Source organism: Spirochaetota bacterium, from assembly GCA_017999915.1.
Taxonomy (GTDB): Bacteria; Spirochaetota; UBA4802; order UBA4802; family UBA5550; genus RBG-16-49-21.
On the sequence record JAGNKX010000012.1, the window covers coordinates 57,388 to 172,730 of the forward strand.

Below are 115,343 nucleotides of genomic sequence, written 5' to 3' on the forward strand. Positions count from 1 at the left end.
CATCGGCCCGGGCCCCTGGGCGGTCCGCTCCTCCGCGTCCGACGAGGACGGGGAGGGGGCGTCCTTCGCCGGGCAGTTCAGCACCTATCTTAACATCGATACAACTGGTGGCCTCGATGAGGCGGTCCGCTCCTGCGTGATGTCCGCCGCGTCGGACCGCGTCAATTCCTACCGCGGAGCCGTCGCCGAGGGCCCGGCCGCGCCCATGGCTGTGGTGGTCCAGCGCATGGTGACTCCTCGCTATGCCGGCGTCGTCTTTACGGCCGATCCCATTACCGGCGACGACGGCTATGCCGTCATCGAGGCGGTTCACGGCCTTGGCGAGGCCCTGGTGAGCGGCGAAAGCCTCGCCAGCCGCTACCGCGTCGACGGCGGGGGCGCCATCATAGAGGAGGCCCCGGCTCCGAATGGGCCGGTCATCGACGCCGATCTCGTCCGGGAGCTGGCGCGCCAGGCGCGCATGGCGGCCGGGCGCATGGGGCGGCACCTGGACCTCGAGTGGGCCGTGGACGAAGCCGGGCATTTGTACTGGCTCCAGGCGCGGCCCATAACGACCCTGGAGGATCCCTCGGAGGGCGAGTTCGATTATCCGGCGCCGGCGGACCGGTTCTTCACCCGCGCCAACATCGGCGAGATGATGCCCGGCGCGGTGACGCCCCTGACCATGAACGTCTTCGGCGACGCCATCGATTTCTGCATCCGCCATTTTTACAGCTTCACGGGGACCCTGACGCGGGCCACGCGGAAGGAGAGGTTCGTCGTTTCCTTCGGCGGCCATCTCTTCCTCAACCTGACCCAGATGTTCCTCATGGCGGACCGGGTCCTCGGCTCCTCGCGTAAAAGATTTGAGCAGAATCTCCTGGGCCATACACTGGACGAGGAGCCGCCGTTTTCACCGGTCCCCTTCGCGGTGAGGCTCATCAACGGCATCCGCATGGGATGGTACGTCATGATGAAGGGACCGTACCTCCGCCGCCTGGAAAGGACGGCGGCGTCCTTCACGATCGACCTGTCGGAAAGCGATCCCCTGCGGCTCTACGAGGCGATCGAGAGCCGCATCATGATCCTGAACCTGGCCTATGCCTGGCATCTCTGCGTGAGCACCCATTCGGGGGTCATGAACGGGATCTTGCAGGAAATTCTGAAAAAGGGCGGCATCCCGGAGGAAGAGCTCGATCCGGCGCTGACCTCGCTCCTGGCGGATATAGACGGGATCGAGAGCGCGGCGGTAGTGAAGACCCTGGAGGATATCGCGGCCGCACTGGCCGGAGACGCCGCCGTCCGCGATGATTTTACCGCAATGGCCGCGGAGGATGCGGCCCGGTGGCTCCGGGGTCCGTCAAGCGGCGTCCATGGGAAGGCCTTCGGCGCCCTCCTGGAGCGTCACGGCCACCGGTGCATCCGCGAGGCCGAGCTCAGGGAAAAGGACTGGGGCGAGGACCCGTCGCAGCTGGCGGCCATGGCGCAGCGCATGGCCGCCGCCGGCGTTTCTCCTAGGCCGAGGCATGAGGACCCGGTGCGGGCCTTCCTCGGAGCAAACCCGGCCGTATCGGGGCGCGCCTTCAACTGGGCGGTGAAGCAGGCCCGTGCCGGCGTCTTCGGCCGCGAGCACTGCAAGTCCCTGGTGATACGGATCCAGAGCAGGTTCAAGCACGCCTACCGGCGCCTGGCCGAGATCCTGTGCGAGCGGGGCGTGCTGCTCGACGGGGACCTAGTCTTCTTCTTTACACGCCGCGAGCTCGGCGAGATCGTGCGCGCCGGGGACCGTTCCCTGGTGCGGAGGGCCCTGAAGCGGCGGCGGCTTCTCCCGGAGCAGATGTCACGGCGCTATCCCGATGTTTTCCGCGGCGCTCCGAAACCCCTGGAATCGGCACCGGCGGGCGGCGCCGGAACGGTCATACAGGGCATGCCCGTCAGCGCCGGCGTCGTGCGCGGCCCAGTCCGCCTGATACACACCGTGGACGACGCGGAAGCCCTGAGGCCCGGCGAGATCATGGTGGCCTCCTTCACGGATATCGGCTGGACCCCCTATTACGGCATCGCCGGGGGCCTCGTGACCGAGACCGGGTGCATGCTCTCCCACGGCGCGGTCGTGGCCCGGGAATACGGATTGCCCATGATCACGGCCGTGCCCGGGGTGCTGGGAGCGGTGGCCACCGGCGACATCGTGGAGCTGGACGGCCGCCGCGGCGCAATGACGGTGATCGAGCGCGCGAAGGGTTTTGAGTCCTGACGGCAACATCGTCCGTGCTAAACCGGCAGGTGTTATTTCGGCTCCATCAACGCGTATCCGGCAAACTTTCCCAGTGATTCCCTCCGGCTCCGGGACATGAATAAAGCCCGAATAATTATCAATACCTTCCACGGCGCCGACAGCGGTATGGCCCGGTTGAGTTTCCGGGATTCAATGGCGAGATAGCGGATGTCCTTCATGCGCCAGCCATGGCTGCCGAAGAATCCAAACCAGTCATCGGGATGGAATTTGAACGGCGCGTTCCGCATGTATTCCCTGCTGGAACCGGCCCTCCTGTATCTGCTCATCCTGGGCGAGGAATAGTCCACGATCCACAGGCGGAGGTTGCCCATCTGCCGCAAATCGTCAGCCAGGCTGCCCGCATCCTCGTTGGTAAGATAGGGAATAACCCCTTCGGTCAAGACGAGAATGCCGCGGGAGCTTGAATTGATTTTTGAAAAAAACTTCCGCCGTTCCGCCGTGTCGGCCAGGTCCAGAGTTACCCGCTCGAGGGCGCACCTCGGTTTCTCCTTCGCCAGGCGGGTTTCTTTATACGAGATGATCGATGGATAGTCCACCTCTATCCACCGGAGCGATTTCGGGAGGTCCAGTCGATACGGGCGGGTATCGAGGCCGGCGCCCAGGTTCAGGACAGTGTCGATTCCCAGGGGCAGGGAGGTCTGGATGAAATTATCTATTATAACCGTCCTGATCGTCACGAGCCATTGAACCATCGGGCTTTTCGGATGGTCCCTGGCCGCCTTTTTGCCATGATCGCCCGCCAGCAGCTCCGCCAGGGGGTCCTGAAAGAGCGCGTCGGTCCGCCTGGTCTCATTGGCCCTGTGAGTGGCCACCATGAAGGCGGTATCGGTGACATCGTTTATCATCGTGCCTATCATTGATTTGTCCTGAAGTAATAACGCTGGGATTATATAAATAATACGATGACCCTTTATTGAGTATCAATTGGGATAGTATTATGAAAGGGCAAGCAATTTATTGCGCGGCTTAATAGCTTTATGCGTGATTGTAAAAGGATAATGAAAAAAAGCGCCCGCTGATGCGCGGGCGCCCTGGAGGATAATGGAAAGAAGGGATGATTTTGGCTCGTCTTACAATAATGATATATTCTTATTTTTTTCGGCGCCAGAGACCATTAAAAACATTCAGGTTGCCATCATTAGATCCATCGAAGCGGTGATATGAGGGTTGTTAAGCGAAGGCGTATTGCCTATTCTATTTTTTTGCGTCGCCCCTGACCGCAAGGGGATACTCCCTGAATGCCGTGATGATGGCGCCCGCCGTCTCCCGGTCTATTAATTCCTCAAGGTCGGAGCCGTCCCTGCAGGATGAGATCATCTCGACGATTTTGACGGCTGTTTCCCTGTCGCAACGGATCTTTTGGGCGAGCAGATCATAATTGAAATTATTGCCGGCAGAATCTCCGCCGCTGCAGGCAAGGGTCATTTTGACAAGGGAAAGGAGAAGGGTGTTCGTCTTACCCGTGGTTGATTTCATCCGCCCGATGATATTCAGGTAATTGCGCTCCGAATCGTGGTGCCGCCTCGCGAGGGTCTCAAGAAGCTTTCGGGCGAACTCCGGATTGTGTTCGATGAGGGCGTCCAGGTTGTCGGCCCTGGCGACGGCGAGAACGCACTGGCCGCTGCATACCGCCGTGGCGAGGCGGGTCTGGTTGCCCAGGATGGCCATCTCGCCGAAAATATCCCCCCGCCCCATGGTGGTGAGGAGGACCTGCCCCCCGCGGGGGAGCTTCTTCATGATGTTAATCTTGCCCTTCCGGATAAGGTAGAACTCATTGCCCCGCTCGCCCTGCCTGAAAACCTCGTGGCCGGAGGGAAAGGTGTACTCCTGTTCCATTACGGATACCGGCCTGATGAAGAGCCGGCGGATGTCCCTTGAGCCGGGAAGGTTGAGGTTGTAGGCAAGGCCCCGGCTGAGGCGATACAGGTGATAGCGCAGGAGAAAAAGACCGAATCCCGGCGGCCGTGACGTGAACCTGACCAGGGTGCCGTTGAATTCGTCGTCGCCGCCGTGCCGGTCCAGGGCCACGACGCCTTCCAGCACGGGAGACGAGAACCTGGAACAGTAGAGAATGCATTTTACCGGGCTCCCGGGGGCCAGGGGGGCCGGTGTCTTGAAAAAACTGTTCTGTCCCGTGACGTGATAGGTCACGGTGTCGACAACGTCGTCCTTGTCCGGCGAGTCCACCTCGATGTTGATGACCGCGTCAATGATTATGGGGATGCGGATGATGCTCTTTTTGAAATACTCCGGATTGATAAGGCCCACGGCCAGCAGGTTAAAGGCGTAAAGACCGGGGAGAAGGATGAACAGCATCGTCGCCTCAACCGGCGTGACGGTTGCCGGGATGATCGGCGCCCTGCTTTTCATCACCGCGAAGGCCGCGGCCGTAAGGGCTAGGGCCCCGATGATGGCCCACTTTGCCGGGGTCACGTGCAGGGCGAAAAAAGGCACATGGTCCGTGTTCCGGGTTCCCAGTGAGCGGAGGATCCACCGTTCGAACTGGGGCTCCCTGTCGATGGACCTCCAGTCCTCGATTGCAAGACCCTTTTCCCGCAGCTCGTCCCCGGATGGAAACACCTGCGACCTGGCCAGGAGGTACTCCATCAGGACAATAAGAAAGACCAGTATCAGGGGCACATAATAGGGCATGGTCCCGCCCCGGTATAGCAGGGAATCATAGGCGCCGTGGAGGAGAAGGGGAGCGCCAAAGCCGGCAATGACGCCCGCGGCCCTGTTTACCGCTGATTTGGACAGCTTCACCATCGACAGGAAATACCCCATGAGTCCGCAGGAGAGGATATGGAGGGGCACGGAGCTGATGAGCCGCACCGGCAGTATCGAGGAGTCGCGGGAGAGGGCGTAGATTATGTTCTCAAGGGCCGCGAAGCCGAGGCCGAGAAACATGGCGGATACGATCCCGTTCATTACGGAAAAGTCATGCTTCTTCCGGCAGATAAGAATCCCTATGACAACAAGGGCGCCCGTTTTTTCCACCAGGGCGGCCTGGACAAATCCCCTGATCAGGGCGTTGCCCGGAGGGATAAGACCACGGAAAAATAATCCGGCGGTAAAAAGAATGCAGGCGAGCAGGACCCCGTGGAAGAAAAACTCCAGGTGTCCCAGGAAATCGGACTTCACCTGGAAATGGCGGCGGTAAAAAAGATATACCGCCGCAACCGGAATAAGGCCGGCCGCCAGGGCCGGCGCTATTGAAGATGCGCTCAAACCGTTTTCTTGTTCTTTTTCCTGATAATGTTGATCGCCATAATCGCCCCTATGCTGATAATGACGCCGCCGATTATGATGCCCCATAGAACAGCCGGACGAACCGAACCGATATGCAGGTATGCCGTCAGTCCGGAAGCCGGCTCGGGCCCGTAGGCGGCGCAGAGGAGCCACGCGTTTTGCGAGCAGTAGGTCTCCCCTTGTGAAAGCCACCCGGGGTCTGTCTGAGTCATCGATCCGGTCTGGCCCTTGAAGTAGGTAGTTTGGGCAGACATGCCGGGAATAAAAAATATATTTTTATCGGCGCTCCAACTGGATCTCGTTGCTGCTAACTTCATCATTCCTTGTGAATAAACATACACCGAATCATTTCCGCAATTCGTCTCGCTGCCTGTTATTGTATTCCCTGTTGTGTCGCAGCCGGACCAGAAGGGCGTATTTCTTCCGCTTGCATCAACCAGTGTTGCAATGGATGCCTTGAGCTTTTTGTTTACCAGATCTCCCCAGTTATCCGCGATTATGGTCCCTCCGGCCATGGTAATGGGAATGCTTGCCGAGAATCCATATGCTTCAGGCATATTTCGAATCGATAGGCTTGCACTCTTGCAGATAAAGGCGGTGTAGGGAGCCTCCAGCCCTGATTTGCTTCCGACGGCCGCGCATTTTGCATCAACTCCATCGGTGCCGCCCATGATGCCGGTATACTGCCCGGCGCTGTAGAGGACGACGCGGTACGAACAGAGCACGGTCACATCTGTCACGTCCTTTGTAGCTTTTCCGCTGCCATTGATGACGCGGCACGGTTTAATCCCGGCCTGTGACCTGATGGTTACATTATAATCCGAGTCCTTTACCACTGGCTCCTTGAAGGTGAAGTTCCCGTTCGCGTCCATGGAGATATCATCTCCGGCGTTGTTTTGCAGAATGATGCTTCCTTCTTTGAGGCCCTTTACCGTTCCGCCGATTTTGTATGCTATGGTGGAACAGTTCACTTCAAGATTTACGGGCCCGTCCATCGGACCTTCGGCGTTATTGACGGTGCAGGATTGTTCATTCGGCTTGGAAGCCATGGTGACCCTGTACCTTCCACCCTTCAAAATCGCCTGGTTGAACATATAAGACCCGTCGGATTCGATGGCCAGGGTATCGATGCCGTTGTTGAGAAGATTGAGCTTTCCGGAGAGACCCTTTACCGTAACCCCCACCGGGAAGTTTTTATAAGAACAGACCACAATGATGTCGTCCACCTCCGACAGCGCGGTGCCTTTGGCGTTGAACACGCCGCATACGGGCCCGGCAGGCTGTTCCTTGATGGATATGTCGTATTTTTCGCCCCTTTTCAGAGTCGATGGGAATTTAAAAGGGCCGTCGCCGCTTATCGTCAGGTCGTCGCCGCCGTTGTTGCTGAGGACCAGCGTGCCGTAGAGGCCGCTCACGGACCCTCCTATGGCGTTATCCTGGTCGCTGAGGGCCACCATGGCCATGAAATTCTTTTCAAAATCATTTTTGTCCGTATCGTCGCATACGACCAGAATGGATAAAGACATTATTACAAGGATCAGCGGGAGGATCTGGCGGATGATAAAAGATTTTTTCATTGGTACGTTCCTTGCCGGTAATTCATTGAAAAGTAATAAATCTTACGTGTTGTTCTATCTCTTAGGAGCCTGTTTTTTTTTGCTCCGTACAATGTTAATCGCCATAATCGCCCCTATGCTGACAATGACGCCGCCGATTATGATGCCCCATAGAACAGCCGGACGAACCGAACCGATATGGATGTACGCCGTAAGTCCGGAAGCCGGCTCGGGCCCGTAGGCGGCGCAGAGGAGCCACGAATTTTGAGTACAGGCGATTTCCCTTTGCGAAAGCCACCCGGTGCCCGTGAGAGTCATCGATCCGGTCCAGCCATTAGCGGAAGATGAACTATAAGATGTGGTGGACCAGGCAGGAATAAACCCGTGCATAGATATGCTCATAAACCAAGAATAGTTACCGCAATTGCGTTCGCCTTTATATTGCCCTGTAGTATCGCTGCCGGTCCAGAAGGGCGTATTTCTTCCGCTTGGGTCAACCAGTGTCGCCGGTGAAGCCTTAAAGTTGCCGTTGATCAGCTTTTCCCAGTTATCAGCTATTATGGCCCCCCCGGGGGTGGTTATGGGAAGGAGTTCCGAGAATCCATATACCGCAGGCATATTTCGAATCGATAGGCTTCCGCTCTTGCAGATAAAGGCGGTGTAAGGAGCCTCCAGCCCGGATACGCTTCCCCGGGCGGCGCATTTCGAATCCGCGCCGTCAGGGCCCCCCATGTCGCCATTATATAACCCGGCGCTGTAGAGGACGACGCGGTACGAGCAGAGCACGGTCGCGTCTGTCACGTCCTTTGTAGCCTTTCCGGCGCCATTGATGACACGGCACGGTTTAATCCCGGCCTGTGACCTGATGGTTACATTATAATCCGAGTCCTTTACCACTGGCTCCTTGAAGGTGAAGCTCCCGTTCGCGTCAATGGAGATATCATCTCCGGCGTTGTTCTGAAGAATGATGCTTCCTTCTTTGAGGCCCTTTACCGTCCCGCCGATTTTGTATGTTAGAGTGGAACAGTTCACTTCAAGATTTACGGGCCCGTCCACCGGGCCTTCGGCGTTATTTACGGTGCAGGACTGCTCGTTCGGCTTGGAAGTCATGGTAACCCTGTAACGTCCTCCCTTCACGATCGGCTGGTTGAATAAATACGATCCGTCGGAATCGATTGCAAGGGGCTCGATGCTGTTGTTGAGGAGATTGAGCTTGCCGGTAAGGCCTTTTACCGTAACGCCCACCGGATAATTTTTATAAGAACAGACTACAATGATATCGTTCACTTCTGACAGGGCCGTGCCTTTGCCGTTGAAGAGCTCGCACAGGGGCCCGGCAGGCTGCTCCTTTATGGACACGTCGTAGGTTCCGCCCCTTTTCAGAGTCGACGGGAATTTGAAAGGGCCGTCCCCGCTTATCGTGAGGTCGTCTCCGCCGTTGTTCCGGAGTACCAGTGTGCCGTGGAGCCCGCTCACGGACCCCCCTATGTCGTTCACCTGATCATCGAGAGCCTTCTGTGCCAGGTAATCCTCATATTTATCGATCGCCATCAGGGTCAGAGCATTCTTATCGTCTTTTTTGCCGCCATCGTCGCATACGATCAGGATGGATAAGGACATTATTAAAAGGATCAGCGGGAGGATCTGGTGCGTGATAAATGATTTTTTCATTGGTGCGTTCCTTGGCGGATATTTATTAAAAAAGACATGATTTGCTTTATTGATTATAAATTCGTTTATGCATAGTCAAGTTATTTTTACCTCGTTGACTCGCCGGGAAGGCGCCATGGCCCCTTATATTATACTGCTACCCCTTATATCCTTGCCGTTAACGGTCGTACATTTATCGAATTGATCGCAACGCGCGTAAACCCCGTAGCTTGCTGCGGGGTATTTTGTCGATAATCAGGCGCGAGATATTCAAGCACTCCCGCTTTTTTTTCATGAACGCGCCCAGGGAGAGCCGTTGGGGCATTAAAAATGGTTGACAGGTTATGTGTATTTATCGATTATCGATAAACAATAGTTGATAAGCGATATATTGTTGTCCCGGTTTGCGCCCGGTTTCCTGTTTCTTGCGCGTTTTCATGGATTGTCCATGGTCATCTGACCACGAATAATTCGCATACATCGAATATCAGAAGGCCGGATGTATCATCATCAGCCTTCTTTGATGCATGTTTTCGGATCGGTCTATAAGCATTTAAATAAAAAATCAGGAGAAAGATATGAAATACTGGAAAGATTCGCAAGAAGCCGTCACCGCCATTAAAAAGATGTGGGATTTAATCGGAGAAAATCAAGAGCTCCGGGAAGCCGCGAAGAAGGTTAATCAGCTCATACTCTTCGATTACTCCGTCGATGAGCCCAACTGCGGCGTATGGTTCGACTGCCGCGATGGCGGTTATACTGTTGGAACCGGGATACCCAGCGATACGCCCGACCTGACCATGAGCTGCTCCCTCGATGATGCCCATCTTTCATGGATGGACCAGCTGAACCCGGTGATAGCCATTACGCGCAAGAGGGTTAAGGTAAAGGGAAACGCGACCGGGATGCTCAGGCTGGTCCCCAAGCTTAAAATCGTGAAAGAAATATACAAGAAGGCCCTCACTGATCTGGGCATGGCTGACAAATTAAACATGTAACACCATTGCCGGGAACCGCAGGGTAAGCCGGAGCTTCGGCGAAGATCCGCACCCGTCAACGCGTTTCCCGCAGATGATATCAAGGAGAAATGCTGACAATGAAAAAAGTAACATTTAAAGTGAACTCGGTGCCAAACGAGTTCATAGTCGACGAGAAAACGGTCCTCATCGATCTGCTTCGCAAGGACCTTCACCTCACCGGGACGAAGCAATCCTGCGACCGAAAGGGACAGTGCGGAGCGTGCACCGTGATCGTGAACGGGAAGACCGCCCTGTCTTGCACGAAGAAGGTCGTGGACCTGGAGGGCGCGGACATCATCACCATCGAGGGGCTGGGCACGCCGGACAATCCCCACCTGATACAGGAGGCCTTTGTCCTGGCCGGGGCGATCCAGTGCGGCTTCTGCACACCGGGTATGATCATGGCGGCCAAGGCGCTGCTTGATGTAAATAAAGATCCTAGCGTGGATGACATAAAGAAAGCCCTGAAGCGCAATCTGTGCCGGTGCACCGGGTATAAAAGCATCATCGAGGCCATCCAGCTCGCCGGCAAATTTTTGAGGGGCGAGACAACGCCCGACAAGGTGCGACCGGCGGCATCTGGGAAGAAGATCGGTGTTTCCCATCCGCGTCCCTGGTCCATGAACAAGGCCTGCGGCGCCGTGCGGTATACCGATGATATTCTCATTCCGGGCGCGCTTGAAGTCGCCGTTACGAGAAGTCCGCATCATAACGCGAAGATCATATCGATCGATTATTCCACAGCCGAAAAAATGCCGGGGGTGGTCGGCGTCATGACCGCCGCGGATATCAAGGGAACAAACAGCTCCGCCATGATCGTTCCGGATGAGCCCGTTCTCTGTGCGGATCTTGCGCCGGTCATGGGGGCCCCGATCGCGGCGGTGATAGCCGAGACCAGGGAGCAGGCCCGGGCCGCGGCGGCGGCCGTGAAGGTCGAGTACGAGGTCCTTCCCCGTATCTCCACTCCGGCGGAAGCCCTTGCCGAGGGAGCGCCGCAGGTGTTCCCGGATCCGAATTATCCCAATGAGGTCTATACGGTCGCGCAGATCCGGGGGGACTCGGAAAAGGCCCTTGGCTCATCGGCGCATGTCATAGAAGATAAATTCTCCGTTCAACTCGTCCACCAGGCCTGTCTTGAACCGGAAGCCGCCCTGGCATGTCTGGACGGCGAGGGCGATGACGCCCAGCTGGTGGTCATCGGCCGCTCCATTTCCATCCACATGCACGTGGGTGTTCTCGCCGGCGCCATCGGCTGGGACAACCTGCGCTACGTTGAGGCATATGCCGGAGGGCAGTTCGGGATAAAAATGGACCTCACCACCGAGCCGATCGCCGCGGCCGCGGCTGTTCATTTCAGGCGGCCCGTGCGCTACGTGGCCACCCTGGAAGAATCGCTGATGATGACCCCGAAACGCCATCCCTACAGCATGGATGTTAAGCTGGGGGCCGATGCGAATGGGAAGATCACGGCCTATGACATCGACTTTACCGTTGATAACGGGGCGCATACATCGGTGGGACTGGTAATCATGGACCGTTCCATCGAAATGCTGAGCGGATGCTATGACCTTCCCAACGTTAAGGCCGCGGGAAGACTTGTCTATACCAACGACGCCTGGGGCGGCGCGGCGCGGGGCGCCGGTCCCCCGCAGGTGAATTTCGCCCTTGAGTCGGCCATTGATATGATGGCGGCGAAAATGAAGATCGATCCCTGGGAATTCCGCATGAAGAACGCCGTCAAGCCGGGCGGATGCACGTCCTCCGGGCAGGTGGTCGACCAATGGGAATACAACGGCTGCCTCGAGCGCATGAAGCCTTTATATGAGAAAGCCTGCAAGGAAGCGAAAGCGCATACCACGGGGGACATCCTCAGGGGCGTGGGCCTTGCGGGGTCCAGCTTCGGCGTCGGGTCCGCCGGTGACGTCTCCTGCATGGCTGTCGAGCTTGACCCCGACGACGGATTGACCGTATACGGGGCGGTTGCCGAGCCAGGTGAGGGCAATGACGCCATGCTGACCCAGATCGCGTCCCATTGCATGGATATTCCAATGAACAAAATCAGGCTGTCGACCCGCGACAGCGAGATCGCGCCTGATGCGGGCGTATCCGCGTCATCGCGCCAGACATACATGTCCGGAGGCGCGCTGGTCAAGGCGATAGGAGTGCTCAAGGCCGCGATGAAGGAAGCCGGGGCAAAGACGCATGCCGACCTGGTGAAGGCGGGAAAACCCACACGCTACATGGGGAAAAATATCCTTACCGAGGTGAACGGCCTCGACAAGGAAACCGGACAGGGCGATGCGTGGGAATCCTTCATACACGGATCCCAGATGGCCGAAGTGGAGGTCAATGCCAAGACCGGCGAGGTAAAGATCGTAAAGATGACCACGGTGGTCGACCCGGGGACGATCATCAATCCCCAGGCCGTGCTCGGGCAGGTCGAAGGTGGAGCGGACATGGGGGCGGGATATGCCCTTCGTGAACACTTCGTAATGGGGAAATCAAAAGACTGGCTCACCTATAAGTTCCCCACTATCTCAACGCAGTTCGACCAGGAGACCATTCTCCTGGAGACTCCCAGGGCGAGAGGGCCCCTGGGCGCTACAGGGGTGGGTGAATTTACTCTCGTGGCCACGCATCCGGCGATAGCCAATGCCGTTTACAACGCCACCGGCGTGCGTTTCCATGATCTGCCCATCACGCCGGAGAAGGTATTGGCGGCACTGGGGAATAAAAAATAAACGTGTCGCCATTTTGTCAATATGAGCGCAGACGAAGAAAGAAAGATCAAGAGGCCGTATAACCGGACAATAGCCGGTGTTCAAATTTCGTTCAACGGGGAGGGGTTTTTTGTAAACCCCTCCCTCTGGACGGATGAGATATTCGAGATCCTGGCCCATGAAGCCGGCGTGGAGGAAATAAGCGATACGCAGCGCATGATCGTCCACTTCGTCAGAAAATTCTACGATGAGCAGGGGAAGGCGCCCCTGAACCACCACCTGAAAGTCGGGACCCATATGACAATGGCGGAGCTCGAGGCGCTCTTTCCCGGCGGCATTAAGTACGGACTTCGCCGTCTGGCGGGCCTGCCTGATCCCAAGGTCTGCGCGGGAAGGTATTAGAATGGAAATTCAAGATAAGCTTATATACCTGGACAATGCCGCCACTGTTTTCCCGAAACCTGATGCGGTCCTGAATAAAATGCTGGATATCTACAGGCAGTGGGGCGTTTCTCCCGGACGCGGCGGATATGACCTGGCGGTGATGGCCTCGGATATGGTAATGGATGTCCGGAAGCAGCTGTGCCGTTTTTTCGGGAGCGATGATCCGGAGCGGGTGATATTCGCGTCCAACGCGTCGGACGCGCTTAACCTGATTATCCAGGGAATGATCGAACCGGGCTGCCATGTCGTGAGCACGCGGCTTGAGCACAATTCAGTGCTTCGCCCCCTGCATCACTTTCAGGAGAAAGGAGTACTGGCCTATGACCTCGTTGAATCTGACGGGGAGGGGCGCATAGACCCGGAAGATATCGCCCGCGCGATAAAGCCGGAAACGGTGATGGTGATCGTCAACCATGCCTCCAATGTTACGGGAACAATTCAGGATGCCGAGGCTATCGCCCGGGTCTGCAGGTATCATGAAGTACCTCTGATCCTTGATGCGGCGCAGAGCGCCGGGTTGGTCCCCATACGCATGAAGGAATGGGGTGTAAGCGCTCTTGCCTTTACGGGGCACAAGTCGATGATGGGTCCTTCCGGTATCGGGGGACTTGTGTTTGCCGGTGATGTTGATATCCGGGGAACAAGGTTCGGAGGAACCGGGATTGATTCTAAAAGCCTGGTGCATACCCAGGCGTTTCCTCATCGCCTGGAGACAGGTACGCCGAATTTTCTGGGTATCATCGGCCTTGGCGCAGGATTGGAACACGCGGAGCGGCTCGGCATTGATGATATACGGAACCGGGAGGTCGAACTGGCGAAGCATTTGTCGCAGGGCTTAAGAGAAATATCCGCTGTCCGCATGCGTGGTCCTTCAGGCTGGGATAAGCGTTTGGGCGTTACCCTGGCAACCGTTGAGAACATGGACCCTGATGATGTCGGCGCAATTCTGGACGGAGACTACGGCATTGCCGTCCGGACCGGGCTGCATTGCGCGCCACTGGCGCATCGGGATTTAAAAACATTCCCGCAGGGAGGTGTCCGTTTCAGCATCGGGCCATTTAATACGATCAATGATATCGATGCAGCCATCTCCGCCATGGCCGAGATCGGCAAAAATAAATAAGCGCCGCTGTACATAAATGAACAGGTGGGCAGTCAGGTCTGCTTGATATTTAGAAAAGGAGCGATAGTGTACCGATGAAAGATCTTTTCCACGCATGTGCGGATCTCCTTGAATACGGGGAAGACGTGGCAATGGTCACGATCGTAAACCAGGAAGGGTCGGCGCCGCGTACGGCAGGAAGCAAAATGCTGGTGCGCAGGGACGGCTCGATTGTCGGCACCATCGGTGGCGGCATATTCGAGGCCCGGGCAATCGCCATGGCGCATGAAGTTTTCCGGAGCGGACAGGCGATGCTCGGGTCGTTCCGGTTCTCATCCAGCGATGTTTCCGGCATGGACATGATATGCGGCGGGAATGCGGAGATATTCCTGGACTTGCTCCGGTCCTGTCATCCTGAAAACGCCGCGGTGTGCAAAGCGGTCTGCGATGTGAGGCGCCATGACCTGGATGCCTGCCTGATCACTAAAATTGTTACAGGTTCGGGAAGTGAAGACCTGGTGAAGCTGGCCCTTGTAGCCAGGGGCAGGAAACCCGTGGGAATGCTTCTGGCCGAAGAAGACAGGGAGGCATTGGAGCATTCTGCCGGGGGACGCTTCCCCCGGCGTGTAACGCTGGGAGAAACGGAGCACCTTGTTGAGCCCGTCCATTATCCCGGCACGGTTTATATTTTTGGAGCAGGCCACATATCGCAGAAACTGGCGCAATTGACTCACCTTGTCGATTTTCAAACCGTGGTGCTGGATGACCGGGAAGAATATGCAAACGGGAAGCGTTTTCCGCAGGCGGAGCGGATCATCGTGCCTGAAAACATGGGAACCTGCATGAGGGACCTGCGGATCACCAGGAACGGCTACATTGTCATCGTGACCAGGGGACATGCCTACGATATGGTTGTTCTTGAGCAGGCTCTTCAAACCGAAGCCGGATATATCGGGATGATAGGAAGCAGAAAAAAACGTGAAGACATATACCGGCACTTGCGCCAGTCGGGGATACGGGAAGATGCGCTGGCGAGGGTCCATTCTCCGATCGGGATCGATATCGAAGCGGAAACGCCGGAAGAGATAGCCGTGAGCATTGCGGGCGAGCTTATCCAGGCGAGGGCGAGGTTGATCGATGGCTAAGGTTGAAGACCATGCGGCTACGATCGTTCTTGCGGCGGGATATTCAAGCAGGACCGGAGGGGCCTTCAAGCCTTTGCTGAAGCTGGGCGATCGCACGGTCGTGGAGAGAGCGGTTGCTTCGCATCTTGATGCGGGCATGCGGGACGTCAGGGTGGTCGTGGGGTATCGCGCCGATGATGTCATCGATGCCGTCAGGCATCTTGGAGTCAGGATCGTGAGAAACAGGAATTTTGACCAGGGGATGTTTTCTTCGGTACAGGCCGGAACGGCGACCCTGGAGCCCGGGGTCCAGGCATTTTTTATCATGCCTGTCGATATTCCACTTGTTGATCCCGCGACAATTCGGGCAATCCTTGAAAATCATGAAAGGAATCATTCCGGCATCACCTATCCGGTATACCGTGGCACAAAAGGGCACCCTCCCCTGATATCAAGAAGATATATTCCTGAGATCATGAACACTCACGCGCCCAATGGCCTGAGGGGAATATTGAACAGCTACGCGGACGAGGCCATTGGCGTGGAAGTGGACGATGAGGGAATTCTCTTGGATATCGACACGGTGGAGGACTATCGCCGGCTCCTGGCTTACGGAAGCAGGGACGATATTCCGAATCACGATCGTTGAATCCGGCCGATTTTATATAAGAAAACATGATGGAGGCATGGGGCGATGCTTAAAGTAAGAGTGGAAGATGCCGTCGGTATGGTTTTGTGCCATGACATTACCCAGATCATACCAGGAGAGTTTAAGGGGAGGGCTTTTAAAAAAGGACACATCGTTACGGTTGAAGATATACCTAAAATGCTGAGGATAGGGAAAGAGAACCTGTATGTCTGGGAAAAAAAGGAGGGATACCTGCATGAAAACGAGGCCGCCCTCCGCATTGCAAAGGCCATTGCCGGTCCGGGCATATCCCTGACGGAGCCCCGGGAGGGGAAAATCAACCTGGTCGCCGAGCTGCAGGGCTTACTGAAAATAAATGTGAACGGGCTTGATGAAATAAATAATGAAAATGAGGTGGTTGTATCCACCCTCCATAGAAATCAAATCGTTGAAAAGGGAACGGTTGTTACCGGCACGAGGGTCATTCCCCTGGTCATCGACCACGAAATTATCGAACGAGTCGAAGTGCGGGCCGAACGATATAAGCCCATAGTCGAGGTAAAGCCCCTCTCCGGAATGCGCGTCGGCGTTGTGGTTACCGGGAGCGAGGTTTATAAAGGACGGATCGAGGATAAGTTCAGCCCGGTCGTAATTGAGAAAGTTACAAAACTTGGATGCAGCGTCATACAAAAGGTCAATGTGCCGGATAGCATTGAAATGATCTCGGATAACATCAAGATCATGGTGCGTGAAGGCGTTGAATTGATCCTTGTCACGGGCGGCATGTCCGTTGATCCGGACGATGTAACTCCTTCAGGAGTCGTGGCCGCGGGCGGCACAATTGTTTCCTACGGGGCACCGATTTTACCGGGATCAATGTTCATGGTTGCTTATATAGGCGATACGCCCGTATTGGGGCTGCCCGGGTGCGTCATGTATTCCAGGAACACGGTCTTTGACTTAATACTGCCCCGTGTCCTGGCGGGAGAAAAGATTACACGCAAGGAGATAGCCGGTCTTGGCCATGGAGGGCTTTGCGCCAATTGTCTTTCCTGCAGGTTCCCGTCATGTTCTTTCGGGAAAGCATAGAGCCTTCTTCTGGTTCAGTGGTTTGATATCCATGGGCATAGCATCAATTGTGAAGGAGTGTCGGGAATGACCGCGTTAAAATCTAAAAACATCGGCTATGAAGTGGCTGAAATATTAACCGACAGGATAATCCGCATGGATTATAAGCCGGGCGATAGAATCCTGGAAGTTAAAGTAGCTAAAGAATTCAGCGTCAGTCAAAGTTCCGTGCGGGAAGCATTGCGGATCCTCGAGAGCAGCGGGCTGGTCGAGATCAACCAGAGACACGGGACCTATGTGACGCAGTTATCCCTGAACGACGTGGATATTCTCTATGATCTCATCGAAGACATATACTCGCTCCTCATCCGGAAGGCGATGGAGCACAAAACGCCGGAGAACATTAAAAGAGTCGTGGATGTCCTGAATCGTATCGAAATCGCCGCGGATAAAAACGACGTGGACGGCTATTTTTACAGTATTTTCGAATTCGCCATCGTGGCCATTGAGGCGGTCGACAGTCCCCTGCTGAAAAAGATAATAACCGATACATGGTATAACAAGAGAAGGGTCGAGTACCTGACGCTGAAATTGAGAAAGAACGAATTGAAGAAGAATGTGAAGTATTTCACGCTGCTCCAGAGATACATGGTCGAATCCAACATGGAGAAGCTCGATAAAACCATCCGTGATTATGTGCGGAATGAAAAGAAGATAGCCATGGAGAGCCTGGCCAGGGTCATTAAGGCCGGATAGCCTGTCGCTGCAACGGACATCTCTGTTTTCCCCGCCGCTGTTCCTGTTTTACAGGGGACTCGTCAATTAGCCCCGCCGCTCCTGAAGTCCAGCACCACCTTGATGGCGTTCCGGGACTGCTTGGACCGGGAGCACCCGAAGGCTTCCCGGTAGCGGTCGATGGGGAACCTGTGGGACACTAGCATGGCGTAGGCCCCGGGCTCGGCCGCCATGAGCCGCAGCGCCAGGTCGAAAGAATGGACTTTCTTCTTTTTATATGTTTCCATGCCGGAGAAAATGGTCCCGCTAAGCTCCACCTCCTTCCAGATGGCGATGGACCAGTCCACTTTTTTCGTGATATCGAACCCCATGCCCACCAGCACCACCGTGCCGTTGCTGCGCACGAGGCGCAGGTCGTCGTCGACCGAGGCTTCGGACGCCACGCAGTCGAAGATGACGTCGGGCCCCTTGTTCCCGTAGAGCACATGCTTGGAGAAAATGGGCTTGAACAGGGATCCGCCGGTGGCGCCGGCCACCCGCTCGTAGAGGATTTCCGGGTCCCGCTCCGAGATGACCTCCGTGGCGCCGAGGGCGGCCGCCATCTTAGCCTGGACCGGATAGCGGGCGAGGGATATGACGCGGCTTTTCGACCCGAGGGCCCTGAGGGCCTTGATCGTCAGGAGCCCGATGATGCCCGCGCCCACGACAATTACCGTATCGCTGTTCCGGGGCATGTGGCGCGCCACCGCGTGGAGTGCGATGGTGTAGGGCTCGGCGAGTACCGCGACCTCATCGGGGAGCCCCGTCGGTATTTTGTGCAGCTGCTTCCCGAAGGCGAGGATGTATTCGGAAAATCCGCCGCCGCCGAAGCCGCCGAATCCCTTCCGGCCGCCGTACTTCTCCTCGAGGGCCGAGCCGTCCCCGACGCCCAGGAGGCAGAAGCAGTGCTGGTAGTTCCCCTCGCGGCAGCTCGGGCACGGCTTGAAGCCGTAAAATTCGCAGCGCGTCACCGGGTTGTAGGCTACGCGGTCGCCGGCCTTCAGTCCCCTGACGGCGGGTCCCACTTCCTCCACCACGCCTATGGCCTCGTGGCCCATGGGCATGGGGTTCACCGGCGAGGCCATGATGCTCGCGTAGAGCGACATCGACACCTCCATCTGGTGCAGGTCGGAGGCGCATATGCCGCCGAGGGTCGTCCGCACCAGGACCTGGTTAGGATGGGCGATCTTCGGGACGGGCCACGAGTCGCTATACTTTACCAGCAGGAAATCTCCCCCCAGGCCGATCTTTTTCAGCGCGATTTTTGGTATGCTGTAGTCGAACATCAATGCCTTCATCTGCTCCCCCGGTATGGTTCTTCAGGTAATTTTTTGATTCTACGTGCTCGCCCCTATCGTTCGATTCCGTACTCCGCCCTGCGGATCAGCTCCAGCTGGAGGTCCCGGTGCAGCGTGACGAAGTAGGCGTTGTAGCCGGAGATGCGGACCAGGAGGTTGCGGTAGCTCTCCGGGTGCGCCATGGCGTCGCGGAGCGTATCCGACGTCACCACGTTCATCTGCATCTGCATCCCCCCCAGGGTGAAGTAGGTCTTCACGTAGGAGAACATGTCGTCCACCGCCTTCTCGCGCGTGTCGTGGGACGATGGCACCACCTTCACGTTGAAGGCCATGTTGTTGGTGATGCTGTGCGGGTCCAGGCGCGCCACGTCGCGCATGTTGTCGAGGAGGCTCCGGGACGCGTTGGGCTCCGGCGTAAGCCCCGGCGTGAAGGGCATGCCGGCGCGCCTTCCCGACGGGAGGGCTCCGGTGAGGGTGCCGAAGGCGACGTGCTGCGACATGGTCCAGAAGCCCACGGTGTACCTGCCGCCCCGGTAGTGGGGTATGATGGCGTAATAATCATGGATGAATTTCGTGATGCGGTTCGCCAGGGCCACGGCCTCGTCGCTTCCGGAGCCGAAGAAGGGCACCTTCCTGGTCACCATGGCGTGAAGGGCCGGGTCGTCGCGGAAATCGCCGTCCACGGCGCGCTTCAGGTCCGCGAAGGAGACCTTGCGCTCCTCGAACACCAGCTTCTTGATTACCATGAGGGAATCCGTCACGTCGGCGAGGCCGATGATGGCCGTGCCGGAGCTGTTGTACTTCGCGCCGCCCCTGGTGATGTCCAGACCCTTGCGGGCGCAGCCGTCGATGAGGGCCGAGATGTAAGGCGTGGGCCGGACGTACTGGTGCTCCTCCGCGTACCAGTTGTTGAGCTTGATCGACTCGTCGATGAGGAAGCGGAACTGGGTGAGGAAGGCCTCGTAGAATTCCTCGAAGGAGGTGAAATCCCCGTTCTCGACGACCCCCGTGTCAGGGCCGAGCTTCCACCGCATGAGGGGATGGGTGCCGTTGTTGAGGGCCATCTCCAGGGCCGCCACCATGTTCATGAGCTGGAAGTTGGTGTGGCCCGTCTGCTTGCCGGCGATGGTCGGCTCCACGCACCCCACGGCGGCCCAGTCGTTCAGGTCCCGCTCCTCGTAGTTCATCTCCTTCAGCGATTCCATGATGACCGCGTCATTGTGCAGGGACGGGGTCGCGGCCGTGATGAGGTTCACCTCGCAGAGGCGCTTCAGGTAGGCGTCGCTGTTGACGCCCGGATGGTACCGCGCGTTCATGTTCGGGTCCCGTATGGTGAGGAGCTCCGTCACCTTGAGGAATATGTAGGTCATGTCGTTGACCGCGTCCGTCCCCTCCGGCGTGACCCCTCCCAGGGTGATGGCCTGGTCCGAGGAGCTCCCCCCGAAGTAGATCGTCGCGATATAGGGCATGCAGGGGAGATGGTCCGTGCAGCGGAGGAAGAAGCAGCCGATGAGCTCGATGGCGTGGCGCAGGTATTCCTCCCGGTCGCTCTCCGCCGTGAGCTTTTCCATGTCCGCCTCGAAGTAGGGCTGGAGCCACTGGTCCAGGCGCCCCAGGGAAAGGCCGGCGTTGGTGTTCTCGATGTGGGCCCCCACCATGGTTATCCACACGGCGTTGACGGCCTCATCCAGGGTGCGCGCCGGCCGCTCCACAACCTGGCTGCAGATCCCGGCCAGTTTCTGGAGCTCGGCCCTGCGCGCAGGGTCCGCTTCTTTGTCGGCGTCAGAGGCGGCCCGGGACGCGAGATTCCGGGAATAATCTGCGAGCCCTTCCAGGCATATGACCATGGCATCCCGCGACGCGTTCCGGGCGGGATTGTCGTCGCCCTCCATGTATTGCCGAAGCTCCGCTATCATGCCCATGGTGCCTTTTTTCAGGATCTCGGGAAAGTTCGGGATGATATGGGAGAATGCCGACGACTTGAAGCTGAAATACACGGCGAAGCGCTCGTCTATGCGCAGCGGCAGGGGATCGCCATGGCGGGCCCGGAGGCGCTCCCTGAAGTTCTTGTCCGCCCAGTAGGGGAAAATGTCATGGTGGAGCTTCCACGCGTCCTCCGGCGCAATGTCGTAGGGAAAGAGGAGGCGGTGCGGCACGGTGAAAAGCTCTGACCAGAGGTAGGTGCCAGCCGCGTCCACGTAGGGCAGGGCGCCCACGTCCTTGGAGGTGGTGGTGCCTGCGACGAGGTCCCCGGCGTGTATTATGGGTGTGCGGTTCTTCATGATATGCCTGAAGGCATGGGCCCTGCGCAGCTCCGGGACCCAGGGCGTGCCGTCCGGCTTCGCGTCAAAGCCGTTCTTCCGGTGCCACTCGGTGAGGAGCGCCGGCATCTCGATGCAGACCCGGGCCCTGGTGGTGAAATGAAGGTCGAGGAATTTCCCGAGGCGCGGGAAGTCGTCGAGGGAGTACCGGGAGAGATAGGGCTCGTCCAGGAACCTCACCCCCGGGTCCTTCGAAGGGGCCTTCATGCGGCCGGCCCTCCGCGCCGCCAGCTCCCGGGACAGGGCGGGATCCGATCGGGGGCGCTCAACAAGGGCCGTTTTCTTAACACGGGCCTTTTCCTTCTTCAGGCCCCTGATCTGCATCCTGTGTAACAGGACCGAGACAAGGAACAGGAAGAGGAGCAGGTGGGTCTGCTTTCCCTCGGTGCGCATCTCGCTCTTGAGGAGCATGTATACCTGCTCCGTGGTGGGGGCGGTGAGGAGCTTCCTGAGGGCTGTGTCCGTGGCGAATATCATCACCACGTCCGCCTTCGGCGGTATTCCCGCAGCGACGGACACCCTGCCGTCGCGAAAGGAGATCGATTTCTCCACTGAGCCGTTCTCCGTGCGAATGCCCACGGTGAAGTTCTGCCAGCCGTCCACGCTCATCAGGTACTTGCGGTACCCTTCCTTTCCGTTGAAGCGCGACGCCATCAGCCTGAGGAGCATGTCCACGAGCAGGTTTGTTGAGCTTTTTTTCCGGGCAGTCTGCGTGTGCGTGTAGAGAAGCATGGTCGTTCCTCCCGTACGTTTTTTTCCCGGCGCGGCTTTTTTATTTCAGGGCAGGGCCGCATCGGCCGCCCCGGAGCCGTTGATCTCCAGGAAGCGGGCTATGACGTCCTCTATCATGCGGTCCACAAGGGCCGCCGGGTTGTCCTCTATTTCTTTGATGAGATTGCTGTTGTGCAGGGTGATGATGCCGTGGACGTCGCACCATATCCGTATGGTCCGGTACCGGACTGTCTCCGGGGCCACCGGGCCCTGCAGTGCCAGTATCTCCCCGATGGCCCGGGCCGTGATCTCGAAGTTGCGCAGCGACGCCTCCTTCTCGGTCGCGGCGGTCGCTTCAAGGGGGGTGCCGACGTAATCAAGATATTTCGGCGTGTGCAGGTTGAACATGATGTCGTAATAATTGTGATGGCCTATGCCGAACTCGCAGTAGGTGCGCATCATGGCCCTGAAGCGCTCCAGGGGCTCCCGGTGCTGGCCGTAGCTGCGCTGCAGGCGGCTGTACAGGAGCTCGAAGCCGCGCATGCGGATCATGAGGTTGATCTCGTCCTTATTGGAGAAATAGTTGTAGATGGTCGTGGCCGCCATGTCCAGCCTTGAGGCGAGTTTGCGCATGCTGAACTTTTCGAAGCCGTTGTCGACGATGAGCTCGAGGGCGGTGTCGAGTATTTTTTTCTTTATGAACTCGACTTCATGAGTAGGTCGCGGAGCCCGCGGCATATATCCCCCATGTTGTTAATATAACACTGTTATATTAACAGTGTTAATATAATGTCAAGTCTTATTTGAAATAGTGAATTTGCAACAAATAATAAACGTTAAAATGTCATTTCGACGAATCCCGATATTCCGGGAAGAGGAGAAATCTTGATAATTTATTATTAAAACAAGATTTCTCACCCCCGGTAGGGGTTCGAAATGACAAAACCAGTAAAACAAGGTGATATCTTTCATGTATGACACTATCTGTCATATCCCCCCTGATATATTAAATAACATTAGCACAGTCATAACAGCATATCAGTAGTGACATCTGATCAGCGTATAATTTGAGGGAGAAAAACAATGGAAAACATCAATCTTAACCTTGATTCAGATCAGTTTCCCCGAATATCGACGAGATACTCCCAGGAGAGGATGAAGGAGCTTCTTGTCAAGATGTGCCAGGGACTGAAGATAGAGGTCACCGAGGCGAACCTCTATTCCATGGCGGCCAACGTGGAAAAGGATCTGCGGCATCTATTTGCGTGAATCCGTAAGAAGGATGAGAGTAGGAATTATTCTGACTGGAAAAAATTATTAATTCTTACATTACAATTCTGGAATGAACTATTGATAATGCTGGATTAATAACGTATCCTGAATCAGATAGTACCTGTCACTGGTTCAGATATGTTTGAAGGTCGGCAGGCAAATCAAGATCCTACCGGGAGGTTCCCATGAAACATCTACCTTGTTGCCTGCTTATTCTTGCCGCCCTGATCTGTTACCTTCCATCCGGCGCCGAGGGCGCGGGGATCGGTCTTTACGGCTCCTATGATTATACGGTGAACATATTCAATGAACAGGCCAGGGGCGGCGATTGGGGCTACCGGGAGCGCTTTGTCGCGAAATCGCACCGGGCGGATTTCGGCCTGGTCATAGATTCCGCCGTGGCCCGCGATTCCTTGTTCAATTACCGATTGAACATCGGCGGCGGTTTCGGTCCCGTGGACGTGAAAAAGACCGGAGGGGGCACCAATATTTTCGGCCTTCCCATATCATCACGGGGAAAATGGCATTTCAATGTTTGGGATATTCAGATGTTCCACTCCTTCGGGTTTGGGGTTGTGAGAACGGAAACAGTGCGCCTCTGGCTCGGCCCGCAGCTGGGATTTGGATACGCGGGCGGCGGCTACGGGCAGGTGTTTTTCAAGATGGGCCCCGTCATCGGCCTGAATATCAATGCCGGCGACGTGTTCACTTTTTTTATCGACGGCGGGTACCGGTTCAACGTTTCCGCGGCGAAAGTGCCTGATCTGTCCATCGGCCATGGAGCGTTCGGGGAAATCGGCATGTTGTTCAGGATCAGTGACACCTATCGCTGATGCCCGGTATCATGGGGAACATTAAAGATCGAATTCCAGCGATACCTGCGTCCCCCTGTCGCTCTTGATGGTATAGGTGGCGTCGATCTGCCTGGTCAACAGATTCACCAGGCTCAACCCCATGGTCTCGGTTTTTTCCTGGTTGAAGTCCTCAGGCAGTCCCACACCGTTGTCCGATACGTCGAGCTCGATCCTGTCCCCTTCGGTTTTGAGGGCGACGCATATATCGCCGGTTTTGCCCGCGGGAAAGGCGTATTTGATGGAATTGGTAATGAGCTCATTGAGAATGATTCCGATCGGCACCGCCCGCTTGATGTCGAGATTGACTTTGTCCAGGTTCAGCGAAAGGCCGATATTCCCCCGGGCCGTGGCATATGTTTTCATGACCATGTCCGCCAGGTCTTCTATATACAGCGACAAGTCGATATTATCAAGGTCATTTGATTGAACGAGCTTTTCATAGAGGGCGGACAGCGAATTGATGCGGGACATGGCGTCAATGAACACCCGCCGGCTTCTCTCCTCGGGTAATTTCTCCATTTCAATATTAAGCAAGCTGGAAATGAGATTGAGATTGTTCTTCACCCGGTGCTGGAGCTCTTTCATGAGGGTCTCTTTCTGCCTGAGCGACCTCTCCAGCTCTTCCTCCATCCGTTTGCGCTCCGATATATCCTTGGCCACTCCCAAGAAACCGATGATCCGCCCTTCGGTATCCCGCAATATGTTTATGGTGTTGTCCACCCAGACCGTGGAGCCGTCCTTGCGGTATTCCTCGACCTCGATGCGGGCATGGGGATCCGATCCGCTGTCCATATCGGCCAGATATCCGTTGAACAGCTCGCGCGTCCTTTGCAGCGACTCCGGAGTCAGGATTTCCTCAAGTGTCAGCGTCCGCGCCTCTTCGGGATTCATGCCGATCAGTTTATGGATTGAAGGGCTGACGTAGGTAAAACGCATATCGGCGCCAAGAACCCAGATGACATCGTCGGTGTTCTCGGCCAGGAGACGGTACATCGATTCGCTTTCATTGAGAGCGTCTTTTATCTTCATCCGTTCGGTGATATCGTGGATTACCTCGATTGCCCCGATCCTGCGGCCTCCGGAATCAAAGAGCTGCGAAGCCACTCCCCAGAGATAGGCCCCGGCGCCCTGGTTCAGGGGGGCCGCGTGTATCTCGGCGTAAACATTATTTCCGGTTCGAAGCACGTAGCTGTACTTCGACTCGATTTCCGCGGAGGAACAATCGACGAGGTCGATCAGGATCGGCCGTCGCTCCCGGTAAAAGGGAAGAGCGTAGGCGTAATCGCCCTGGCCGATTATATCTTCCTTTCTGACGCCGGTCAGGTCCTCCATGGCCTTGTTCCAGTAGATAACCCTGTGGTCCCGGTCGATGACAAAGGTCGGGTCGGGCAGGAACTCGATGATATCATGCATCTGCCGGAAGGTCGCGGTCACTCTCTCTTCCGCAGCCTTCCGTTCGGTTATATCGTCAACCAGTCCCTCGATCCATGCCAGCCTGTTCTCTGAATCAAATACCGGCCATGCGTATAAATAAACCGGGAAGGTGCTCCCATCCTTCCTGCGGAACAGGGATTCGAACTTGCGCAGCGATTCCTTGCCGATTATCATATTGACAAGGCCTTTCCTGTTTTCGGGGTCGGCATAAACTTTCGAGATATCCTTTCCCAGGTGAGCGATTAACTCGTCCGGGGAATCATACCCGGTCAAGGATGCCATCGCCGGATTGGCGGAAACCAGCTCTCCGGAGACCGTTGTCTGGAATATTCCCAGTATGGTGTTTTCGAATAAACGCCGGTAACGCTCCTCGCTCCTGCGCAGCGACTCCTCGACCTCCTTCAGGTCGGTGATATCAGGGAATACCAGATACGCACCGATCTGTTCGCCTGTAGCGCTGAATATGGGGGCGGCGCTTGCCCGTATCCGGCGTCGCGAGCCATCCTTGCGGACAACGGAATACTCTTCATTATGCGCCCTGCTTCCCCGCACGGCCAATGATATCGGAATCTCGGAGAACGGGATCGGATTGCCCGTATCGTCATACTCCCTCCATGTCGGCTTCAGTTGAGATAATGGAAGGCCTATGACGCTCGGTTCATCATCAATGCCCAGAAGCTCGCGGGACGCCGAATTGACTATCCGGATGACCTGGTCGGGCATGCTCAACAGCGCCATCGGGATCGGTGTCTGGTCGAAACAACCGGTCAATAGAGCCTTTGTGGCAGTCAGCTCATCTTCAATTTTTTTACGGGCAGTGAAGTCATAGACCAGTGAAAGCATGACTTCCCGCCCTCCCAGGTTGATAATTTCCATGGACCAGAGCACGTCACAGAGTACGCCCGATTTTGTTTTCACTCGCATCGGCGCTTCCCTGGTAGACCCTTTCCTGCGCAACTCGGCAACCGTTCGCTCCCGGTCCTCGTAGTTGGGAGTAATTCCCAATTCCTTATTCGTGCGGCCGATCAGTTCATCGGCTCTGTAGCCGGTCAGCTTGAGCCACTGCTCGTTCACCTCGAGGAACCGGCCCGTGTCTATCTCCGATATGACCATGGGCGCCGGGCTTGAATGAAAGGCTTTTGAAAAGCGCTCCTCGCTCTGCCGCAGCAGCTGTTCCGATTGCTTTCGCTCGGTGATGTCGCGAATCACCTCCACGGCGCCTATTCGCACGCCGGCGGAGTCAAAGAGGGGAGCTGCTTTGAGCCAGAGATAGGCGCCGCCGCCGTCATTCAGATGGGAAATGTATGTTTCAGCATATACATTGCTCCCGATGCGACTTATGGAACCGTATCGCGATTCCAGTTCGGCAGACGGAGAGTCAAGGAGGTCTAACAGGATCGGCCGCCGCTCCCGGTAAAAGGGTAGGGCGTAGGCGTAATCGCCCTGGCCGATTATCGCTTCCTTTCTTACACCGGTCAAATCCTCCATGGCCTTGTTCCAGTAGATGACTGTTCGGTCGCTGTCGATGACAAAGGTGGGATCGGGCAGGAACTCGATGATGTCATACATCTGCCGGAAGGTGGCGTTCAACTTCTCTTCCGCCCGCTTGCGTTCGGTAAGGTCCCGGGTGACTATGATTACACACGGTTCGTTATTATAGATGATCTTGCTTGCCGACATCTGAAGGGTCTTTACGGAATCGTCTTTGGTGCGAATGGGCGCTTCAACACCGTCGATACGCCCCTTTCGCTCCACTTCCGACATTATCCTCAGCCGTTCCTCCGGGTTGACCCACAGGCGAAGGTCCTTTACTGCTGAGCGGCCGACGGCTTCATCCCTGGAATACCCGATAAGATTTGTAAAGGCGGCATTGATGTCGACCAGCGCGCCGTCGTTTAACCTGGATATGAGCATGGCATCGGGGTTCGCGTGAAACACGGTGGAGAAGTTGTCGCTGCTGTTCCGGAGAAGCATGTTAGCCTCATGGAGCTTGAAGGCCATTTTGATCGATGCCGCGAGCACCGTGGCCCCGCTGTTCTTGACCACGTAGCCGTAGGATGTTATCTTCTCGGTCCTGTCGACCATCTCCTTCTCGGTATGCGATGAAAGGAATACCACGGGTATGTCGTGTGCTTTCAGTATCTCCTGGGCAGCCTGGGTGCCGTCGATCCCTCTCCCCAGGTCTATGTCCATAAGGATAAGGTCGATGTCGCGGTCTCTGTGGCAGCACAGGTCGATGGCGTCTTCCCCGGACAGGGCGTGAACGACATTATAGCCTTCATATTCCAGGGTTTTCGCTTCAGACATCCCGATGATAACTTCGTCTTCGACGAGTAACAGCGTCTTTGATGATAGATCCATATATCCTCCACGATCGCCCCAGGGTCAGTTCATTTCACCACTACGGCCGGATGGTTACCTGAAAGACACGATGCGGACACCTTTGAAAGACATTGAGATGATAGCGCTGCGTTTATAACGCTCTATGATGATTTTAATGTAAATGGCGCAAATCTTCCTCCATGATAATGAAGAAGATCATGAGTATAATATACAATGAAATGAGAAAAACAACAAGTTTATGCCGCTTATCGTGGTCATTCAAGACATATTGAAAAAAGAGCGGCGAGAAATGGGATTATTAAGAATTTTTTAAAGTTCTTATATTTAAAAAGGATTAAGTTTTCGATATATTAATGACAAGGGGTTTCACGGTTTATATCCCATGGCAAGCATGTAACAATTATGTCACAAGACGGAATCACATCTGAAGAATTAAATAGCCTGGTCACCATCACCAGGAAGGAAATTACCGACAATATCCAGCATATAGCCGGCCGGGATAAGCCCGTATGGAGAAAAAAAAGCGACGGCACCATGGTCCCCATACCGGTTGAAAAACTGGAGCAATATGTGGGCGAAAACCAGGACGAGATCACCTTCTATATCCACCGCGACTGGAGGGACAAACCCGTCAACAAGAACCCGCTGGATAATCTCCATATAGAAAATGTGCCTTCGTTCATTAAGCATATAGAGCAGTATGGGGATATCAAGGACCAGACCGGCCGCTTCCGGAAGATGACCATTGTCGACAGGGAAGAGCTGCTGGACCTGGGACTTGAACAGATGAAGAATATCAGGGAGAACAATGAAAAACTCGATCTCTCCGTCCTGGTGAAGATGGTCGAGATCGTCGCCTATACCTTTTATACCCACAACGCAAACATCGAGGATATAACCGAATCGCCGAACCTGAAAAACAACATCCAGGGCATTATGGGGAAAACCCGCTGGATCCTTACCATGCTGATCGATCAGTTCAAAACGGGCCTCGTGAAATATACGGATTTTAACATGATCGAAGATATTTCTACCCATTCGCTGACCTTCGATCATATCATCCGCGTGATGCTGAAGTTCATAGCCTTCTGCATATTCTTCAACCATTATATCGACCAGGGGCTGGTCACGAAAAAGATCCGGGCGGTTTTCAGGGAGAAATACCTGCGCTACTACAGGAAAAGGCTTCCCATCGAGAACATAGCCATGGAAACGGTTTTCAAGAACGGGATCCGGCGGATCGATGAAACGGAAGAGCTGGTGGATTACGCCATGGGGGCGCTGCTGTTCGACATGGGGAAGCTCCTCGACCTGAGCTATCACGATTCGATCGACGCCGGATATGACGAAAAGATCGTGCGAAAGCACGTTCTGAACGGCTACAACATGATCATGAACGCGAAGTCATACCCCTTCGTGGTGCCGGCCATGGCCGCGTTCCACCATGAGCTCTACAGCGATAAAGGGGGGTACAATTTCACCGCCCCGATAATCGCCAAGCTCTTCAAGACCAGGATCGATGAAACGAAGGTCAAGTATTACATCTCCTACGATGAAAAGGATCTCATCAACGGCATCGCCCTTGCCTATATGCCGGTCAAGATCCTGGAGGTGGTCGATATTTTTGACGCCTTGAAAAACAAGAAAAAGAAATCGGCCTATCAATCGCTACTTATAATGAAGAAGGAATTTATCACCAAGAGCCTGAAGATAGACCCCCTCATATATGCGATATTTCTTGAATTCAATTCCAAATGCGATCTCATTACTCCCCAGGAATTTGAGGAGATCGATGCGATCATCTATTGAAATACGAAATACTGACCGGTTCCGGCCCGCGCCGGCATATCACCGGGATAGCCGTAATCCTGAAAAGTCCTTGATAAGGCATCGGTCCCTGTAATGATATCGTCGGATGTGCCGATGAGCAGGCGCCGCCGGAGCGGGCCTTGGGGGCCCTGGCAAGGGCCTACGGGTATTACCGGAAGAGGGAATGAGGCGCGCGGAACAGCCCCGTCTCTCAAGGACGTCTCATATCTAAAGTAAATAACGAAGGTGAAATGATGACCCAACAGTCTGTCATCGAGATGTCAGTGCCATTCGAGCTTGCATACTGCAGCGTTGTCAGGAGTTACGTTGAAAGCTCCTCCCTGGCCATGGGGCTTGGCGAGGATGAGGCCAGGTCCCTCATGTCCGCGGCGGATGAGCTCTTCTCGTACCTGTGCCGTGAATATGCGCCGACGGCAAAGGCGCGGATCCTCTGCACCGGGGGGATATATTTTGTCAGGATCGATTTCGTCTTTCCATTCGCGAAGCTCGATCTCCACGCCCTGAATCTTGCCCGGCCGGTATGCGCCGGGGATTTTGCGCGGAGCAGCGAGGCCGGCCTGGCCGTGGTGGCCCGGGTCGTTGACCGCTTCGAGATGGATTATAACCGGGAAAACTACATCCGCATGAGCATCTCCAAGAACAAGGAATACCCGGCAACGGCCGACGGGCCCGCGCCCGCGCAGCCGGTCACGGGACAATATAAAATCACCGCCCCCGATACCGAAGAGATCAAGGCGATATCGCAGGCCCTCCGTGCCGCGTCCGGGGCGGAATGCTGCCCTCGCTCCTTCGCCGTTCCCGGCAAGCTCGCGGACATGGTCATCGCCGGCGATTATGAAGCCCGGATCGTCCGGGGCCACCGCGGTGAGCTGGGCGGCTGCATCCTGTGGCATTCCATGACGGAAAAAACCGTCGAGTGCTTCGGCCCCTTCGTCTTTGGCGCGGCGGCCGCGGAAGCAATGGCAAAAGACCTCATCGAATCATGCCTCAACGCCATCGCCAGGACAAAGGCCCAGAGCCTCATTTGCAGGCAGACCGGCATGGTCCCGCCGCCGGGGTATTTCGAGCACCTGGGATCATATTCCATGAAGCGGCGGGAAGGCGGCTCCTTCCTGACGTCCACTTATTACCGCAGCATCGGCGAAGATGAGGGCGCCGTCGTCTGGTGCAGCCCCGGTTTCGACGATTATCTCCGCGCCGAGTACGACCGCCTGGTCTTTCCGCGCCAGATCCGGATCGCGCAGAATCATGGCGAGACCAGGGGCGCCCGCTCCGTCATATCGGCCGATTTTGACGGCGACCAGTCCCTCATCACCCTGAACCCGGTGCTGAGCGGCACCGACAACGGGGCGAACATCGCGGCCCACCAGGACCTGACGCGGCGCGAGAACATCCTGAACGCCTTTTTCCAGGTTGACCTGGGACTGGCCTGGCAGACGGAGTTCATGCCGCCGCTCAGGGAGCTTGGCTTCGTGCCGCGCATGGTGCTGCCGAACGCGGGAGCCGGCGACCTGGTTGTCTTCACATGGGAGCGGGACTGATGGAAACGCGTCAATTTTCCCTGGACAGGCTTGTGCCGGATTACATACGCTGCTTCGAGCCTTATACTCCGAGCAAGCCCGACCCGGAGCTGATGAGCCTCTACAACTGCACGCGCCTCTTCCGCATGAACAACAACGAGAATCCCCTGGGGCCGACGCAGGCCGCCCGTGAGATAATAAGCCGCTTCCCGCCGCCGCGCGCGTCGGTCTATCCCAGCGGCGACTCCTATTACCTGCGCTGCAGGCTGGCGGAGAAGTTCGGGCTGCACCCGGACCAGTTCATCGTGGGCAACGGGGCCAACGAGGTGATCGCCTTCGTCATCAAGGCCTTCTGCGAGCAGGGCGATTCCATCATCACGGCGGACAAGACTTTCGCCGTGTATGAATGGGTGGCGCAGTTTTCCGGCTTCAGGGCCGAGCTCGTGCCCCTCAGGGATTTCGCCTTCGATATAGACGGCATGCTCGGCAGGATCGACGGGCGGACCAAGATACTCTTCCTCTGCAATCCCAACAACCCTACCGGCACCTACGTGACCGGGGCGGGGGTCCGCCGCCTTCTCGACGCGGTGCGGGGAAGGCAGATCGTCGTGGTCGACGAGGCCTATTTCGAGTTCGTGGACCGGGAGGATTACCCGGACTGCATGGGCCTCATCGCCGAGTATCCGAACCTGGTGGTGTTCCGCACCTTTTCGAAGATGTACGCCCTGGCGGGCCTCAGGATAGGGTACCTGGCCGGATCGAAGGAGGTCGTGGACATCATCCGCAGGACCTGCGTGGTCTATTCCGTCAACGGCCTGGCCCAGGAGGCGGCGATCGCCTCCCTCGGCGACGGGGAGCACATCCTTCGTACGAGGCATATGGTGCGCGACGGCAAGGCCTTCCTGACCAGGGAGCTCGGTCTCCTGAAGCTGGAGCACCATTGCGCCGAGGGGAACTTCCTCATGGTACGCCTCGGCATGAGCGACGGCCTGGCCTACCGGAAGCTCATGACCCACGGCGTCATGGTGCGCAGCATGACCGGGTTCCGGTTTCCCAATTATATACGCGTCACCATCACGACACCTGAGGCCCATGAGGCACTCGTGGAGTCCCTGGCCGCGATCACCCGCCAACCGGCATGACGGCGGCGCCCTTGAAACCGCGCTGACACTATAAGGAGGTGCCCATGGCGCCTGTTGAAATGAACGAGGGGAAACGGCACACCGTGAGGCTCTTCCGGCGCGAGGACGCGCCGCAGATCACGAAGCTCTTCCGCGCCGTGTACGGCGACGGCTACCCGGCCCGGTTCGTCTACGATCCGGAAAAGATAATCGAGGCCTTTGAAAAGGGGGAGAGCTATTCCATCGTGGCCGTTATGGAAGACGGCTCCCTCGCAGGACAGTGTTCCCTGTTCCGGAGCTCTCCCTACCGCGGCCTCTATGAGAACGGCGCGGGCCTGGTGCTGCCCCAATACCGCAAGATGGGCATCAACGAGGATATCCTGGATTTCATCTACAAGTCAAAGGACCTGGCGGCCCGCCTCGGCATGGAGGAGTTGTGGGGCGAGGCGGTATGCAATCATGTATTCATGCAGAAGGCGGTGCTGCGGCACGGGGCTGTCGAGACCGCCCTGGAAGTTGACCTGATGCCCTCCGAAGCCTATGAAAAAGAAAAGAGCGCCGGGGGCCGCGTGGCCGCTATCAACTCATTCATATGTTACAGGCCCCGTACCATGGATATTCATGCTCCCCGCGCCTACGAAGACGCCCTGGCCTGGATCTACGGTGGGCTTGACGATTCCCGGATGATCCGCCCGGCGGCCGGGGAACTGCCGGGGATCGCGACGGTGCGGGACGTGCAGCTCCTCGAATTCGCCCGGGTGGCGCGGATCAACGTGGACGAGTGCGGTTCCGATTTCAGGAAGAGCATGGAGGAATTGGAAGAGGATCTGAAGGTAAAGAACATGGCCGTCACCCAGGTGCGCCTGAAGCTGACCAAACCCTGGATCGGCGGGGCGGTGGAGATCCTTCGCTCCATGGGCTACTTCTTCGGCGGACCCCTGCCGCGCTGGTTCGACGATGACGGGCTCCTCATGCAGAAGACGCACGGTACGCCGGACTGGGAGGCCATTCATCTTCACAGCGACCGTGCCAGGAGGATACGGGACCTGGTTTTCGAAGACTGGCGCGCCGTCACCGGCGGCTGACGGCCCGGCGATCAGGCGTATTCCAGGAGGCGCATGAGGAGGTTGCCGGCCACCTTACGGCGGTAGGCGGCCCCGCCGCGCAGATCGTCAATGGGCATCACCGCTTCCCGCGCCGTCCCGGCGGCGGCGGACAGGGTTTCCTCCGTAAGCCGCTTTCCTGCAAGTATCGATTCCGCAGCGCCGCACCGTATGATCACGGGCCCTGTGCCGCCCCAGGCCAGGGCGGCCCCTTCGATCACGCCGTTCCCCGAGAGACGCACCAAAGCGGCCATGCTCACGATGGAGCAGGCCAGGGCCCTGCGGGCGCCGACCTTTTCGAAATGCTGAATCACGGGGCCTTCTGGCAGTTTGAATCTAACCGAGGCCAGGACCTCGCCGGGCCGCAGGCAGGTCCCGCCCGGGCCGGTGATGAAGTCGCCTATCTTCACGCACCGCCTGTCACGGGCCGAGACCAGGTCCAGCTCCGCGTCCAGTACATGGAGGGGCGGCAGGGAATCGCCGGCGGGCGATGCGTTGCAGATGTTGCCGCCGATAGTCCCCATGGCCCGGATCAGGGGGGAGCCGATTTCCCTAACCGCACGGGCAAGAACCGGCGGCACCGCGGCGGCGGCCGGTTCCTTCAGCATCTCGGCAAAGGTTGCGCATGCCCCGATGGTCACCGTGGATCCTGCAAGAGTGACTCCCTGCAGCTCCGGTATCCGTTCGAGGCAGATAAGGGAGGGCGGGTCGGCGGTCCCGCGTCGCAGGCGCACCAGGAGGTCAGTGCCTCCGGCGAAAAGGGACGCCCGAGGATTCTCTTCCATGATCGTCCAGAGCTCTCCCATCGAAGAGGGGAGGAATACCGGTCTCATCGGTCCTCCTCTACGCGCAGGCGGCGCGCCGCCAGCTCCACCGCGTCCACGATTTTGACGTAGCCGGTGCAGCGGCAGATATTGCCGCTCAGCGCCTCGCGTATCTGCTCCCGCGTGGGTTCCGGGTTCGCGGACAGGAGCGATACGGCGGAGAGGACCATGCCCGGCGTGCAGAAGCCGCACTGCACCGCCCCGGCCTCGATGAAGGCCGCCTGGACCGGATGGAGCTCTCCCTCCGGGGCGAGTCCCTCGATGGTGGTGACGCGCCGGCCGCCGAGCTGTGCCGCGGTCATGAGGCACGAGAGGCGGCTCGTCCCGTCCACCAGGATCGTGCAGGCGCCGCATTCGCCTTCGCCGCAGCCCTCCTTGGTGCCGGTGAGGCCCAGGTCGTCCCGGAGCAGGTCCACGGCGCGGCGGTCCGGCGCGGTGTCCACGATTCGTTCAGTCCCGTTCAGTATGAATGCAATCTTCAATCCTTTCCTCCTCCGCCATGATCATCGTGCCTGCCCATGATCCGCTCCGGCTTCAGGGGGGAGCGCGCGGGGCGGAAGCCGAGGGCGTCTCCCACGGCGCCGGCGATGGCGGGCAGGGGGCCGTTGACCCCCACCTCGCCCACGCCTTTCATGCCGCAGGGACCGGACGGCTCCTCGGAGTCGACGGACCGGGATACGATGTCCGGAACGTCCAGGGCCGTGGGGACAGCGTAATCGGAAAAGCGCGGGTTCAGGATGCGCCCCCGGTCGAGGAGCACCTCCTCGCCCAGGGCGTAGCCGATGCCCTGGGCCACGGCGCCCTGTACCTGCTGGTTGAAGGAGGCCGGGTTGATGAGCTTCCCCGCGTCGGTGACCGCGGCGTAATCGCTGACGGTGACCGCGCCGGTGAGCTCGTCGATCTCGATCCGCGCGACATGGGCGGCGTAGGAAAATATCTCGTGGGGAAAGCCGAGGCGGAAGGAGGTCCCCGTGCGGGGGACATTTTGCACAACGGGCATGATGAAGCGGTTCGTGCAGAGGCGCTCCGCTTCGGGCATGATGCCGGCCAGGAATTCCAGCGGCGTTCTTTTCCCGGTGGGGCGGTGGACCACGCAGCCCGGCTCAAGGTCCAGGGTCCCGGTGTCGTCGACGAGCATGACCATGGCGGCCCAATGGAAGAGGCGCTTTTTCATGTCCTCGCAGGCGGGTATGAGGGCGTTCGCATAGGTGTAGGTCGTCCTGCTGGCCGAGGAGGAGCCCGAGGGCAGGGCGCGGTCGGTGTCCGGCTGTTCCAGCTCCATGCGCGGCGCGTCCTGGTTGAGGATGGCGCCGGCGATCTGAACGAAGGTGCTGGAATTGCCCTGGCCCATGTCGGAAATGCCGTTGTAGACGCGGATGGTTCCGCGCGGCGTGAGCTCTATCTTGGCGATGGCCGCGTCGGGGAGGCCCCTGCCGTAGCCCATGGCGTTGAAGACCGCGGCGATGCCCGTGCCGCGGCGCCTGAAGAGCCCGGCCGAGGACTTCCATCGCTCCCGCTCCTTCCAGAGGGGATCGCTCCTGACCGCCTCCAGGCACTGGCGCAGCGCGATGGAGGAGGACACGGTGACGCCGACGCAGTTCCGGTCTCCCGCCCCGAGGGCGTTGGCGATGCGCAGCTCCAGTGGGTCCATGCCGATCCTGGCGGCCAGGAGGTCCATCATACCTTCGAAGGCGAAGCTTACCTGGCACACGCCGAAGCCGCGCATGGCCCCTGCCACGGGATTGTTCGTGTACACGCACCATCCCTCGATGCGCGTGTGGGGGATGGCGTAGGGTCCGCCGGCGTGTTCCATTCCCAGCTCCATCACCTCGCCGCCCAGGTGGGCGTAGGCGCCCGTGTTATAGTAGAGGCGGCATTCCAGGGCCGCGAGTTTTCCCCTGGACGAGGCGCCGAGCCGGTAATACATGCGGGCCCCATGGCGCTTGTATCCGGCGACGAAGGCCTCCTCACGGTCCCACCGCATGGAGACGGGACGCCCGCCCGCGTGGAGGGCCGCCAGGGCGAGAAGGCACTGGACCGTGGCGCCGTCCTTGCCGCCAAAGCCGCCGCCGAGGAAGGGGGCGATCACATGAATCCGGTCTATGCCGATTCCCAGGGCATGGGAAATCTCGAAGCGGTCCCTGAAAGGGGCCTGGGTGGATACTGTTATGGTGATGCGCCCGTCCTCGCCGAGACGCGCGGTGCCGCACTGCCCCTCGATGAAGGCGTGGTCCTGGAAGGGCACTTCGAAGCATTGTTCCAGTATGATATTGCACTCCTTGAAGGCGGCGGTCGTGTCTCCCTTTTCTATGAGGGCGCTGAGCAGCAGGTTTCCCTGATCGTGCACCGCGGGAGCGCCGGGCCTCAGCGCCTCCTCGGGATCGAAAACCGCCGGCGTTTCCTCGATGTCCGCCCTGACCAGGGAGCGGGCGCGCCCGAGGGTTTCCCGGTCAGTGGCGATCACCAGGGCCACGGGATCGCCGCAATGGCGGACGCGGTCCCCGGCCAGGACCGGCTGGTCCTTGTGGACGATGCCCTGCAGGTTGGTGCCGGGCACGTCCTTTGCCGTAAGGACTGCGATCACGCCGGGCAGGGCGGCGGCCGCGGATGAGTCGACGCCGCGTATCCTTCCGCTCGGCACGCCCGCCCGCACCGCGCCGGCCCAGAGGGTGTCCGCGGGATGACTGTCGAAGGCGTAGCGCTCGACGCCCCGTACCTTGGCTTCCGCGTCGAATCGGGGCTGACCCCTGCCTATGCTGTTCATGCCGTTACTCATATGGTTTGCTTCCTTTAGACACCGGTTTCTTCCGGGTTTTTCCTGTTCCCCTTCATCATGCCGACCGCGGCCAGGCAGACCAGGCAGGCCGCGGCCAGGCAGGCGCACAGGATGAAGAGGGAGCTGACGGGCATGCCCGAAGCGATGAGATGCCCTCCCAGGAAGGGGCTGATGAAATAGCCCGCGTCCATCATGAAGAGGGTGAGGTTCGTATTGAATCCCCGGAGTCCGGCCGGCGAGAGGCCGAACATCACGGCGTTCATGAGGGGCAGCGCGACCCCGATGGAGAGGCCGTACATCGCGGCGACGCCGGTAAGCCATTCGGGCGAAACGACGCGGACCATGGCGGTGAACGAGGCGATAAGGAGGATCAGGAAAGCGCCCGCGACGGGAAGCTTCCCGATCCTGTCGAAAAACACGCCGCCGAGGGCCCGGACACCGATGATGACGGCGGTGGAGACGGCGAAAAAACAGCCCACGGCGTTTCCGCCGAGCCCGGCCGCGCGGTCTTTCATGAAATAGAAAACTGTGGCGTGGGAGAAATATAACATGACATAGGCGGCGAGCATGACCATGATCCTCGGATCGGCCAGGTTCCTGCGGAGGGCCGCGCCGTCCGGCCTGGATGAGGCCGCGGCCGGGTTCGCCTCAAGGGCAGCGTCGATCCCCTTCTTCGCCGCCAGGAGCAGGCCCAGGGCGGGGAGCGCGAACAGGGAAATGATCGCGTAGATCCGCGCCTGGCTCCCGGTGACCCGCGAGAGGGCCTCGGCGAGCATGGGCATGACCGCGTAGGGGATGAGGGTGACGGTGCTGATCACGCCGAAGCCCTGGCCGCTTCGCTCAGCCGGGATGAAATTCACCACCAGGGTGAAGCTGGCGGAGATGAGCAGGACGAAGGCGGCCCCGTGGATCAGGCGGAGCAGCGCCAGGGTCGGGATCGACAGGGCCCACGAATAGGAGCAGAGGCACGCGGCCAGCAGGCCCAGTCCCAGGAGCATGACCCGGTGTGAGTTCCGGGCATGAAGCCGGGTCATGACGAAGGGGCGCAGGATGAAGGCGGTCATCGGCTCAATGCCGAGGATCACGCCCCTCAGGTCCCGGGGAATCCCGATGGTGCCGAGGTAATTGTAGAAGCCGTAGAACACGGCCATGTTGAAAAAGGCGAACAGGGTTACCGCGTTGAGGGCTATGAATTCTTTCGTGAAAAGCTTTTGTGTCATTGACGTGTTCCGGGCTGGATTCCGGTGCCGCTGTTGATTTTACTATGCCGGTTTCTCCCGTCAACTCTTTAGCAGGTCCAGGCATGACCTGTAATCCGCCATGGTGTCGATGTCCATGAGTACGCCCGGATCGCCGCAGGGGAGATATGACGATGACGTCCCGAAGAGGGACAGGATATCCCGGAGGCCGCCTCCGCCTTCGTGAGCGAGTATCGCCGGAGCGCAGCCCATGTCGATGAGGGGAGGATGTCCCTTCCTGCCGTCAAGAACCGGGTAGACCACGGCGGACCCATCGCGGTCCGACAGCTCCATGAGGGCCCGCAGGGTGCCTTCCCTGACCATCGGCATGTCCGCGGGCAGGAGGAAGAATTTTCGCGCCGATACGGGCAGGGCCCGCACGCCGGCCCGCACCGAGGAGAGCATGTCGCCGCCAGGGTATTCGTTCAGGGCCCATGAAGCGCCCAGGCGCTCCGCCTCCGGGATCATCATTTCCCTGTTGTGCCCGATGACCACGACGATGATCTCCACGCCGGCGGAGCGCAGGGTGTCTATGACCCGTTCCAGCACGGTTTTATCTCCCATGGGGAGGAGCGGCTTGAAGGCGCCCGCGCGGGAGGAGCGGCCCGCGGCAGGCACGACCGCGGCGATTCCGTCATTCCGCGGCATGGGTCTCTCTGGCGGACCGGGTTGACACCAGCTCGGCTACGATGCTTACCGCGATTTCCTCCGGGGTTTCCGCGCCGATGGGAAGGCCCACGGGGCAGCGAACCCTGGCGATATCGCCGTCACCGAGACCGCGCCTGCGCATCTCCGCGTAGCAGACCTCGCGCTTGCGGGCGCTGCCGATCATGCCGATGTATCCCGCTTCGGACCGAAGGGCCCGGTAGAGAACGGCGGCATCGAAGGCGTGGCCCCGCGTGACGATGACCAGGGCGGCGTTCCCGTCTATGACGATGTCATCGAAGGCGCCGTCGTAGGATGCAGCAAGAATGATCCGGTCCGCCCCGGGGAACAGGGCGGGGCAGGCGAAATCCGCGCGGTCGTCGATCACGCAGGTTTCGAATCCGACCAGCCTGCAGAGCGGCTCCAGGCTCCGGCAGATATGCCCTGCGCCGAAGAGATAGACCGTGTCCGCCGGCTTCACCGGCTCGATATAGCGGCGAAGGGACCCCCCCCTTTCCGGGACCGTCAGGGGCGCCTCCGTTTCAACGACGTTCCCTTCGATATCCTTCAGCGCCTCCGGGTCCCCGGCGATGAATCCCTCCTCTCCCAGGAGGGCGGTGCGCGTTTGGACTCCGCTGGCGCCGGCGTCGTCGATGGCTGTGACAATGAAGCTTCTTTTCCTGAGGGCGAGGCGTTCCGCGATTTTACCGAATACGGCGCGGGGCCCGGCCATGGTCCGGTCAAGGGGTTCGATAAGTGCTTCCATCAGGCCGCCGCAGGCCATGGCCGAAGCGTCGACAATTTCTCCGTCCAGTGAAAAACGCACCAGGGCGGCCCTGCGGGAGGATATAACCTCGCCGGACATTCGCAATATTGCCGATTCGAGGAGTCCGCCGCCGACGCTCCCGAAGGTCTTTCCCGATTCGGTTATGACCATGCGGGCCCCCCTGTCCCTCGGGCCGGAGCCTGTTTTATCGATGATGGTGGCCGTCGCAAAGGGCTCATCCGAATCCAGCAGAGTGTCGATATGGCGAAAAAGCCGCGGCGCCCCCGATCTGTTGCTCATGGGCGTTTACCCCTCCTTAAGATGAAAATGCGTACGATTTGATGACCGGCATCTCCTGATCCATGACTGTCATTTACCCGGTCCTGTCAGTGTCATTTTTATCCGTTCCGCCAGTATCTTTCCGCCCCGCTCGTTCAGGTGAATATTGTCGGGCATGAAGAGCAGTCCCCGGTCGTCGGAGATAGTGTCCCAGGTCTTGCGCAGGAGATAGCGCTTCGCGATCGATCTGTACATGAATCCCTCGTCCATGCTGTAGGGCTTCACGTCCTTCTTTCCCCGCCGGTCAAGCTCTGCGGAAAGGATTTCATTGAGGGGGATATACGACACCTTCTTCTCCGACGCGATCTCCTTTATCGCCTTTGAATAATCGGCGGCAAGCCTGAAGGGTTCGCTGTCGGCCCGCTCTCCCAGGGGCGGTATGGATATGAGGGTGATCCGCGCCCCTGTTTTTGCCTTGAGCTCGTCCACCAGAAGTTTATAGGTTTCGGTGAACCATTTCTTTGTCGGTCTTTGGGGGAGGCTCCATAGCTCATCGTAGCGGCGGTATTCCTCCTTCGAAAGGGACCCCTTCAGGTCATTGGTGCCGATCAGAATGAAAATATAGCGCGGTTTCAGGGCCGCCACCCTGCCGACGAGGGGCAGCAGGTGGTACGCCAGCCTGCTGTTGATCCCTTCGTTGACGAAGACGAAGTCCCGCAATGCCGGGTCATCGGAGAGGTGCTTCACGTAATCAAAGCTGACGGTGCCGTGGGTGATGCTGTCGCCGAGGCAGACCGCGATCTTCTTGTCAGATCCGACAGCCGTTTTAAGCGTCCCCTCGACATTGTTCGAAGGCGTTTTTACGGCCTGGTAATAGGCGTTCCCCACGAGGAGGCCGCCGGCTGCGGCAATGGCAAGGATGGCGAGTATCGCTTTCTTGATCATGATATTCCTCTCCTGATTTTTTTTCGGGCATCCGCAGGTGGCGCGGCAGTGCATGCCCTTAAAGGATATTCTAAGCGGGCAGGGCGACAAAGGCAAACACCTTTTTATGGGAACGCGCCCCTCAGTGCCCGCTTCCGGAACAGTTGCCGCTCTCCGGCAATGGGGGGATGGATAAAAATAGAACGTGTTCTAAAAAAATATTGACAAATCCCCGTCCCTTTCATTATTTTGAATCTGTTACGGCCCGTGAATGAAGAAGTCATGAATCGGGATTGAAGACAGCGGGGAAAGTGGGCATATCATTATTGTAAGGAGGCTATCGATGAGCGACACATCTACAAACCAATTCAGGCAAAAAATATCAGCGGTCGAATTCATCGCCAAATTCGTGCCCTTCATGGTCCGCATTCCCTATATCGCCTATCACGCCATTAAGGGCTTTGGCATGATAGGCGGGAAGAAGAACATGTCCTGGGGCCTCATGGTCGAGACCATAGCGGCGAAGTATCCTGACCGCATGGCGGTCAAGTCCCACGACGGCTCGCTCACATACCGGGAATTGAATGAAAAGGCGAATCAATTCGCGAACTTTCTAAAAACGAAAAACGTCCTCAAGGGTGACACGGTCACCGTCTGCATCGATACCAGGCCCGAGCTCCTGGTCCTCTACTGCGGGTGCTCCAAGATCGGCGCCGTGTGCTCCATGATCAACATCAACCAGCGGGGCGATTCCCTGGTCCACAGCTTCAACCTCAATAAAGGAAAGGTCATCGTCGTCGGAGAGGAATGTTACGATTTCGTGAAAGATGTGGAAGGGGCGATCGACACCGCGGGATCGTTCCTCTGTTATATAAAAGACCCGGCGATCAACAAGCTACAGGATAAGAACGATATAACCGGACTTCTCCTGACCATGGCGGCGGACAATCCTCCCGAGACCAAGGGAATTACCGTCAAGGACCGCCTTGCCTACGTGTACACCTCCGGCACCTCCGGCGGGCTTCCCAAGGCCGCGGTCATCATCAACAAGCGGGCCCTGTCCGCCATGTTCTGGTGGGGCAGGGTCGTCACCGCGGTCCGGCCCAGGCACACCATCTACGTGCCCCTGCCGTTTTTTCACACCAACGCCCTGACCGTGGGCTGGCCGCCGGCGCTGTACAGCGGCGCCGCGGTGGCGATCCGGAGAAAGTTCAGCGCCAGCAACTTCCTCGACGATGTCAGGAAATTCAACGCCACCCATTTCATCTATATCGGCGAGGTGTGCCGATACCTGATGGCCCAGCCCGACGTGAAGGGCCAGGACAGGACCCCGCTGAAATACGTCATAGGAAACGGCCTTCGGCCCGATATCTGGAAGCGCTTCAAGAAGCGGTACGGCATAAAGAAGATCTTCGAGTTTTACGGGGCGGCGGAGGGAGTCGGTGTCCTGACCAACATCATAAATTTCGATTATTCGGTCGGCATGAGCCTGACCCCCGGCGCCATCGTGAAATATGACGTGGAGAACGATTGCGTCATGCGCGGCGAGAACGGCATGGCCCTCAGGGCAAAAAAGGGGGAGCCCGGCCTCTGCATCATGCAGATATCGGAGAAAACGCCCTTTGCCGGCTACAGCGATAAAAAGAAGACTGAGGAAAAGATAATCCGGGACGTCTTTAAAAAAGGCGACATGTGGTTCAATTCCGGGGACATGCTCCGGAACATGGGCTTCGGCCAGGCGCAGTTCGTCGACCGGCTGGGCGACACCTTCAGGTGGAAAGGGGAAAATGTGGCCACCATGGAGGTGGAAAAGGCCCTCGATTCGTTTCCCGGCGTGAAGTCATCGGCCGTGTACGGCATCGCGATGCCCCATGGCGACGGCAAGGCGGGCATGGCTGCCACCATACGGGAAGAGGGCAAAACGATCGACCTCAACGCCCTGACGGCGCACCTCAGGTCGGCCCTGCCCAAGTACGCGGTGCCGCTCTTCATCCGCTTTGTAAATGATTTCGAATGGACACCCACCCACAAGATCAAAAAGACCGCCCTGAAGTCTGAAGGCTACGATCCCGCCAGGGTACAGGGCGATCTTTATGTCCTCCTGCCCGGCGCGGACACCTATGTGCCGGTCGATGACGCGATTTATAAGGGTATCATGGACGGTAAATACAGGTTTTAGATGTCAAGAGTTTTGAAATGCAACACTGTCATTTCGTCGAGCGACAACGATGAGAAAAGGAGAACCTATCATGGACCTGCTGTTTAACGGAAGGACGGCAATTATAACAGGCGCCGGCGCCGGAATAGGAAGAGAATACGCCCTGGAATTCGCCCGCAGGGGAGCCAACGTCGTGGTCAACGACCTCGGCGGCTCCCGGGACGGCTCCGGCGTGAACAGCAGCGCCGCCGATCTAGTCGTTGAGGAGATCCGGGCCGCCGGCGGCTCGGCCGCGGCGAACCATGACAACGTCGCCACGGAGGAGGGCGGCCGTGCCATCGTGGCCACGGCCATGGAGGCCTTCGGCGGGGTGGACGTCCTCGTGAACAACGCGGGCATAATCAGGGACAAGAATTTCCTGAAAATGACCGTAGAGGAATGGGACGCGGTCATCAGCGTTCACCTGCGCGGCGCCTACTGCGTGACCAGGCCGGCGCTGGAGGTCATGAGGAACCGGAATTACGGAAGGATCATAATGACCACGTCGACGTCGGGCCTCTTCGGCAACTTCGGCCAGAGCAATTACGGCGCGGCCAAGATGGGCGTCGTGGGCCTCATGAACGTCCTGAAGGTGGAGAACAAGAAATACGACATCCATTTCAACGCCGTGGCCCCCACGGCGGCGTCGCGCATGACGGCGGAGATCTTTCCCCCGAACATAGCGGAGCGGCTCCATCCGAAGTTCAACGTGCCCATGGTCATATACCTCTGTCACGAGGGGTGCGCCGAAAACGGATCGATATTCGCCATGGGAGCGGGATGGTACGCCAGGACGGAGATCGTGTGCGGGAAGGGCCTCTGCATCGGCGACGGTCGCAGGGACATCCCGGCCGAGGAGATCCGCGAACGATTCGCCGAGATATCGAGCATGGACGGGGCGAAGAACGTTACGAACGTGGAAACCTTCAGCTACATGTCGCCGCTCTTCTCGTAGCGGAAATCATTGACATGGGGGTAGATGCCATGGTCATCGATTGCCATTATCATTTGGAAGAACGCTTTCTCACCATTGAGGAAATGATCCGAAGAATGGACGCCTGCGGCATCGACAGGGTCGCCCTGATGGCCCCCGTGAGCGATCCGATCGAGGAACCGCCCGTGCCCCTCGTTAAAATTGTGAACGCTCTGTTATTCAACGCCCTGACCAAAAAAATCGGCCGCGGTTTCGTGGAGGATTTCACCCCCGAAGGCAATGTAAAGATAACCGGAAGGGTATACGCCATATATCCGGAGCCGGACAATACAATTATTTTCGATGCCGTTGACAGGTATCCCGATCGATTTTACGGCTGGGCCTTTGTATCGCCCGAATCGGCGACGGACCAGGTTGAGGAATTGAAAAAATGGATGGGGCATCCCGGATTTGTCGGCGGAAAGGCCCATCCGTTCTGGCACCGGTATCCCCCGGAAAAGCTCCTTCCCGCGGCGAAGGTCCTTGCCGCTATAGGCAAGCCCCTCCTGATCCATGCCGGTTATGAAAGCCATGGGGATTTTCTCGCACTTGCGGACAAGGCGCCTGATCTCAGGCTGATCCTGGCCCACGCGGGGTTTCCCGGCTACAGGTCCACGTGGGAATCGATTAAAAACAGGCCCAATATATTTGTCGACCTGTCCCAGACCTCCTACGTGGGCGACAGCGCCACACGGCAGGCGGTCGAGTACCTCGGCGCGGAGCGATGCCTCTTTGGCACCGACGGTCCCTATGGCATCCGCGCCAGAGACAGGAAGTTTGATTTTTCATATATCAAGCGGCGGATTGAAAGGCTGTTCCCGTCACCGGAGGTGCGGCAGCTCCTGCTGGGAGGCAATTTCCAGGAGATCGCGGGGATTGCCTGAGGGGAACGGCCGGCTATGGTCACACGCTGATGCCGTAGAATTGCAGTTTGTTCTTATCCATGATTCTCACCGCTTTTGCAATCGACGGCTCGATCCTTTCCGGAGGAAGATTGAAAAGGGTCGCGGCGATAAGCATCACGAGGCGCAACCTCTCCAGCAACGGCACCTTTCCCTTGTTGAGCTGCTCAAGAATGATATTATGCAATACTCCATTTATAGCCAGTGACCGGGCATACCAGTCCTCGTCGGTCAGGTCCTTGTTGAACCGGCCGAAGAATTCCTTATTCCTTACGGCGCTGTTCCGACATATCATTTCCGCGATGGCCCAGAGGCTGTAGGCGTTATGCCATATATCGGTCAATTGAGGGCTGATATCGCTGGCTTTCAGCTGGTAATATATTATCAATATGTAGTGCAGAATGGGATCATAATCCTTTAAGAAGGATTTTATTTTCGTATTGGTGTCTTCCAGGTAGATGGCCGCGATCTGCTTTAAGATATTCTCCTTGTTCTCGAAAAAGTTGTAGAGACTTCCGGTTGTCAGTCCGGTTTTGCCGAGTATCTGCCTCATGGTCGTCGCGGAATAACCCTGCTGGATGAATAAGTCTCTTGAGACCTCGATAATCCTGTTCCGTAATAAGTTGCTTTTTTCTTCTCTATTCATAATGCAACCTTCATGTAAGGCGCTTTCGCCATGGAGCGGGCCTCCATGGCGCACTGTTTTTCATGTGCCCATGCCGGTGATTGTTGTTTTGATCCGCCTGCATCGTGTCGGTTAAGGTCCAAAACGTTACCGTGACTGTTCGGTGCTTCCATGTCCCCGATGACAATATCACAGGGGCCTTTATAATTAGTAGCATTTTTTTTCCAGTATCCCTGTCTTTTTAACTCTTAAAATTCCATCATTAGATTCCTGGTAATGGACATTTGACTGGTTGCGAAACTGCGTCTCGCGCCCGCGGGGGAGCCCCACTTCGACTACACTCAGTGCGGCGCTGCGGGGGGTTTTAAGGGGCTTCGCCCCTTAACCCCGATTAAAAGATTCAGATTTGCAACAAGATTATTAAAAATACGCTACAGGCAAGATAATCATTTACATTTATACCAGTACAGTATTAACTATGAATTCAGTTATTATTTCACGCATATCAATATTTTCCATATAAAATGGATCAGCCTGCATGGCAATCCATGGGAGGTAGTGATGGTAAGGAGTCTAACTGTTTTATTGTATGTTCTGGGTTTCATTTCATACCTTCATGCCGGGGAGGTTCCAGGGAATGCGTTGCCCGGCCTTGTGTCCCCCAACGGTCTAAGGATGGATCTTGTCAATGGGTTTGAATCATGGCGTTTGATTTCCAGTCACGTCCGCGTCGACAGGAATGAAATGCATATCATATGGGGGAATGATAGGGCAATGGATGCTTACAGGAAAGCCGGGTCCGGAGAGCCCCTTTTCGGGACAGGGGCTATCCTCGTAAAGGCGGGCTATACGATGAAAAAAAATCACCATTTCGAGGATTCCATTGAACCGTCGCAGCTCCGGCGGATTGAATATATGATCAAGGATGAAAGGCGTTTTGCCGGTACCGGCGGATGGGGATATGCGCGTTTCCCCTACGATCCTCCCACAGGCTCATTTTCCGCATACGGAAATGATGCTGACTTTGCCCGTGAATGTTATCTTTGTCATAGCCGGGTTAAAAGCAGGGATTATGTTTTTACCGGTCATATTAATTATTTTTCCAGGGACGACAAAGGTGGAATTGCCCTGGTCTCGCGGGCCGGCGTGACAGGTTCATTCCCAAAATGGAAATTGCACCCAATATTAAACGTCATATCGTTCCTGGTTTTGGCTGCAGGTATGGCCATTGCCCGTTTTTTGAAAAGAAAAAGGTGGTGGCTCAGGGCGCACGGGGCAGTCCAGGCTGCGGGAATCCTGATCCTGGCATGCGGCATTGCCGTAATGGCATCGGTCCTTGGTCCGGGGAACCGTTCCACCATTCCCCATGCCTATTTCGGGCTGACCGCTTTTATCCTGCTTATCATCACGCTATGCGGCGGTATTATTGCCGTCAAGGTCCCGTCACTGGCAAAGATAATAAGGCCGATTCACCGATGGGCTGGCAGGATATCCATTGCCCTGATGTTATTCATAATTGTCATGGCCATAATAAGGCTCATATAGCAGTCGGACTTAAGGCATATTTTTTTTGGAAATGTATTCAGTTCCCGTTGACTTTCCCTCCCGGCTGCATTATATTCAAGTAATTAATAAAATACTTTATAAGGACAATATCATGAATAACAAATATACAATATGCCTTGACTCTGAGTGCTCCCGATCCAGAGAGATTACCCGTAAGAATCTGGATGATTTTTTTGAAAGATTAGCCTGGATATAAGAGCTGCACGGCTGCTATACGTAAGATGTTCACCGGCTGGAGCCAGTAGTCGGAAAGTGGAGAGGACCACAATTGCGGTTCCGGAGATGTCGGATTGGATTGAAGGAAAAGAACGCGCAGCACCGATTTAATCGTCGTCACGGCACCAGCCGTGATCGTAGAAGGAGGCTGTTATGACACAAAGACACGCGCACCTGGTGGGCAGCATGCCCTATAAGGACGAGAAGTCCGCCATGGAAAAAGCGCTGCGCTATCTTGGCCCGCGGCTGCTATCGCTCCCTGACGGCGAGATCGGCAGAAAATCGGAGCGCCACTCCCACGGCGAGCGCCTGGGGTGGATCCAATGGGTGATCGAGCGATTCGAGAAGAGCCCAGCCTTCGAAATGGTGAAAAAACCGAGGTATGACCCGATTAACGGCCTCTGGGCCGACTATGAATCGGGCGTGCGCTACAGGCTGAAGGTGCCGCGCCGGTCACTGTACCGGAATCTGGATTTCGGGTATATCGATTATTTCAAAATGGGGTATGGCGCATTCAAGAAAATGCAGAAGGAACACAGGCGAAATGACCTTCTCTACCAGTTCGGCATTCCGGGAGCCCTGGCCATTTCCGTATTCAGCCTGGGACTGCTGCAGGGTATCCGGACAAGGAAGATATTCGAGGACCGTCTCGCCCATGAGGTGAACGCCATCAATCGGATTTCCGACGGCAATATTCTCTTTCAGATAGAGGTTCCCATCGAACTGGGCGTGTACTTAAAGGCGCCGCGCCTGCTAAAGTCCCTAACCGCGCGGTGGGCGGTGCGAAGCATCATCTCCCTTGTCAACAAGATGGACAGGAACGCTCGAATCGGCGTTCACCTCTGCCTTGGGGATCTGAATAACCGTCCCTTCAGCCTTATCGGCGATGCGGGCCCCCTCGTGGATTTTGCGAACCGTATCGCGGCGATCTGGCCCCTGGACCGCAAACTGGAGTTCGTCCATTTCCCCCTGGCAATGGGGAACATACCGCCCAGCACCCGGGCCGGCTTCTACGAGCCGTTTCGACGCCTTGCCCTGCCGGCAGGCACCAGGATCATTGCGGGATTCATTCACGAGGGACTGAACGACCAGGACCACCGGTATATCCTGAAGATGATAGAAAAGGCAGCGGGCCGCAGCGTCGATGTTTCCTCATCCTGCGGGTTCGGACGCCGGACCGCGGAAACGACGGAGCTTCTACTGAAGAAAACAGCCCTCCTGGCTGGATGAGGGGATGGCTGGGATCATCAGGCGATCAGATTGCGGCAATGCGCCGATCATGAAAAAGCCAGCATTCCCAGGAAAACCGCCATCACGACTGAATCGGCGATGAGAGGCGCCATGCCGATATAGAACCGCCCGGTATCGTCCAGATCGTAATAGATCACGTAGCAGACCAGCGCGGCGACCGTGAAGATCGCCACCAGCGCGGCCATTGCAACGGCGTGGCCCGCTCCGAATCGGCCCGTGCCGTGGAGCACGGCGACCGCGGAGAGGACCAGCGTGGCCCAGAGGTGTATTATCAGCAGCTCCGATGTCACAACCCGGTGGAAGACCATGGACGTTACCGTGAGAAGAACGAAGAACAGGGCAATGCCGCCGCCGATGATATATCTCACCGGCAATCCCCTCGATTCTTCCGAAAGGGAGTTGATGCCGCCGGCCATCATCCCAATGGCCGCGCATCCCGTGATGAATGCGGCGGCGATGTAGAACGCGGCCGCCGATCCGCCCGATGAATGGGGATGAAAGGAAACGGCCCACCAGGCCAGGTAAAAGAGGCTGCACAGCAGAAGAAGCAGGCTGCCCCCGAATATCTGCCAGAGCGGAAAGGTGAAACCGCGGAAAAAGGTCATGGTGTTCCCCCTTGATCGGAGCGCGCGCAAACCCCGGAGCTCTGCTCCGGGGATGAGAGCGCGCAAAACATTATGCGACTAAATACCCCGTAGCTTGCTGCGGGGTATTTTATACCGTGATCATGTAAGATAGTAGTTTTCATAGGCCCCCTGTCAATGTAAATGCGGAAAAATCGGCACGGCCCGGGCCCGGCCGGCGCCCCTTCAGGCGGGCCTTTTCGGACATTGGCGATGTGACATCCTCTGAGGCCCGGGAGGATTGACAAAATAGTACAAATGTAATATAATTGTTTATTATTTTGCACCGGGAATCATTGTCCATGCCGCTAAGTTTGGACCTTGATTTAGGCAATAGATATTGACAGGTTGATTTTATATTAATATATTAATTATATTCTCACGATGATATAGTGACGGCATCGTTTGTAAGATTTTTATTGTGTTGTGATGGTTTCATATGAAAATCGTTAACAGGTTTATCTCTTTAGGACTTTTTCTCCTGGCCATGGGGTTGACGGCGGGGTGCGGTTCCACTAATAGCAGCGACAATTCCCTTATGACGCTATTGTCGTCATCTCCCTTGGTGTTAGCCACGACCCCGGCCAACGGCGCCACGGGGGTTTCCACTGCGTCGCCGGTGGTGATCACCTTCAATAAGACCATTAATTCCGTATCGGTGACCTCTTCGTCATTCAGCTTTTCTCCCGCAGTGACGGGCACCTACTCGGTTAACAGCATTGCCGTAACCTTTGTCCCCACCACCGGTTTTACCGCGGGCACAACCTATACGGTGACCATACCATCGGGCGGTATTACGGACACGGACGGGTATGCGGTCATGCTAGAGAGTAAGTTCACGTTTACCACTGAATAATCCTCCAGGGTGTTATGATAACAAAAAAGGGCGCTCTCCCGTGAAGCGTCCTTTTTACTTGCCCATGGACCGCTATGGGTGATGACAATCAACCGTACCGGGCGCCGGCCTACATATCCGGCCCAAAGCCATCGGGACCGAAGGGGCCCGGTCCGAAATCATCCGGGCCAAAGAGATCCGGACCAAATGCGTCCGGGCCGAAAGGATCTGGACCAAAACCCCAGGGTCCGAAGCCGCCAGGTCCGGGGCCCTTACCCATCATCGGGGGCGTCATGGGCCGCTTCATCGTATCCCTTTGTTCTGCGGTGAGAACACTGTCCATGTCCAGGCGGCGCCGGATGTTCATCACATGCATGTCCGCCTCCAGATCGGATATTTCCTTTATAAGCGTTCTGACCGCGTTGATGTCAACGGGGTCCTCGAGGAGCATTCTCTGCAGCCGGATGCGGCGTGGCGCGATTTTTTCCCGGTAATCGAGCGTTCTCTTTTCATGGTCCCTGTCTATGACCGCGATCTTTTTCACCTGCTCGTCCGAGAGGCGCGGCTCTCTGTCCATCCTGGAGCGATCGTCAGGGCGCGGCGCCTTCTTGCTGCAGGAGGAGCTGTTTTTCCCTTCCGCGTGCAGCGCCTGCAGCGGCTGGATCGTCAGCATCGCCGTTGTGATAATAATTGCCAGCTTGATAGTCCTTCTCATCGGTCTTTCTCCTTTTTGTTAATAAATCGGATTGATCTTCAGGCTCCCTTCATGTCGCCTTTCTTTTAAATTACACAGGATACCACCAGGAGTCGTCCCGTCCGCTAAGGATAGACCGGTTTAGCTTAAAAAAAGTATGACCTGGAAGGCTATCGCATATGACAAGGCCTATGGCAGGGCACATTTCAGGCTTCAATACTCGCAGATATCCGCAAAAAGGAATGGTTGGACAATATATTTGGCTGCAGGACCCTGATGCTCCTCGCGGGCATTATCGCGTTCCTGTTCCAGGAAATCCGCAAGGATTCAGAGGTGGCCCGATTCCGCCTTACAGGGCGTTGAGCTTTTTTTGCACTGCGCTTTTAAAGGGCACCGTAACAAGGAGCATGGCTAATGCCAGATAGAGAATTGCAATAAAGTCAACCGCCATCCATCCCGACAGGACCCTGGCGCTGTTGTCGTATCCCTTCCACACGGCGCCCAGGATCATGATGATCCCGAGAAAAACCGCCACTACCGTTGAAGCGATCATCAGCGTCTGGGCCGTTGAAAAGAAGAGGAGGGCGTTTTTCAGTTCCTTTTCAGTGGCCCCGCTTTTTTCCATGGCCGCCCGGAACGCGCCTATGATCTCGCCTGGACCGTAATGACTCAGCAGCATGAGAATGGTCGGCCCCAGGACCAGGGCAAGCGATGGAGCGTCGATCATCAATAGCAGATCCGACTTTGCTATTATTACGGCCAGAACAAAAATACCCGTCGTTAGCAAGAAATACACGATAAACGTCTTTTTCATAATGCGCCTCCGTCATCCCTGTTTTTTTTAATTATAATTATCAAACTCTCTAGAGAGTCCGTCAGCCGGGCTTCAATATTATACCGGTCAATGATCGCGGCCATTCTCTGTTCAAGATGCGAGGGCTGATTATATCCGGAAATCGTCGCCATTACAATCAGGCCTATCAGGACCGTGTGAAAGGCGAAGGCAAACACCGGCGACCCGGCACCCCGTCCGTTTCTTTTCACAACGGGGATGGCGCCGGCAACGGTGACCGCATCCACCTGTTCCCGGTAATAACCGCGCAGCGCTTTATTAAGTTTCATGTCAGAGCCACTCCTTGAGGTCCCGGCGCAGGCGGCCCTCCAGGGCCCGCATCCTGGTCTTCACGCTGTTTTCATTCATGCCTATGACGGCGCCGATCGTTTTATACCGGAGCCCTTCGAAATGCCTCAGGTACACTATTTCGCGGTCGGCCTCATCCATTCCCCGCAGGCTTTCGTGTATGGCCCGATGCAGCTCCCCCCGGCACGCCGCCTCGAAGGGGTCCGGCTCCCCGCCGTCGCAGTCACGGAATTGCTCGCCGCAGGGCCTGCAGTCAGCCCTTCTTTTGTAATCAATGCAGTGGTGCCGGGCAATGGCGTAGATCCAGCCATTGAGGGAAGAGCCGCTCCTGAACCGGTCCAGGCCGTTATAGACCTTCATCATGATCTCCTGGAGCAGGTCCTCGCCGTCCTCCCCGGGGCAATGCATCACCGATGTTATATAATAATAGAGCTTCTTCCGGTATCTCTCCCAAATGTGCGTGAACAGGCTCTCCCTGTCCCCGGTCAGTGCGCTGATGAGCGCCATGTCGATCAATTCCACTGGTTTCATGTTTCTGATAATTAATACGATAAGGGATGAGAAAACGATTTAAATTTTCTACGAAGCAGCGCTTTTTTTAACGCAGATCCCGGGGATGCAGCGGATCTGTTCCCGCGCTGATACTGCCGAACCATCTGAACCAGTATGGGACATGGAACCGTTTATTTCAACATAAAAAAGCGCGGGAAAATGGAGTGGAATTTCCCGGACACATAAAAATACCTTGTCAAGCAGACGAATATATCCTACAGTCCTACACGCACCCGGGAATCACGGAATCAGAGCGGAGGTCACCATGAGCGTCATCGACCGGTTTTTTCTCAGGACATACGAAAAGTCGGATTTCAGGGAAAAGCAGCGGGCCAGGGACCTGGTCATCACTTCCGGCGCCATAGCCTTGTTGCTGCTGTTCCTGTGGCTTTTCCTGGTCGTAGTGCAGGGGAGAAGAATCACCGACATCACAAACCTGGCGATTGCCGTCCTGCAGATAATAATAGTGCTGGCCCTGGCGCTCACGAAAAAGGGGAAGGTCGTGGCCGCCTCGCACCTGCTGCTGGTGCCCATGGCTCTGGTGGTGTGGGTCAACCTCTTCGTGAGCATGGGTAAGATCCCTGTAATCCGGGTGATCAACGGCATCGGACTGGTCTTCCCGGTCATCGGTCTCGTCTCCCTGCTGATGAACCGCGCCTCCGTCCTGGTCTACACCCTGTTTCACATGCTACTCTTGGCCCTGTACTGTTACCTGCTGGACCGGGGAGGTTACCTCACCAGGCCCGAGGCGTACAGCTATTTCGTCGATTTCGGGCTTGGCATCATCATGCTGAGCATCATCAGCAGCAGGATTTTAGGAAACAGCGACAGGGCCAACAGCTCGATCGCCACCGCGCTGGAGGAGGCCACCCGCAGGGGTGAGAGCATACGGACCATCCTGGACCGGACGAACAGCGCCGCGGCGCTCCTGTCCCAGTCCGCCGACGGCCTGGCTCAGACCACGCAGATTTTTTCATCGAACGCGCAGTCGCAGGCGGCCTCGGTGGAGCAGATCACCGCCTCGGTGGAGGAGGTGACGGCCAGCGGCGAGGGGATATTCGCCATCGCCCAGAAGCAGGCGTCGCTTTCCGGCAAGGTGAGCGGGGACATGGACAGCCTTTACGGCATCGTCTCCATGGAAGGGGAGAAGATGCAGGACGCCCTGGCCATCCGGGACAGGCTCAACGAGATGGTGGCGAAATCCAAGGACGAGATACAGCATCTTCTCGATGTGATGTCTGTGGCGGCGTCGAAATTCAAGGGCGTGCAGGACACCGTGAGCATCATCGAGGACATATCCGACAAGATCAACCTCCTGTCTCTGAACGCCGCCATCGAGGCGGCACGCGCCGGGGAATACGGGAGGGGCTTCGCGGTGGTGGCCGACGAGATAGGGAAGCTGGCGGACAGCACCTCCTCCAACCTCAAGACCATCAACGACATGTTCAACATGAGCAACCAGGAGATCACCAACGTGTACGGCCGGCTGGAGGGCTTCGTGAGCTCGTTGAACAAGATGATCGAGCACATCGCTGAGTTCAGCCACCGGATCGACCTCGTGGTGGAGATGACCGAGCAGGATCTTGCGCTGAACAGGGTCGCCCGGGAGTCGCTGGGGGATCTTTCCGGGGAGGCGGACAACGTGCTGAGCGCCGCCACCGAGCAGAAGCTGGCGCTGGAGGAGATCGCAAAAAGCCTGTCGATGATCAACAGCACCACCCAGGAGATCGCCATGGGCGCCAGGGATCTTTCCGCAACGACGAAGGAATTGGCTGAAAGGGCCCAGGAGCTGAAGGAACTGTCGGTATAGGCGGCGACGGCCGCCGCGGGGATCACGGCGGGCCCTCCGGTACAGGACAGCATTACGATTCAGGAGGACATCATGAACATACACATAGATTACAGGAAGCGCCTGGCCCGCATCAGGGAGCTCATGGGAGAGGCGGGGATGGATCTTTTCATCGGCACCAGGACGGTAAGCCTGAGCTACGTGGCGGGAGCCTTCATTCCCTGGAGAAGCGCGGTGCTCATCAGCCGGGACGGCTACGAGGGGCTCATCACCCTGCTCCTGGATTCCGAGCGCCTGAGGAACGAATCCTGGATGCCCACCATCCAGCCCTACGCCCCCGTTGCGGGGATGGACCTGTGGGACGTTGTCGTGACTTTCGCGAAAAAGAACGGCTGGGACAAGGCGAAAATCGGCGTGGAGCTCGGCCATTCCCCGAGGGGGAACACCGGCTACCTTTTCGCCACCGAGTACGAGCAGTTGAAGGGCTCCCTGCCCGAGGCGACATTCGTGAACGCCCTGCATGTCATGGACCGGGCCTCGGTGGTGAAGGAGCCGGGGGAGATCAAGCTGCTCCGCCAGGCGGCCGCCATCGCCGACGCGGCCATGGAGCGGGTCAAGGAGTCGATCTATCCGGGCGCCACGGAGACGGAGATCGCCGGGATCGGAGAGATGGAGCTTCGGCGCCTGGGGAGCGAGTACCACTGGGCGGTCACCGGCTCCTCCGAGGTGGCGTCGGGCTACCGGGCCTGCTATGGCATGAACGGCACCACCCAGCCCACCGACAAGGTGGTGCGGAAAGGGGAGAACATCATCGTGGACCTGCACCCCTACTACCATCTCTACACCTCGGACCTGGCGCATAACTTCATACTGGGCGACCCGAGCGAGGCGCAGCGAAAGCTCTCCGACGCCTACGTCCAGACCGCGCAGACCATTATCGATAATTTCAAGGCAGGGAACAGGATCGGGGACATACACGCCAGGGTGCTGGCAAAGGCCGGCGAGCTGGGTTACGGATCAAACGTGATCCCGTCCTTCGGCCACGGCCTGGGGGTGCTGGGTCACGAGTGGTACCCGGCCATCCTGGCCAACGCCGAGTTCAGGGATGTGGTCCTGGAGGAGAACTCCGTGGAGGTGGCCTTCCTGGCCATGACGGTCCCCGGGGTATGCGGCATGCGGCTCGAGTACCCGGTACTGGTGACCGCCCACGGCGGTGAGCCGCTCTGCGCCACGCCGCTGGAACTCACCGTTCTGGAGTGCTGAGGGGATCCCGCCGTTCTCCCCGGAACGGCGCATCACCGCTGGAATATATTATTGGAGCTTCTTCCGGTATCTTTCCCGAATGCAGGAAGGCAGGCCCTCACTGTCATCGGGCAGGGCGCTGATGAGCGCGATGTCGATCATTTCCACATGCTTCATGTTCCCGGTAATTAATATGCTTTGCCCGGATGAATTTCAAAAAAATCAAGCCGGCAGGCATACGATGGCATGATATTTTTTTCGTCCTTTTAATTAACTAAATGTTGATTTTTCCTTCGATGATTTTTTCGGTATGGCTCATATCTCTGCACGATTTATGCGATAGACATTTCCGCATGGTTTGTTTTGATGAATTTCTTTGAATAAACATATCATTATCGATCGATTAGCATGATAAATTTTTTTTCGATTATATTAACAAAATATTGATCTGTCCCTCAATGGATTTATCATTATGATTTGCGTCGATCAATTATAAATACAACACGCCTGTTCAAGATAAAATAAAGACAATCTTTTTATTGATTGTTGTCCAACCCATGAATACCTTTTAAGTAGAGGACAATATCCTCTGACTAAAAATTATTTTCAAGGAGATGTTCTATGATACATCTGATTTCCGACAAGCTGGTGGACCTGGTGGAGAAGCACAGCAAGGAAATCATCAAGCGCTGGACTTCCCGCCTGCTGAGCGATCCGACGACATCATCGTTCTCGATGAAGAATATCGGTTTTGTCGAATCGAAAGCGCAGAGCCTCCTCGAACACCTGGGGAAGTGGGTAAGCTACGACACCTCTAAGGAAGATGTGGGCCGGAGATACGCGGCGGAGGGCATCGAAATGTTCAAGATGAATGTCCCTCTCTGCGAGGTGATCCGGGCGATGTACACCCTCAGGAGGACGCTGTGGCTCTTTATCGAAAACGAGAGCGCCTATGATTCGGCGTTTCAACTGCAGCAGATGAGGGAAATGAGCGACAGGGTCATTCTCTTCTTTGACCGGGCCCAGTACTACCTTACGAGGGGCTACATGGAAGAGATGAACAGGAAGATGAAAGACCTGTGGCATCTCAAACCGGAAGATACCACCAAGATCTTCTACGAACAGTCATTCTATAATCATTAGAATGATCTGCAGCGCGGCGCCGGTTGCATCCGGATAACGGTTTGCCCGTGAAACGAGTGAGGGGGGATTTGTCGTTCGGATAAAAAAGCGGGAGAGAGACTGTGCCGGCGATGCGGGCCGGACGGTGATGATTATCGGGTGGAAGGGAGAGGCGGAGCGGTTGGCGGTAAGTCGATGGCGGGAATTGTCATGAAAGATGTTATGAACATGATCATTGACGTTGAAAAGGAGTGCGCGGACAGGATTGCCGCCGCACGGGAAGAGCATGACAGGGCCATGGCCGGGCTGTCAGAGCGGATTGAGGCTGAAATGAAAGAAGAGAAGAAGCGCGTCGCCGGTGAAAACGGCGAACGGCGCAAAGATGAGATAGAATCGGCTGAAAAGGGGATCAGGCGGGATCTTTCATCCATGAAAGAATCCCTGGGCGGGTTACATGAGAACGGAGAATTACGCGATGAGGTGCGGCAAAGGATCATTTCAATAATTTTTCAGTAAGTCCCAAGAGGTTACCAGATGAACAACCTCGTTGACAGGGTCTATGTGCATGCGAAAATCCATGCACTGCACGGTTACTTGCTCTCGAGGGATGATTATCAGGAAATTGTGAGATCGGGAAAACTTCAAGCGGCATTCCCCGAGATTCCCGGCAAGATAGAACAAGCGAACATAATACAGGCAAAAGAAGCGATCTTTCGCCATCATATAGAGAAGTTTATCCTGCTCATCGGGCTCAATGCCCGCTACGGCGATTTTCTCAGGGCCTTCCTGCTCCTCTTCGAGCTGAGCAATATAAAGCAGGTTATGTTGAAGGCTTTCGGAAAGACCCGGCTGTTCCCGCAGTGGAATGACGTGAGCCCCTACAATATCATCGCTGCCGATTCCGGGAAAGAAGAGATCGGACCGGGCGGATTGCGGGCCCTGTTCGCTGGAACGATTTTCGAGGGAGTGATGGATTTCGATGAGACGCCTTCCTATGAGGAGCTGGAGAGCGCCATAGACTTTCTCACCCTGAAAAACCTGATGCGGTTTTCGGACAGGCTGTTCCCGGCCGACGCGAAAGTGTTCAATGATATCATGATAAGAAAGGCCCTTTCCCTGAGGATCCTGTGGGAGAGGCGGTGTGGCCTTCAGGAGGGGTGGGTTTTCCCGCAATTCAACCTGATGGACATGTTCGACGGCCACGGCGTTACACGACAGGAAATCAATGCCGTGGAGAAGGACATCGGGAGGCATGTTGACGCGGAAGGCGCGATGGGCGGCACCGGCGATATTTCACGCCTCGAGCTGTCGTTGAACCGTCTCTTCATGAAGTCGGTCAATGCCATATTCTCCAAGGATTTTCACAGCATTCGGCCGGTGGTGTCCTATGCGTGGTCGTTATACTATGAGATTATCAACCTGTTCATGATCCTGGAGGGCTTTAATTTAAGGGTGAATCCCGATGTGATACTGCAGCGCCTGGTCTGGGGTGAGTAAATGAAAGCGCCCATCAGAAAAACAATAATCGGCTTTGACAGGAGAGATTCCGCCCGCCTGATCAATGAGCTCGGCGGTGAGGGGATAATTCATGTCGGCCGATGGGACGGCGAAAACGCCGGGGCAGTTTCGCCGCCCTATGCCGGTCTGGAGGAGTCCATAGATGCAATGCTGAGCGCGATTGAAAACATATGCGCGGAATTCAATGTCGCGCTGGCGTATCAGCCGGGCGCCGGAACGGGCCCGGGAATCGCGCCGGTCATCTTCGACAGGGACATCGGGAGCGACCGGAACATGATCAGCGGCATCCGTGACGAGATGGATGGAATTCGAGATCTCCGGCAGCGATACAAGGCCGATCATGAAGCTGCACAGCTGCTCGTTGATGCCGCGAATGATATAGACGCTATAATCGAGGAGCCTGGAAAGCTGCTGCGGATGTCATTGTGCTCCCATGTGTTCGGCACGGTGCAGGAGGAGATCGATAAATCGGGCAGGGAGCTCGATGAGGGGTATTATATCCGCAGGGCCGGACGCCATGTCCTCGGATTGTCCATGGCCGGAGACATCGATGGGCTGACCGGACTATTAAAAAAGCATGGATTTGAAGATAAGGAGGAGATACTGGAGCGGTACGCCCGGAATCCGCAGGTCCTTGATGATTTGAAAGCGAGGTCGGAGCTCATGAGAAAAGAGCTGGGTGAAAAAGAGGAGAGCCTGGACCGGCGCGCGGAAGAGATAATCGGCACGCTGGCCGGTCTTCATGAAATATATGCCGGGCTCAAAATGTCAATGGAGGCGAAAAAAGCGTTTGCCCGGACCGTGGACGCCGAATTCGTCAGCTGCTGGATCGACCTCGATGACCTCGAAAGGCTCCTGTCGCTCCTGGAGCGGGTATGCGGCACGCGATTCTTCCTCCATGTGTTCACCCGGGAGGAGATGCGGGATGTCCATGGCGCCATACCGGTGCGATTGAGGAACCGCTGGTTTTTCAGGGCCTTTGAGATGATAGTCCGTAACGCCGGTGTACCGGAAAGCGTCGAGCTGGATCCCACGCCTGTGGCGGCCATCGTATACCTGCTCATGTTCGGGGTCATGTTCGGCGATGTGGGCCAGGGACTTGTGCTCTGCCTTGCCGGGCTCGTCATGAAGGCGGCGGCGAAAAGGAGGGATCTCAAGCCGTTTTTCCGCGACGGGGGGACCATCCTCGTTGCGGCGGGTATCGCGGCGGCGGTTTTCGGCGTGCTCTACGGCAGCGTATTCAGCAGCGAGCAGATCATCCCGGCGCTCTGGTTCCACCCGATGCGGCATATCATGGACCTGTTTTTTGCGGCCATCATGATGGGCGCCCTCTTCATATCGATGGGACTGGTCATGAACATGGTCAATCTCTTCAGGGATGGCGACTATTTCGAGGCCGTCTTCGGCATACACGGCTTGCTGGGCTTCATCGTGTACACCGGTTCGCTGTTCCTGACGGTGAGATACGTGCGGTACGATATCAGGCCGGCTCTCCCGGAGATGATAGTCATTCTTGTCATTCCCGTCGGCCTTTTCCTGTTCAGGAACGTTCCGGCCCGCCTCTTCTTCGGGCGGGAGGCACTATTTCCCAACGGGGTCTTTGAATACGCGGTGGAATCCTTTGTCGAGCTCATGGAGATGTTCACCGGCTTCCTGGGGAATTCCATATCCTTCATACGGGCCGGCGCCTTCGCGCTGAGCCATGCCGGACTCAGCATCGCGGTCTACACCCTTGCGGCGATAGCCGGTCCGCTTTTTTCAATAGCATCGATAAGCATTATCGTCATCGGCAATATTTTTATCATTCTCCTCGAAGGGCTTGTGTGCGGAATTCAATCGATGCGGCTCGAGTATTATGAGTTCTTTGGCAAGTTCTTCAGGGGCAATGGCGTCGAGTTCAAACCGTTCTCGACGAAGAGAAAACAGGTTATTGCAAAGGGGGTCGCATGATGGATTATAAACGATCGCTTGTATGGTTTTTAATCATGGGCGCCGCCGCGGCCGCCATGGCCCTTGCGCCGGGAGCCGCTCTCTGCGCCGAGGAGGCGGCCGAAGCCGCCAGGACTGTCGCGTCCGGGGTCATGACCGGGAGCAACAAGGCGGTCATGGCCATAGCCGCCATGGGAGCCGTGGGCCTTTCGTGCATTTCCAGCGGCTATGCCCTGGCGCGGATCGGCTCGGCTGCGCTGGGGGCCATGAGCGAGAAGCCCGAGATCGGGGGCCGCGCCCTGGTGTTTCTCGGCATGGCAGAAGGGATCGCCATATACGGGCTCATTATAGCGATCATGATGCTTAACAAGATCTAGGCGCGGCGCCGGGCCGTTGTACGTTTCTGCGGCGGGCGCCGGCGCGGGAGCGGTGTGAAGGCATGGAAAAGATCGTTGTCATCGGCGACATCCATACCGTTACGGCCTTCAGGCTGGGCGGCGTGGAGGGCGTGGTGTCTTCGCCGGGCGCGGTGAAGGAGGACATTGCCGCCGCGATCAACAGGCCCGACGCCGCCATCGTCCTGGTGACCCGGGAACTTGCGGACCATGCCGGCGACGCCATCGGTGACTGCAACCTGAACATGGTGAAGCCGGTCATCGTCGAGATCCCCGGCATCAATGATCAGCGCGGCTTCGGCAGGTCCATCATGAGCTATATCACCGAGGCCCTGGGCATATCCATTTAACGGGATGGCCGGTTATGAATGAAGAAACGATCATCGCTGAATATGGAGACCCGTCCCGCCTCATGGCTTCGATACGGGAGAAGGCCGATCTCGCGATACGCGCCATCGAGGAACAGACCGGGAAGGAGATCGCGCAGGCGGAAAAGGATTATATCGATGAGATGAAAGCGTTCATTGATGCCCGGAAGCATGAAACGGATAAAGAGATCGAAAAGGCCATATACATCATGAAAAACAGGGCGGCCATTGAACAGCGGAAGCTGCAGCTGAACGCGGTGGAGGATTTCATACGGGCCATGGTACCGGAAGCTGTGGAGGATTATATAAAGAGCGATGCCGGGGGCTACCTGTCGTTTTTAAAGAAAATAATCGACGAAACACTCCCGGGTTTCCAGGGCGACGTTGTAGCGGTCCATTTGTGTCCCCGGGATGGCGCGCTTGAACATGAAATAAGGAATTTCATTATAGCTGACAACAGATGGAGCGGCTCTGTCTCCATTGTCATTGATGAGTCGATGGCGATGGGGGGGCTTGTCCTGGAAAACGCGAAGGAAGGTATCATATATAATTACTCCATTGAGAGATGCGTCAGCAGGAGTTATGATTCCATAAGGAAGGAAGTTATGACCATCGTGCGGAAGCATATGCACCATGAGCAATAAAAAGGATGGCGCAGTATGGAAGCCATGATACGGGGAATCGTAATAAGCGTCAACGGCCCCATCGTCAAGGCGCGGGGACTGGAAGGGGTCGCCATGCTCGATATCGCCGAGGTGGGACCGGACAGGCTCATAGGCGAGGTGATCAAGCTTGACGGCGATATCGCCGTCATCCAGGTCTACGAAGACAATACCGGCCTGAAGCCCGGCGACGAGGTTCTTTCTTCCGGGAGGCCGCTGTCGGTTCTGCTCGGGCCGGGGCTCATCTCCAATATATATGACGGTATCCAGCGCCCCCTGGTGGACATAGCCGATATTCTCGGGAGCTTCATTAAAAAGGGCGTCAAGGTGTCCCCCCTTGATGTGACGAAGAAATGGCATTTCAAGCCCGCCATGCAGGCGGGGGGCCCGATAGAAGGGGGGACGGTCCTCGGCGAGATACAGGAAACGGAATCCGTTAAACATTACATCATGGCGCCGCCGGGCGTGTCCGGCAGGCTCGAGTGGATTGCCGGCGAAGGATCGTACACCGTTGAAGATGATATTTACCGGGTTGCGGGAGGCGCCGCTTACGGCGGGAAGTTCTCTTCGTACTGGCCGGTGCGGAGGAAAAGGCCCTTCCGGAGCAGGAAGAAATCGGGCATCCCCCTCATCACCGGGCAGAGGATCATAGACACCTTCTTCCCCATAGCGAAGGGGGGGACCGCCGTCATCCCCGGCGGGTTCGGCACCGGGAAAACGATGACCCAGCACGCCCTTGCCAAGTGGTGCGACGCGGACATCATCATCCACATCGGGTGCGGCGAGCGCGGCAACGAGATGACCGACGTCCTGAACGAGTTCCCGAAGCTGGTCGACCCGAGGACCGGCAGGCCCCTGATGGAGCGGACGGTCATGATCGCCAACACCTCGAACATGCCGGTGCCGGCCCGCGAGGTGAGCATCTATACCGGCATCACCATCGCCGAATATTACCGGGACATGGGGTACCACGTGGCGGTCATGGCCGATTCAACGTCGCGGTGGGCCGAGGCGCTCCGGGAGCTGTCGAGCAGGCTGGGGGACATGCCGGCGGAAGAGGGGTTCCCGTCCTACCTGGCCACGCGCCTGGCCGAGTTCTACGAGAGGGCCGGGTACGTCGAGACCCTCTCGGGCAGGGAGGGAAGCATCACCACCGTGGGCGCCGTGTCCCCGCCGGGGGGCGATTTTTCCGAGCCGGTGACGCAGCACACGACGCGCTTTGTGAGGTGCTTCTGGGCCCTTGACAAGGTCCTGGCCGACGCCCGGCACTATCCCTCCATCAGCTGGATCGACAGCTACACGGAATACATAGAGGAGGTGCGGCCCTGGTGGAATGATCTTGACGCCTCCTGGCACGCGGTCAGGAACGAGGCCATGGACATACTCCTCGAGGACAACAGGCTCCAGCAGATAGTCAAGCTGGTCGGCCCGGACGCGCTTCCCCTGCCGGAACAGCTGACGCTCTTTTCAGCGGAGATGATAAAGAACGGCTTTCTGCAGCAGAACTCCTTCGATCCCAAGGACATGCACTGCAGCCCCATGAAGCAGCTGCAGCTCCTGAAGCTGTTCGTCGAATTTCATAACGAGGCGAAGAGGCTCCTGGGGGAAGGAATCGATCTGAAACGGATCATGTCCCTCGGTGCGGCTTCGGAGCTGATCAGGCTCAAATCGGAGATCGACAACGACGAAATCGACAGGATAGAGAGTTATCACCGTGAAATGATGTCCCAGTTCAACGCCCTGGGCGCCGGAGGAACTGTTAACAAGGAAGCCGCCTCCGCCAGGACGGGGGGTGGATCATGAAAAGTGAAATAGAATATTCAAATCTTGCCGCGATCAGCGGTCCCCTGGTCGTCGTCAACCGGGTGCGGAACGTCGGCTTCGGCGAGCTCGTGGAGATACGCAACAGGAGCGGCCAGCTCAGGCTGGGGCAGGTGGTGGAGGTCGACGAGGAGCGCGCCATTGTCCAGGTCTATGAAGGGACCACGGGCCTATCCCTCGAGGGGATCAGGACCATGTTCCTGGGGAAATCCCTGGAGATGCCTGTGTCGCGCGACATGCTCGGACGGATCTTCGACGGCCTCGGCAGGCCCATCGACGGCGCGCCCCAGGTCACGTCGGACATCATGATGGACATCAACGGGCTCCCGATCAATCCCTATTCGCGGGAGTATCCCCGCGACTTCATCCAGACCGGCATATCCGCCATCGACGGCATGAACACCCTGATCCGCGGCCAGAAGCTCCCCATCTTCTCCGGGAGCGGCATGCCCCACAACATGATAGCGGCCCAGATAGCGCGCCAGGCGGCGATCCTCACGGCGGAGGAGGAGTTCACGGTCGTTTTCGCCGCCATGGGGGTCAAGTTCGACGTGGCTGATTTCTTCATCGACTCCTTCGAGAAGAGCGGGGCCCTTGACAACGCGGCGATCTTCCTCAGCCTTGCCGACGCCCCCTCCATCGAGCGCATCATCACGCCGCGCGCGGCCCTGACCCTGGCCGAGCACCTGGCCTTTACAGAGGGAATGCATGTCCTGGTGATCCTGACCGACATGAGCAACTACTGCGAGTCCCTCCGCGAGCTCTCGAGCTCCCGGGGCGAGATACCGTCCCGGAAAGGGTATCCCGGCTATCTCTACAGCGACCTCGCCTCGATCTACGAGCGGGCCGGCCGCATCAAGGGAAAGCAGGGGTCCATCACGCAGATACCGATCCTGACCATGCCGAGCGATGACATATCCCATCCGATTCCGGACCTCACAGGCTACATAACAGAGGGCCAGATCGTGCTGGAGCGGGAGCTCTTCAATAAATCGATATATCCGCCCATCGCGGGGCTTCCCTCGCTATCGCGGCTGATGAAGGACGGCATCGGCGAGGGGAGGACGCGGAAGGACCACGCGGGCGTGGCGGCGCAGCTCTTCGCCTGCTATGCCCGGGTCAAGCGGATCAGGGCCCTGGCCTCCATCGTCGGCGAGGAGGAGCTCACGTCCCTTGACAAGGAATACCTCAGGTTCGGCAGAGTCTTCGAGATGGAGTTCCTGAGCCAGGGACCCGAGGAGAACAGGACCATCGGGACGACCCTTGATATCGGGTGGCGGGTGCTTTCCATTCTTCCGGCCGAGGAGCTGTACCGCATATCGCGCGAGGATATCCAGAAGTACTATATTCCGTCAGCGGGAGCCCAATGATCATGGCACGGGTGGACGTACCTCCGACAAAATCGAACCTCAGGAAGATCAAATCCGATCTCGCCTTTGCCCACGAGGGCTTTGACCTGCTGGACCAGAAGAGGGAGATCCTCGTCATTGAGATCATGAAGAGCGTGAAACGGATAAAAAGCCTTGAAGAGGAAGTGAAGGTGTCACTGGACGCGCTCTATGGCACCTTCAGGCTGGCTGTCATGGAAATGGGAACGGACATCATGACGCAGAAGAGCCAGTCCGAAAAAGAGGCCTATGAGCTGTCCCTCGACGTGTACCGCTTCATAGGCATCGGCATACCCTCCATGACCGCGGCCGCGCGGGAGACCGGCATTGCATCGAGCCTGTACGGAACGACGGCCCTCTATGACCGTTGCAAAAAGGAATGCGCCGCAATGCTGTTGAAGATCGTCGAGTATGCGACCCTCATGAAATCGATACTGGTGCTGTCGCGGGAGCTTAAAAAGGTGCAGAGAAAGGTCAATGCCCTGGAGAAGATCTTCATCCCCCAGAATGAAGAAGCAAGAAAATACATATCGGACCGCCTCGAGGAAATGGAGCGTGAGGAGATTTTCGTAAAGAAGCTGATAAAACAGAAAAAAGCATAAAGGAAAGAAAATATGAGCGGTGACGCCAGAGTAAGCTTCCGGACAAATCCTTTCGTAATGGCGCGGGAGAGGATAGGTCTCCTCAATCCGGGTCAGAGGAGAGTGCTTTTCGGCCTGGTGTTCTTTCTGTTTATCAATGCCGTCATCCTGGCGGTAAGCATTATCGTTTTTTCAATGCTGATGAGAAAATTGTGATACCGTGTATCAGGCGTCATTCGTCGCAGAGGAGCCGGTAGCCCACTCCCGGCTCGGTGACGAGCAACCGCGGATTGGAAGGATCATCCTCGATCTTCCTTCTCAACTGAAGCACGTACACGCGGAGATAGCTCTGGTCAGGCTGCGATTGCCGTCCGAAGAGCTCCTGTATGATCTGGTTGTGGGTCACGACCCTGCCGGCGTATTTCGCGAGAAAACGAAGGAGGGAATATTCTGTGGGCGTCAGCTTCAGCTCCGCGCCGTTCTTCAAGGCCAGGCGCTTCCCGAAATCGACAGCGAGGTTTCCCGTTTTGAATATCCCGTCGGAGGCGTCGGGTATGCTGTGCCGCAGGGCGGTCCTCAGGCGGGCGAGGAGCTCCCCCATGCCGAAGGGTTTGGTGACGTAATCGTCGGCGCCGGCGTCCAGGAGGTCTATCTTGTCCTGCTCGGAGTTTTTTACCGAAAGGACTATGACGGGAGTCTGGCTCCATTCACGAAGTCTTTTTAATGCGTCCATACCGTCCATATCGGGGAGTCCCAGGTCGAGGATTATCACATCGGGCCGCGCCAGGGAAGCCTGCTGGAGGCCTTCCTGCGCCGTCGTCGCCTCCCTGACCTGGTAGCCGTGGGCCTCAAGGCTGAGACGCAGCATGCGCCTAATCTGGGATTCATCGTCTATGACGAGTATAATGGGGCCATCGCTCATGATCAGCCCTCCCTGGGATTGTTATCGTCCGGTTCCACCGGGATCGTTATTGTAAAAACGGCCCCGCCCTGCGGTTTGTTCCCGGCCTGTATCATGCCGCCATGGGCCTCCACGATGCCCTTGCATATCGAAAGGCCGAGGCCCGTTCCCCCGGATGTCGCCTTCAGGCCGCGCCGGAATTTTTCGAACAGAAAGGGAATATCGGCGATGTTCAGCCCGGGACCGTTATCCTCCACCCGGATGGTCGCGGTTTTTCCTTCCATGCAACCGCTGATCGTGATTTCCGTTCCGGGAGGCGTGTACAGGACGGCGTTATACAGGAGATTCGCCAGCGCCTGTTCCATGAGCGTGAAGTCAATGCTGATCATCGGCATATCTTCATCGATCGACACGCGGACAGTATGGGAGGCGAATTCGTTCCCCAGGCGGTTGATGACGACGCTGACAAGGTCGCCCAGGTCATGGCGCTGCCGGTTCAGTTTCAGCATTCCCGATTCAAGGCGGCTCATGTCAAGGAGGTTGTCCACAAGACGGTTCAGGCGCCCGCCTGCCTTGTGAATCTCCTCGGAGAGGCCCCTGCGGGTCTCGGGGCGGGCATCCACCGCCTCGTCGAGGAGGCTGCTTGAGGCGCCGGTGATGGTGGTCAGGGGAGTGCGCAGCTCATGGGATATGGAATTGAGCAGCACCCTGTAAAGCCGCTCCGATTCCTCCATGAGCCGTGTTTTCTGGTACGATGCCGACAGGTTCTCCCGCTCGATCCTCACCGAAAGCTGATAGATGATGTTCTGGAGAAAGCTCTCCTGCTCCGGCTTGAAGCTCTCGCCGGAAAGGGGACGGATGCAGAGAACGCCCACGGTGCTTCCCGGCGCGACGAGCGGGATGTGGTGGGCGTCGGAGCGGGGAATGGTGTCGGTAAAAAGACCGGCGGGCCTCCTGTTCTTGAAGGACCAGTCAGCGACCATCTGCTCCTTCTCCGTTATGTCAAGGGTGCAGCCCCCGTGGGGCGATTGCAATAATCCCCCGGACCCGTCGGGGAGTATGACCGCAACCGAAGAGGAAAGGAATTTCCCGATATAGGTCACCGCGACGGTGACGATCTCGTCGATGCCGAGGGCATTGCCGAGGGCCTTTGAGAATTCGTACAGGTCGGTGATCCTCTCCTCGCGGAGCCGCAGTGCCCGCTCCTTGGAGCGGAGCTTCGAGGTCAGGCTCCCGATTATTATGGCGAAAACGAAGTACATGCCGAACATGAGGGCGTCATGTATCTTTGCGATGTGAAATGTATAGAGCGGCGGTATGAAAAGGTAATTCCACGTCACCGCGCTCAGTGTCGCGGCAACCAGCACGGGCCCCCGGCCGATCAGCAGGGCGATCATGGATACGCCCAGGAGATAGATCAGGCCGATCGACCAGTATCCGGTGACCGATACGAGCGGCAGGTTCAGCAGGGTGACAAGAAGTACGGATGCGGCTGCGATGACATACTCTTTTACCGTGGAGAGTGGCTTCAGTCTTTTGAAGAATATCGGCGATTTCCCGCTGATATCGGGCTGCGTCACGATATGCACGTCGATGTCGCCGCATCTCTTCAGAAGGCGCTCCACCAGGTTGCCTCCCATAAAATAATCGGACAGGTACCTCCTGAGCGGTTTCCCCACGACGATCTGCGTTATGTTCTGCTGCTGCGCCACCCGGACCAGGCCGGTGACGATATCCTCATCGGAGGTGGACACCACCTCGGCGCCCAGCTCCCGCGCGAGGTTGAGGTTCCTGATGAGCCGGTCATGATCTTTTTTGCCCAGGGATTTATCCTTTTCGATGTACAGGGCCATCCAGGGCGACTTTAAATTGAAAGCCATTCTGCGGGTCCACCGCACGAGGTGCTCCGAATAGGGGCTCGGGCTGACGGCGACCAGCAGCCGCTCGCCGGTTTTCCACGGCCCCTTGATGCTTTCTCTTCGCATGTAGTCGCGAAGATCGTAATCGACCCTCTTGGCCAGATAATGCAGCGACATTTCCCGGAGGGCGGTGAGGTTCCCCTTCTTGAAAAAGCGCTCCACGGCAAGCCCGGCGGTTTCAGGGACGTAAACCTTTCCTTCCGCAAGACGCTTGAGCAGCTCTTCGATCGGTATGTCCACTAGCTCGATCTCGTCGGCGGCGTCGAGGATGGAATCGGGCAGGGTCTCTCGGATTTTAACGCCGATTATCTGCTCCACCACATCGGCCTGGCTCGCCAGGTGCTGGATGTTGAGGGTGCTGTAGACGCCGATGCCGTGTTCGATGAGCTCGAGCACGTCCTGGTAGCGCTTGACATGGCGGGATCCCTCGGCGTTGGTGTGGGCCAGCTCGTCGATAAGCGCCACGGAGGGCTTCCGCGCCAGGACGGCGTCTATGTCCAGCTCCTCTAACATCACGCCGCGGTAATCGATCTTTTTGCGGGGAATTATTTCCATACCGTCGGTAAGGGACTCCGTTTCCCGGCGTCCATGGGTCTCGACGCAGCCGATGACGACGTCGACGCTGTCCTGCTTGAGTTGCCGGGCGGCCTGGAGCATGGAATAGGTTTTTCCCACGCCGGGGGCCATGCCTAAGAATATTTTCAGCCTGCCCCGGGAGTTTTTCTTTTCTTCCTCTTTTATCTCCCTGAGGAGGGCGTCAGGGTCCGGCCTTTTATATTCTTCATTCATTTGCGCGCACCGTTCGCGTCAAGGGAGATGTTTAATGCGAGGACATTGACATGGGGTGTTCCCCATATGTTGAAATACGGTCTTTCCGTATTCCTTTCGATAAGGTCATCGACCGCTTTTTTATCAATGCCCCGTTCCCTGGCGATGCGATCCGCCTGAAGGAGGGCGGCGTCCAGGCTGATATGGGGATCGAGGCCGCTCGCGGAGGCGAGGACCAGGTCCGAAGGGATCTTCGCGTCCGGCGGCAGGGCGTTATCCCCGCGCGCCCGGTCTATGTTCTTCACCGCACGGTCGATGAGCTTCCCGTTGGTCGGGCCGAGGTTCGAGCCACCGGAATTGGCCCCGTCGTAATTATTCACCGAAGGCCTGCCGTGAAAATAGCGGGGACCGCTGAAGCCCTGTCCTATCAGCCGGGATCCGATTATTGTTCCCCCCATGGTAACGAGGCTGCCACCGGCTTTGTTCTCGCAGAAGAGCCGGGCGATCCCGGCCATAGCGAGGGGATAGGCGAATCCCAGGAGGATTGACATGACAGGGAGGAGGATTATGGATATTCGCATCTGTTTCATGGCGTGTTATCCTATGGTATAGTAAGCAGCGTGATCAATAAATCAAGTAATTTTATGCCGATGAAGGGAAGCACCAGGCCTCCCAGCCCGTATATCAGGAAATTCTTTTTCAGCAGGGCCGATACGGTGGTGACGCGGAACCTCACCCCCCGGAGGGCCAATGGTATCAGGGCCGGGATGATCAGCGCGTTGAATATGACCGCGGAGAGCACCGCCGACGTCGGGCCCGAGAGGCCCATAATGTTCAGGATGTTAAGCTCGGGATAGGTGGCGGCGAAAACCGCGGGGATGATGGCGAAATACTTGGCCACGTCATTGGCGATGCTGAAGGTGGTGAGGGCCCCGCGGGTCATCAGGATCTCCTTGCCGATCTCCACGATGTCGAGGAGCTTGGTCGGTGTGGAGTCGAGGTCGATCATGTTCGCGGCCTCGCGGGCCGCCTGGGTGCCCGCGTTCATGGCCACGGCGACATCGGACTGGGCCAGGGCAGGGGCGTCGTTGGTGCCGTCGCCTATCATGGCGACGAGGTGGCCCTGGTCCTGGTACTTGCGAATGACGGAGAGCTTCGTCTCCGGCTTCGCCTGGGCGATGAAGTCGTCGACCCCGGCCTCGGCGGCGATGGCCACGGCGGTCATGGGATTGTCCCCGGTTATCATGATCGACTGTATCCCCATGGCGCGTAGCTGGGCCAGGCGCTTCGGAATGTCCTGCTTGACGATGTCCTTGAGCCTCACGGCCCCGATCACCGCGCCGTCTTCGGCGATGGCGAGGGGCGTGTCCCCCTCCAGGCCGATCATATCGATCGCTTCCTTTATATGCGTCGGCGCCGTTGAATTCCATTGCCTGATGAAGTCCTCGATGGACCTTGACGAGCCCTTTCGTATCTTTTTATCCTTCAAATCGATGCCGCTCATCCCCGATTCCGGAGTGAAAGGGACAAACACCGAGTCGTCGGGCTGGTGGATGTCGCCGCCGTGTATGCCCAGAAGCTCCTTCGCCAGCACCACAATGCTCCTCCCTTCGGGCGTCTCGTCGGCCAGGGACGAGTAGAGGGCCGCCTCCAGCAGGTCCTTCATGTCGACGCCCGGGGCAGGGATGAATTCCGACGCCTGCCTGTTGCCGAGGGTGATGGTGCCGGTCTTATCGAGCATCACCACGTTAACGTCTCCGGCCGCTTCTATGGCCCTGCCGCTCATGGCCACGACATTGTTCTTGAGGAGCCGGTCCATTCCCGCGATCCCGATCGCGGGCAGGAGCCCGCCGATGGTGGTGGGCATGAGGCATACCAGGAGCGAGATGAGGATCGTGAGGGACATCTGTATTCCCATGTAACTTGAAAAGGCGGGGAGGGTAGCGACGACCACGATGAAGAGGACCGTGAGGCTTATGAGAAGTATCTCCAGGGCGGTTTCATTGGGCGTTTTCTGGCGCCTGGCGCCCTCGACCATCTTGATCATGTTGTCGAGGAAGGTCTCTCCCGGATTAACGGTGATCTTTATGGTGACTGTTCCGGATAAGAGTCTGGTGCCGCCGGTGACCCCGCAGCGGTCGCCGCCCGACTCCCTGATCACCGGGGCCGATTCTCCGGTAATGGCTGACTCGTCGACCAGCGCGGTGCCCTGGATGATGTCGCCGTCGCCGGGGATTATCTCGCTTTCTTTGACTATGATGACGTCGTTCAGCTTCAGCGATCCGGCTGAAACAGCTTCCAGTTTGCCACCTGGGAGGACTTTTGTGGCGCTGACGTTGTCCCTGGTGCTTCGCAGGGACTCGGCGCGGGCCTTGCCCTGGATTTCCGCCAGCGCCTCGGCGAAGTTTGCGAAGAGGACAGTCGCCCAGAGCCACAGGCTCACCTGGAGGCTCAACGCGTACGGCTCATGGCGGGCGATGTACATGATCGTAACGGCCGTCGTGATGACCGAACCGATCTCAACGACGAGCATTACCGGGTTTCTCCAGAGGGTGAAGGGGTTCAGCTTCCGGAAGGATTCCCTGATTCCCTTGGTGATGAATTTCGATTGCCAGATGGTCATAACGCACCTCGGAACAATGTGCCCTGGTTAACGAATAGCTGTTCCAGGATCGGGCTCAGTGAGTATACCGGGAAGAAGGTCAGGGCCCCCATGATGAAAATAACGCTGATGACGATGATAATGAACAGGAGCCCCGTGGTCGGAAAGGTCGCGCTGCTTTCAGGAACGACTTTTTTCCCCGCAAGGGAGCCGGCGACGGCCAGGGCCGGCAGCACCGTGGCGAAGCGGCCGATGAGCATCGCGATGCCGATCGTCACGTTGTAAAATACCGTGTTGGCGTTGAGGCCGGCGAAGGCCGATCCGTTGTTGCCATGGCCCGATGTGTACGCGTAGAGTATCTCGGAGAGGCCGTGGGACGAGGGGTTGTTGAGGCCCCCGAGGCCGGCCCTGCTCGAGATGGCGATGGCGGACAGGATCACCATGCATATCATCGGCCCGAGCATGGCTATCATCGCCATGGCCATCTCGAAGGGTCCGAATTTCTTTCCCATGAATTCAGGTGTCCTCCCGATCATGAGCCCGGCTACGAACATGGACAGGATCACGTAAAAGAGCAGGCCTATGAGACCGACGCCCACGCCGCCGAAAATGACCTCGCCTATGCCGATGTTGAACATCTGGACCAGCCCCCCCAGGGGCTGGAAGCTGTCATGCATGGCGTTGACCGAGCCGTTGGAGGTTGCCGTGGTGGACTGGCTCCATAACGCCGGCCATATCACCCCGAACCTGATCTCTTTCCCTTCCATGTTGACCGGCGCGGCGACACCGATTCTCTCAAGGGCGGGATTGGGGCGCAGTTCCGCGTACACGATGGCGGTGAGTCCGGCGATGAAAAGGATAAGCATCGCGGCGAAGAGGGCCCGTCCCTGTTTCGAGTTTTTGATCATGTAACCGAACATGAAGATGAAGGCCATCGGTATCAGGAGAATCGAGAAGAGCTCCATCATGTTCGACGCCATGGTGGGGTTCTCAAAGGGATGGGCTGAATTGGCGTTGAAGAATCCGCCGCCGTTGGAGCCGAGCTGCTTGATGGCCACCTGTGACGCGGCCGGCCCCATGGGGATTGTCTGTTTTGCCCCTTCGAGGGTCTGCGCCTCCACATAGGGGCGCAGGTTCTGTATGACGCCCTGGGACATGAGCGCTATGGCCAGAATGATCGAAAGCGGAAGAAGAACATAAAGGATGGATCGCGTGAGATCGACCCAGATGTTGCCGATAACCCCGCTTTCCTTGCGCATGAAGCCCCGGATAAGGGCGAGGCCGGCGGCCATGCCGATGGCGGCGGATACGAAATTCTGCACCGTGAGCCCCGCCATCTGCGTAAGGTAGCTCATGGTCGATTCGCCGCCGTAGGCCTGCCAGTTCGTGTTCGTCACGAAAGATACGGCCGTATTGAACGCCAGGTGCCACGACAGGCCGGGAAAGAGCTGCGGATTCAGGGGAAGCATTCCCTGCAGGAGCTGGAGCAGCATCAGGAGCGCGATGCCCAATACATTGAACGCGATGAACCCCAGGGCGTACGTTTTCCATGACATCTCTTCCGCAGCATCGATGCCGCATATACGATATATAAAGCGTTCGACTGGCCCTATGACCGGGCTCATGAAGGTGCGCTCGCCCTTGAAGACCAGGGACATGTATTTCCCCAGGGGCGCTGAAAGGGTGATCAATAACAGTAAGAGAAGAATAACGGCAATACTATCATATATCATAGAGCTCCTCGCTGCAGGGCCTTTGGTATATCAATGTTGATACAGGCAATATAGTGAAATCAGGAAATAACGTATATTCTGTGGTGATTAAAATAGTGCAATAACCCGCTATGTTTATGTTAAAAAAGTTAGTTATTACGTTAATATTCCGTGAAGAGGATGTTGAGGTGAAGATCAAACCGGCAAGTAAGAATGGCCGCCGGCAGGCCTGATGATAACAGGCGGTGTTGGTAAGGCCTGATGCTGGCGGCAACGAAATAGAAGACGATTTCAATAGGCGGTGTTGCGGCGCCCCTCTACACAAAAACCCTTATAAACCGCGCCACAAAATAGGCACCCGCGATAAGAAAGAGCGGCACCGACGAGAAGAAGATCACCACCTCGATCGATTTCACCACCGAGGGGTGATACACTTTCTTGCCGAAGAAATTGTAATGATAATTCTCCGGCAGCTGGATCCGGTTGTATACCCTGATGAAAATGGAAACCTGGAGGAACAGCGTGATGAACAGGATCACCCCTGACAGGAACCATATGACCGCCGGTCCCCTGATCTTCCTGATCTCGTCGGGCCAAAAGATGGCGATGATGACGCAGAAGCCGCCCAGGAAAAGGTTGAATACGGTCGTGTTGATGAACCTGCGAAAATCCTTATCGGATCGGCTTTTTATGAAACCGAATAAATAGTAGATGTGGCATGCAATCGATACAAAAAGGAGCAAAAGAATCAGTATTATTATCAATGGGCATCTCTCTTGATCTGCTTTTTAACAATAATAGACTGGATTCGTAAACTTGATGCACAGGAGAATATATTCTGATACAATGAGTCGATCTATTGCATCATAGGAACGTCCCACCGGGGCGGTGTGGCGATGGGGTTCCTTTGTGATGGATATAAAGATACATGGGTTCGCGGAATCGTCAAGAATAAAAAACAATCATAGATTAACTATGGTAAGTATTTCCTGGATGCCCCCTCGGGGGGACAGGGGGGGCAATTAAGATTGCTTCGTCGTCCCGATTCCATCGGGACTTTTCGGGATAACAGGTTTCTTGACTATTTGCCGCAATTGAAACAGATCATCGGTATGGTCAGCTCAATGCATCCTTTCTTTCCGGACAAAGCGTTCAGATCTGACTTGATATCCCTGAATATTTTTTTCCTATCCTTCGCGGGCACGATCTCCTCCCAGCTCGGGATAAAGGCGATCTTCATGAAAAAGTGACCGAATATCGCTTCCGCATTGCTGAATTTGAAACTGAACGAATCCGTGGAGGAAGTGATGTTCCGGAAGTTGTGCGCTTTCAGCAATCCCATCCATGCCTTTTCGGGAAGTCGTTTCGAGCGGATGTGCCTGTCCACGTCGGCCACAAGGGGCTCCATCTTGTTTCTCCGGAGGACCGTCCTGAACACAGCGTAAAATTCCTTCATTGATCCGGGCAGGTTTACCGTGAAGACAAGGCGGGCGCCTTTTTTCATGGTCCTGCGGCATTCTTCCAGGACACGGCCGATGTCGCTCACGTTGTTCAGTCCGTTGTTCGAAACGATGAGATCGAAGAAATCATCATCGAAGGGCAGCCGCTCAGCTTTTCCCTTCACTATGCTGACATTAGTTAATCCCAGGAGATCGGCCTTTGCCTTGATGCGCCTCCGCGCCGCGTCCCAGGGATCGATGCCGTAGGCTTCAGATTTGTAGAGCCGCTGGGCAAGCTCTATGAGGGGAAAACCGGTCCCGGGCCCTATGTCGAGAAACCTCATCTTGTCCCTGTAGGCGACCTCGTCCAGGAGCATCCGCCCGAAGGGAGCGGACCAGAGGCATGTTTCGTCCAGCAGGGCGACGGTGTTCTTGTCGTTTAGGGATAAGGATCTGGTTGGTTTGGCCATGGTGAACTCCCCAGTGTAATGAATTATTTATATACATCAATATACTTTGGTGTCAATGAGTAATCCGGGTTTATCGTTCACAAGGTTAGGAGAGATAATTTCATCCCCGAGATGCCTTATCAAATAGAAGTTGACTTTTACATCCGGTAAAATATAATTTAGTTAAATTTAACGTGTATTAAGGAAAAGGTATATTCCCTATGTGCTGAAGAGGGTGTAATTAATTACAATGGAGGATGTATGTCATGATTAAAAAGAAATATGTATTCATGTCAATTGCCCTGGCTGCACTGGTCGGGGCCGCGGGGTGCGAAACGGGCACTATTCCCCTTATATCAGCTTTAACCGGGTCCTCAAGCTCCGAATCGACGGCGAAAGAGGTGGTGATATCCGGCGCCATGATCGAGACAGCGATGGCCGATCAGGAGATCGATCCGGTGTCGCAGGTGACCTATGACGGCTACACGGGACACCTGGGGCACTACGCCTATCTCAAGGGCTCGTCGAAAAACCCGAAATACTGCCTGGTTCTCACCGGCACGCCCTTCAGCATGGGATACCAGGCCGCGTACCTGATGCCGGAGCAAACCCACGCCATGCTCACGACCTTCCTCAAGCGAGCCGGTTTTGAGCAGTTCGCGATGTTCGGCCTCACCCTCAAGGAGGGCGACACCCTTTCCGAGGCACTCTGGGCGTGGATGTACGAGATGCTCTGCATCATTGTCCAGGACGCGGAGCCCGACGTTCCCTCATACATGAAGGAAGAGATGAAGGGCCTCGTGGCGGGCCTGAACGCGGCAGGGTACACGGATGTGAAATACATTGACGCGATGATCCTCAACCAGGGGGTTGATTCATTTTACTATCTTCTCGCGGCGCTCCTCGGCCAGCTCCCTTCGGGATCGCGTACGGACCTGGTCTGCCAGAGCCTGAAGAACCTGGCTGCGAAGAACACCGCGCTGAACCAGTATTTCGTTTTCAGCGGGGGCAGGGTATCGTTCCCGAAAGCGGACATGAAAAAATGGTTCCCCCGCGCCGGGTGCAACGAATTTGTCATTGCCGGCAACATCACCGCCGGCGGCAAGACCTATCACGGGAGGGACTTCATGTTCACCACCGGCGAGGTGTACCAGGACTGCGCTGCCATGATGGTCTACCTTCCGTCGGATGCGGGATCGAAGTCCTTTGTCACCGTGGACACGCCGGGCTTCGTGGGCCACACCACTGGCGTCAATACCGACGGCGTCTCCATCGGCCAGGACGTGAACCAGAGCGGCGCCTTCGGAACAACCATCGGGATGGGCTGCCTCATGGTGGTGCGCCACGTCCTCCAGTACTCGTCGACGCTCAAGGAGGCGGTCGGGCTTGTCCAGGGCCTTCCCCGCGGCATCACCTGGGACTATATCATCGGGGATGACGATACGGATTCGGACTACGGTCCCGGCGTTGTGCTTGAAACGCTGCCCTCGGCCCCCTACTATGACGGGCCGAACTGCCTGCCCTGGTGGGAGCGCACGCTTCTCCTGGGCGCCATACTGCACCTTAACGATCCGGCGCCGGTCCATGGCGTCGGCATCCGCTCGGCCAAATGGACGTACCCGTCATATTACAGCGGGATCAACCTGACCCTGAAGGTCGCCAATCCCTTTTACGCCGACCTGGGATACTGGAATATCGGGTTCAACTTCGCGCCGCAGACCGAGACCGACCCGGACATGGTGGTCGCGACCAACCACTTCATCATGCCGCGCATGCGCATGGCCCAGATGCACCCGATCGTCGGCGCGATCTACGAGATCTCGGGCCAGCTCGCGGAATCGATGTGGCGCTATGACCACATGGTGGCCGACATCGGCTCCTATCGCGGGAAGATAGATTTCTTCGGCAGCGATCCGGAAAGACCCGCCGAAGGGACCGCGGGCTGGATCATCAATTTCCTGGACATCGGCAGGTGCGACTACTGGTCCGAGGTCGGGAACAGGGTGGAGGGGCACCGTGACATCATAGACAACGGCGAGCGCGAGCTCCGCTCCATATTCGGGTACATGGGCGAGCCTTGGGTCGGTGTGAGGCTCATGCCCTTTGCGGATTCAATGGAATGACCTGGATGAACCAGGTTAAGTAGCATCAATCATTAAGGAAGGCGCACATTCATCAATAAGGCCCATGGGAAACCATGGGCCCTGCGTTTGATAGCCATGGCATAACAGGGAATTATCCGATATCCTGCTTCCGGAACAGGACCAGCAGGCCCGCGATGGCGGCCGCACAATAGACCGCTATGTTGATCATCGGGTGTATGGGGCCGGCGTAATCGAAGGGATTGTTTTCTATGAACGAAGAGGCGAAGGATTGGACCGTCGATATCTTGGGCAGCGCCAGGTAGATCACTTTCCACACGGATATGTCGGGGAGCTTCGCGGCGTTCGCTTCCATGAGGCCCCGCGCCATGTCGCTGGTGGCGATGGAATAGACGCCGTCGCCGATATGGCCGAAGACGCCGATGGCGGATATGACGATGAAGCAGGCGAAATCCGGCATGTAGAGCGACAGGAGCATCACGAAGAACACCACGAACAGTATATTTATTGAACAGAGCATGGAGGCAAGCAGAAATCCCGGCACCGCCTCTCCGGTCTTGGCCAGCCCGATCGCGAAGATGATCCCGTGGAGGGCGAACATGAACACGAAGGCCACGGCCCAGAGACCGGCCGCCTTGCCGGCGATATATTCGTACCGCGAGACCGGCTTCGACAGAACGGCGCTCTGGGTGCCGTCGCTCCGCTCGCGCTTGTACAGGCGCATGGACAGCAGGGCGGCGATGATCATGGCCACGGTGGCGACGAAATTGAACATTCCCTTTGACGCGCCCAGGGCGAAGGAAGCGGCGCTCACCTGCTGGTCGTTGATGACATAGTCGCCCTGGTAGCAGTTCCTGATCCCGAGGACAATGAACCCGCAGATGACGAATATGACCACCAGGCTCTTCTGCCTGATCTGGTCGGATACGGTATGACCGGCGATGCGGAGTATTGTTTTCAGTTTATCCATGTTATCCCTGCACGTACCGGACGAAGACGTCTTCCAGGTTCTCTCCTTTCCTGACGATGGAGGCGATGGCGTCTTTCACCAGCAGTTTCCCGTTTTTGATGATGGCCGCGGTGTCGCAGACTTTTTCAACCTCCGAAAGGAGGTGCGAGTTCAGGAGGATCGTCATGCCGTCCTTCCGGAGGTTCTCGAGGATCATGCGGATCTCGCGGATGCCGATCGGATCCAGCCCGGCGGTCGGCTCGTCCAGCATGAGGACCTTCGGTTTTCCCAGGAGGCACGCCCCCAGGCCGATGCGCTGCACCATGCCCTTGCTGTAGGTCCTTGACAGGTCCCGTTCCTTGCCCGTCATGCCGACCATTTCGACGATGGAGCCGATCTGCTCCCTCGCCTCCGATTTGGAAAGCCCGATATAATCGGCGCAGCGGGCCAGGTACGCGTATCCCGACAGGTGCTGCGCTATCTTGTGATTTTCGGCAAGGTACCCGACGCCGGCCCGTGCGGCGGTGTCATGGGAAGGGACCCCGTCGATGGAGACCTGGCCGCTTGTCGGCGCGGTAAAATCGAGGAGCATCTTGACGATGGTCGTTTTTCCCGCGCCGTTGGGGCCGAGGAGGGCGAAATATTCGCCTTTATGCACCTCGAAGGAAACGGCATCGACCGCGGTCAGGGCGCCGTATTGCTTGGTGGCTCTGTCAATCGTAATCATTATGAGCATCCTTATTCTTTAACGTGGCGCCGGGGGATCGTAAAAGTCAAGAAAAATATTCTACTGCTACCGCTGCCATCGTGCGCCCCTGGCCATGAAAAGTATTGACATACGAAAAAGCTATTGTTACGTACATACTCCTTGAGGTTCATCATGAAAAACCGGTTCCCCGTATTATTGTTTGCCCTTGCATTTGTTTTTATTTGCAGCGCTTCGTCTTCCGTCTTTAACAATACATCGATCAATGAAAACCTCAACGCCACCGGGAAGCCGGATCATATCGTCTTGACCTGGACCGATGATCCCGCGACGACCCAGACGATCTCATGGCGGGGGGCGCCTGCGGTAATGGAGGGCAGCGTCGAATACAGCGAGGCCGATGGGGCGGCTTCGGAAAGATCCGTTGCCAAAGCCCATGTTGAGTTTTTCTCCACCATATCAAGTGACAGGCCCGGTAAGATGAATATCTTCAGCGCCACCCTCAGGAAGCTCAAGGCGGATACCCGCTATTCATACCGGGTCGCCAACGGAAGCGTGTACAGTCCGCGCTATACCTTCACAACGGCAGACAGGGACCCTGAAACGGCGGAGTTCCTGATTTTCGGCGACAGCCAGAGCGGGAATTACAAAAATCCCGATTATTCCCAGTGGCATGATACGGTGACGAAGGCGGTGGCGCTCAATAGCAAGGCGCGATTCTTTATCAGCATGGGCGACCTGGTTGAAACAGGACAGAATTATATCCATTGGGACAATTGGTTCAATGCGGCGCAGGATGTGATCCGCACGATCCCCATGGCGCCTGTCGTGGGGAACCATGAGACATACACGTTAAAAAGGAAGTCCTATTCCACTCCCCGGTATTTCGTGAGCCAGTTTAAAACGTTCCGGAACGGACCTGATGGTTTGAAAGGACAGGTCTATTCTTTCGATTACGGGCCGGCGCACTTTTCGATACTGGACAGCCAGCAGGAAGAGGAAACTCCCGGCGATGACAGGATGCTGAAGGTGCAGGCGGCATGGCTAGAGAAAGATCTCAGGTCAACCGGCAAGAGGTGGAAGCTGGTTTTTTTCCATAAAACTCCCTATTCCCATTACTTCCTGGACAGGAACAAGAGCGTCAGGGAGGCCTTTTGCCCGGTCATTGAGAGGCATCACGTGGATGTCGTTTTCAACGGCCACGATCATGTCCTTGCCAGGACAAAGCCCATGGAAAAAGATATATCTTACGATGACCCGAAGGACGGCACGGTCTATTACACCACGGGGAGAAGCGGTCCAAAATACTATAAGATCATGGTGCCGTCGTCGGTGGATGTTTTTTTCCATAATCCCACGGACCAGCCCTGCTATGAAGCGGTCACGGTCACTGATAAATCATTGCGTATTGTTGCCCGCAAACAGGATGGGTCTGTAATAGATGATTATGTTATTAGAAAGTGACACAGCCTTCCGAACAATTATTTTAAATACAGTATACAATTGTGATTGCCATTTCGATGGTATAATGGTTGGTTCAGTATTGATACGGTTTCCGGTGTCGATATCGAATTGATCGAGGGGGCCGTCGAGATGGCCATCATGCACAGGCTCTGACCCTGGCCACCGTTCGAGGAGGGCATCCATGGAAGAGAAGAATCTCATTCTTGCGATCGATGTGGGCACCACGGAGACCAAGGCGGTGCTGGTGAGCCCGGACGGCTACATCGATTCGCGCCAGATGTCCTGTACTCTCTCCTACCCGGAGCACGCCTGCGTGGAGCAGTCTCCCGATGAGCTGGCCGGCGCGATCTACGGTACCGCCAGGGAGGTCCTGGCGGCGCACCCGGAATGTCTGCCCCGGCTCGCTGCCATGGCCTTCACGAGCCAGATGCAGAACGCCATCCCCATCGGCAAGGACGGCAGGCCCCTGATGAACTCCATGACGTGGATGGACGAGCGCGCCGCCGCCTTCGTCCGGGAGGAGCTGCTCCGGGGCCTCGTAAAGATCGAAGGCTATCCTCTTTCCAGGATCCTCAGGTTCATACCGATTACCGGCGGTATGCCGGGTACCACCGGGAAGGACACGGTCTGCAAGATCGCATGGCTGAAAAAGAACAGGCCGGAGATATACGACGCGACGCACAGGTTCCTTGACGTGAAAGACTATGCCGTCTTTCTCGCCACGGGCAATTTTGTGACCTCCTACGACATGGCCTACGTCACCTGGCTCATGGACACCAGGGGCGATCAGAAAAAATGGCACTGGTCCGATAGCATCCACCGCATGTTCGGCCTTGACCCGGGGAAGATGCCGGATCTCAGGGCCTCCACCGCAGTGGCCGGGAAGGTGACCGGCGAATTCTCCGCTAAAACCGGCGTTCCCGAGGGCCTGCCCGTGGTCAACGGCTCCGGCGACATGCTCACCTCGGCCATCGGGTCCGGCGCCATCGAGCCCGGCAGGATCCACGTGAACATAGGCACAGCCGGGTGAGTGGCCACGCACCATCCGAAGAAGACCATCGACATGGCGCACTACGTCGGCACCACCGCCTCGGGGATGCCGGGAATCTTCCTCATCATCAGCAAGCAGGAGACCCTGGGGGCCGCCCTGGACTGGATCAAGGGAATACTCTACCCGCCGAGGTTCACCGGGGAGATGTCCGCCCGGGACGTGTACGCGGACCTGGACCGGGAGGCGGCGCAGTCGCCGGCCGGGGCGAACAATGTCATCTTCACCCCCTGGCTCTTTGGCGAGCGCTCCCCGGTCAACAATCCCTACCTGCGCGGCCAGATATTCAACATCGGCATGAACACGGTCAGGGCCGACCTCCTGCGCGCGGCCATGGAGGGAGTGGCCTACAATATACGCTGGGGGATGGAGTACGTGGAGAAGCTGTCCCTGAAGGCGTCAAAGCCCTCGTCGGAGGCCGTCAGGCTGATCGGCGGCGCCTCCAAGAGCGACATATGGTGCCGCATCTTCGCCGACGTGCTACAGAAGCCCGTGGTGCAGATGAAGAACCCGCAGATGGCCAGCGCCCTGGGCGTCGCGGCTACCGCCATGGTGGCGCTGGGGATATACAAGGAGTTCACCGATATCGACAGAATTCTTGAAAAGGGAAACACCTACACGCCCGATCCGGGCAACGCGGCGGTGTACGACAGGCTCTACGGGCAATACAAGGCGCTGTACAAGAACAACAGGGCAGCCTTCAATACCATCAACAGTTAAGCGAGCAAAGACATGGAACGATTCATCGAAACGTATAAGGACGAACAGTTCGACGTCATCGTCATCGGCGGCGGGATCACCGGCGCGGCCGTGGCCTACGACGCGGCGAGCCGCGGCCTCTCGGTGGCCCTGGTGGGGAAGGGCGATTTCGGCTGCGCCACCTCGGCCGCCACCTCCAAGTTCATTCACGGAGGGCTCCGCTACCTGAAGACCTTCGAGTTCGCCCTGGTGCGGGAGTCGCTCCGGGAGCGGAGGATCATGGAGAACATCGCGCCGAACTTCGTCTATCCCCTGGCCTGCATGTTCACCAGCCCCTCCCTGGTGATAAACATCGGCCTTTATCTTTACGATATCCTGGCCTTCGACAAGGGCTTCACCTGGGACAAGAAGAAAAAGATCCCGAACCATTCCTCCATGTCCCGGGACCGGGCCCTGCGGGAGGAGCCGAACGTGAAGCGTGACGGCTTCACCGGGGCCGGCATCTACTACGACTGCATCAGCATCTGTCCCGAGCGGCTCACCCTGGCCTTTGTCAAGTCCGCGGAGCAGTGCGGGGCCAGGGTGGCCAACTATGCGAAGGCGGAGGATTTCATCATCACCGGGGACGGATCCGTTGCCGGCGTGGTGGCGCGGGACCTCGTTAAAAATAAGAAATACTCGATCAGGGCGTCATGTACCGTCAACTGCGCCGGCCCCTGGGCCGACGAGGTGCTGGGGATGGCGAAGAAGGGTGACAGCGGCCACGCCATCCAGCGCTCCGAGGGTATCCACATCATCGTGGACAGCCGCACGAAGACCTACGCCGTGGGAACCATGACAAAGAAGCAGCACTTCTTCCTGATACCCTGGCGGGGCAAGACCCTCATCGGCACCACGGACAAGGTGTATCCCGGCAGCCCCGACGGGTACCGCGTCACGAGGCGGAGCATCGAGGAGCTCCTTGACCTGGTGAACGCCAACTTCGGCAACGACGATCCGATCCGGTACAAGGATGTGCGGTTCGCCTATGGCGGCCTGCGGCCCCTGGTCGGCTCGGACGGGGGCGACAGCTACACCACCACCAGGAAGTACGAGGTCATTGACCACGCCGCGGAGGGGCTCGGCGGCCTCATCACCGCCGAGGGCGGCAAGTATACCACAAGCCGCAACCTGGCTGAGCAGGTGCTGCGGGCCCTGGAGAAGCGGCTGGGGAGGAAGCTGGCAAAGTGCGTCACCGCGTCCCAAAGGCTCGCCGGGTGCGACATTGACGATGTGGACGCCTTCATCGGGAAGATCAAAAGGGAAAATCCCGACATCGCCCCGTCCACCATGGAATACCTGGGGAGGCACTACGGCACCGATTACAGCGGCGTGGCGGAGCTGGCGCGGAAGGATAAGAAGCTGCGGGAGCCGCTGAACGCAGACGGCGAGATCCTGGCCCAGGTGGTCTATGCCATTGAGCATGAGATGGCCTTCACCCTGAAGGACATCCTGTTCCGGCGGACCGGGATCGGCACACTGGGGCACCCCGGCGCCAAGGTCCTCAATGCCGTGGCCGACCTGGCCGCGAAGAAGCTCAAGTGGAGCGCCGAGAGGAAGAAGAAGGAGCTCCGGGAAGCGGAGGAGGCCTTCAGGCTGCCGAAATGAATGATAACGGGAAGCCATGGTTCCGTAGAAGATAAGAGCCGGATCTATTAAATGAGGGAAATGTATTATGAAGATTTCTGAAAAGCAGCTCAATGGCCTGTCACAGGTATCCTTCGCGCGGATGGACGGCGCCTGGTTCATGGCCGTGGCCAGGAAGTTCGGCATTGACGCAGCCTGGGAAATGGATGTGGCGGCGTGGAAGCAGTTTTCCTACGTGATGGGGAAGCACATCAGGAAGAACATCTTGCCCGATCCTGTCTGGCCTGACAGTTTCCTGGACGCCATGGAAATCTTCATGAGCATTCTTGGCATAACAAACCGGACCGTCGACATGGAGGACGGCGCAATCCGTGTACGGGTAAGCGACTGCGATATTCAGAAGGGCATCGCCAAGGCGGGGATAGCCGACTGCGGCATCGTCACCGTGGAAACCTATACGGGAATGGCCCGCGGGCTTTTCGGCAAAGAGACCGATATCGAGGTCGTTCACGCGAAAAACCTGAACCGGGGAGATGATTGCTGCGAGGTGGTCATTAAGGGCGCATTTAAGAACTGAGATGCAGGTTTCAGGGGTATTCTATTGGACTATAGGCTTTCCGCCCGCCAAATAAGATAACGTTTCTCTTCCTTATTATAAAATGATCTTCTGCATTTTATTCCGCCATTAAATGAAATAATATTTATAGCTCCTGAAGTTGTACGGTGGTCCCTCATTATTTAAATTAATGACATAAAATTTTATTTGTATATTTTATACAGCTATTAATTTGTGAAAATATTGTATAAAATAAAAATTATGTTGACAGGTATATATAATATATATATAGAATATATATAGTTAATCGACAGTAATTCAATAAGACGAGCTAATCCAATGTCAATAAAGTACGCGATTTTAGGTCTCCTTAATTACACGGACATGCACGGCTACCGTATCAAGGAGCATATTGAGAAGAATTTCGGCCACATGTGGTCCGCCAATTTCGGACAGATCTATCCTAACCTGAAGGACCTTGAAAAAGATGGACTGATCGCCATGCTCGAGGTGGCGCCCTCCGATGACGGCGGGCCCCAGAAAAAGCTCTATTCGATCACCGAGAAGGGCATGGACGAGTTCTTGCGGTGGCTCTCGGAGTCCCCGGAGCGGACGATGCTGATCAGGGACCCCTTTCTGCTCAAGTTCCCCTTTTTCGGATTCGGCGATACGGAGCGCGCCCTGGAGATGATCGATGAACAGATCGAGCTGTTTGAGAAGCAGCTCGGCCGGCGAAGGAAAAACATGGCCCGCTGGGAGCGGCAGGGGATCTATTCACGGCTCCTCGCGGAGCTCGGCGTCACCCAGAACGAGATGTTCCTGGAATGGCTTCGCAACGCCCGGTCCGAGATAGAGAAGAACGCGTCAGAGGCTGTCCTGGAAAAAGTATAATCGGCTTTCTGCTTGGGAGAGAAGGGTGAGCAGAGGGTTTTCATGGAATCACCATCGTTTGCAATAGGGAAACAGTAATGGAGAAACCGGCGCAGGCGGCCAAGCCTTTGACGAGCGGTTGGCCGCAACCAGCCTGCGAGGGATAGAGGCGGCGCAGCACCGCCGGAAACAGGGAGGAACCATGAAGGCGCATGACAAGCTCTATATAAACGGCGCATGGGTGGCCCCCATCGGCAGGGACACCGTCGATGTCATCAATCCCTGCACGGAGGAGCCCATCGCGAAGGTGTCCATGGGCGGCGCCGAGGACGTCGACCGGGCGGTCGCTGCCGCGCGGGAGGCCTTCACATCATGGTCGCGGACGACGGTCTCCGAGCGTGCGTCGTTCCTTTCGAAAATCGCCAAGGCCATGGCCGCGCGCCAGGCCGAGATCGGCGATACCATCGCCAGGGAAATGGGCATGCCCGTGCAGCTGGCGCGGGCGATCCAGGCCGGCCTTCCCATCGCGGTCCTGAACTCCTTCGTTCCGATCCTGGAAAAATACGAGTTTGAATACGCCATGGGCCGCACCCAGATCGTGAAAGAGCCGATCGGAGTGTGCGGGTTTATCACACCGTGGAACTATCCGATGCACCAGGTGATCGGCAAGGTGGCCCCGGCCCTGGCGGCCGGCTGCACCATGGTCCTGAAACCGAGCCAGCTGGCGCCGCTTAACTCCTACATGCTCGCCGAGATCATGGAAGAGGTGGGACTTCCCGCCGGCGTGTTTAACCTCGTGGTCGGCGCGGGATCGAAGGTGGGCAGCGCCCTGGCCTCCCACCGGGACGTCGACATGGTCTCCCTCACCGGGTCCACGCAATCCGGGACGCTGGTCGCCCAGGCCGCGGCCGAGACCATCAAGAGGGTGACCCTCGAGCTCGGCGGCAAATCCGCGAACATCATACTGGACGACGCCGACTTCCAGAAGGCGGTATCCAAGGGCGTGTACAGCAGCTTCCTGAATTCCGGCCAGACCTGCATCTCCCTGAGCAGGATGCTCGTTCCCACTGATAAACAGAAGGAGGCGGCGGAGATAGCGAAGGCGACCGTCGCTGCCATGAAGATGGGCGACGCCTTCGAGGAAGGGGTCTACCTTGGGCCCATGGTGGACGAAAACCAGCGACTGTCGGTCTTGAGATATATCAGGTCCGGGATCAAGGAGGGGGCCACACTGGTGTGCGGCGGTCCCGAGCTCCCGGATCATCCGGAGAAAGGTTATTTCGTCAGGCCAACGGTGTTTGCCGATGTCAGGCCGGATATGACCATCGCCCAGGAGGAGATATTCGGGCCGGTGCTCTCGATCATTCCCTGCAAAAGCGAGGAAGAAGCGATCGAGATCGCCAACGACAGCGTGTACGGTCTTTCCGGGTGCGTCTGGTCCGGCGACCTGGAGAGGGCGCGGCGGGTCGCGAAGAGGATCCGAACCGGGCAGGTATTCATCAATGATTCCATATTCGACGTGGACGCGCCGGCTGGAGGGTACAAGCAGTCCGGCATCGGACGCGAGAGGAGCAAGTACGGTCTCGAGGAGTACCTTGAGATAAAGGCGATAGTGGGACACAATCCGCCGAAACCGGCGTGACGCGCTGGCGGGCCGCAGCGGCGTCAGTTACATAAAGGGGGCGTATCATGGAATTTAAGGGCATCACTCTCGTCACCGGCGCGGCCGGGTTCATGGGGAGTCACCTTGTGGAATATCTCGCCCGCAAGGGGATCCGCGTCAGGGCATCGGCGCGGCCCCGGAAGGACATCTCTTTTTTCGAGCGCCTGGGGGTGGAATACGTCGCGGCGGACCTGACCAGGCCCGAGACGCTGCCGCCCCTCTTCGCCGGGGGCGTTGACCGCATTTTTCACCTGGGCGCCATCTGCAATTTTTCCACGCCCTATGAATCGCTCTATCCCACCAATGTGAAGGGCGTCGAGGAGTTCACGGGGCTTGCCCTTAAAAACGGCGTCAAGCGGTATGTCCACGTCGGCTCCACCAGCGTGTACGGCTACTACAAGGGAACGCCCTTCCGGGAGGACTCTCCACGGGAGCCGCGCGATTCCTACGGCCGGAGCAAGCGTGACGGCGAGGATGTCGTGTGGCGCCGCATCAAGGAGGGGCTGCCGGCAATCATCACGAGGCCCTGCACCGTGTATGGCCCCCGGTGCAATGACGGGGCCGGCAAGGCCTTTTCCCGGCCCACCAGCATCACCGCCATACCCGGCAGCGGCGCGCAGCTACTGTCGAATGTCCGCGCCGAGGACGTGGCCGCAGCGGTGGAGCATCTCTCGTTCCTCGATTCGGCCGTGGGGCAGGCCTACAATCTGGGCGAGGACACCCACCCGTCCCTGGAAGAGGCCCTCATGATGGCGTCCGAGGCATTCGGGACCAAACCGCCCAAGCTGCACCTGCCCCTCTGGCTGGTGAAGACCGTGGCCAGGATGGATGGCATCGCGTCGGCGCGCAAGGGCCGCATCCCGGACCTCGAGCTGGACGCGGTGCGCTACCTCTATGACGATTATGTCGTCGATAACAGTAAACTGAAATCCACCGGATACCGTATGATATATCCTGACTTCAGGGAATCCATGAAACAGATAGCAGAATGGTATCGGGCGCAGGAAGCAACTACAAAAACAGCTTAATAAGCGGGAGGTTTTGCATGGGACAGGTTGTGGTCATTACCGGATTAGCTGACGGCATGGGTCGTCACGTTGCGGCTATGCTGGCAGCGTCGGGCCATTCCATCGCGGGGTTCGATGTCGACGCCGCGGGCATCGCGTCTTTGAAGAAGGAGCTCGAGAGGTTCGGCGGAGAGCACCTGCTCGACGTGATCGATATTACCGATCGCCAGGCGATCGCGAAATTCCGAGACCGGGTCCTGGAGAAGTACGGCCATGTGGACACGGTACTTTCCAACGTGGGGATAGGGTTCTTCTGTCCCTTCGAAGAGGCCAACCTGGAGAAGGCCCTCAAGTGCCTCGAGATAAACGTCATCGGCGCATCAGCGATCTTCCAGGCCTTTATCCCGTCCATGAGGGAGCGTCGCTCCGGGAAGCTCATCGCCATGTCTTCCCTCGTCGGGCGCATACCCTTTCCCTTTGAATCGATATACTCGGCGAGCAAGTTCGCCATCACGGGGCTCGTGCTTTCCCTCAAGTACGAGGTGGAGCCCTTCGGCATCAAGGTGGCGCTGATAGAGCCGGCGCAGGTGTCCACCACCTTCGCGGCGAAGATCCACGTGCTGCCGCCGGAAGGATCGGCCTACCGGGACCGGGCCCGTCGCTTCATCGAGCGCGACGACGAGCTCATCAAGACGGCGCCGACGCCCCCCGACGCGGCAAAGAGGATCGTGAAGGTGATCGAGGCGAAAAAGCCCCGCATATTCAACCAGGTTGACTTCATGAGCAGCTTTTTCCTGTGGCTCAACCAGTTTCTTCCCCGCTCGCTCCGTGACACCATACTGGTGAATCACATGAATATCAAAGTCTAAGGGTGCGTTCCAAAACCCGGGATGCATACTTAAAGAACAGGAGGTACACCATGAGCACGCAACACGCACTGAGCCGGCCTCCGACGCGGTCCCGCGTCGACGGCCTCCGCTGGAGGATCATAGAAGCGCCCCAGGAGGTGTGCATCGAGCGCGCACGCTACCTCACTGAGGCGATGAAGCTCCACTGGGACAAAAATCCCCTGACGAGGATGAGCCTGGCCTTTGAGAATATCCTGAACAATATCAGCGTCATCATACGCGAAGACGAGGTGATCGTGGGGTGCCGCACCTCCAAGCTCAAGGGAGCGCCCCTGTTCCCGGAAAACAAGTCCCTCTGGATAGAAGGGGACCTGGAGAATTTCGACACCCGCGTGCTCCAGCGGGCCCTTATTACTGCGGAAGAGAAAAAAGAGCTCGCCGAGGAGATCCTGCCTTTCTGGAAAGGCAAGACCGTGGAAGACCGCATGAAGGAGCAGATGCCGGAAGATATCCTGACGGACATGGATAAGTATATTTTCACCATGATGCTCGAGATAACCTACGGGATCGGCCATTTCACCATGGACCATGAGCGCGTCCTGACCGTGGGTCTCCGTGGCGTCATCGAGGACGCCGAGGGAAGAATGGCAGCGCTTTCGCCCGGCGACAGGTCCGGCGAGAAGGGCCTCTTCTATGACGCGGTGATACGATCCTGCCGGGCCGTCATATCCTTCGCCCGGCGCTACGCGGAGCTCGCGCTGTCAATGGCAAAAAACGAGTGGGACCCGGCCCGGGCCGACGAGCTGAGAGAGATCGCCCGCGTCTGCGCCCGCGTGCCCGAATACCCGGCGGAGACGCTCCACGAGGCTGTCCAGAGCGTCTATTTCATCCACCTGGTGGCCCAGATCGAGTCCGGCGGAAACTCCATCTCCCTGGGACGGATCGACCAGATACTGTTTCCGTATTACAAGAAGGACATGGAGGCGAAGCGGGGCAGCGCGGACAGGGCCCGGGAGCTCACGGCCATGCTCTTTGTGAAGACCAACGAGATATGGAACGTCCTCGAGGAGGCCTTCATCCCCGGCGGGGAGGGCACCGAGGGCAAGACCACGCAGAACGTCACCGTGGGCGGCGTCGGTATAGACGGCCGCGACGCCACCAATGACATGAGTTATATCGCCCTGGACGCCTTCGGGGACGTGCGGACCGTGCAGCCCAATTTCGGCGTGCGGATATCGCCCGACTGTCCCGAAGAGCTGATGAACAGGGCCCTGGACTATGACCGGGACGGCGTGCTGATGCATTTATTCAACGATGAGGCCATTATCCGGTCCCTGGTGAAAGGGGGCCACACACTGGAGGACGCGCGGAATTACGGCATGGTGGGCTGCCTGGAGCCGAACGCCCAGGGCAAGACCTTCGGATCCACCTTCGCCGTGCAGTTCAGCGGCGTCAAGTGCGTGGAGCTGGCCCTGTCTAACGGGATAGACAATATCTTCGGCTATCCCAGCGGCATCGAGACAGGGGACCCGGCCGGGTTCACCAGCTTCGACGATGTGTGGAACGCCTACGACGGCCAGGTGCGGCATTTCATCGGCCAGATGGTGCGTGGCATGGAATTGCTCGACCGCATTATATCGGAAAACGTTCCCTCTCCCTTCGCCTCCGCCATGGTTGACGGCTGTCTTGAGAAGGGAAAGGACCTCACGGCCGGGGGGGCGGTCTACAATTCCACCGGGGTCCAGCTCATGGGCTTCGCCAACGTGGTGGACAGCCTCTACGCGGTGAAAAAGGCGGTTTTCGACGAGAAGCGTTTCTCCATGGCCGACCTGGTCCAGTGGCTGTCGGAGGACTGGCAGGACGCGGAGGATAAGCGCGTCTACCTGCACAACCGGATCCCGAAATACGGCAACGACAATGACGAGGTCGACGCCATGGCCGCGAAAGTGGCCGATCACTACTGCGATGTCCTCGCTGATAAGCGCAATTTCCGGGGCGGATTTTTCTGGCCGGGCATATTCTCCGTCGGTTTTCACATTACGATGGGGGCCTTCACGGCGGCGACGCCGGACGGGCGGTTCGCCGGCGATGTCCTGGGCAACGGCATTACGCCGACCACCGGGAACGCCATATCCGGGCCCACGGCGATAATGAATTCCGTTACGAAGCTGCCGGTCGAGCGGGTGTACAACGGCGCCAACCTGAACATGCGCTTCCAGGGCAAGAAGATCAGCACCGCCAACCTGGCCTCGCTGATCAGGGGCTATTTCAAGCGGGGCGGCACCCAGGTGCAGTTCAACATGGTGGACACGAACATCCTCAGGGACGCGCAGCACCATCCGGAAAAGCACCGGGACCTGTTCGTGCGGGTGAGCGGCTATTCCGCCGAATTCACGGGCCTGAGCGAGATCGCCCAGGAAGAGATCATCAGCAGGACCGAGTTCGAAATGAGGCAGTGAACGGCGCCGGCGAATCCTGTGCCTGCGCTGTATATAAAACAGATCAAGGAGGATGGGGATGGGAAAGGTTATGACCACCGCCGAGGCCATGGAAAAGTTCGTCGGTGACGGCGACTTCCTCTTTATCGGCGGTTATATCTGCAGGCCGCCCTTCGCGGCCATACACGAGATCATCCGGCAGAAAAAGAAGGACCTCACCATCACGAGGAGCAATGCCGCCGACGATTTCGACATGCTCATCGGCGCCGGATGCGTGAAGCGCTTTATCGCCACCTTCATCTCCCTGGGCCTGTATGGCCTGGCCCGGTGCTACCGCCGGTCGATAGAGAAGGGGATCCCCCACAAGATCGAGCTGGAAGAGTACACGAACCTCTCCCTTCCCCTCATGCTGATGGCCGGAGCCATGGGAATGCCCTTCGTGCCGGTGAAGGACATGGTGGGGACCGACCTCATGAAGATCAAGTCCTTCATGGGCGAGAACAAGTACAAGATGATCGAGTCACCCTTCGACGGGACCCCGGTCATGGTCGTTCCGGCCCTCAGGCCGGACACGGCCATCATCCACGTGCAGCAGGCGGACGAGGACGGAAACGCCCAGATGTGGGGGATCGGCGGCGACTGCAAGTGGGGGGCCAACGCGGCGAAAAAGGTGATCGTGAGCTGCGAGCGCATCGTGAGCCGGGAGACCGTAGGCAAGGACCCGTCCCGCACCATCGTTCCGTCCTTCAAGGTCGTAGCCGTCACCGAGGAGCCCTTCGGCTCCCACCCGGGGTATACGCCCGGGTTCTACGATGTGGATCTGCAGTTCGGGAATCTTTATAAAGAAGCTTCCAATACAGTCGAAGGCTTCCAGGCCTTCCTGGACGAGTGGGTTTTCGGCGTCAAGGACCGCGCCGACTATGTCCAGCACTACATTCAGAAATTCGGGTACGCCCAATACAAGCGCCTGCAGGCGAAATTCGATTACGGGTATCCCGTGTCGTACGCATACTGACCGGGAGGAGGAGCCATGGGAAATCATCCAAGTGATTATATCAAACCTGAATTAATGGCCTGCTGCGGCGCCCGCGAGATAAAGGACGGCGATATCGTCGTGGTGGGGACCGGGTTCCCCACCATGTCGGCCAATATCGCCCGTCATACCCACGCGCCCCGGGCCATGCTGATGCAGGAGTCCGGCGTGTACGACGCCCGTCCGGCCCGTCCGGCCCTTTCCGTGGGAGATCCGTGCCTGAACCCGGGGGCAGCCATGATCGGCGGCCTGATCGAGATTATGGGCGTCTTCCTTCAGGGCGGATGGGTCGACGTGGGATTTCTCGCCGGCAGCCAGATCGACAAGTACGGCAACATCAACACCACTGCCATCGGGCCCTACGAAAGCCCGAAGAGCCGCCTGCCGGGGTCCGGCGGTGCCAACCCGATCGGAGCCCTGGCAAAGCGCACCCTCATCATAGCACTACATAACACCAGGAGCCTGGCCGAAAAAGTGGATTTCGTTACCACACCCGGGTACCTTGACGGGCCGGGAGCGCGGGAGAAGTGGGGCCTTCCGCCCGATACGGGCCCCCAGGTGATGATCACCAACAAGGCGGTCATGCGCTTTGACAAGGAAACGAAAGAGGCCTATCTCGAGAGCTATCATCCCGGGACCTCCGTGGATGAGGTGGTTAAGCTCACGCCATGGAAGCTCAGGGTGAGCGATGACGTTCATGAGACCGAGCCCCCGCGGGCAGAGGAGCTCCGCGCCATGCGGGAGATCCTCGATCCCCATCGTATGATACGGATATATGAGAAGCGAGGATACGTGTAGTAGGCGCGGTTGCGTAACCGCGCCTTATAGGCGCGAATCAGCCCCCCTCCCTTGATGGGAGGCCAACGCGTTCGGCACATCCTGTGCCTGCGTTGGCATCAACCCCATCCTGGGAACGCGGTCAGGGGGAGGGTGACAAACATCAGACACTCCCACCCGGCCTCCCCCGTCAAGGGGGAGGAGTAGTGCATAGAAATGAATAGTTGATTGAATATCATCGAAGGAGGGACAGCATATGGAATACACCAAGGAACTGGTCAAGTTCTGTTCTGATTTATCCTTTGAAAAACTGCCTGATGAAGTCAAACACAAGGCGAAGCTCTGCATCCTCGATTACATAGCCAATATATACGGATCGCTGGAGCTTGACGCGGTGCAGGGTGTCGTCGAGTTCGTCAAGTCCCTCGGCGGTCCCGACGCTGCGACCGCGCTAGGTTGCGGGTTCAGGACCGGCCTGCAAAACGCCGCATTCATCAACGGCACCCTTGCTGAGGCAATCGAGTCCCAGGACGGGCTTCGCTTCGGGGGCAACCACGCGGTATGCGCTGTGATCCCAGCCACGCTCGCCCTTGCCGAATCGAAGGGCTCTGACGGGAAGGCGATCATAGCGGCCGTTGTTGCCGGCTACGAGGTGGCGAACAGGGCATCTGCCGCTGTGCATCCGTTCCACACCCTGTCGGGTTTTATGCCTACCGGCACCTGCGGCACATTCGGCGCGGCTGTGGCAGTCTCCAGACTTATGGGCCACGATTATGACAGGATGCTGAATGCCATGGGCATCGCAGGCTATATACTCCCGCTGACCATGGCGGAGCAGCTCATGGGCGGATACACAATCAAGATCGTGCAGGGAGGACAAGCGGCCAGCGCCGGTATCATGGCGGCCGGTCTGGCGGGAAAGGGCCTCACCGGCGATCCGTTCGTGCTCGAGGGCACGGCGCTGAAAGGCGGCTTCACGCAGATAACCATGAAGCAGGAGCCGAAGCCGGAGCGGATCACAGACAGACTGGGAGAGCATTACTCCACAATGGACGTCTACTTCAAGCCGTACACGGCTTGCAGGCACACGCACGGCGCGGCCCAGGCGACGCTGGATCTGGTCAGGGAAAAGAATATCAAGGCCTCGGATATCGAATCCATCGCGGTGTTCACCTATGCTATCGGCTCGCTGGCGGTGGGCAAGGGGATGCCGGACAGCGGGAGCTTCGTGTCGGCTCAGTTCTCAATTCCCTACGTGGTGGCGGTCTGCCTGCTGGACGGGAAGCTGGGGCCGGGTCAGCTCACGGAGAAGAGGATCGCCGATCCGGCGGTCATTGCGCTCTCGAAGAAAGTGACGGTGCAGCCCGATGACGCCCTGAACAAGATGTACCCGGACAAAACCGCGAGCCGCATCGAGGTCCTCATGAAGAACGGCGAGCGCCTGGTGAAACAGGTGGATATCCCCAAGGGGGACCCCCGCGATCCCATGGAGGCCGGCGACATCTCGGAGAAGGTGCGGTTCTTCGCCGGAAGCCGCGATGCCAAAAAGATCGACCGGATCATCAATGCGGTCATGGACCTGGACAGGGCGAAAAACATCAGTGAACTGGCTTCGCTGATATAGGTAATTCATATAACACATCACAATAATAGTAACAGAAAAAGGAACAAGAATGGATTTTACACTGAGCGAAGAACAACAGATGCTGGTCGATACCATCAGGAAGATGGGCCAGCGGGACAAGTTCAAGGAACTGGCCAAGCATATCGACGAGACCGGGGAATTTCCCTTTGAGCTTCTGAAAAAATACTCGGAGATGGGACTCCTGGGAATGACGGTCTCGCCGGACCACGGGGGCGGCGGGCAGCCGGCCATGAACGCGATCCTCTGCATCGAGGAGCTCGCGAAATTCAGCCCCATGATAGCGGCGCCGGTATTCGAGTCGAACGTGGGGCCGGTGCGGGTCATCGACATCTTCGGCACCGAGGAGCAGAAGAGGACCATCGTGCCCGGAGTGTGCCGGGGGGACTTCAGCGTGTCGGTCTGCATGACCGAGCCGGAGGCCGGATCGGACCTCACGTCACTGTCGACCCGCGCCGTCGAGGACGGCGATTCCTACATCCTCAACGGCAAGAAATGCTTCATCACCGGCGGAGGCCACGCCAGCCATTACATGGTCTACACCCGCTTCGGCGACATCAAGGGCTACAAGGGGATCGGCGGCATCCTGGTGGAAAAGGGAACGCCGGGCTTCACCTTCGGCAAGCAGGAGAAGTTCATGGGCCTCAGGGGCATGCCCTCCTGCGACCTTTATTTCGACGACGTGCGCGTGCCCAAGAAGAACCTGGTGATACCGCAGGGGGAATTCAACAAGCTCATGTCCACCTTTGATATCGAGCGGTGCGGCAACGCGGCCATGTGCCTGGGCCTGGCCGGCGGGGCCTACGAGGAGGCCAGGGCCTACGCCATGGAGCGCAAGGCCTTCGGCAGGCCCATATGCGAGTTCCAGGCGGTGCAGTTCATGATGGTGGACATGGCCACCAGGCTGGACGCGGCGCGGCTCCTGGTATACCGCGCCATAAACGGGGCGGGCCGGGGGCTTCCCTCCATATACGAGGCCTCCATGGCCAAGGCCTACGCCAACGAGATGGTGGTGGACGTGACGAACCTGGCGATGCAGGTCTTCGGAGGATACGGCTACAGCCACGAGTTCCCCATGGAGCGGATGTACCGCGATGCCAAGGCCTGGGGCGTGGCGGGGGGCACCATTCAGATGCTCAAAGTAGGGATCGCCGGCATGATTTTCGGCAGGCGTTTTGACCAGCGGAAGGGATAGGAACAATAAAACGAGGAGGATATCAATGAGCACTTACTACAAGGACACCGAAGACCTTTATAAAATATACGGTTACTTTCTGGACAGGGTTCTCCGTGATGAAAAGATCGGCACAAAGATGAGCAAGGCCGGCATCATCATTAAATTCATGTACACGGACCCGGACGCGGAGATCACCATAGATCTCAAGAATCCCCCCGCAAAGGAGGGATATTACGGCACCTTTTACCTGGGGCCCTGCGATCTCAAGGAGGACGTGTGGTCGAAGCAGCCGGCCGATCATTCCCACCGCTTCTGGCACGGCCTGGAGAACCCCATAGCCGGTGTCACCAAGGGGATCATAAAGCAGGGCGGGAAGGTGACCGCCATGCTGAAGCTCCTCCCGGTGATCAAGCCGGCCTTCCAATTGTTCCCGGTGGCCCTCAAGGAGATGGGCCTCGATAACCTGATCGTATCGAAAAAATAAAGCGCTGCCCGGATCATTGATAAGACGAAAGAGCTGCTCGAATTTTCATGACGAGGACGGGAAGGAATGAACGGCAACACGGGAAACATCGCAGATATCAACCTTTCAACCGGGACGGTTTCCATGCTTCACCTGCCGGAGGAGACCTATCGCCGTTTCATCGGCGGCAGCGGCCTCGGGGCGAAGCTGTTCTGGGACCGGGCCGATTTTTCAGCGGACGCCCTTTCCCCCGAGGCGCTTTTTATACTGATGAACGGGCCCCTGGCCGGCATACGGCTTTCCGGCGCGAGCAGGATGAGCGCCACGGCCCGCTCTCCCCTGACCGGGGGGATCGCCGAGTCCTCCTGCGGCGGTTTTTTCGCGCCGGCCCTCAGGCTGGCCGGGTACGACGGGCTGGTCATAACGGGCAGGGCGGCACAACCGTCGGTTATCTGCATTGATAAGGAAAAAATCACGATAGAAGACGCGGCGTCACTGTGGGGCAGGGGCATCGGTGAGAGTACCGATGCGCTCCATGACTCCTACGGCAAAAAATCCACGTCCCTGGTGATCGGTCCGGCCGGCGAGAACCTGGTTCCCTTTGCCTGCGTCCTGAACGAGGCACACCACGCCTTCGGCCGCTGCGGCATGGGCGCGGTCATGGGATCGAAAAACCTGAAAGCCTTAGTCGTGAAGGAAACGAAAGCCGAGCTTTCGCTGGCGGACCCGGAGCGGGTGAAGGCACTGGTAAGGGAGCTCACGCCGCGCATACGGGAGCACCTCATATCCCAGGTGCTCCATGACTTCGGCACCGCCGGCAACCTCGAGGGCCACATGTACAGCGGCGACGTGCCGGTGAAGAACTGGACATCGAACTTTGACGAGGAGATGGGGGAGGCCCTCACCGGCAGCACCCTGTCGGAGCGCTTTCTCAAGAAGGCGGGCACCTGCGCTTACTGCGCGGTGGCGTGCAAGCGCATCGTGCAGATAGACGATGGCCCCTACGCCATGCCGGAAGGCCCGGGCCCGGAATACGAGACGGTTGTGGCCTTCGGCAGCCTCCTGGGCACGCCGGACCTCGCGGCGGTGTGCAAGGCGGGGAGGATCTGCAACGACCTGGGCATGGACACGATCAGCGCTGGCGCCACCATTGCCTGGGCCATGGAGGCGTACGAGCGGGGAGACCTCACCGATGAACATACCGGGGGCGTCGCGCTCCGGTGGGGCGACATTGACCTCGTGATGAATGCCATCCTGCCGGCGATGGCTTCGCGCAGCGGCGCCCTGGGCGGGCTCCTTTCAAGGGGAAGCGCCGGCGCGGCCAGGGCAATCGGCGGCAACGCCATCGATTACACTGCCCAGAGCAAGGGCCTGGAGGCGCCCATGCACGATCCCCGGGGCTGCCACGGCCACGCCCTGGCCTACGCGGTGAGCACCCGCGGCGCCTGCCACGTCCAGTCGGCCATGCATTTCATGGAGACCGGGGCGTGCAACTACCCTGAGATCGGCTTCGAGTTCGATCTCGAGGCCCTCACCGCCGAGAAGAAGCCCGAGACCATGGTGCTGGCGGCCGCCATAGGCTGCATCGAGAACAGCGCGTGCCTGTGCCAGTTCGCGGACCGCTCCTTCACCATGCAGGAGATCGCCGACCTGATCAATGCCGCGGCAGGCTATGGCTATAGCCTGGAAGAACTGATAGGAGCGGGCATGCGCGGCTATGACCTGAAGCGCTGCATCAATTACCTGCTGGGCTTCGCGGCGTCCGATGACACGCTGTCGCGGAGGCTCCTGGAGCCTGCCCGGGACGGCGACACGGCCGGCATTGAGATCGATTTTGACGACATGAAAAAGAGGTTTTATGACCTGATGGACCTTGACCCGGTGAAGGGCGTTCCGACGCGCTTCAGGCTCGAGTCAGCCGGACTCTCGGAGGAGGCCGAACGGATATGGCCGACGACCTCATAACGATAGGAGTAGCGGCCAAGGGGCCGGTAAGAAGCTATATCGCATGTAAAGAGGCGGTGATTCCGCGCGGCTCCACGGTTTCCACGCTCATTTCCGGCCTGCGCATACCGAAAGAGCTCCGGGTAATCTGCATGAAAGACGGCAGGCGGACGCCGCCGGAGGCGAAGCTCCATGACGGCGACAGCATAATCATAATATCCATGCTCTCCGGAGGCTGAAAGCGGTACCGCAGCGCGAAGCCTACTTTCTTTTCGGCTTCGGCCCGCTCTTCTCCTGCCCCGTGAGGATGTCGATCATCTCCCGGTTGTTCTTGTTCCTGGCGATCATGAGGGGCGTCCTGAATTTCCTGTCGCGGATGGTGAGGGAGGCCCCCTTCGACATCAGCAGGAGCGCCATGTCCGTCCTGCCGCTTTCCACGGCTATGTGAATGGCTGCGCTGCCCTGCCTGTTCTTCGCGTTGACATCAGACCCGGCGGCAAGGCATCTCTCCATTTCTTTGAGGTCCCCTGCCGAAGCTGCCTTCAGGAGCGGGGTGTTGCCGTCCCTGTCACGGGCTTTCATGTCCTCTTTTTTTAATTCTTCCTTCTTTACATCCTTCTTGTCTCCGCCCGGTACCACGGCCTCTTTCCCGGACTCCGATCCCTTTTTATCTCCGCCCGGAATCACGATCACTTTCGCTGACTCCGATCCCTTGATCTCCAGGTAGGTACGGCCGTGCCTGTCCTTCGCGGCGGTGTCGGCGCCCCGGCGCACCAGGTAATCCACGGCCTCCTTGTTCCCGAACTCGGCGGCGCTTAGGAGGGGCGTCCTCTCGAGGTTGTCGCGGGCGTTGATGTCGGCCCCGGCTCCCAGGAGGGTGTCCATGACCCCGGTTTTCCCGTTCTCGGCTGCCTGGTGAAGAGGCGTGGTTCCGTTCCCGGAGCGGCCGTCCACTGCCATCCCCCTGCCGAGGAGGAACTCGACGGCCTGCCGGCTGCCACAGAAGGCGGCGTGATGGAGGAGGCCGTTACCCCGGTCGTCCTTTTCATTGATGTCCGCTCCCTTTTTAAGATAGAGGTTAAGCACGTTGATAACCCCCTTCTGGGCCGACGCCGCCATCATGGTGAAGCCCTTGTTTCCCTTCTGGCCGGTCTTCGCGCCCCGGGAGATGAGGATGTCCATCGCCTCCTCCTTGTTGTTCAGGGCGGCGTAAAACAGCACGGTGTATCCCGTGCCGTCGCTGGCGTTCACGTCCGCGCCGCTATCGATAAGGAAATTGATCACCGAGGGGTACGCGTTCATGAGCGCGTAGCTGAGCGTTGTCCGGCCCTTGCCGTCGGTTGCGTTGACATCGGCGCCCTTGGCCACCAGTATCTTGAAGACATCGATCAGCTCGACGCCGCGCGCCGCTGATTGAAGGATCGTCATCTGTTCCGGCGTGCCGCGGGCGTTGATTTTCGCCCCCCGGCCGATCAGCAGGTCCATCACCTCGCCGTCAAGGTTGTACGCGGCGAGGAGCAGGGGCGTTTCGCCCATGATCGAAAAGGTGTTGATGTCGGCACCCTTGTCCAGGAAGAACTTCGTCTCCGCCTTGTGCTTTCCCTTGAGGGTGTCCATGAGAGGCGTGTAGTCCCACCGGTCCCGGGCGTTGATATCGGCGCCTTTCTGAAGCAGCAATGCCGCAATGTCAGGATGGAGCGCCCCGAGATGCAGGGGCGTTTCGCCGTTGGAGTTCTTCGAGCGGATATCGGCGCCGGCGGCGATGGCGCTCTCCACGGCGGCCATGTCCCCGCGGCCGCAGGCCCGCCAGAGGTCCTCGTTGGGACCGGCGTAGACCAGGGCCGGGAAGAGGACGGCAAAGATCGATAGCAAGCTTAAAAAATACTTTTTCATTATAATATCCCTCCAGACAGTGGAATAAATTTCATTGCGGACTTTGCAAACCGCAGCTTTTCAAATTTCCCGAAACGATGTCTCACTGATTCAGCGCTTTGATCATATGGGGGACCACTATGATAATCAGCAGCAGCGTCATGATGGGACGCAGCAGGTTGACGGGCTTCATGTTTCCTTCCCTGACAGCGGTTGCTGCGTGATTCGCGGCAGAGAAAGTAAAGAAGAGCAGCATTGCGGTCGCTATAGTGGCATCGGCATATCGCCCCCAATTGAGGAGGTAAACAGCCAGGGCCGTAATGGCAATGGCGGCGTTTGCAAGACCTGATTGGATCTGATAAGCGCGATTGGGAGCGTACCCGATCTTTTCAGAGGCAACCTCTCCTAAATAAAGAGCTTCAAACGCCACTGTCCCGCACATGATCATTACTATAAACGGCCCGATGATGTGAAAATGCGATATCGCATCATCAACCAGAAAGTAGGCGAAAAAGATGGCAAGTCCGATCCCGGCGGGCCGTATCCACTCCAGCATCATAGCAATATTTTTCTTGGTCATAGTATTAAGCCTGCTCCCTGGTAAAAAGTATCATGGGAAGTTATTTGATCATTAATCAATTTGACTTGTTGCATGACTACTTTTGAATATTCACCTTTGACCACGCCTTCGGCGGCGGTGGGGATATAGGTGATTAATTAGTTTTGCAATGAGTCTATTGTAAATGTCCATTTAAAAAAAAAGTCAACAAAAAACGAATGATTACATTATTATTATTTTTGTTTACGGAGTTCGATGATTTGAATTTAATCGAACGGATACATGGGAAACCATGCTCCGCCATTAACGGTGTTTTGTGACCAGATCGCAAAAAGTCAAAATGGTTGCAACCTGTTCCGGGACGATCCTGCATAGGTTAATCAGCAGGGAGGAGCGTACCAGCCGCTTATTAGTGCGTATGGTACAATGGCGGGCTTTATAAACTTCCTTCGCACATCCGCCGGGTTCTCTCCCACGATCCGGATGTCGCTTATGTCGTTCGGCGTCATCCCGGCTTTATGGGCCCACGTGAACGTATCAATCTCTCCCGGCCTGAATCCCATCAGGTCGGCGGCTACCATGTCCGTTGCCAGCGGATTGGTGCCGGCGATTATGAGGTTCATTTTCAGCAATTTCCCGCCCTGCATTTTGGCGGGACCGTTTCCCTCCATGGCCGTGGTCGCGTCGATGACGCATAACCCTATTTTATTGGCCTTGACCATGTCGACTATGGCGGTGGCGGTTCCTGAGGGCTCAACCTCCATAGCCTTCCTGTGCAACATTGACCTGACCGATCCATATACCAGCCCGGGATACGCGCCGATGCCGACGTTTTTCAGCGCCAGGGTCACGCCGGCCAGGGTATGGGTCTTCATCATGGGTACCGAACAGACCATGTCCGTATTGATAAGAGCTTCATTTAAAAAGATTTCCTTCAGGACATAGTTATCGGGGATGGTCATCTTCGCCATTCTGCCCAGGTGAAGGTTCACAAGGGGGATGGCATATTTTTTGGCTACATCACGATAGCCGAGTTTGTCAAAATTTTCATTCTGAATGATTGCCAGGTCCCCGGGATCTTTCACCGCGCAGACAAATCCTTTCATGGTTAGCCGTATGGTGTGCCATGATGCGGCGCTGGCTTCTCCGATACAGACGTCTTTTCCCGCCTTTTTCATCAATCCGGCAAGGGCGTCGATGACAGCCGGTTTTGTGGTGTCCGATTCATTGGGGCTCACCAGGTTCGGTTTAAGAAGGATGCGTTCCTTTCCCTTCGTCACCTGGTTCACGCCGCCGATAAGGTCAAGGGCCTTTGCAACGGCATATTCAACGGCTTTAGCCTCGCTTCCTTTTCCATTGACTTTCACGATGCTGACGGTCGTTTTTTGATTTGAAAAATAGAGGGGATTTCTCGTGTATAAGGCCGGGACGTGCTCAAAGTTTTTTTCGTTGATGTTCCATGGGACCTTCGCGTCTTTTGCGCATCCCAGCATTGTCGCCAGGCAAAATATGGATCCATTTTTCAAGAATTCTTTTCTTGTGGTTTTCATATCCTTCACTCCTGTCATTATGTATATTGTGACCAGAATTGAGATATAGTGGACCAATTGATTGTGATGCCTTTCATTCCTCCTGAAGCGGTTGATAAAGATATGTTATGGGAATTATCTATTATAGTATCGCGATTATTGTTTAAGTCAATAACTAAATATTTAAACCCCTGAGTCGCTCCTTGTCATATCCAGAAGCGATTCGATCAGGTTCTTTGACGTGAAGTGACCGTCGGTTAACCGGGCAAAATCGCATTCCCCTCCGAATATGATATTCACTATTTCATCAACGGTATGTCCTTCCCGGACAAGGACCCGAGCTTTTTCAGCCAGGTCCAGCAAGTACTCAATGCATGACGTCAGGGCCTTTGTGCCGTCTTCAATGATTTTCCCGAGGGACGTAAAAAGTATGATTCCGGCCCCGGCGAGGGATACGATCTTCCGCATTGATTCTATAAGGCCGCCGGCATTTTCCTCGTCACGGATAAACTTGACGTTCTCACGGGTGAATATATCGCCGGAAAAACACCAGCCTTTCGTTAATTCCATCAACGCCACATGGCCGGCGCAATGGCCCGGCGTTTCAATCACCTGGAACGCGTAGTTGTCGGTGTATATGACATCGGGGACCGCCTTGACGTCGGTGGGCGCGGGATGGCCCCAGGTCATCACCTGGATCGGGTGCAGGCTGGGCCGTTGAGCTATAAGCGGAATCGACGCAGGGTGCGCATAGATATCGATGCCGAAATTATCCATTACATCCTTATTCCCGCCGATATGGTCCTCATGGAAATGCGTATTGACCGCCTTTGTGACTTTTTTTTCGCGCAGAAAAGCAGTCAGCTCCTGAGACGTATGACTGCAGCCGGTATCGATGAGCAGCCCGTCGATGAGATAGGCGGAAACCCGGTAGAGGGTCCGCCCGTCCATTTCCCTGCCCATGTTTATCTGCGTTATCGGTCCAAATTGAGATGTTTCGATCATGGCCTTGAAAATTCTTCTCGTTCACTGTATATTTGGGATAGCGTCAATGATCAGTTCACACTGATGTACCTTCTTAAACGTTCTGTCAAGATATTTGTTTCACCTGATGGATCATGCAATTTCTCATCCAACCATTCATCCAGGCATAACGGGATGGCGCCGCCGTACAACATGTCAAATCAATTAAACAAAGGTGATTCGAAGATTTTCCGGAATGAGCTAAAAAAAGCCTTGTGCGTCTGATAATGTGTTCTTACAATTAATCAGAGTTGGATGTCCGTTGCCGGACCGGACGGCATGCCTTGAATCAGGGGGAGCGGAATCGAGGGGCTCCCCGCAAACGATACATATAACAGGAAATATGCGGCCATGCTGAATACCATACGAGGAATCTCCGGCTTTGTGTTTGTCATAGTGAATACGCTTTTCTGGGCCGTTCCCGTCTATATCGTGGGCCTGGTCAAGCTCCTGCTCCCCTTCAGGGCGGCCCGCACAGCCCTTGACACCATACTGGACAGGCTCTGCTATACCTGGATGCTCTGCAACAACGGCTTCCTTGATCTCCTCAAGGATATCGAATACGAGGTCACGGGACTGGAGAAGCTGCGCATGGACCAGTGGTACCTGGTCATATCGAACCACCAGACCTGGGTCGACATTATCGCCCTGCAGAAGATCCTCCACAACAGGGCTCCCTTTCTTAAATATTTTTTGAAGAAGGAGCTGATATGGGTCCCCATCCTGGGACTGGCCTGGTGGGCCCTGGACTATCCCTTCATGAAGCGTTATTCAAGCGACTATCTCGCCCGGCATCCGGACCGCAGGGGCAAGGACATCGAAATGACCCGGAAGGCCTGCGAGAAATTCAAGGGGAAGCCGGTGTCGATAATGAATTTCGTTGAGGGGACCCGCTTTACGCCGGAAAAGCACCGGAAACAGAAATCACCGTACCGGCGCCTGCTCAAGCCGCGGTCCGGCGGCATCGCCTTCGTTCTTTCCGCCATGGGGGATTACATGAGCGGCGTGATCGACATCACCATCACCTATCCCGACGGCGCCGAGAACATCTGGGAGTTCATGCGCAGCGGGAAAACGCGCATCACCGTCGCCATCGACATCCTGCCCATCGAGAGCGTTCCGCGCGGTGATTATTTCAACGACGAGGGGTTCCGTGAAAAGTTCCAGGAGTGGCTTAATACGCTCTGGTCCCGGAAAGACGAAAAGATTGCCGCCATGCTGAAAGAATCGTCCCCGGCCGGCGGCTGAGCAGTCAGGCTTTCCCGCTTCCGTTATCCTCCGACGGACCGCACCTTCAGTTTTTTTAAATGCAGCCTGGTCCATGCCCACGACAGGGGGAGGGCCATGGCGTTACTGACGGCGAGGGCGATGAGCACGCCGGGCATCTTCATGTCGAAAACATATACCAGCAGGTATGCCGTGGGCAGGGCCAGGAGCATCATCCTGACGAGGGTGATGAGGAGCGCCGGCATCGGCTTGCCCGTGGCCTGGAAGGTGGAGCCCGATATCATGGCGGCGGATACGCCGATGAAGGTGAAGGAGAGGGCTCGCACCTGGGAAACGCTCCCGCTGATAACGTTCTCGACGGTGGAGAATCCGGAAAAGATCCATTCAGCCGTGAGGTTGTACACGACCGCCAGGACGAGCACCATGACCAGGCCGAGGAGTATGTTGTGGGCGTATATGCTCTTCACCCGCGCCAGGTTTCCCCGACCGTAGTTCTGCCCCACCATGCTTATGGTGGCGCCGGAAATGGCGAAGGCCGGTATGAACATTATCTGATCGGTCCTGCCGCAGAGGGTGAAGGAATTCATGGCGTCCTGGCCGATGGAGGAAACGATGTTGTTGAGAAACATGAAGGTCACCGACAGGGCCGCCATCTGCAGGGACTGGACCGAACCGACTCGCACGATTTCCAGCACGAGCTTGGCCTGGGCCTTCCTGAGGTCCCAGTGGATCGGGATCGATGATTTTTTCTTAACGAAAATGCCGATGACGTACACAGCGGCGACCGCTATGCCAAGGGACGTGGCGAGGCCGGCTCCGGCGACGCCCAAATCAAAATAGAATATCAGCAGCGGATCCAGGGCGATGTTCACCACCGCGGACAGGACCGAAGCGGTGGCGATGTACCTGGTGAGGCCTTCGCCCTGGAGAATTCCCAGGAGCACGTGCCCCAGCAGCAGCAGCCCCAGGGCGGGCAGGATGAAGTGGAAGAACCTCAGGCCGTGCCCTATGGCCTCCTCGGAAAGCTTGGAGCCCGCCAGGAAGTGAAGGATCTCGCTCCCGAAGGCGTAGCCCGCCGCGAGGGCGGACACCGCCAGGATGGCCGCTATGAGCAGGCCCGAATCGGCGGCGCGTTCCAGCGCCGGCTGGTTCTTTTCCCCTATGGCGCGGGCTACAAGGCTGCTCACGCCGATGTTGATTCCCATGGCCAGGGCGAGGAAGAGAAAGTAGACGGGAAAGACCAGCCCGGTCCCGCTGATGAGGGCCGTGGAGCCCCGGTCGATGAGCGTGATGAAATAGGTGTCGATCACGAGGTAGAGGAGGCCGATGACATTGCTGATGAAGAAGGGGATCGAAAGTTTCAACGCAAGGGGCAGTATGGGCCCCTCGAACATGCCGTGAATTTCCTTCGTAATTTGATTTTCTGCTTCGATGTAAGTTCCCCTGGGCGTAATCGGATCCGGTTATTTATTCGTCTCTATGAACTTGTTCCGGAATACTTCGAGATCATAGGGCCCGTCTATGTCGTTTTCCCAGCGCGCGGCGTTCTTTTTGACATGAAAGAGAATGGTCCCGAAACCGCTCAGATCTATTTTGTACACCTGCTCGATGATGTCCAGGATCGCGTCATGTATATCATTCTCCACGATGCACTTGTTGCGGATCTGCCTGATGACGTTAATGTGCTTTGATTTGAACAGGTAATATATTATTTTTGAGATCACGCTGGGGGTCAGGGCCTTCCTGAGGTTATAGGAAAAATTCGCCACCTCGTTCTCAAGAAGGGCATCCAGGCCATGGTCCTTGTATACGCCGAACGAATTGGCGACCCGCGCCGTGTAATTCTCAAAGGGAATGAAGCTCTTCAGCTTTCCCTTGTTTTTCCCACGCTTGATGCGCCGGATCCTGTGATCGAGCCAGTTGTCGGTTAAATCCTCGTATTCGGCGACGCTGAAGGCAAGGTTGCACAGGACTCCGCGATGGTTCTTTTTTTTGCCGAGGATTTTATCATACTCGCCGTTTATATACTCGACGTCTTCCGGCCTGATGCGGGGGGTGTCGCCGAAGAACGCGTCGATGCGCTGGCCGTATTCGGCGTAATTGAAATAAAAGTCCTTCCAGTGCCCGCCCAGGGATTCCTTCATCTGCAGCACGTGGAGGTTGTCATAGGCGCTTACGTCGATTTGCTGCTTGAAGCTTTCGGCGTCATTGTAGACATAAATGTCGCTGTAGAGCCTCTGGCCGTTTTTTTTCGCGTTATACACGGCATCAACGACATATTGAATGACGGGACGGCCGGCAAGCTGATGAAGGAACTTATTGTCGCCTATATAGATCTCATCGCCGTCATAGGCTTCTTTTATCTCTTCGATCGTTTTTTTCTTGGTTGCGGTATCAACCTTGTTGTAACCGGCAAAGATCAAAGCGACAGGTTTTTTGTCAGATATCATAGGCAAATCCTTATTATCCAGCCAAATTCACGACAGGGTGTTTTGCGCCAAGACAAAACGCTTTATGTGTGCCAGTATGATATATGTAACCGGTAGATTCAATCCAAAAAGGGGGGCCGGGGGTCAAAAAATGCGGGGAGTACTGATGCCTGTTCAGCCCTGTCAGTCCTCTTCGGACAGGTATTTCAGGACAAGGGAGCAGAGGGCCGTGTCCCCGGGGTATTTTTCATAGCGAGCGTGCAGCCTGTCCAGTATCTCGTTTGCCTCGTCGTCGAGGTCCATTATATAGGTTACCGTATCGGTTTCGTTGATCATTTCCGGCGGGCATACGGAGGGGTCTCCGAGATTTATGTAGGCCCTGCACGTCAGGGGCCTGATGTCGTAGACGGCGCAGCGGTTTGTCTCATCGAGAAAGGGGCACCGGTTCCTGAGCCGGTAATAGCTGTTTAACAGGATCTCGTCGGGGTCGGATTCTTCCGACAGGGACCTGTATTCATCCGTGGACAGTTTTTCCCGGAGTATTTTTTTCAGGCCCTCGAACTTGTAAACGGCCCTTTCGCATGATTCCTCTATACGCGCTCTTTGTTCAGACGGCAATTTTTTTACGTGGGAAGCTATTAGCTCCGCCTCGAAGGAATAGACATCCTCCGCGTAATGGCAGCAGCATATCCAGCAACCCTCATGGCAGGCGAGCTTGTCCCCGGAGGCGGCCACCGATTCGCGCTGGTAGTCGTCATACAGATGCATCGCGGCCATGTAGGATTGGCGGAATGTCTCATTGTCGCAATGGGAGTGATCCGCGTCTGATATCCCCTGGAGTATCCTGATAATGTCGGCATGAATTTTTTCAGCCGAAGGAGGGATCGGAAGAAGGGGCTTCAAGGCCGGTTTTTGTTCTTCTGACATGGCGCTCTAAAGTAGATAAGCAGTATATGGATTCATGCCCAGCATTTTTCCACCATTTGCAGCCCCGGTAATCAGTCAACCAGAATTATGATCCGCAAGATTTATTATTGACATTAAAAGAATTACATGATCAGGAAAGCAAGAACCAGGGGTCTTATCTGTCGGGCGCACTTTTAGTTGAATATCCTTCCGCCCAATTGCATCAGGAATAAAATCGGCAGCCGCACTATGGCAACAGGGGCTGTAACAGGAGCCAAGCGATGAGAGATGTATACGTAATAGCGGTTCATACGATCAAGTTCGGCAAATACCTTGACAAGAGCGTCAAGGACCTCGCGGCCGAGACCGTGCTGCCCTGCCTGAAAGAGGCGGGACTGGAGAAAAGGGACATCCAGGCCCTCTGGTTTTCCAACTCGAACTGGGGCTATGCGAAGGGCCAGGACGCTATCAGGGGCCAGGTGGCCCTGCGCCCCATTGGCATCGAGGCAATACCGATCACCAATGTGGAGAACGCCTGCGCGGGCGGATCGACCGCGTTCCACCACGCGTGGATGGGCGTCGCCTCGGGCCTCTATGACGTGACCATGGCCGTGGGCGCGGAAAAGCTCCACCAGGAGAACAGGTACGCGGTGTTCGCCGGGTTCCTGGGCGATCTTGATATAGAAGATTTTCCCAACATCATAACGAACATTTCCATGTACGCCATGAACGGCGAAGACAAAAAGGCGATGCGCGACCACGTTGAAAAATACGCCGGCCGCGAAAGGTCCGGCGGCAAAAAGAAGAAGCAGGGCCCCGGGGAAAAAATAAAGGACTTCCGAGACATGTACAAGGTGTACCGAAGGCTCTGCGACATCCTCGGCACGGACACGATAAAAAAGCTCCGCAGGGAGTTCTCGAGCGACCATTCGCCCTTCATGGACGTGTACGGGTTCGCCGCGCGCCAGCACATGAAGAAATACGGAAGCACCATCGAGCAGCTGGCCGCGATCGCGTCGAAGAATCATTACCATTCGTCCCTGAACCCGAACGCCCAGTATACCTTCTCGGTGACGCCGGAGCAGGTGCTGGCAGACCGCATGGTCACCTGGCCCTTCACCCGGGCCATGTGCGCCCCGGTGGGTGACGGCGCGGCCTCGGCGATCCTCTGCGATGAAAGCACAGTGAGGCGCCTCGGCCTCTCCCCGCAGGCGGTAAGGATACGAGCCTCGGTCCTTGGCTCAGGCCGGGAGCGCGGCTTCGATGACGTGGACATCGGCGAGCGGCTTAGTAAAATCGCCTACGAGCGGGCCGGCCTCGGGCCGATGGATGTGAATCTCGCGGAGGTCCATGACGCCACGGCCTACGGAGAGCTCCACCAGGCCGAGGCGCTGGGTTTCTGCCCCGAGGGCGAGGGAGGCCTCTTCGCCCAATCCGGGGCCACGAAGGTGGGGGGCTCCCTCCCGATCAACACGAGCGGCGGCCTCGAGTCGCGGGGCCATCCGATCGGCGCTTCCGGGTTGGCACAGCTGCACGAGGTGGTGACCCAGCTCAGGGGAAACGCCGGCGGGCGTCAGGTGCGGGGCGCCCGCATAGCCCTGGCTGAGAACGGCGGCGGTGCCCTGGGCCAGGAAGAGGCCGCCATGTGCATTCATATACTTGAATCGCCGCGAAGGTAATATGCGTGCGCGGCTGCAGGCATCGCGGTCCTCTTTTTTTTTGTACGCAAAAGATATGAACCAATGACCCTATGTTTGTTAAATAGGGAGTTTGCCGACGCCTTTGCTTGGGGCAATGATCTTGACAAAATACCGGCGAAAAGGCCATATTCTTGCCAGCCCCATTGACGCGGGTCGGCCCAGCCGGTTTTCGGGCGATAATAAAATACTTCATCTCCATTATATGCGGAACCGTTACAAGAGGATGAGAGCATGTTCGAAAAAATAGGTTATTATTCCGTCAGGTACCGGTACCTTGTCATCTCTTTCTGGGTCGTCGCGGTCGGCGTCGTCACGTGGCTCGCGCCCAACCTCTCCGACCTGGGCATATCGGACCAGTCGGCGTACCTGAGCGCGAAGGAGCCGAGCATCAGGGCCCAGAAGATGATAAAGAAATATTTCCCCAAAGAGGTGTTTTCCAATTCCGCGATCCTCGTGCTCGAATCTGAAAAGGGCTCCCTGAAGGAGCCGGAAGGAATGGCGGCCATAGCCGGGCTGACGGCGTGGATAAAATCGCTGAAGGACCCCAAGATATCGGAAAACCTCCTGTCGCCGGCCGATCCCAACCTCGCGGACCGGCTCATAAGCCGGGACGGCCGCGTGGCCATCATCTTCGCCGGCATCAACGGCGCCCCGGACGACAAGGCCGTGGAAAGGACCATGGACGTTATCACGGGGCACATGGCGAACCTGCCGGCAGGGTATAAAGGATATGTCACCGGCGACGTGCCCATCACCAACGCCTACAAGATGTGCATCCTCGAGAGCGCGGAGAAGACCATCATCATCACCATCGTCCTGGTCATCGTGTTCCTGGTCCTGATATACCGCTCACCGATACTGCCCTTCGTACCGCTGGTCATCATAGGCGTGGCCTACGGGATCGCGCGCGGCATCGTCGCGTGGCTCGCTCAGCGCGGCATGGTCTTATCGTCCATGACGGACCTGTTCATGGTGGTGCTCCTGTTCGGTGCGGGCACCGACTACTGCCTTTTCATCATCAGCAGGTTCAAGGAATACATGGCCGACGGCATGGCGGCGGCCGACGCCGTGGCGCGCACCATGGAGCGCGTCGGCGAGACGATCGCGAGCAGCGCGGGCACGCTGATCGTGGCCGACATCGCCCTCAGCTTCGTGTCGGTGAAGCTCTTCTCCAGCACGGGCCCGAGCCTGGCGATCGCGCTCCTTATCGCCCTCTGCGCGGTCATGACCCTCACGCCGGCCATGCTGGCGATCATCGGCAGGCGCGCCTTCTGGCCCGGGAAGCCCCGGCACGCCCACGAGGCCACGCTCTGGGGGTGGCTGGGAGACTGGATCACGCGCGTTCCCTGGGCGCCGCTCTCGCTGGCCCTCCTGGTGATGGTCCCCCTCGCGATCTACGGCCAGGGACAGAGGCAGACCTTTGACATGCTGGCGGACCTGCCGGAGAAGAACATGGTGCGGGTCGGCTACGACATACTGGCCGAAAAATTCGGCGTGGGGGAGATGCTCCCGGTGGACGTGCTGGTGACCGGCGTCAAAGGCTCGCGCACGCCCGAAGGCATCGGGAAGATCACCCGGACCACCGAATACCTGAGAAGCATCCCGGGCGTGAGCGGCGTGCGCAGCCTGACCAATCCGACCGGGCAGCCCGACGCGTTCACTTCCCGAGTGCTCCGCGTCGACTTCCAGCTGGCGCAGCTGGCGCTGCAGGTCGACGCGATCGGCGCCGCCATCGGCGACCCGCCGAAGCTGAAGGCGTTCATCTACGGCGCTGACATGATGTTCGCGGCATTGCGCGACTACTTCGACGGCCTGGCGGGGGCTTTCCCGGGCCTCGCGACCGATCCGGACTATGTCAATGCCCTGGATTCGATTGGGCGGGCGCGGGCGCGGTATGATTCCACCGCGCACCTCGTGAAGGTCCCGGCGCAGCTGGCCGAGATCGGCAGGATCATGAAGGCCATGAAGGAGACAGATCCGGGGGCCATAGTGCCGAAGCTGGAGATGCTGCGGACGTATTTTGCGGGGCTGGCGCAGGTCGCGCCGGCCATAACGGAGATGAACGGATACGCGGGAACGATGTCGGCCCTTGACGGCCTCCACGGAAAGTTCGCCGCCTACCGGAAGATGCCGGCGGTGACGCGGCTCGTCCTTATGATCCTGGACTATATCGAGCTGGAGGGCCTCAAATCGAAGCTATCGGACAACCTCCGCCTCCTGGCTCAAGAGGCGGACGTCAAGCTCCCAAACATCGTGTACGTGCCGCCCATCGTGCCGCCTGAGCTGAACTACATCATAAATCCCATCCTGGGCGACCTCCGGTCGTTCCAGGCCTCGGTGCGGAGCCTGTCGGCGAAGTTCGCGGGCCGATCCGACGGGTATTACGCGCCGGTCGAGCTGGCCCGCCTGCCGGGCGGGGGAGCGCTCATGATGCTCCTCGACACGTACACGACCATGGAGGGGAACGCGGCGCGCTACCAGCTGCTGTTGAAAGACGAGCCCTTCTCGGAGGCGGCCGTGGAGACCGTCCGGAGGATACGGGCCATGGACCTGCCCGACACCTTTTACGTGAGCGGCAACATCCCCGTGCTCTCGGACCTGCGCGACGCGATGAAGCGCGACACGGTGCTCATGTGGGTCCTGGTCTGCGGAGGGATCATGGCGGTGCTCGTGTTCCTGCTGCGCAGCGCCGTTGCGCCCCTCTACCTCCTGGGCACGATACTGCTGAGCTACAACGCCTGCATGGGCATCATGCGGTTCCTGTTCGAGTTCATCCTGGGCAGGGAGATCGCCTGGTTCGTGCCCTTCTTCATGTTCGTGCTCCTCCTGGCCCTCGGCATGGACTATAACATCTTCCTGATGGGTCGGGTGCGGGAGGAGGCGGCGGTGCATGGCACCCGCAAGGGCGTGCGGCTGGCCGTGCTCCACACCGGGGGCATCATCACTTCGGCCGGGATCATCATGGCCGGGACCTTCGCGGCCATGATGTCGTCGACGCTGATGGGGCTGGTACAGCTGAGCTTTGCCGTCACCGTGGGCGTGCTCCAGGACACCTTCGTCACGCGCACCATCCTGGTGCCGTCCATCGTGGTGCTCCTGGACCGGTGGAACTGGTGGCCGGGCCGGCTGGCAGGGGAAGGGAAGGGGGAGGGAGGATCACCCGAACCGGAGCTGGCCCCGGCGGGCGAGGCGAACGGGACAGGTTAAGCGCCCTCTGATGCAGACGCGTCAGCCCGAATTATTCCCACGTCACGTTGTTGATATCCCTGGTCGTTCCGGGATGCATGGATATGCCCGGAAGGGCGTACCAGGAGCCGCCGATGTTGTTGCGTATCACGCAATCCGCAAGGCGTATGTTTCCGCTCATGTCATTGGTTATAAAGAAGATGGCCGATCCATGGGCGTTCACCCTGTTGTATTCTATGAGTGTGCCGCACAGGGACAGTGTCATGGTGTTGCCGTCGTTGTAGATCGCGCCGCCGCTGCCGCCGCCCGGCGTCAGGGGTTCGGCCGGATTGGCGCCGTTGCCGGTGGCGCGGTTGTATGAGAAGAGGCTGTTGATGATGGTCCATGACACGCCGATGCTGCTGATCCCGCCGCCGTTCGCCCCGGAATTGCCGAAGCCCTCCGCGCCGCCGAAGGTGCAGTTCGTGACATAGACGGGCAGGCCGGAATACTGGCTGAAGACACGGACAGCGGCGCCACCGACATCGGGCCCGAAATAACTGCAGGTGTTGCCGAAGAAGCGGCAATTGACCATCTTGAAGCGACCCCCGCGCACCCATATGGCGCCGCCGCCGTCATACTGGAATTCATTCTGAGAGTCGCCGTCGACGAAGGTCAGGTTCTGGACCGTCAGGCGGGGATGGTCCTGGTCCTGGCAGTGGTTCGTGGTCCAGACCTGGTTGGGATCGCAGGTGTTCATGTATAGAATGCGCGTCACGCGGCCGCCGCTGAGTGCCACGGTGCCGCCGCCGTCGATGACGATGTCGGGCCTTTGATTATTGAACACCTTGGCTGGGCGGCTGAGCGTGATGGTCACCGGGTCCGGGCCGCAGTTGAAGACGATCTTCCCTCCCCGGGACACCGCCGCGATAAAGGCGTCGGCGGTGCAGCTGGAGGGCGTACCGCTCCCCACTGTCTCGTCGGGATTGGACACGTCCACAGCCTGCGCCTCGGCCGGAATGGCGCAGGAACCGCCCGGATTTCCCGCCGGAGGGCCGGCCCAGGGGTTTGTCCGGCCAGGAATGGCAAGATTGACCAGCATCGATTTCATGCCGGGTTTGGTATCCGGACAACCGCACAAAAGGAGGACGATGAAGGAATAAGCGGTTATCCGCAGATATCGTGAGTATACCATGGTGTAGCTGTTGAGTCCTTGCCGATTGATAAATAACTAAACCGGCGTGATGGCGCAGTCCATCATTTTTTATATTTCGGGCCGGAATCGGCGACCTGCATTTATATTTCAGTCTCTCTTCGGCCGGGTGTTGCGACCTCTATTTCCAGCATTGTCCCGTGCTTTTGGTCCTGGGGAGTGTGATGAATTATGTGTTCCCCTTGAGCCTGATTTCGGACCTGATGAAGGAGAGAATCGATTCGGAGAGCCGCCCGATGGCTTTGGCCTGGAGTCCCTGCGGGTTCCGGGGTCCCACTGTTTTGATGGTGCTGAAGGTCTGCCCGGGCGCGCCGGTTTGTCATGGGACCATTCTTTTCTGCGGGGATGTTGAGAATCGGATTTACCCCGTGAGAAGGATATCGGCGGTCTTTCGTCCGGATCGGGGAATCTTTCCCTGGTGTTGTAATTGATATCAGGTTTGGGGGATCCGCCATAGCCGGACCTGTGGCCGTCCCGTGCGGTTCTGTTCTGGCGCGTCGCCTTGTCATGGGACCATTCTTTTCTCTGGGGATGGCGGAAATCGGATTTACCCCGTGAGAAGGATCTCGGCGGTCTTTCGTCCGGATCGGGGAATCTTTCCCTGGTGTTGTAATTGATATCAGGCTTGGGGGGGCCGCCATGGCCGGATCCGCGGCCGTCCCGTGCGGTCCTGTTTGGGCGCATCGGCTTATCATGGGACCATTCTTTTCTCTGGGGATGGCGGGAATCGGGTTTTCCCCGTGAGAAGGATCTCGACGGTCTTCCCTCCGGATCGTAGAATCTTTCCCTGGAATTGTAGTTCGTCTCTGGTTGTGGGGATCCGTTATAGCCGGACCGGTGGCCGTCCCGAGATGTCCTGTTTTGGCGCGTCGGTTTGTCAGGGGACCATTCTTTTCTTTGGGGATGCCGGGAATCGGCCGGTCTTCGGGAGGCAGTTCTGTTTTTTGAGGGTCCTGACAGGGTCGAGTTGATTTTGCTGTAGTTATTAATTGAAATAGCTTTCGCCTTGCTTGCTTTAATTTCCAGGCTGATGCGGACCTCCCGGTCCTTGAACATGATACCGTTCAGTTTTTCAATGGCCAGCGCGGCTTCCGCTTCATCGGACATCTCGATAAAGGCGCAGCCTTTCTTCTTGCGCATCTTTATATTTACCACGGTTCCGTAATCGGACAAAAGTGTCTTTAATTCCTCTTCCGTCACGGCAAAGTCCAGATTTCCCATGAATAATTTTTTATGTTCCATTAAAGACCTCTGAAGTTATAATATCATTGAGTTAACAAAAATCGAAGCTCATCATGCCCTGAATCATCATATACCAGATATCTTAAGATTAAACTTGAGAGCTGCGGGAATGATAAGATCGCTTCTTTTAAATTGAAAGGATTCCAGATGAATGGCTTTGTTTTCTTTAAATCCAGGGTCGGGCATCCTGCAAGTTTAATCGACCGGCATGAATTACTTATAAAACAGAACGGTCAATTTTGTCAAGAAGGTATCATGCCGCCGTCTCATTTCTGCGATTTTCTCTTAAAGAGGCCTTCCTGGATCAGGACCGGCATCACCCGAAGACCCGTCCTTGAAACCATTCGGTTATCGTGCTGCAGGGAATTTGTCCTGCCCGCGCGGTTTCATATAAAGTGAACAAATCAGCCATCCGATT

General features: G+C 57.4%; 93 protein-coding genes and 1 pseudogene (1 of these 94 running past the window's edge). 55 read left to right on the forward strand and 39 right to left on the reverse strand.

The features are described from left to right. On the forward strand, window positions 1-2,233 hold the 3' portion of the coding sequence (locus KA369_16960; protein ID MBP7737675.1) for a pyruvate, water dikinase. Its footprint begins 191 nt before the window's first position; 2,233 of the gene's 2,424 nt are visible here — the last part of the coding sequence; its start codon lies off the left edge, out of view; its stop codon occupies window positions 2,231-2,233. Window positions 2,234-2,265: 32 nt separating this feature from the next. Here KA369_16960 and KA369_16965 read toward each other — a convergent pair whose 3' ends face one another. The 4 genes from KA369_16965 to KA369_16980 all read right to left on the reverse strand — a co-directional run bounded on the left by KA369_16965 (window position 2,266) and on the right by KA369_16980 (window position 8,751). After that, complete coding sequence (locus KA369_16965) at window positions 2,266-3,132, reverse strand: class I SAM-dependent methyltransferase (protein ID MBP7737676.1); 867 nt, start codon at window positions 3,130-3,132, stop codon at window positions 2,266-2,268. Window positions 3,133-3,469: 337 nt separating this feature from the next. Next, window positions 3,470-5,503 (reverse strand): cyclic nucleotide-binding domain-containing protein, encoded by a 2,034-nt coding sequence (locus tag KA369_16970; GenBank protein MBP7737677.1) that lies wholly within the window; start codon window positions 5,501-5,503, stop codon window positions 3,470-3,472. Next, complete coding sequence (locus KA369_16975; GenBank protein ID MBP7737678.1) at window positions 5,500-7,101, reverse strand: hypothetical protein; 1,602 nt, start codon at window positions 7,099-7,101, stop codon at window positions 5,500-5,502. Before KA369_16975 ends, KA369_16970 begins: the two co-directional genes overlap by 4 nt. A 54-nt stretch (window positions 7,102-7,155) precedes the next feature. Further along, entirely contained in the window at window positions 7,156-8,751 is a 1,596-nt protein-coding gene (locus tag KA369_16980) for a hypothetical protein (protein MBP7737679.1), read from the reverse strand. A gap of 557 nt (window positions 8,752-9,308) precedes the next feature. On the opposite strand from KA369_16980, the gene KA369_16985 reads away from it, so the two are divergent. The 8 genes from KA369_16985 to KA369_17020 all read left to right on the forward strand — a co-directional run bounded on the left by KA369_16985 (window position 9,309) and on the right by KA369_17020 (window position 17,591). Continuing rightward, window positions 9,309-9,728: an SCP2 sterol-binding domain-containing protein gene (locus tag KA369_16985; protein ID MBP7737680.1), complete on the forward strand. Its 420-nt coding sequence runs from the start codon at window positions 9,309-9,311 to the stop codon at window positions 9,726-9,728. Between the two features lie 98 nt (window positions 9,729-9,826). Continuing rightward, window positions 9,827-12,490, forward strand: coding sequence for a molybdopterin-dependent oxidoreductase (locus KA369_16990; GenBank protein MBP7737681.1), 2,664 nt, complete (start codon window positions 9,827-9,829; stop codon window positions 12,488-12,490). Window positions 12,491-12,511: 21 nt separating this feature from the next. Further along, window positions 12,512-12,871 (forward strand): TusE/DsrC/DsvC family sulfur relay protein, encoded by a 360-nt coding sequence (locus tag KA369_16995; protein MBP7737682.1) that lies wholly within the window; start codon window positions 12,512-12,514, stop codon window positions 12,869-12,871. A 7-nt stretch (window positions 12,872-12,878) separates the two neighbouring features. Continuing rightward, complete coding sequence (locus tag KA369_17000) at window positions 12,879-14,036, forward strand: aminotransferase class V-fold PLP-dependent enzyme (GenBank protein MBP7737683.1); 1,158 nt, start codon at window positions 12,879-12,881, stop codon at window positions 14,034-14,036. Between the two features lie 74 nt (window positions 14,037-14,110). Then, complete coding sequence (locus tag KA369_17005) at window positions 14,111-15,160, forward strand: XdhC family protein (GenBank protein MBP7737684.1); 1,050 nt, start codon at window positions 14,111-14,113, stop codon at window positions 15,158-15,160. After that, window positions 15,153-15,788: a nucleotidyltransferase family protein gene (locus tag KA369_17010; protein MBP7737685.1), complete on the forward strand. Its 636-nt coding sequence runs from the start codon at window positions 15,153-15,155 to the stop codon at window positions 15,786-15,788. Before KA369_17005 ends, KA369_17010 begins: the two co-directional genes overlap by 8 nt. Before the next feature lie 45 nt (window positions 15,789-15,833). Next, entirely contained in the window at window positions 15,834-16,856 is a 1,023-nt protein-coding gene (locus KA369_17015; GenBank protein MBP7737686.1) for a molybdopterin-binding protein, read from the forward strand. Window positions 16,857-16,922: 66 nt separating this feature from the next. Then, the gene (locus KA369_17020) at window positions 16,923-17,591 is read left to right on the forward strand and encodes a GntR family transcriptional regulator (GenBank protein MBP7737687.1); all 669 of its coding nucleotides are present in this window, start codon (window positions 16,923-16,925) and stop codon (window positions 17,589-17,591) included. Window positions 17,592-17,653: 62 nt separating this feature from the next. Here KA369_17020 and KA369_17025 read toward each other — a convergent pair whose 3' ends face one another. From KA369_17025 to KA369_17035, 3 genes are read right to left on the reverse strand one after another with little or no spacing between them, the layout of a single operon-like run. Beyond that, window positions 17,654-18,907, reverse strand: coding sequence for a zinc-binding dehydrogenase (locus KA369_17025; GenBank protein ID MBP7737688.1), 1,254 nt, complete (start codon window positions 18,905-18,907; stop codon window positions 17,654-17,656). A gap of 53 nt (window positions 18,908-18,960) precedes the next feature. Further along, window positions 18,961-21,960: a formate acetyltransferase gene (locus KA369_17030; GenBank protein MBP7737689.1), complete on the reverse strand. Its 3,000-nt coding sequence runs from the start codon at window positions 21,958-21,960 to the stop codon at window positions 18,961-18,963. A gap of 45 nt (window positions 21,961-22,005) precedes the next feature. Then, window positions 22,006-22,677: a TetR family transcriptional regulator gene (locus tag KA369_17035; protein MBP7737690.1), complete on the reverse strand. Its 672-nt coding sequence runs from the start codon at window positions 22,675-22,677 to the stop codon at window positions 22,006-22,008. A gap of 345 nt (window positions 22,678-23,022) precedes the next feature. On the opposite strand from KA369_17035, the gene KA369_17040 reads away from it, so the two are divergent. Further along, window positions 23,023-23,208 (forward strand): hypothetical protein, encoded by a 186-nt coding sequence (locus KA369_17040; protein MBP7737691.1) that lies wholly within the window; start codon window positions 23,023-23,025, stop codon window positions 23,206-23,208. A 188-nt stretch (window positions 23,209-23,396) separates the two neighbouring features. Continuing rightward, on the forward strand, window positions 23,397-24,044 hold the full coding sequence (locus KA369_17045; protein ID MBP7737692.1) for a hypothetical protein: 648 nt from the start codon (window positions 23,397-23,399) through the stop codon (window positions 24,042-24,044). A gap of 21 nt (window positions 24,045-24,065) precedes the next feature. Here KA369_17045 and KA369_17050 read toward each other — a convergent pair whose 3' ends face one another. Next, window positions 24,066-27,860, reverse strand: a complete 3,795-nt coding sequence (locus tag KA369_17050) for a PAS domain S-box protein (protein MBP7737693.1) — start codon at window positions 27,858-27,860, stop codon at window positions 24,066-24,068. A 384-nt stretch (window positions 27,861-28,244) separates the two neighbouring features. Here KA369_17050 and KA369_17055 point away from each other — a divergent pair, with 384 nt between their 5' ends. From KA369_17055 to KA369_17070, 4 genes are all read left to right on the forward strand, one after another. Then, on the forward strand, window positions 28,245-29,651 hold the full coding sequence (locus tag KA369_17055; protein MBP7737694.1) for a hypothetical protein: 1,407 nt from the start codon (window positions 28,245-28,247) through the stop codon (window positions 29,649-29,651). 251 nt (window positions 29,652-29,902) lie between these two features. After that, complete coding sequence (locus tag KA369_17060; protein ID MBP7737695.1) at window positions 29,903-31,213, forward strand: hypothetical protein; 1,311 nt, start codon at window positions 29,903-29,905, stop codon at window positions 31,211-31,213. After that, the gene (gene hisC / locus KA369_17065) at window positions 31,213-32,334 is read left to right on the forward strand and encodes a histidinol-phosphate transaminase (GenBank protein MBP7737696.1); all 1,122 of its coding nucleotides are present in this window, start codon (window positions 31,213-31,215) and stop codon (window positions 32,332-32,334) included. The genes KA369_17060 and hisC overlap by 1 nt, the downstream gene beginning before the upstream one ends. Window positions 32,335-32,378: 44 nt before the next feature. Beyond that, window positions 32,379-33,398, forward strand: a complete 1,020-nt coding sequence (locus KA369_17070) for a hypothetical protein (protein MBP7737697.1) — start codon at window positions 32,379-32,381, stop codon at window positions 33,396-33,398. An 11-nt stretch (window positions 33,399-33,409) separates the two neighbouring features. Here the strand turns inward: KA369_17070 and KA369_17075 are convergent, their stop codons facing one another. From KA369_17075 to KA369_17105, 7 genes are all read right to left on the reverse strand, one after another. Next, window positions 33,410-34,249 carry a xanthine dehydrogenase family protein subunit M gene (locus KA369_17075; protein MBP7737698.1) on the reverse strand — a complete coding sequence of 280 codons (840 nt, stop codon included), beginning with the start codon at window positions 34,247-34,249 and terminating at the stop codon, window positions 33,410-33,412. Then, entirely contained in the window at window positions 34,246-34,722 is a 477-nt protein-coding gene (locus KA369_17080; protein ID MBP7737699.1) for a (2Fe-2S)-binding protein, read from the reverse strand. The genes KA369_17075 and KA369_17080 overlap by 4 nt, the downstream gene beginning before the upstream one ends. Continuing rightward, window positions 34,719-37,004, reverse strand: a complete 2,286-nt coding sequence (locus KA369_17085) for a xanthine dehydrogenase family protein molybdopterin-binding subunit (protein ID MBP7737700.1) — start codon at window positions 37,002-37,004, stop codon at window positions 34,719-34,721. Before KA369_17085 ends, KA369_17080 begins: the two co-directional genes overlap by 4 nt. A gap of 26 nt (window positions 37,005-37,030) precedes the next feature. Beyond that, on the reverse strand, window positions 37,031-38,236 hold the full coding sequence (locus tag KA369_17090) for an MFS transporter (protein MBP7737701.1): 1,206 nt from the start codon (window positions 38,234-38,236) through the stop codon (window positions 37,031-37,033). Between the two features lie 60 nt (window positions 38,237-38,296). Further along, on the reverse strand, window positions 38,297-38,902 hold the full coding sequence (locus tag KA369_17095) for a nucleotidyltransferase family protein (protein ID MBP7737702.1): 606 nt from the start codon (window positions 38,900-38,902) through the stop codon (window positions 38,297-38,299). Next, window positions 38,889-39,965, reverse strand: a complete 1,077-nt coding sequence (locus tag KA369_17100) for an XdhC family protein (GenBank protein MBP7737703.1) — start codon at window positions 39,963-39,965, stop codon at window positions 38,889-38,891. The genes KA369_17095 and KA369_17100 overlap by 14 nt, the downstream gene beginning before the upstream one ends. Window positions 39,966-40,034: 69 nt before the next feature. Continuing rightward, window positions 40,035-40,889 (reverse strand): SGNH/GDSL hydrolase family protein, encoded by an 855-nt coding sequence (locus KA369_17105; GenBank protein ID MBP7737704.1) that lies wholly within the window; start codon window positions 40,887-40,889, stop codon window positions 40,035-40,037. A gap of 322 nt (window positions 40,890-41,211) precedes the next feature. Here KA369_17105 and KA369_17110 point away from each other — a divergent pair, with 322 nt between their 5' ends. The 3 genes from KA369_17110 to KA369_17120 all read left to right on the forward strand — a co-directional run bounded on the left by KA369_17110 (window position 41,212) and on the right by KA369_17120 (window position 44,922). Beyond that, window positions 41,212-43,047, forward strand: coding sequence for a long-chain-acyl-CoA synthetase (locus tag KA369_17110; GenBank protein MBP7737705.1), 1,836 nt, complete (start codon window positions 41,212-41,214; stop codon window positions 43,045-43,047). 67 nt (window positions 43,048-43,114) lie between these two features. Next, on the forward strand, window positions 43,115-44,020 hold the full coding sequence (locus tag KA369_17115; GenBank protein MBP7737706.1) for an SDR family oxidoreductase: 906 nt from the start codon (window positions 43,115-43,117) through the stop codon (window positions 44,018-44,020). A gap of 14 nt (window positions 44,021-44,034) precedes the next feature. Beyond that, the gene (locus KA369_17120) at window positions 44,035-44,922 is read left to right on the forward strand and encodes an amidohydrolase (protein MBP7737707.1); all 888 of its coding nucleotides are present in this window, start codon (window positions 44,035-44,037) and stop codon (window positions 44,920-44,922) included. Window positions 44,923-44,941: 19 nt separating this feature from the next. Here the strand turns inward: KA369_17120 and KA369_17125 are convergent, their stop codons facing one another. Beyond that, window positions 44,942-45,586, reverse strand: coding sequence for a TetR/AcrR family transcriptional regulator (locus KA369_17125; protein MBP7737708.1), 645 nt, complete (start codon window positions 45,584-45,586; stop codon window positions 44,942-44,944). A 687-nt stretch (window positions 45,587-46,273) separates the two neighbouring features. Here KA369_17125 and KA369_17130 point away from each other — a divergent pair. After that, window positions 46,274-47,110: a cytochrome P460 family protein gene (locus KA369_17130; GenBank protein MBP7737709.1), complete on the forward strand. Its 837-nt coding sequence runs from the start codon at window positions 46,274-46,276 to the stop codon at window positions 47,108-47,110. 390 nt (window positions 47,111-47,500) lie between these two features. Beyond that, window positions 47,501-48,577, forward strand: coding sequence for a hypothetical protein (locus tag KA369_17135; protein MBP7737710.1), 1,077 nt, complete (start codon window positions 47,501-47,503; stop codon window positions 48,575-48,577). 47 nt (window positions 48,578-48,624) lie between these two features. On the opposite strand, the gene KA369_17140 is transcribed toward KA369_17135, so the two are convergent. After that, window positions 48,625-49,203 carry a hypothetical protein gene (locus tag KA369_17140; GenBank protein ID MBP7737711.1) on the reverse strand — a complete coding sequence of 193 codons (579 nt, stop codon included), beginning with the start codon at window positions 49,201-49,203 and terminating at the stop codon, window positions 48,625-48,627. A 457-nt stretch (window positions 49,204-49,660) separates the two neighbouring features. Between KA369_17140 and KA369_17145 the strand changes: the two genes are divergently transcribed. Further along, complete coding sequence (locus KA369_17145; GenBank protein MBP7737712.1) at window positions 49,661-50,077, forward strand: Ig-like domain-containing protein; 417 nt, start codon at window positions 49,661-49,663, stop codon at window positions 50,075-50,077. A 109-nt stretch (window positions 50,078-50,186) separates the two neighbouring features. Here the strand turns inward: KA369_17145 and KA369_17150 are convergent, their stop codons facing one another. From KA369_17150 to KA369_17165, 4 genes are all read right to left on the reverse strand, one after another. After that, a complete protein-coding gene (locus KA369_17150) occupies window positions 50,187-50,771 on the reverse strand; it encodes a periplasmic heavy metal sensor (GenBank protein ID MBP7737713.1) in 585 nt (194 codons plus the stop codon). A gap of 328 nt (window positions 50,772-51,099) precedes the next feature. After that, window positions 51,100-51,564: a hypothetical protein gene (locus tag KA369_17155; GenBank protein MBP7737714.1), complete on the reverse strand. Its 465-nt coding sequence runs from the start codon at window positions 51,562-51,564 to the stop codon at window positions 51,100-51,102. After that, on the reverse strand, window positions 51,561-51,872 hold the full coding sequence (locus KA369_17160; protein MBP7737715.1) for a hypothetical protein: 312 nt from the start codon (window positions 51,870-51,872) through the stop codon (window positions 51,561-51,563). Before KA369_17160 ends, KA369_17155 begins: the two co-directional genes overlap by 4 nt. Before the next feature lies 1 nt (window position 51,873). Next, window positions 51,874-52,422 (reverse strand): RNA polymerase sigma factor, encoded by a 549-nt coding sequence (locus tag KA369_17165; GenBank protein MBP7737716.1) that lies wholly within the window; start codon window positions 52,420-52,422, stop codon window positions 51,874-51,876. A gap of 286 nt (window positions 52,423-52,708) precedes the next feature. On the opposite strand from KA369_17165, the gene KA369_17170 reads away from it, so the two are divergent. The 13 genes from KA369_17170 to KA369_17230 all read left to right on the forward strand — a co-directional run bounded on the left by KA369_17170 (window position 52,709) and on the right by KA369_17230 (window position 65,474). Continuing rightward, the gene (locus tag KA369_17170; protein ID MBP7737717.1) at window positions 52,709-54,253 is read left to right on the forward strand and encodes a hypothetical protein; all 1,545 of its coding nucleotides are present in this window, start codon (window positions 52,709-52,711) and stop codon (window positions 54,251-54,253) included. 72 nt (window positions 54,254-54,325) lie between these two features. Then, complete coding sequence (locus KA369_17175; protein MBP7737718.1) at window positions 54,326-55,495, forward strand: aminopeptidase P family protein; 1,170 nt, start codon at window positions 54,326-54,328, stop codon at window positions 55,493-55,495. A gap of 600 nt (window positions 55,496-56,095) precedes the next feature. Continuing rightward, window positions 56,096-56,617 carry a hypothetical protein gene (locus tag KA369_17180; GenBank protein ID MBP7737719.1) on the forward strand — a complete coding sequence of 174 codons (522 nt, stop codon included), beginning with the start codon at window positions 56,096-56,098 and terminating at the stop codon, window positions 56,615-56,617. Between the two features lie 189 nt (window positions 56,618-56,806). Next, window positions 56,807-57,112 (forward strand): hypothetical protein, encoded by a 306-nt coding sequence (locus KA369_17185; protein MBP7737720.1) that lies wholly within the window; start codon window positions 56,807-56,809, stop codon window positions 57,110-57,112. 18 nt (window positions 57,113-57,130) lie between these two features. Then, a complete protein-coding gene (locus KA369_17190) occupies window positions 57,131-58,093 on the forward strand; it encodes a V-type ATPase subunit (GenBank protein MBP7737721.1) in 963 nt (320 codons plus the stop codon). Beyond that, on the forward strand, window positions 58,094-60,064 hold the full coding sequence (locus KA369_17195; GenBank protein ID MBP7737722.1) for a hypothetical protein: 1,971 nt from the start codon (window positions 58,094-58,096) through the stop codon (window positions 60,062-60,064). A gap of 56 nt (window positions 60,065-60,120) precedes the next feature. After that, complete coding sequence (locus tag KA369_17200; protein MBP7737723.1) at window positions 60,121-60,420, forward strand: hypothetical protein; 300 nt, start codon at window positions 60,121-60,123, stop codon at window positions 60,418-60,420. Between the two features lie 62 nt (window positions 60,421-60,482). Further along, a complete protein-coding gene (locus tag KA369_17205) occupies window positions 60,483-60,788 on the forward strand; it encodes a V-type ATP synthase subunit F (GenBank protein ID MBP7737724.1) in 306 nt (101 codons plus the stop codon). A gap of 14 nt (window positions 60,789-60,802) precedes the next feature. Continuing rightward, window positions 60,803-61,450, forward strand: a complete 648-nt coding sequence (locus KA369_17210; GenBank protein MBP7737725.1) for a hypothetical protein — start codon at window positions 60,803-60,805, stop codon at window positions 61,448-61,450. A 24-nt stretch (window positions 61,451-61,474) separates the two neighbouring features. After that, window positions 61,475-63,271: a V-type ATP synthase subunit A gene (locus tag KA369_17215; GenBank protein ID MBP7737726.1), complete on the forward strand. Its 1,797-nt coding sequence runs from the start codon at window positions 61,475-61,477 to the stop codon at window positions 63,269-63,271. After that, on the forward strand, window positions 63,268-64,659 hold the full coding sequence (locus KA369_17220) for a V-type ATP synthase subunit B (protein ID MBP7737727.1): 1,392 nt from the start codon (window positions 63,268-63,270) through the stop codon (window positions 64,657-64,659). The genes KA369_17215 and KA369_17220 overlap by 4 nt, the downstream gene beginning before the upstream one ends. Window positions 64,660-64,661: 2 nt before the next feature. Then, window positions 64,662-65,279 carry a V-type ATP synthase subunit D gene (locus tag KA369_17225; protein ID MBP7737728.1) on the forward strand — a complete coding sequence of 206 codons (618 nt, stop codon included), beginning with the start codon at window positions 64,662-64,664 and terminating at the stop codon, window positions 65,277-65,279. 12 nt (window positions 65,280-65,291) lie between these two features. Next, window positions 65,292-65,474 carry a hypothetical protein gene (locus KA369_17230; GenBank protein MBP7737729.1) on the forward strand — a complete coding sequence of 61 codons (183 nt, stop codon included), beginning with the start codon at window positions 65,292-65,294 and terminating at the stop codon, window positions 65,472-65,474. A gap of 16 nt (window positions 65,475-65,490) precedes the next feature. Here KA369_17230 and KA369_17235 read toward each other — a convergent pair whose 3' ends face one another. The 7 genes from KA369_17235 to KA369_17265 form a co-directional block, all read right to left on the reverse strand. Beyond that, complete coding sequence (locus tag KA369_17235) at window positions 65,491-66,180, reverse strand: response regulator transcription factor (protein ID MBP7737730.1); 690 nt, start codon at window positions 66,178-66,180, stop codon at window positions 65,491-65,493. Window positions 66,181-66,182: 2 nt separating this feature from the next. Continuing rightward, complete coding sequence (locus tag KA369_17240; protein ID MBP7737731.1) at window positions 66,183-68,867, reverse strand: sensor histidine kinase KdpD; 2,685 nt, start codon at window positions 68,865-68,867, stop codon at window positions 66,183-66,185. After that, window positions 68,864-69,436, reverse strand: coding sequence for a potassium-transporting ATPase subunit KdpC (kdpC, locus tag KA369_17245; GenBank protein MBP7737732.1), 573 nt, complete (start codon window positions 69,434-69,436; stop codon window positions 68,864-68,866). Before kdpC ends, KA369_17240 begins: the two co-directional genes overlap by 4 nt. 11 nt (window positions 69,437-69,447) lie before the next feature. Continuing rightward, window positions 69,448-71,469, reverse strand: coding sequence for a potassium-transporting ATPase subunit KdpB (gene kdpB, locus KA369_17250; protein ID MBP7737733.1), 2,022 nt, complete (start codon window positions 71,467-71,469; stop codon window positions 69,448-69,450). Next, window positions 71,466-73,181, reverse strand: a complete 1,716-nt coding sequence (gene kdpA / locus KA369_17255) for a potassium-transporting ATPase subunit KdpA (GenBank protein MBP7737734.1) — start codon at window positions 73,179-73,181, stop codon at window positions 71,466-71,468. Before kdpA ends, kdpB begins: the two co-directional genes overlap by 4 nt. A gap of 296 nt (window positions 73,182-73,477) precedes the next feature. Then, window positions 73,478-73,924: a hypothetical protein gene (locus KA369_17260; protein ID MBP7737735.1), complete on the reverse strand. Its 447-nt coding sequence runs from the start codon at window positions 73,922-73,924 to the stop codon at window positions 73,478-73,480. A 317-nt stretch (window positions 73,925-74,241) separates the two neighbouring features. After that, on the reverse strand, window positions 74,242-75,069 hold the full coding sequence (locus tag KA369_17265; GenBank protein ID MBP7737736.1) for a class I SAM-dependent methyltransferase: 828 nt from the start codon (window positions 75,067-75,069) through the stop codon (window positions 74,242-74,244). Window positions 75,070-75,314: 245 nt separating this feature from the next. Between KA369_17265 and KA369_17270 the strand changes: the two genes are divergently transcribed. Next, complete coding sequence (locus tag KA369_17270) at window positions 75,315-77,171, forward strand: hypothetical protein (GenBank protein MBP7737737.1); 1,857 nt, start codon at window positions 75,315-75,317, stop codon at window positions 77,169-77,171. A gap of 112 nt (window positions 77,172-77,283) precedes the next feature. On the opposite strand, the gene KA369_17275 is transcribed toward KA369_17270, so the two are convergent. Both KA369_17275 and KA369_17280 read right to left on the reverse strand, forming a co-directional pair. Beyond that, complete coding sequence (locus KA369_17275) at window positions 77,284-78,120, reverse strand: ABC transporter permease subunit (protein ID MBP7737738.1); 837 nt, start codon at window positions 78,118-78,120, stop codon at window positions 77,284-77,286. Window position 78,121: 1 nt separating this feature from the next. Next, window positions 78,122-78,826 carry an ABC transporter ATP-binding protein gene (locus KA369_17280; GenBank protein MBP7737739.1) on the reverse strand — a complete coding sequence of 235 codons (705 nt, stop codon included), beginning with the start codon at window positions 78,824-78,826 and terminating at the stop codon, window positions 78,122-78,124. A gap of 153 nt (window positions 78,827-78,979) precedes the next feature. Between KA369_17280 and KA369_17285 the strand changes: the two genes are divergently transcribed. The 17 genes from KA369_17285 to KA369_17365 all read left to right on the forward strand — a co-directional run bounded on the left by KA369_17285 (window position 78,980) and on the right by KA369_17365 (window position 98,299). Then, window positions 78,980-80,269: a metallophosphoesterase family protein gene (locus KA369_17285; GenBank protein MBP7737740.1), complete on the forward strand. Its 1,290-nt coding sequence runs from the start codon at window positions 78,980-78,982 to the stop codon at window positions 80,267-80,269. A gap of 181 nt (window positions 80,270-80,450) precedes the next feature. Further along, on the forward strand, window positions 80,451-81,299 hold the full coding sequence (locus KA369_17290) for a hypothetical protein (GenBank protein MBP7737741.1): 849 nt from the start codon (window positions 80,451-80,453) through the stop codon (window positions 81,297-81,299). Then, window positions 81,300-82,037 carry a hypothetical protein gene (locus tag KA369_17295; GenBank protein MBP7737742.1) on the forward strand — a complete coding sequence of 246 codons (738 nt, stop codon included), beginning with the start codon at window positions 81,300-81,302 and terminating at the stop codon, window positions 82,035-82,037. 12 nt (window positions 82,038-82,049) lie between these two features. After that, entirely contained in the window at window positions 82,050-83,663 is a 1,614-nt protein-coding gene (locus KA369_17300) for a glycerol-3-phosphate dehydrogenase/oxidase (GenBank protein MBP7737743.1), read from the forward strand. A 67-nt stretch (window positions 83,664-83,730) separates the two neighbouring features. Continuing rightward, window positions 83,731-84,219: an L-2-amino-thiazoline-4-carboxylic acid hydrolase gene (locus KA369_17305; protein ID MBP7737744.1), complete on the forward strand. Its 489-nt coding sequence runs from the start codon at window positions 83,731-83,733 to the stop codon at window positions 84,217-84,219. 318 nt (window positions 84,220-84,537) lie between these two features. Continuing rightward, entirely contained in the window at window positions 84,538-85,089 is a 552-nt protein-coding gene (locus tag KA369_17310; GenBank protein MBP7737745.1) for a PadR family transcriptional regulator, read from the forward strand. A gap of 181 nt (window positions 85,090-85,270) precedes the next feature. Then, a complete protein-coding gene (locus KA369_17315) occupies window positions 85,271-86,710 on the forward strand; it encodes an aldehyde dehydrogenase family protein (protein ID MBP7737746.1) in 1,440 nt (479 codons plus the stop codon). 47 nt (window positions 86,711-86,757) lie between these two features. Then, window positions 86,758-87,759: an NAD-dependent epimerase/dehydratase family protein gene (locus tag KA369_17320; protein ID MBP7737747.1), complete on the forward strand. Its 1,002-nt coding sequence runs from the start codon at window positions 86,758-86,760 to the stop codon at window positions 87,757-87,759. A 17-nt stretch (window positions 87,760-87,776) separates the two neighbouring features. Next, window positions 87,777-88,607, forward strand: a complete 831-nt coding sequence (locus tag KA369_17325; protein MBP7737748.1) for an SDR family NAD(P)-dependent oxidoreductase — start codon at window positions 87,777-87,779, stop codon at window positions 88,605-88,607. Window positions 88,608-88,657: 50 nt separating this feature from the next. After that, on the forward strand, window positions 88,658-91,045 hold the full coding sequence (locus KA369_17330) for a formate C-acetyltransferase/glycerol dehydratase family glycyl radical enzyme (protein ID MBP7737749.1): 2,388 nt from the start codon (window positions 88,658-88,660) through the stop codon (window positions 91,043-91,045). A 58-nt stretch (window positions 91,046-91,103) separates the two neighbouring features. Then, window positions 91,104-92,039 carry a CoA transferase subunit A gene (locus KA369_17335; GenBank protein ID MBP7737750.1) on the forward strand — a complete coding sequence of 312 codons (936 nt, stop codon included), beginning with the start codon at window positions 91,104-91,106 and terminating at the stop codon, window positions 92,037-92,039. A gap of 54 nt (window positions 92,040-92,093) precedes the next feature. Further along, complete coding sequence (locus tag KA369_17340; GenBank protein ID MBP7737751.1) at window positions 92,094-92,855, forward strand: CoA-transferase subunit beta; 762 nt, start codon at window positions 92,094-92,096, stop codon at window positions 92,853-92,855. Window positions 92,856-93,090: 235 nt separating this feature from the next. Next, window positions 93,091-94,458, forward strand: a complete 1,368-nt coding sequence (locus tag KA369_17345; protein ID MBP7737752.1) for an MmgE/PrpD family protein — start codon at window positions 93,091-93,093, stop codon at window positions 94,456-94,458. A gap of 49 nt (window positions 94,459-94,507) precedes the next feature. After that, window positions 94,508-95,671 (forward strand): acyl-CoA dehydrogenase family protein, encoded by a 1,164-nt coding sequence (locus tag KA369_17350; protein MBP7737753.1) that lies wholly within the window; start codon window positions 94,508-94,510, stop codon window positions 95,669-95,671. Between the two features lie 25 nt (window positions 95,672-95,696). Beyond that, window positions 95,697-96,137, forward strand: a complete 441-nt coding sequence (locus KA369_17355) for a hypothetical protein (protein MBP7737754.1) — start codon at window positions 95,697-95,699, stop codon at window positions 96,135-96,137. 66 nt (window positions 96,138-96,203) lie between these two features. Then, the gene (locus KA369_17360; protein MBP7737755.1) at window positions 96,204-98,081 is read left to right on the forward strand and encodes an aldehyde ferredoxin oxidoreductase family protein; all 1,878 of its coding nucleotides are present in this window, start codon (window positions 96,204-96,206) and stop codon (window positions 98,079-98,081) included. Continuing rightward, a complete protein-coding gene (locus tag KA369_17365) occupies window positions 98,063-98,299 on the forward strand; it encodes a MoaD/ThiS family protein (protein ID MBP7737756.1) in 237 nt (78 codons plus the stop codon). The genes KA369_17360 and KA369_17365 overlap by 19 nt, the downstream gene beginning before the upstream one ends. Before the next feature lie 22 nt (window positions 98,300-98,321). Here KA369_17365 and KA369_17370 read toward each other — a convergent pair whose 3' ends face one another. The 4 genes from KA369_17370 to KA369_17385 all read right to left on the reverse strand — a co-directional run bounded on the left by KA369_17370 (window position 98,322) and on the right by KA369_17385 (window position 103,025). After that, window positions 98,322-99,953: an ankyrin repeat domain-containing protein gene (locus tag KA369_17370; protein MBP7737757.1), complete on the reverse strand. Its 1,632-nt coding sequence runs from the start codon at window positions 99,951-99,953 to the stop codon at window positions 98,322-98,324. Window positions 99,954-100,035: 82 nt separating this feature from the next. After that, complete coding sequence (locus KA369_17375; GenBank protein MBP7737758.1) at window positions 100,036-100,512, reverse strand: hypothetical protein; 477 nt, start codon at window positions 100,510-100,512, stop codon at window positions 100,036-100,038. Between the two features lie 359 nt (window positions 100,513-100,871). Further along, window positions 100,872-102,041 (reverse strand): DUF362 domain-containing protein, encoded by a 1,170-nt coding sequence (locus KA369_17380; protein MBP7737759.1) that lies wholly within the window; start codon window positions 102,039-102,041, stop codon window positions 100,872-100,874. Window positions 102,042-102,203: 162 nt separating this feature from the next. Then, entirely contained in the window at window positions 102,204-103,025 is an 822-nt protein-coding gene (locus tag KA369_17385) for an MBL fold metallo-hydrolase (GenBank protein MBP7737760.1), read from the reverse strand. A 369-nt stretch (window positions 103,026-103,394) separates the two neighbouring features. Here KA369_17385 and KA369_17390 point away from each other — a divergent pair, with 369 nt between their 5' ends. Beyond that, window positions 103,395-104,291 (forward strand): acyltransferase, encoded by an 897-nt coding sequence (locus tag KA369_17390; GenBank protein MBP7737761.1) that lies wholly within the window; start codon window positions 103,395-103,397, stop codon window positions 104,289-104,291. Window positions 104,292-104,314: 23 nt separating this feature from the next. On the opposite strand, the gene KA369_17395 is transcribed toward KA369_17390, so the two are convergent. From KA369_17395 to KA369_17405, 3 genes are all read right to left on the reverse strand, one after another. Beyond that, window positions 104,315-105,664, reverse strand: coding sequence for an MATE family efflux transporter (locus KA369_17395; protein MBP7737762.1), 1,350 nt, complete (start codon window positions 105,662-105,664; stop codon window positions 104,315-104,317). A 69-nt stretch (window positions 105,665-105,733) separates the two neighbouring features. Next, the gene (locus KA369_17400) at window positions 105,734-106,720 is read right to left on the reverse strand and encodes a hypothetical protein (protein ID MBP7737763.1); all 987 of its coding nucleotides are present in this window, start codon (window positions 106,718-106,720) and stop codon (window positions 105,734-105,736) included. A gap of 162 nt (window positions 106,721-106,882) precedes the next feature. After that, complete coding sequence (locus KA369_17405) at window positions 106,883-107,626, reverse strand: YkgJ family cysteine cluster protein (protein ID MBP7737764.1); 744 nt, start codon at window positions 107,624-107,626, stop codon at window positions 106,883-106,885. Window positions 107,627-107,886: 260 nt separating this feature from the next. On the opposite strand from KA369_17405, the gene KA369_17410 reads away from it, so the two are divergent. Both KA369_17410 and KA369_17415 read left to right on the forward strand, forming a co-directional pair. Next, window positions 107,887-109,284: a thiolase family protein gene (locus KA369_17410; protein ID MBP7737765.1), complete on the forward strand. Its 1,398-nt coding sequence runs from the start codon at window positions 107,887-107,889 to the stop codon at window positions 109,282-109,284. Between the two features lie 252 nt (window positions 109,285-109,536). Continuing rightward, window positions 109,537-112,512 carry an MMPL family transporter gene (locus tag KA369_17415; GenBank protein MBP7737766.1) on the forward strand — a complete coding sequence of 992 codons (2,976 nt, stop codon included), beginning with the start codon at window positions 109,537-109,539 and terminating at the stop codon, window positions 112,510-112,512. A gap of 31 nt (window positions 112,513-112,543) precedes the next feature. Here KA369_17415 and KA369_17420 read toward each other — a convergent pair. Together KA369_17420 and KA369_17425 are read right to left on the reverse strand one after the other, a co-directional pair. After that, window positions 112,544-113,527 (reverse strand): annotated as a pseudogene (locus KA369_17420) (hypothetical protein). Window positions 113,528-113,773: 246 nt separating this feature from the next. After that, entirely contained in the window at window positions 113,774-114,925 is a 1,152-nt protein-coding gene (locus KA369_17425; protein MBP7737767.1) for a hypothetical protein, read from the reverse strand. Window positions 114,926-115,343: the final 418 nt, after the last annotated feature.

What these genes read in the sequence shown, in the direction of transcription:
- KA369_16965 (MBP7737676.1), bottom strand. Translation starts at nt 3,132, where the DNA reads ATGATAGGCACGATGATAAACGATGTCACCGATACCGCCTTCATGGTG.
- KA369_16975 (MBP7737678.1), bottom strand. Translation starts at nt 7,101, where the DNA reads ATGAAAAAATCTTTTATCATCCGCCAGATCCTCCCGCTGATCCTTGTA.
- KA369_16980 (MBP7737679.1), bottom strand. Translation starts at nt 8,751, where the DNA reads ATGAAAAAATCATTTATCACGCACCAGATCCTCCCGCTGATCCTTTTA.
- KA369_16985 (MBP7737680.1), top strand. Translation starts at nt 9,309, where the DNA reads ATGAAATACTGGAAAGATTCGCAAGAAGCCGTCACCGCCATTAAAAAG.
- KA369_16990 (MBP7737681.1), top strand. Translation starts at nt 9,827, where the DNA reads ATGAAAAAAGTAACATTTAAAGTGAACTCGGTGCCAAACGAGTTCATA.
- KA369_16995 (MBP7737682.1), top strand. Translation starts at nt 12,512, where the DNA reads ATGAGCGCAGACGAAGAAAGAAAGATCAAGAGGCCGTATAACCGGACA.
- KA369_17005 (MBP7737684.1), top strand. Translation starts at nt 14,111, where the DNA reads ATGAAAGATCTTTTCCACGCATGTGCGGATCTCCTTGAATACGGGGAA.
- KA369_17010 (MBP7737685.1), top strand. Translation starts at nt 15,153, where the DNA reads ATGGCTAAGGTTGAAGACCATGCGGCTACGATCGTTCTTGCGGCGGGA.
- KA369_17015 (MBP7737686.1), top strand. Translation starts at nt 15,834, where the DNA reads ATGCTTAAAGTAAGAGTGGAAGATGCCGTCGGTATGGTTTTGTGCCAT.
- KA369_17020 (MBP7737687.1), top strand. Translation starts at nt 16,923, where the DNA reads ATGACCGCGTTAAAATCTAAAAACATCGGCTATGAAGTGGCTGAAATA.
- KA369_17025 (MBP7737688.1), bottom strand. Translation starts at nt 18,907, where the DNA reads ATGAAGGCATTGATGTTCGACTACAGCATACCAAAAATCGCGCTGAAA.
- KA369_17030 (MBP7737689.1), bottom strand. Translation starts at nt 21,960, where the DNA reads ATGCTTCTCTACACGCACACGCAGACTGCCCGGAAAAAAAGCTCAACA.
- KA369_17035 (MBP7737690.1), bottom strand. Translation starts at nt 22,677, where the DNA reads ATGCCGCGGGCTCCGCGACCTACTCATGAAGTCGAGTTCATAAAGAAA.
- KA369_17040 (MBP7737691.1), top strand. Translation starts at nt 23,023, where the DNA reads ATGGAAAACATCAATCTTAACCTTGATTCAGATCAGTTTCCCCGAATA.
- KA369_17045 (MBP7737692.1), top strand. Translation starts at nt 23,397, where the DNA reads ATGAAACATCTACCTTGTTGCCTGCTTATTCTTGCCGCCCTGATCTGT.
- KA369_17050 (MBP7737693.1), bottom strand. Translation starts at nt 27,860, where the DNA reads ATGGATCTATCATCAAAGACGCTGTTACTCGTCGAAGACGAAGTTATC.
- KA369_17055 (MBP7737694.1), top strand. Translation starts at nt 28,245, where the DNA reads ATGTCACAAGACGGAATCACATCTGAAGAATTAAATAGCCTGGTCACC.
- KA369_17060 (MBP7737695.1), top strand. Translation starts at nt 29,903, where the DNA reads ATGATGACCCAACAGTCTGTCATCGAGATGTCAGTGCCATTCGAGCTT.
- hisC (MBP7737696.1), top strand. Translation starts at nt 31,213, where the DNA reads ATGGAAACGCGTCAATTTTCCCTGGACAGGCTTGTGCCGGATTACATA.
- KA369_17070 (MBP7737697.1), top strand. Translation starts at nt 32,379, where the DNA reads ATGGCGCCTGTTGAAATGAACGAGGGGAAACGGCACACCGTGAGGCTC.
- KA369_17075 (MBP7737698.1), bottom strand. Translation starts at nt 34,249, where the DNA reads ATGAGACCGGTATTCCTCCCCTCTTCGATGGGAGAGCTCTGGACGATC.
- KA369_17085 (MBP7737700.1), bottom strand. Translation starts at nt 37,004, where the DNA reads ATGAACAGCATAGGCAGGGGTCAGCCCCGATTCGACGCGGAAGCCAAG.
- KA369_17090 (MBP7737701.1), bottom strand. Translation starts at nt 38,236, where the DNA reads ATGACACAAAAGCTTTTCACGAAAGAATTCATAGCCCTCAACGCGGTA.
- KA369_17095 (MBP7737702.1), bottom strand. Translation starts at nt 38,902, where the DNA reads ATGCCGCGGAATGACGGAATCGCCGCGGTCGTGCCTGCCGCGGGCCGC.
- KA369_17100 (MBP7737703.1), bottom strand. Translation starts at nt 39,965, where the DNA reads ATGAGCAACAGATCGGGGGCGCCGCGGCTTTTTCGCCATATCGACACT.
- KA369_17105 (MBP7737704.1), bottom strand. Translation starts at nt 40,889, where the DNA reads ATGATCAAGAAAGCGATACTCGCCATCCTTGCCATTGCCGCAGCCGGC.
- KA369_17110 (MBP7737705.1), top strand. Translation starts at nt 41,212, where the DNA reads ATGAGCGACACATCTACAAACCAATTCAGGCAAAAAATATCAGCGGTC.
- KA369_17120 (MBP7737707.1), top strand. Translation starts at nt 44,035, where the DNA reads ATGGGGGTAGATGCCATGGTCATCGATTGCCATTATCATTTGGAAGAA.
- KA369_17125 (MBP7737708.1), bottom strand. Translation starts at nt 45,586, where the DNA reads ATGAATAGAGAAGAAAAAAGCAACTTATTACGGAACAGGATTATCGAG.
- KA369_17135 (MBP7737710.1), top strand. Translation starts at nt 47,501, where the DNA reads ATGACACAAAGACACGCGCACCTGGTGGGCAGCATGCCCTATAAGGAC.
- KA369_17140 (MBP7737711.1), bottom strand. Translation starts at nt 49,203, where the DNA reads ATGACCTTTTTCCGCGGTTTCACCTTTCCGCTCTGGCAGATATTCGGG.
- KA369_17145 (MBP7737712.1), top strand. Translation starts at nt 49,661, where the DNA reads ATGAAAATCGTTAACAGGTTTATCTCTTTAGGACTTTTTCTCCTGGCC.
- KA369_17150 (MBP7737713.1), bottom strand. Translation starts at nt 50,771, where the DNA reads ATGAGAAGGACTATCAAGCTGGCAATTATTATCACAACGGCGATGCTG.
- KA369_17155 (MBP7737714.1), bottom strand. Translation starts at nt 51,564, where the DNA reads ATGAAAAAGACGTTTATCGTGTATTTCTTGCTAACGACGGGTATTTTT.
- KA369_17160 (MBP7737715.1), bottom strand. Translation starts at nt 51,872, where the DNA reads ATGAAACTTAATAAAGCGCTGCGCGGTTATTACCGGGAACAGGTGGAT.
- KA369_17165 (MBP7737716.1), bottom strand. Translation starts at nt 52,422, where the DNA reads ATGAAACCAGTGGAATTGATCGACATGGCGCTCATCAGCGCACTGACC.
- KA369_17170 (MBP7737717.1), top strand. Translation starts at nt 52,709, where the DNA reads ATGAGCGTCATCGACCGGTTTTTTCTCAGGACATACGAAAAGTCGGAT.
- KA369_17175 (MBP7737718.1), top strand. Translation starts at nt 54,326, where the DNA reads ATGAACATACACATAGATTACAGGAAGCGCCTGGCCCGCATCAGGGAG.
- KA369_17180 (MBP7737719.1), top strand. Translation starts at nt 56,096, where the DNA reads ATGATACATCTGATTTCCGACAAGCTGGTGGACCTGGTGGAGAAGCAC.
- KA369_17185 (MBP7737720.1), top strand. Translation starts at nt 56,807, where the DNA reads ATGAAAGATGTTATGAACATGATCATTGACGTTGAAAAGGAGTGCGCG.
- KA369_17190 (MBP7737721.1), top strand. Translation starts at nt 57,131, where the DNA reads ATGAACAACCTCGTTGACAGGGTCTATGTGCATGCGAAAATCCATGCA.
- KA369_17195 (MBP7737722.1), top strand. Translation starts at nt 58,094, where the DNA reads ATGAAAGCGCCCATCAGAAAAACAATAATCGGCTTTGACAGGAGAGAT.
- KA369_17200 (MBP7737723.1), top strand. Translation starts at nt 60,121, where the DNA reads ATGGCCCTTGCGCCGGGAGCCGCTCTCTGCGCCGAGGAGGCGGCCGAA.
- KA369_17205 (MBP7737724.1), top strand. Translation starts at nt 60,483, where the DNA reads ATGGAAAAGATCGTTGTCATCGGCGACATCCATACCGTTACGGCCTTC.
- KA369_17210 (MBP7737725.1), top strand. Translation starts at nt 60,803, where the DNA reads ATGAATGAAGAAACGATCATCGCTGAATATGGAGACCCGTCCCGCCTC.
- KA369_17215 (MBP7737726.1), top strand. Translation starts at nt 61,475, where the DNA reads ATGATACGGGGAATCGTAATAAGCGTCAACGGCCCCATCGTCAAGGCG.
- KA369_17220 (MBP7737727.1), top strand. Translation starts at nt 63,268, where the DNA reads ATGAAAAGTGAAATAGAATATTCAAATCTTGCCGCGATCAGCGGTCCC.
- KA369_17225 (MBP7737728.1), top strand. Translation starts at nt 64,662, where the DNA reads ATGGCACGGGTGGACGTACCTCCGACAAAATCGAACCTCAGGAAGATC.
- KA369_17230 (MBP7737729.1), top strand. Translation starts at nt 65,292, where the DNA reads ATGAGCGGTGACGCCAGAGTAAGCTTCCGGACAAATCCTTTCGTAATG.
- KA369_17235 (MBP7737730.1), bottom strand. Translation starts at nt 66,180, where the DNA reads ATGAGCGATGGCCCCATTATACTCGTCATAGACGATGAATCCCAGATT.
- KA369_17240 (MBP7737731.1), bottom strand. Translation starts at nt 68,867, where the DNA reads ATGAATGAAGAATATAAAAGGCCGGACCCTGACGCCCTCCTCAGGGAG.
- kdpC (MBP7737732.1), bottom strand. Translation starts at nt 69,436, where the DNA reads ATGAAACAGATGCGAATATCCATAATCCTCCTCCCTGTCATGTCAATC.
- kdpB (MBP7737733.1), bottom strand. Translation starts at nt 71,469, where the DNA reads ATGACCATCTGGCAATCGAAATTCATCACCAAGGGAATCAGGGAATCC.
- kdpA (MBP7737734.1), bottom strand. Translation starts at nt 73,181, where the DNA reads ATGATATATGATAGTATTGCCGTTATTCTTCTCTTACTGTTATTGATC.
- KA369_17265 (MBP7737736.1), bottom strand. Translation starts at nt 75,069, where the DNA reads ATGGCCAAACCAACCAGATCCTTATCCCTAAACGACAAGAACACCGTC.
- KA369_17270 (MBP7737737.1), top strand. Translation starts at nt 75,315, where the DNA reads ATGATTAAAAAGAAATATGTATTCATGTCAATTGCCCTGGCTGCACTG.
- KA369_17275 (MBP7737738.1), bottom strand. Translation starts at nt 78,120, where the DNA reads ATGGATAAACTGAAAACAATACTCCGCATCGCCGGTCATACCGTATCC.
- KA369_17280 (MBP7737739.1), bottom strand. Translation starts at nt 78,826, where the DNA reads ATGATTACGATTGACAGAGCCACCAAGCAATACGGCGCCCTGACCGCG.
- KA369_17285 (MBP7737740.1), top strand. Translation starts at nt 78,980, where the DNA reads ATGAAAAACCGGTTCCCCGTATTATTGTTTGCCCTTGCATTTGTTTTT.
- KA369_17290 (MBP7737741.1), top strand. Translation starts at nt 80,451, where the DNA reads ATGGAAGAGAAGAATCTCATTCTTGCGATCGATGTGGGCACCACGGAG.
- KA369_17300 (MBP7737743.1), top strand. Translation starts at nt 82,050, where the DNA reads ATGGAACGATTCATCGAAACGTATAAGGACGAACAGTTCGACGTCATC.
- KA369_17305 (MBP7737744.1), top strand. Translation starts at nt 83,731, where the DNA reads ATGAAGATTTCTGAAAAGCAGCTCAATGGCCTGTCACAGGTATCCTTC.
- KA369_17310 (MBP7737745.1), top strand. Translation starts at nt 84,538, where the DNA reads ATGTCAATAAAGTACGCGATTTTAGGTCTCCTTAATTACACGGACATG.
- KA369_17315 (MBP7737746.1), top strand. Translation starts at nt 85,271, where the DNA reads ATGAAGGCGCATGACAAGCTCTATATAAACGGCGCATGGGTGGCCCCC.
- KA369_17320 (MBP7737747.1), top strand. Translation starts at nt 86,758, where the DNA reads ATGGAATTTAAGGGCATCACTCTCGTCACCGGCGCGGCCGGGTTCATG.
- KA369_17325 (MBP7737748.1), top strand. Translation starts at nt 87,777, where the DNA reads ATGGGACAGGTTGTGGTCATTACCGGATTAGCTGACGGCATGGGTCGT.
- KA369_17330 (MBP7737749.1), top strand. Translation starts at nt 88,658, where the DNA reads ATGAGCACGCAACACGCACTGAGCCGGCCTCCGACGCGGTCCCGCGTC.
- KA369_17335 (MBP7737750.1), top strand. Translation starts at nt 91,104, where the DNA reads ATGGGAAAGGTTATGACCACCGCCGAGGCCATGGAAAAGTTCGTCGGT.
- KA369_17340 (MBP7737751.1), top strand. Translation starts at nt 92,094, where the DNA reads ATGGCCTGCTGCGGCGCCCGCGAGATAAAGGACGGCGATATCGTCGTG.
- KA369_17345 (MBP7737752.1), top strand. Translation starts at nt 93,091, where the DNA reads ATGGAATACACCAAGGAACTGGTCAAGTTCTGTTCTGATTTATCCTTT.
- KA369_17350 (MBP7737753.1), top strand. Translation starts at nt 94,508, where the DNA reads ATGGATTTTACACTGAGCGAAGAACAACAGATGCTGGTCGATACCATC.
- KA369_17355 (MBP7737754.1), top strand. Translation starts at nt 95,697, where the DNA reads ATGAGCACTTACTACAAGGACACCGAAGACCTTTATAAAATATACGGT.
- KA369_17360 (MBP7737755.1), top strand. Translation starts at nt 96,204, where the DNA reads ATGAACGGCAACACGGGAAACATCGCAGATATCAACCTTTCAACCGGG.
- KA369_17365 (MBP7737756.1), top strand. Translation starts at nt 98,063, where the DNA reads ATGGCCGACGACCTCATAACGATAGGAGTAGCGGCCAAGGGGCCGGTA.
- KA369_17370 (MBP7737757.1), bottom strand. Translation starts at nt 99,953, where the DNA reads ATGAAAAAGTATTTTTTAAGCTTGCTATCGATCTTTGCCGTCCTCTTC.
- KA369_17375 (MBP7737758.1), bottom strand. Translation starts at nt 100,512, where the DNA reads ATGACCAAGAAAAATATTGCTATGATGCTGGAGTGGATACGGCCCGCC.
- KA369_17380 (MBP7737759.1), bottom strand. Translation starts at nt 102,041, where the DNA reads ATGAAAACCACAAGAAAAGAATTCTTGAAAAATGGATCCATATTTTGC.
- KA369_17385 (MBP7737760.1), bottom strand. Translation starts at nt 103,025, where the DNA reads ATGATCGAAACATCTCAATTTGGACCGATAACGCAGATAAACATGGGC.
- KA369_17390 (MBP7737761.1), top strand. Translation starts at nt 103,395, where the DNA reads ATGCTGAATACCATACGAGGAATCTCCGGCTTTGTGTTTGTCATAGTG.
- KA369_17395 (MBP7737762.1), bottom strand. Translation starts at nt 105,664, where the DNA reads ATGTTCGAGGGGCCCATACTGCCCCTTGCGTTGAAACTTTCGATCCCC.
- KA369_17400 (MBP7737763.1), bottom strand. Translation starts at nt 106,720, where the DNA reads ATGATATCTGACAAAAAACCTGTCGCTTTGATCTTTGCCGGTTACAAC.
- KA369_17405 (MBP7737764.1), bottom strand. Translation starts at nt 107,626, where the DNA reads ATGTCAGAAGAACAAAAACCGGCCTTGAAGCCCCTTCTTCCGATCCCT.
- KA369_17410 (MBP7737765.1), top strand. Translation starts at nt 107,887, where the DNA reads ATGAGAGATGTATACGTAATAGCGGTTCATACGATCAAGTTCGGCAAA.
- KA369_17415 (MBP7737766.1), top strand. Translation starts at nt 109,537, where the DNA reads ATGTTCGAAAAAATAGGTTATTATTCCGTCAGGTACCGGTACCTTGTC.
- KA369_17425 (MBP7737767.1), bottom strand. Translation starts at nt 114,925, where the DNA reads ATGGAACATAAAAAATTATTCATGGGAAATCTGGACTTTGCCGTGACG.